Origin of the sequence: Pseudomonas sp. NPDC087612, from assembly GCF_044743505.1 — a bacterium.
In the GTDB taxonomy this organism is placed as follows: domain Bacteria; phylum Pseudomonadota; class Gammaproteobacteria; order Pseudomonadales; family Pseudomonadaceae; genus Aquipseudomonas.
Window position 1 is genome coordinate 332,052 of sequence record NZ_JBIUWO010000002.1, and the last position, 113,456, is coordinate 445,507.

Below are 113,456 nucleotides of genomic sequence, written 5' to 3' on the forward strand. Positions count from 1 at the left end.
CACCCGAACGCCAACGGCACCAACAGCCTGGGCGAGAGCTTTACCGTAACGGCTACGGACACCGATGGCAGCACCGCCAGCGGTTCCATCGATGTGAACATCGTCGACGACGTACCGACCGCGGCGGGCGATACCAATGCCGTCACCGCCACCGAGAACCAGCTGACCCTGACCGGCAACGTGCTGACCAACGACGTGCAGGGCGCGGACCGTGTACCCACGGGGCCAATTACTGCCGGCACCTTCGTCGGCACCTACGGCACCTTGGTGCTGGCCGCCGACGGTTCCTACACCTACACGCTGAACACTGCCGATCCGGACTTCTTCAACCTGCATGGCGGCGGTAACGGGGTCGAGACCTTTACCTACACCCTGACCGATGCTGATGGCGATGTGTCCACCGCCAACCTGGTGCTCAACGTCACCAACCTCAACGACCCGGTGACCCTCAATGGCTTGAATGTTGAAGGCGGCGAGCTGACTGTTTTCGAGAAGAACCTTGGCGACGGCAGCAACCCGGATACGCCAGCCCTGACCCAGACCGGCAGTTTCACGGTGACCGCGCTGGACGGTGTGCAAACCCTGACCGTCGGTGGCATTACCGTGGTCAGCGGCGGGGTGGCCAGCGGCTTCCCGCAATCGGCGACCACCGCCCTGGGCAATACCCTGACCATCACCGGTTATGACGCCTCGACCGGCGTGGTGACCTACAGCTACACCCTGCTCGACAACGAGGCCCACCCGAACGCCAACGGCACCAACAGCCTGGGCGAGAGCTTTACGGTCAGTGTGACGGACACCGACGGCAGCACCGCCAGCGGGTCGATCGATGTGAATATCGTCGACGACGTGCCGACCGCGGCAGGCGATACCAACGCCGTTACCGCTACCGAGAACCAGCTGACCCTGACCGGCAACGTGCTGACCAACGACGTGCAGGGGGCGGACCGTGTACCCACGGGGCCAATTACTGCAGGCACCTTCGTCGGCACCTACGGCACATTGGTACTGGCCGCTGACGGTTCCTACACCTACACCCTCGATCCTACCGACGCAGACTTCAAAAACCTGCACGGTGGCGGCAATGGCACCGAGACATTCACTTACACCCTGAAGGACGCCGACGGCGACATCAGCACCGCCAACCTGGTGCTGAATATCACCAACCTCAACGACCCGGTGACCCTCAACGGCCTGAACGTCAATGGCGGTGAACTGACCGTTTTCGAGAAGAACCTCGGCGACGGCAGCAACCCGAATATTCCGGCCCTGACCCAGAGCGCGAGCTTTACCGTCACCGCCCCGGACGGCCTGCAGACTCTGACCGTCGGTGGCATCAACGTGGTCAGTGGCGGCGTGGCCAACGGCTTCCCGCAATCGGCGACCACCGCCCTGGGCAATACCCTGACCATCACCGGCTACAATCCGGCGACCGGCGTGGTGACCTACAGCTACACCTTGCTCGATAACGAGAGCCATCCGACGGCCAATGGCGCCAATAGTCTCAACGAAAGCTTTACCGTAACGGCTACGGACACCGATGGCAGCACTGCCAGCGGGTCCATCGATGTGAATATCGTCGACGACGTACCGACCGCGGCAGGCGATACCAACGCCGTCACCGCCACCGAGAACCAGCTGACCCTGACCGGCAACGTGCTGACCAACGATGTGCAGGGCGCGGACCGTGTACCCACCGGGCCAATTACTGCCGGCACCTTCGTCGGCACCTACGGCACATTGGTACTGGCCGCTGACGGTTCCTACACCTACACCCTCGATCCTACCGACGCAGACTTCAAAAACCTGCACGGTGGCGGCAATGGCACCGAGACATTCACTTACACCCTGAAGGACGCCGACGGCGACATCAGCACCGCCAACCTGGTGCTGAATATCACCAACCTCAACGACCCGGTGACCCTCAACGGCCTGAACGTCAATGGCGGTGAACTGACCGTTTTCGAGAAGAACCTCGGCGACGGCAGCAACCCGAATATTCCGGCCCTGACCCAGAGCGCGAGCTTTACCGTCACCGCCCCGGACGGCCTGCAGACTCTGACCGTCGGTGGCATCAACGTGGTCAGTGGCGGCGTGGCCAGCGGCTTCCCGCAATCGGCGACCACCGCCCTGGGCAACACCTTGACCATCACCGGTTATGACGCCTCGACCGGCGTGGTGACCTATAGCTACACCTTGCTCGATAACGAGAACCATCCGACAGCCAATGGCGCCAATAGTCTCAACGAAAGCTTTACGGTAACCGCCACCGATACCGACGGCAGCACCGCCAGCGGTTCCATCGATGTGAATATCGTCGACGACGTACCGACCGCGGTGGGCGATACCAATGCCGTCACCGCCACCGAGAACCAGCTGACCCTGACCGGCAACGTGCTGACCAACGACGTGCAGGGTGCGGACCGTGTGACAACCGGGCCGATCACCGCCGGCACCTTCGTCGGCACCTACGGGACATTGGTGCTGGCCGCTGACGGTTCCTACACCTACACCCTCGATCCTACCGACGCAGACTTCAAAAACCTGCACGGTGGCGGCAATGGCACCGAGACATTCACTTACACCCTGAAGGACGCCGACGGCGACATCAGCACCGCCAACTTGGTGCTCAACGTCACCAACCTCAACGACCCGGTGACCCTCAACGGCCTGAATGTCAACGGCGGTGAGCTGACCGTTTTCGAGAAGAACCTTGGCGACGGCAGCAACCCGAATATTCCGGCCCTGACCCAGAGCGCGAGCTTTACCGTCACCGCCCCGGACGGCCTGCAGACTCTGACGGTCGGTGGCATCACCGTAGTCAGTGGCGGCGTGGCCAGCGGCTTCCCGCAATCGGCAACCACCGCACTGGGCAACACCCTGACCATCACCGGCTACAACCCGGCCACCGGCGTGGTGACCTACAGCTACACCTTGCTCGATAACGAGAGCCATCCGACGGCCAATGGCGCCAATAGTCTCAACGAAAGCTTTACGGTAACCGCCACCGATACCGACGGCAGCACCGCCAGCGGTTCGATCGACGTCAATATCGTCGATGACCTGCCGAGCGCTGTTAACGACACCAACGCAGTTACGGCCACTGAGGTACAGCTGACCCTCACCGGCAATGTGCTGACCAACGATGTACAGGGCGCCGACCGCGTAACCGGGCCGATCACCGCTGGCACCTTTGTCGGTACCTACGGCACCCTGGTGCTGGCCGCCGACGGTTCCTACACCTACACCCTGAACCCCAACGATACGGACTTCATCAACCTGCACGGCGGTGGCACAGGTGTCGATACTTTCACCTACACCTTGCGCGATGCCGATGGCGACACCAGCACAGCGACGCTCAAGCTCAATGTCAGCAACCTGGACAACCCGGTCACCATTGACGGCCTGAACGTCAACGGTGGCGAACTGACCGTCTACGAGAAGAACCTCAGCGACGGCACCAGCCCGGACTCTCCGGCCCTGACCCAGAGCGGCACCTTCACCGTTACGGCCCCTGACGGGCTGCAAAGCCTGACCGTCGGTGGCATCAGCGTGGTCAGTGGCGGGGTGGTCAACGGTTTCCCACAGAGCGGTACTACGCCGCTGGGTAACTCGATCACCATTACCGGTTACAACCCGGCCACCGGGGTGGTCAGTTACACCTACACCTTGCTCGACAACGAAAACCACCCGAACGCCAATGGCATCAACAACCTCAACGAGAGTATCAATGTCGTCGCCACCGACACCGATGGCAGCTCCGCCAACGCGACGATCGATGTGAAGATTGTCGACGACGTACCGAATGCAGTCGGGGCAGAACGCTCGGTGACTCCGGGGCAGGTGGACTCCAACCTGCTGCTGGTGATCGATGTGTCCGGCAGTATGAATGAGGCGTCCGGCGTGCCGGGGCTGACGCGTATGCAACTGGCCAAGCAGGCGATCAATGCCTTGCTCGACAAGTACGATGAAATGGGCGATGTAAAGGTCCAACTGGTGACCTTCTCTACCGGGGCCAACCAGCCTTCAACTGTGTGGGTGACCGTCGACCAGGCCAAGGCCATCGTTAACGGCCTAAGTGCCGGTGGTTCGACCTATTACGATTCGGCGATTACCTCGGCGCAGTCGGCCTACACCACCGGGGGCAAAATCACCGGTGCGCAAAATATCGTGTACTTCTTCTCCGACGGCGCACCTACGTCTGGGCACGCGATTACCGCGCCCCGCGAAGCTGCCTGGGAGACTTTCCTCGATAGCAATGGGATCAAGTCCTACGCGATTGGTCTGGGCAGTGGCGTCAATGCCAGTAACCTCAACCCGTTGTCCTACGACGGTAGTACCCACACCGACACCAACGCCACGGTGGTCACCGACCTCAACCAGCTCAACTCGGTGCTGTCTGGCACCGTCCAGGGCGCGCCGATCACCGGCAGCCTGATGAGCGGCGGCCAGTTCGGCGCTGATGGCGGCTTTATCAAGTCGCTGGTTATCGATGGCACTACCTACACCTACGATCCAAAGGGCAACGGCGGTGCGGGCTCTTATGCCACCAGCGGTGCGGCGGACCGGGGTACTTTCGATACCGGCACCAACAGCATTACCGTGAAGACGGCGATCGGCGGCAGCATCGTGGTCAACATGGATACCGGCGACTTTACCTACACGCCGCCCAAGGACACCGGCAGCGGCCAGGTCGAGCAGATCGGCTTCGTCGCCAGTGACAACGATGGCGATACCGCCAGTGCCAACCTGGTGATCAATGTCTACGCCAATACCGCGCCAGTGGCCGGGGCCGACCATGTCATCAGCAACATTCTGTCGAGCAGCATCACCGTGCCCGCCGAAGCCTTGCTGGCCAATGACAGCGATGCCAACCATGACCGCCTGAGCGTGCCTTCGACGACCACCTTCGATACCGGCTGGGCGGCAAAAGGGGCAGGCTTTACAGTGGGCAGCGGTACACCGCCGACGGTTACCTTCAATGGTACCAACAACACCGGCGCCAACCAGCTGCGGGACCTGCCGCGCAGTGCCTTCAGAGGCCCGGCCGATGCCATGACGGCGGCACTGGTTGTCAGCGGCTACCTGGGGGCTGTAACCACGGCCAATGCCAACGATGAGGACCTGTTGACCGTTACCCTGAAAAAAGGCGAGACGCTGACCCTCGATCACAACCTGGCAGCGGGCAACATCCTGATGGAATGGAAAGACGAGAGCGGCAGCTATCAAACCATCGCCGACGGCGGCTCTTTCACCGCCAGCCATGCCGGGGTCTACAGCATCCACCTGGTCAACCTCACCAACTCGTCAGGCAGCAACACCAACGCGGCTGAAAACTACGCGCTGACCATGACTGTCGACTATTCCAACGCCCAGAACGAAACCGCCTACGGCACCTATACCGTCAGCGACGGGCATGGTGGCAGCAGCACCGGCAATGTCGACTTCGTTTATCAGGAGGGCAATACCCTCACCGGTACCAGCGGTGACGATACCCTGCTGGCAGGTGCTGGCAATGACACCCTCAATGCCGGGGCGGGTAACGACGTACTGATCGGCGGGGATGGCAACGACTTCCTCTACGGCGGTGATGGCAATGACCTGTTGATCGGTGGTGCCGGCAACGACCTGCTCGACGGTGGCGCGGGTATTGACACCGCCAGCTACGCCAGCGCCGGCAGCGCGGTGACGGTCAATCTGAGCACGGTCGGAGCGCAGAACACCGGGGGGGCCGGTACCGACACCCTGGTGGCGATCGAGAACCTGATCGGTTCGGACTACAACGACACCCTTACCGGCAACGACAACGCCAACGTGCTTAATGGCGGCCTGGGCAACGACACCCTGATTGGCGGTGGCGGTGATGATGTGCTGATCGGCGGCCCGGGCAACAACACCCTGACTGGCGGCACGGGTAGCGATACCTTCCTGTACCAGCAGGGCAACACCGGGCACGACGTGGTCACCGACTTCACCCCGGGCACCGATCGTCTGGATCTGTCGCAACTGTTGCAGGGTGAGAATGCGACGACAGCGTCGCTGGATGACTATCTGCACTTCAAGGTCACCGGCAGTGGCGCCAGCGTGGTGTCGACCATCGAGGTCAGCTCGGTGGCAGGTGCGGCGCCGACCCAGACCATCGACCTGGCAGGGGTGAACCTGGCCCAGCACTATGGTGTGACGGCAGGTGCGGGCGGGGTGATTGCGGCAGGGCAGGACACGGCGACGATCATCAACGGCATGCTCAACGATCATTCGTTGAAGGTGGATACCGTCTGACGGTGTAGGCCTGTGGGAGCTGGCTTGCCAGCGATCGAGCGCGCAGCGGTCATAATGCAGGCAACACCTTAGGTGCTGACTGCAACGGCCTCATCGCTGGCAAGCCAGCTCCCACAAAGATCTGTGGGGGCTGTCTTAGGACGGGCGTCGCAGGGTCTTTTGCCGCAGGATGTAAATGCTCACCAGCACCGCGCTGGTGAGCATGAACCCCCGCGCCCAGATCAGCGGCACCAGGTAGCAGGACAAACCGATGCTCAGCCACATCAGGCCGATGGCGTAGACCTTGCCTTTGAGGGGAATGCCTTCGCCACTGAGGTAGTCACGAATCCACGGCCCGAGCTTGGGGTGGTTGACCAGCCAGTGGTGAAAGCGCGGCGAGCTGCGCGCAAAGCACGCAGCGGCCAGGAGCAGGAACGGGGTGGTCGGCAGTACCGGCAGGAAGATCCCGATCACCCCCAGCGCGACGCTGAGCCAGCCGATGGCCAGCAGCAGGTAGCGCATGGACGCCGACTCAGTGGTGGCGAGGCTTGAGCAGGGCTGGCTTCTCGTCCGGCGCGTGCAGCAGCAGGTACAGCGCGGTCAGGGCTTCAGGGATCTGCACGATCATGTCGTCCTGCAGGTTGGCGTCCTTGGCGATGTCTTCGAATTCTGGCTGTTCATCGAACAGGCCGGAACCGACCATGATCGGCAGGAGCATCTCGCTGACTTCGTCTTCAGCGGTCTCGAACCAGGCCTCTTCGCGCATGAACACGCCTTCCATGAAGCCGATGCACCAGCCGCGCAGGTCGGAGTCGTCCGGGTCTTCACCCAGGTCGAGGTCGCACGGCAGTTCGAATTCCTCGTCGCTGGCCAGCTGGCGGGCAACGTGGGCTTTGAGCTGGATCAGCGTGGCTTCGATCTCTTCACGCTGGGCGTCGTCCTTGTAATGCGGCTCTTCGGCGAACAGGGCGTCGATCCATTCGCGCTCGGGAACCTCTTCGGCACCGATCGACAGCGCGGTCAGGAAGCCGTGGGCGGCCACGTAGTCGAGCGCCTCTTCATGCAGCTCGTCGGCGTCGAGGAAGGCTTGCAGGCGGGTCAGTTGCTCGGCGAAGGACATTACGGGGCTACCTTGGGAATAAACGATACTGAATTCTAGCACCTTGCAGCGCAAACGAGGCAAAGGAAGACGTCTATCGCAGAGCATCCTGCTAGGCCGCAGGCTCCGGTATAATGCCCGGCTTTTATCCCAGGGCCCTTGTAACTCGGGGGTCGGGTAAAAGCCGCTTACGCATTTTCGGGTGTCGTCAGCGGGTTTTTCGTCCAGCCTGTGCCCAGGATGGTTCTGCGATTTTTGGAGTTTTTATGCTCGAACAGGCTCAGCGCGTCCTCAAGGACATCTTCGGTTACGACAGCTTTCGGGGGCGCCAGGGCGCGATCATCGAATGCGTGGCCAAGGGTGGCGATGCGCTGGTACTGATGCCCACCGGCGGCGGCAAGTCGCTGTGCTTCCAGGTCCCGGCCCTGTTGCGCCCCGGCCTGGCGGTGGTGGTCTCGCCGTTGATCGCGCTGATGGACGATCAGGTGGCGACCCTCGACGAATTGGGCGTGGCCGCCGCTTCGCTGAACTCGACCCTGAGCGCCGAGCAGCAACGCGAACTGGCCGGGCGTATCCGCCGTGGCGAAGTGAAGATGCTTTACCTGGCTCCCGAGCGCCTGGTGCAGCCGCGCATGCTCGATTTCCTGCGTACCCTCGACATCGCCCTGTTTGCCATCGACGAGGCCCACTGTGTGTCGCAGTGGGGCCATGACTTCCGTCCCGAGTACCTGCAACTGGGGCAACTGGCCGAGCTGTTCCCCAACGTGCCGCGCATTGCCCTGACCGCCACCGCGGACATGCGCACCCGTGAAGAGATCGTCACCCGCCTGCACCTGCAGAACGCCGAGCGCTTCCTGTCGAGCTTCGACCGGCCGAACATCTTCTACCGCATCGTGCCCAAGGAGCAGCCGCGCAAGCAGTTGCTGGCGTTCCTCGGCGAGCGGCGCGGCAACGCCGGTATCGTCTACTGCCTGTCGCGCAAGAAGGTCGACGACGTAGCGGCCTACCTCTGCGAGCAGGGCTTCCCGGCCTTGCCTTATCACGCCGGCCTGCCTGCCGAGACCCGGGCGTCCAACCAGCGGCGCTTCCTCAACGAGGAAGGCCTGATCATGGTTGCCACCATCGCCTTCGGCATGGGCATCGACAAACCCAACGTGCGCTTCGTCGCCCACCTGGACCTGCCCAAGTCGCTCGAGGCCTACTATCAGGAAACCGGCCGCGCCGGTCGTGACGGCCTGCCTGCCGATGCCTGGATGGCCTACGGCCTGCAGGACATGGTGATGCTCAAGCAGATGCTGCAAAACTCTGAAGGCGACGAGCGCCACAAGCGCATCGAGCAACACAAGCTCGATGCCATGCTCGCCTTGTGTGAAGAAACCCGCTGCCGCCGCCAGACCCTGCTCAACTACTTCGACGAAGAGCTGCCGCAGCCGTGCGGCCATTGCGACAACTGCATCGATGGCGTGCAGACCTGGGATGCCACCGAGCCTGCTCGCCAGGCGCTGTCAGCGGTGTATCGCACCGGTCAGCGATATGGCGTCGGCCACCTGGTGGATGTATTGCTGGGCCGCGACAACGAAAAGATCCGCAACTTCGGCCACGAGAAACTGGCCGTGTACGGCGTTGGCAAGGACCGCTCCGAGCACGACTGGCGTTCGCTGTTCCGCCAGTTGGTCGCCCGCGGCCTGGCCGACATCGACCTCGAAGGTTACGGCGGCCTGCGCCTGTCCGACACGTGCCGGCCGTTGCTGCGCGGTGAAGTCAGCCTCGAGCTGCGTAAAGATCTCAAGCCACAAACCAGCAGCAAGGGTGGCAGCAGCAGTGGCGGCAGCCCGGCCAGCCAGCTGGTGCGTGGCGAAGAGCGCGAACAATGGGAAGCCCTGCGTGCGTTGCGCCGCAAGCTGGCCGAAGAACATGGCGTGCCGCCGTATGTGATCTTCCCCGATTCGACCCTGCTGGAGATGCTGCGCAGCCAGCCCACCAGCCTCAGCGAGATGGGCCGGGTCAGCGGCGTCGGTGCGCGCAAGCTCGAGCGTTACGGCGAAGCCTTCCTCGAAGTGCTGGGTGGCGGCGTCGAAGCGCCAAAGATCGTCACCGACCTGCGCCACGAACTGGTCAGCCTGGCCCGCGCCGGCATGACTCCGATGCAGATCGCCGGGCAGCTGAACTGCAGCGAAAAGAACGTCTACAGCCTGCTTGCCGAGGCCATTGGCCGCCAGGAGCTGTCGCTGGACCAGGCCCTGGACCTGCCGGAAGACCTGCTGGGCGAAGTTCAGGATGCCTTCCTCGATGGTGAAGGCGAGTTGCCGCCGGTGTCGGCGATTGCCGAGCAGTTTGGCGGGCGAGTGCCCGAAGGTGTTTTGTATTGCGTACGGGCCGCGCTGGCTGCCGAATTCGAGATGTAAAACCGGCCTTGTCATCATTTATAACGATTATCGAAGCACCGCCAGCCGTATGAGCCTTGCCTGCGGCTCACGGTCATGGTTAGCTGACTAATAATTAGTTCTGATGATGAGTTTCTCTATGCCGTTGACCGACCAACACAAATTCGGGATGCAGCTGGCACACATGTCCCGCGGCTGGCGCGCCGAACTGGATCGCCGCCTGGCCGGGCTGAACCTGTCCCAGGCCCGCTGGCTGGTGCTGCTGCACCTGGCCCGTTTCGACGAGGCGCCGACCCAGCGCGAGCTGGCCCAGAGTGTCGGCGTCGAGGGGCCGACCCTGGCGCGCTTGCTCGATAGCCTGGAAACCCAGGGGCTGGTGCGCCGTCAGGCGGTGCTCGAAGACCGACGGGCGAAAAAAATCCTCCTCTGCCCACCGGCCAAGCCTTTGATCGACCAGATCGAAACCATTGCCAACGCCTTGCGCGCCGAGCTGTTCGTCGGTGTTGACGAAGAGGACATGCGCATTTGCATGCGCGTCCATGCGCGGATCCTGGCCAACCTGGAAAAGTCCTGATCCTGCTCAGAAGGTGTGACCCAGGTTCAGGTACATCGCCTTCTGATTCTCGCTGTTGGCCCCGTAGCTGAAGTTCAGCGGCCCCAGGGGCGTCTCGAAACCGACGAAGATGCTGGCTGCATTGATGTAGCCACTGTCGAACTCGTTGTCGTTGTTCCAGGCCCGGCCGCGTTCCAGCGAACCGCCCAGGTACAACGGGAAGTCCAGCGGCAGGTAGGCGCGTGGGGTCAGGCGGCGGTAGTAGACCACGCGCATCAGGCTGACGTTCTGTCCCGACACCGAGTCCTGGCGAAAGCCCGACAGCTGCCGCGCACCGCCGAGCACGAAGCTTGAGGTGACCACCTCGGCATCATCCAGGGTCCTGCCGTAACGACCGCCTACCACCCAGGTGTTGGGGCCGCTGCTCATGGCCTTGTCGATGTTCAAGTCCCACTGCCGGTAGCGCTGGTCCGAGCCCAGGTTCGGGTCGAACTGGCGCAAGGTCAGGTTGATGTCCTCACCGCTGTGGGGGAAGTAGACGTTGTCGAGGGTGTCGAACGAGTACTTGAGCTCGTAGAAGCCTTCGTTGAAGTTGACCTTGGGCAGGTCCTGGTCGCCGATGCGCACCTCGGCCTGGCCCCAGGCCTGGCCGACGCCAAAGCGCACTTCGCCGTTGTTGCCGATCTGCCGACCGAAGTTGAGACCGAAGCCATAGCGCTCCAGACGGTATTCGGCAATCGGGTCGTCGTCCAGGGTCGCCTCGATGTTTTGCGAGCCGAGGTCAATGTATGGCGCGATGAAATAGCGCGAGCCGGCATCCAGCGGCTGGTAGAACTCGCTGTACAGCTCTTGCTGGTCGCCGATCTGCGCGCGGGTCAGCCATTCGGCGCCGAGGGAGTTGATGCCGTTGACCCGGTAGCTGGCACCGATGTTGAAGGCGCTGTCGCCGCGCATGTCGTCCGACAGGTTCAGGCCCAGGCGCAGGTAGTCGGTGCCGCCGCGACGGCCACGGGCGTTGATCACCAGGGTGTTGTCGTCACCCTTGTGCACTACCCGGTACTGGACCCGGTCGAAGTAGTCGAGGCCGTACAGGGTGCCCATGTCGGTCTGCAGGCGGCCCAGTTCCAGTGGCTCGCCGATGGGTTGGCGAATGTAGTAGCGGATCACGTCGTCGCTGACTTTTGAATCGTTCTCGATGCGGATCGCGGTGATCACCGGTGTGCGCTGGCTCGGCGAGCGTGCGGCCAGCAGCTCGCCGTCGCTGGCCTGCGGGCGCTTGAGCACCGCCAGGCGTGCGTCCAAAGCGCGGGCGGCGCGGTAGCCGGCGTCGATCATGTCCTGGGCGCGGCCGAAATCGGTGACGCCAAAACTCGACAGCGGTGGCTGGATGAGAATGTCGTCGCGGTGCAGCGCTGCCAGTTGCTCTTCGGAGTTGCGTCGGGTCATCAGGGTGATCGACTGGTTGAGCACATCGACCACGGTTGCCAGCTGCTTGCGGCTGCGCAGCGGGGTGCCGATATCGACGACGATGGCCACGTCCACACCCATCTCGCGCGCGACGTCCAGGGGAATGTTGTCGACCATGCCGCCATCGACCAGTAGCCGGCCATCGATCTCGACCGGGGCGAATACCGCCGGGATCGACATGCTGGCGCGAATCACCTGGGGCAGGTGGCCACGACGGAATACCACCTTTTCGCCGCTGGCGATGTCGGTGGCCACGGCGCGGAAGGGAATCGGCAGCTTGTCGAAGTCGCGGGTGTCGCTGGTGTGGGCGAGCATGCTTTCCAGCAGCAGCGCCAGGTTCTGGCCCTGGATCACCCCCAGCGGCAGGCCCAGGCTGCCGTCGTCGCGAAAGCTGAGCTTTTGTTTGACGAGAAAGTCGCGGTCATCCTGCTTGCGCCGAAACGGCACGTCCTTGCGCGGCGGCGCGTCGGACAGCGCCTGCTGCCAGTCGATGTTGAGGGCGAGCTTTTCCAGTTCGTCGATCTTGTAGCCGGAGGCGTACAGGCCGCCGACCACCGCGCCCATGCTGGTGCCGGCAATCGCATCGACCTTGATGCCCTGTTCTTCCAGGGCCTTGAGCACGCCGATATGGGCCAGGCCACGGGCAGCACCGCCGGAGAGCACCAGGCCGACTTTCGGTCGGGGCGCTTCGGCGGCCAGCAGCGGGAAGCAAACGAACATCAGCAGCAGGGATAACAGCAGGCGGTGCATCATGACTCTCGGAGCGAAGGCTAAAGACCGCTAGTATAAGCGCGCCCACCTGTCAGGAGACCTTCAGTGTATGTCCGCGCATAAACCGGAAATTGTCATTACCTACTGCACCCAGTGCCAATGGCTGCTGCGTGCCGCCTGGCTGGCCCAGGAACTGCTGAGCACCTTCAGCGACGATCTGGCGCGGGTGGCCCTTGAACCCGCCACCGGTGGCTCCTTCCGTATTACCTGCGACGGCGTGCAGATCTGGGAGCGCAAGGCCGATGGCGGCTTCCCTGAAGCCAAGGTGCTCAAGCAGCGCGTGCGCGACCAGATCGACCCGCAGCGTGATCTGGGCCACAACGACCGGCCCTGACCCTCAGCCCTGGGCGAGCGCCGCCTTGCCTACTTGATTGCCGGCCGCCAGGCGGCTGGAAATGACGATGGCGAGAATGATCAGCACACCGCCCATAAGCATGCGCAAAGTCGGGGTTTCGGCGAAGATCAACCACGCCATGGCGATGCCGTAGACCGGCTCCAGGGCAAACACCACGGCAGCGGTGCGCGCCTTGATCACCGCCAGGCTGGCGACGAACAGGCTGTGGGCGACGCCGGTACAGAACACCCCGAGCAGGCCGATCCACAGCCAGTCCATGGCGCTGACGCTGCCCAGCGCCGGCGCGGCCACCGGCAACAGGCACAGGGCGACCACGGCGTTCTGGCACAGTGCCGCCTGCACCGCCGGGATGCGCCCGGAGCCTGCACGGTTGGTCAATGACAGCAGTGAAAACAGCAGGCCTGACAGCAGCGACCAAAGCAGGCCGCCGGTGGCCTGGCTGGCCAAGTCGAAGTCCGGGGTTACCAGCACCAGGCCGATGCTCACCAGCAGCACCAGGACGATCTCGTTGGTGCGGATGCGCTCGCGAAACAGCAGGCCTTCAAGGATCACGGTAAAGGCCGGGAAGCTGGCAAAGCCGAGGGTGGCGATGGCGACACCGGCGACTTTCACCGAAATGAAAAAGCTCACCCAGTGCCCGGCCAGCAGTACGCCGCCGAGCAGCAGGCGGCGCCAGTCCTGGGCCTGCAGGGGCTGCCAGGCCTTGCGCGCAAAGCCTGCGAACACGGCCAATGCCAGCACGGCAAAAGCGGCGCGGCCGAAGACGATGATCGCCGGCGCGGCGCTGGCCAGTTTGCCGAATACGCCGGTCAGGCCGAAAAACAGTGCGCCGATGTGCAGGGCGCCGAGGGCAGTGCGGTGATTCATGGTGGTCCTTGTCAGAGAGCAGGGCAGCGGCGCCAGTTTACGGGGGCGGCGCTGGCGCTGTCTGTCGCGGTCCTCGCGTCAATTGTCGGCACAATCGCGGCGCAAGGCACCAGGCGTGCGGCCAAACGCCTTGAGCATGGCGGCGGCAAAGGCGCTTTGCGAGCTGTAGCCGACCTGGCAGGCGATATCGCCGATCGGCAAGCGGGTATCGCGTAGTAGCTGCCGCGCGCGTAGCAGGCGACGCTGGCGTACATAGTCCATGGGCGTGACCCCGCATTCAGCCATGAACCGCGCATGCAGGCGCGCGCTGGATAGCCCGGCCAGGCGCGCCAGGTCGGCCACCTGCAGCGGGTAGGCGGCGTTCTGCTCGATATGCGCATCGAAGCGGGCATAGGGCAGTGAGGTTGTCGGCGCAACGGGCGCCGCGCCGCCGTTCAGGCTGGCCAGCAGCAACACTGCACCTTGCTGGGCGATTAGCGGATCGTTGATCGGGCTGGCCGCCAGCCAGTCGACCAACTGCTGCTGACGATGGTCCAGGTTCAACGGCCCGGCCCGCTCCAGCAGGCGCTGGCTGGCGTCCAGGTGCGCGCCCAGGCTCTGGCCCAGCCAGTTGTCGACCGGGACGTCCAGCACCAGGCAATCGCTGCCGACAGTACTGCCGCAGGTGTGATGGCGGCCAGCCGGGACCACCATCAGGTCCTGGCGGTCCAGCTGCGCGCCGCGGCCTTCGACCTCGAACTCCAGGCGCCCGCGCAGGCCGAACACCAGTTGCGGATGGTCGTGGCTATGGGCGATCAGGTCGTGGCGATAATGGCGCAGGGAAAGTATCGGGGCGCGGCTCATCGAAGGCTCCTCCGGCAATCGCAGCAGTGTACAGGCAAGTAGGCGGCCGGGCATGTCATCAGACCGACACCGGGCGGTCATGTTCGATTCACCGCTGCTTGGCAAGCTGGCGCAAACCTTCCCGGAGCCTGCCGATGACCCGTGCCGAGCTTGTCAGACCCTCGCGCAAACAGCGCGTGCGCACCCTGTGGATCTCGGACGTGCATCTGGGCACCCGGGATTGCCAGGCCGAACACCTGTCGCAGTTTCTCAAGGGTTACCAGGCCGATCGCATCTACCTGGTCGGCGACATCATCGACGGCTGGAAGCTGCGCGGCGGCATGTACTGGCCCCAGGCGCACACCAACGTGATCCGCCGCCTGCTGACCATGAGCAAGCGCGGTACCGAGGTGATCTACGTGACCGGCAACCATGACGAGTTCCTGCGTCGCTACTCCAAGCTGGTGCTGGGCAATATCCAGTTGGTCGACCAGGCCGAGCACCTGACCGCCGATGGCCGGCGCCTGCTGGTGATTCATGGCGACCAGTTCGACGTGATCACCCGTTATCACCGCTGGCTGGCGTTCCTCGGCGATTCGGCCTACGAATTCACCCTGACCCTCAACCGCTGGCTCAACCACTGGCGTGCGCGCTATGGCTACGGCTACTGGTCACTGTCGGCGTACCTCAAGCACAAGGTCAAGAGCGCAGTCAGCTTCATCAGCGACTTTGAGGAGGCCATCGCCCATGAGTGCGTCAAACGCGGCTTTCATGGTGTGGTCTGCGGGCACATTCACCATGCCGAGATCCGCAAGGTCGGCGAGGTGGATTACCTCAATTGCGGTGATTGGGTCGAGTCGTGCACGGCACTGATCGAGCACTGGGACGGCAGCATCGAGCTTTATCGCCTGGCCGACGCCCAGGCCGAAGCCGCCCGGCGCCAGGCCGGGCTGGAGGAGCTGGTGGATTCAGGCAGTGGCGGCGGGTTGCTCTAGCGCGGCCTTGTAGATCGACTGCCGGGGCTTGGCGAACAGGCGCTGCAGCATCGGCTCGAAGAAGCTCAGGGGCAGGCTGTCGTAGCCCGGATCGAAGGCGGCGGCATCGTATTTGGCGCAAAACTCGATGGTTTGCTGGTACTGCGGATGGTCCTGGAATTGCTCGCGCAGGTGCCGGTCCATGCCCAGGTGATGGAAAAAGTAGTAGCCCTGGAACACCCCGTGTTTTTCTACCATCCACAGGTTTTCCGGGCTGATGAACGGCTTGAGGATGGCGGCGGCGATGTCCGGGTGATTGTAGCTGCCGAGGGTGTCGCCGATGTCGTGCAGCAGCGCGCAGACCACGTACTCTTCATCGCGCCCGTCACGCCAGGCGCGGCTGGCGGTTTGCAGGGAGTGGCTCAGGCGGTCGATGGGAAAGCCGCCGAAGTCGCCATCGAGCAGCCGCAGGTGCGCCAGGATGCGATCGGCCAGCTGGCTGGCATAGGCCCTGAAATCCTCGGCGATGATTGCCCAATCCTGCTCGGTACCGTCCTGCATGTGGTTAAAGCGGGCTTGCTGGTTCATCGGCGCTCCGAAACGCGGGGTTTCAGGGCACTCTACCTGTACCGTTGGTCGGGGCAGTGGCCGCCCGGGACGGGTTTCTGACCTTGCGGGCCGAAATCAGAAGCTGACCTTGCCGCGCAGCATGTCGCGGTACATGGCGAAGTCGCCAATCAGGCTGTACAGCGGGTGCTTGAAGGTGGCGGGGCGGTTTTTCTCGAAGTAGAAGTGCCCGACCCAGGCAAAGCCGTAACCGGCAAAGGGCAGGGCCAGCAGCAGCAACCAGTTGCCGCTGCCCAGGGCAAAGGCGAGTACGGCGATGACCAGGCTGGTACCGACGAAATGCAGGCGCCGGCAGGTGGGATTACTGTGCTCGCCGAGGTAATAGGGGTAGAACTCGGCAAAACTGCGAAATTGCTGAGGGCTGTTCACGACACTGCTCCAGAGTCTGGTCAATCTGACGAAGATACACGGCGTGGAGCCTGATCTGAGTCTAGAGTGAGTAACACTACAGAGCAGTGACAATAGGCGCCAATTGAGTATCCTTTGAGATCGCCGCAGGAGCGGCTTGTCGGTAACAAAAGAAGCCAGCCATGAGCGAAAGAACCACGTCAGCAAGCTGGGCATCAGGGATCGTCAAGGCACTTGAACTGGAAGGGCTCGATTGCCGTGCCATGTTCAAGCAACTTGGCCTGGATTTCACCGCGCTGGACGATCCCGACGCACGCTTCACCCAGGACTCCATGACCCGCCTGTGGCAGTTGGCGGTCGATCTTTCCGGCAACCAGGCGATCGGCCTGAACATGGCGCGGGTGGTACGCCCGGCGTCCTTTCATGTGGTCGGCTACGCGCTGATGTCGAGCCGCACCCTGGCCGAAGGTTTCGAGCGGCTGGTGCGCTATCAGCGGATCATCGCCGAAAGCTCCGACCTGAGTTTTCGCCTTGAGCCCGACGGCTATGCGTTGATTCTGACCGTGCATGGCGATCACCTGCCACCCACCCGGCACAGTGCCGAAGCCTCGCTGGCCTGCGCCCTGGCGCTGTGCAGCTGGCTCAGCGGGCGAGTGATCCAGCCGCGTCGGGTGCTGGTCCAGGGGCCGCAGCCCAAGGACTTGGGCCCGTACAAGACCGCATTCCATGCCCCGCTGGTGTTCAGCGCGCCCTACGATGCGCTGGTGTTCGAGCGCGCTGATATGGAGGCGCCGCTGCCGACGGCCAACGAGGCCATGGCCACCTTGCACGACCGCTTTGCTGGCGAATACCTGGCGCGCTTCTCGGAAAGCCGGGTTACCCATCGTGCGCGCCAGGTGTTGTGCCGGGTTTTGCCCCAGGGCGAGCCCAAGCGCGAAACCATCGCCCAGGCCCTGCACCTGTCGCAGCGCACCTTGCAGCGGCGCTTGCAGGAAGAGGGCACGAGCTTTCAGACGCTGCTGGACGATACCCGCCGCGAGCTTGCCGAGCAGTACCTGGCGCAAGCCAACATGACCCTGCTGGAGGCTGCCTATCTTCTGGGTTTCGCCGACCCGAGCAATTTTTTCAGGGCGTTTCGCCGCTGGTTCGATGTCACCCCTGGCGAGTACCGGGCGCGCTTGAACGGGGCCGCGGCGGCCCCGTCAGAGGGTGAGCCGGTCAGTGACGCCAGAACGCCGGCATACACAGCACCAGCACCGTAATAATCTCCAGACGCCCGAGCAGCATGCCGAAGGCCAGGATCCACTTGGCCGCATCCGGCAGGGTGGCGAAGTTGCCGGCCGGGCCGATGGTTTCGCCCAGGCCCGGGCCGACGCCCGATACGGTGCTGGCGGCGCCGGTCAGGGCGGTCATCCAGTCGACACCCAGCAGCGACAGGGCCAGGGCGATGACGCAGATAGTGATGGCGAAGAAGAACGAGAAGGTCAGGATCGAACGCACGATCTCTTCATCGAGGCGGTGGCCGTTGTACTTCTGCTTGATCACCGCCCGGGGGTGAATCAGCTGGTTCAAGTTGGCCTTGAGCAGGATGTAGGCCACCTGGAAGCGGAAAATCTTGATGCCGCCAGCGGTCGAGCCCGAGCAGCCGCCGACAAAACCCAGGTAGAAGAACAGCATCAGCGAGAAATTGCCCCACAGGCTGTAGTCGCCCAGGGCGAAGCCGGTGGTGGTGACCACCGAGGTGACGTTCAGGGCCACGTGGCGCAGGGCGTCGAGCCAGTGCAGGTTGGTGGTGGCCCAGTACCAGGTGCCAAGCACCAGCCAGGTCGCCACCAGCATCGCCAACAGGCCCTGGACCTGCTGGTCCTTGATCAGCGCCTTGCGGTTGCCGCGGATGGTCGCCACGTACAGGGCGAACGGCAAGCTGCCGAGGATCATCACCACCACCGCTACCCAATGCACCGCCGGTATGTCCCACTTGGCCAGGGACTGGTCGGAGGTAGAGAAACCGCCGGTGGAAATCGCCGACATGGCGTGGTTGATCGCATCGAAGGCGTTCATGCCCGCCAGCCAGAAGGCCAGGGCGCCGAGGGTGGTGATGCCGATGTACACCAGCACGATCGACTTGGCGACCATGTGCGAGCGTGGCATGACCTTCTCGGAGCGGTCCGAGGACTCGGTCTGGAACAGGCGCATGCCGCCGATGCGCAGCAGCGGCAGGATCGCCACGGCCATGGCGATAAAGCCGATACCGCCGAGCCAGTGCAGCAGCGAGCGCCACATCAGGATACCCGGCGACATGCTGTCGAGGCCGCTGAGTACGGTGGCGCCGGTGGCGGTAATGCCGGACATGCTTTCGAAAAAGGCGTCGGTGTAGCTGATGTGCTGGGTCAGCAGGAACGGCAGGGCGGCGAAGATGCACACCACCAGCCAGCTGCTGACCGTCAGCAGGTACATGTCGCGCGGGCGCAGGTGCACGTGCTCGGGGCGGCCCTGGATGATCAGCGCCAGGCCTGCGATAAAGGTGATCATGCTGGCCCACAGGAACGACGGCAGGTCGCCCGTGCGGTCGAAGATCACCAGGGTGGCCATGGGCACGACCATGCTGATCGCCAGGGTGATCAGGAAGATGCCGATGATGAAACCAATGATCCTTAAGGTCGGCAACGCCATGTGATCTGCTCTGACTCAAAACGGAAGGGCGCCATTCTACCTATGGACCTTTTTAAGTAAACGCTAGAATAGCCCGACATTTATCCACAAGGGGTAGCCAATGGAGGCTCTCGACGCATTGCTCAACCGGGTTTCGGTTCCACGTCTGCTGGATCCGGCACCCAATACCGCACAACGCGAGGCGCTGTTTCAGGCCGCCCTGCGGGCACCGGACCACGGCCAGTTGCGGCCCTGGCGCTTCTTGACGGTCGAGGGCGAGGCGCGGGCCAAGCTTGGCGAACTGCTCGCCGAAGCGGTCAAACTCAATGGCGAGACCGGCCAGGCGGCGCTGGACAAGGCCCGGGCCATGCCGTTGCGGGCGCCGTTGCTGGTGGTTGTGGTTGCGCGGCTGCAGGATCACTTCAAGGTGCCGCAGTCCGAGCAGCGCCTGGCGGCCGGTTGCGCGGCCCACGGTATTTTGCTCGCGGCTCATGCCCAGGGTATTGGCGCGGTATGGCGTACCGGTGAGCTTTCGTACAGCAAGCATGTGGCCAAGGGATTGGGGCTGGCGGACAACGAAGAGATCATCGCCTTCCTGTACCTGGGTACTCCACAAAATGAACCGCGCACCGCGCCGGTGCTGGCGACGGCTGATTTTGTCAGTGCCTGGGAGTAGCAGCGGGGGTTAGGGCCTCATCGCGGGGCAAGTCGAGGCGTCGCACCGCCGCTCCCACAATGTAGGAGCGGGCTTGCCCCGCGAAGCTATATTGAGTCAGGCCTTGCCAGTGGCAACTCTAGCGTGGCAACAAACCCGCCCTGGGGATGATTGCCCAGGCTCAAGCTGCCGCCATGGCGCTCCGCCGCCTTGCGCGCAATGGCCAGCCCCAGGCCATGGCCTGCGGCACTCTGCCCGGGCGCCCGGTAGAACGGCTCGCCCAGCTGCGCCAGGTGCTCTGCGGCCACTCCCGGGCCATGGTCACGCACACTCAGCACAATCTTGTCGCTTTCGCGCACCCCGGTGATTTCAATCGGCTGCCCGGCCGGGTTGAAGCGCACGGCATTGCGCAGCAGGTTATCCAGCGCCCGTTCCAGCAGCGTCGGCCAGCCTTGCAGGTTGAGCCCGGGTTCATGCTGCAGCAGGATCTCCTGCTCCGGCGCGCCCAGTTGCGCGTCCTTGTGCACGGCGGCCAGCAGGGCATCAAGGTCCACCGGTTCGGCCCGTGCCTGTTCGGCATCGACCCGGGCCAGCACCAGGATCTCACTGATCAGCGCTTCGAGGCGGTCGCATTCGCGGGTCAGGCGCGGCCACAGGGCCTGGCGCTGCTCGGGTTCGGCGCGTTCGGCCAGGGCCAGGGCGATACGCAGGCGTGCCAGCGGCGAGCGCAGTTCATGGGAAACGTCACGCAATAGCTGGCGCTGGCTGCCGATCAGGCTCTGCAGCCGCGCACCCATGCGGTTGAAGTCGTTGGCCAGTACGCCGAACTCGTCACGGCGGTTGGCCAGGCGCGCCAGGCTGTTCTGCTGGTAGGTAGTTTGCCCCAGGTCATGCACGGCGCCGCGCAAGCGGCTCAGCGGGCGGGTGATCGACAGGGTCACCAGCAGGCTGAACAGGGTCAGCACCACCAGGGCGATGCCTAGGGCGCTCAACGGCCAGAGCAGGCTGTCGCGGTGCCAGGCATCCAGTTCCGGGTGCGGGATGCGATAGATCAGCAGGTAGGTCTCGCCGCTGTCGGGGCTGGTGTATTCCTCGGTCAGGCGGCGCCACGGCAGGCGCCGGTCGTCGTTGTGGCGGCGCGCCTCGAAGGCGGCGGCGCGGCGCGGGAAGGTGCCGGGCACGACGGCGTCGCCACTGTCGTTGAGCACTTGCACATCGATGTTGTAGCGGCGCTTGCGGTGTTCGAGGTAATGCTGGGCGTATTCCGGCCCTTGCTGTTCATAGCGCTGGGTCCAGTTCTTGGCCAGGGTATTGAGGCCCGGGTGGCGGCTGAGAATCCAGGCGTCCTGGTTCAGCATGTGCCCGAGCAGGATCGACAGCCCGGCAACCAGGGCGATGGCTAGCCAGAAACTGGCCAGGATGCGCCAGAACAATGAACGCAAAAGAGGCACCTCTAACGGAAAAAGCCCGGCCTGCTGGGGCAGGCCGGGCGGGTGGCTGACAGCTTACTGGGCCTTGTTGGCTTTTTCAGCTTTCCAGGCTTGGAACTCGGCCCATTCGGCGCGGCGTTCATCCTGCTTTTTCTTCATTTCGTCGAACTGTTTTTGCTGTTCGGGTTTGAGCAGGGCGCGAATCTCGGCCTGGGTCTTGTCCTTCTTGGCCTTGAGCTCGTCTTTCAGGGCCTTCTGGTCAGCGGCCGGGAGTTTTTCCAGGTAGCGCTGGGTGATTTCCTGACGGCTTTTCATCTGCTCGCCCATCAGCTTGCCGATCTGCTGGCGCTGTTCGCGGCTCAGGTCCAGCTGGGCGAAAGGCGCTCCACCGCGGTGGTGCTCGCCGTGGCGCGGGCCGCCGGCATCTGGCATGGCCATGGCAACGGTGGGCAGAGCAGCGGCGAACATCAGGGCGATAAGGGTCTTGCGCATGGTGACTCTCCTTTCTGAGGCCGGTCGTTACCGGATGTGCCCAGTCTAGGGAGATCAAGGTCAGCGGCGGTCAGGCAAGGGTAAAGCTTGGGTAAAGATGCCTGCGCGCCGTGCTGACATTACAGGCTGTAGTAGTAGCCGCGGCTGCGCAGGGCGACGATGCGCGGGCGGCCATCGGCGTGCGGGCCGATCTTCTTGCGCAGGTTGCTGACGTGCATGTCCAGGCTGCGGTCGTACAGGGTCAGCTTGCGGCCCAGGGCGATCTGCGCCAGTTCCTGCTTGTCCAGCGGCTCGCCGGGCTGGCGCAGCAGGGCTTCGAGGATGCGGCTCTCGGAGAGGGTCAGGGCCAGCTCTTGCTCGTCGATGCTGACCACGCCGCGGGCCGGGCTGAAGCACAGGTCGCCGATTTCCACCTGGCTCGGCGTCGCGTTGGGGTGGCTGCGGCGCAGCACGGCGCGCAGGCGGGCGGTGAGTTCACGCGGGTCGCAAGGTTTGGCCAGGTAGTCATCGGCGCCCAGCTCCAGGCCGAGAATCCGGTCCAGCGGCTCACCACGGGCCGAGAGCATCAGCACCGGCAGTTCGGCGTGTTCGCTGCGCAGCTGCTTGAGCAGCTCAAGACCGCTGCCGTCGGGCAGCATCACGTCCAGCACGACGGCGGCCGGCGCCTGTTCGGCCAGCGCCTTGCGGGCGCTGTGGCCATCGTGGCAGGCACGTACCACGAAACCTTCCTGGGTCAGCCAGCTGCCGAGCAGCTCGCAGAGTTCCTGGTCATCATCAATCAGTAACAGCTCGCTCATGACTCACTCAATTCAACCATTGCCGACGCTTTCTGTGTCCGCCACTGGCAAAGATACCGCAGAGTGCTGCAAACAGGGCAACTGCGCCACCAATCAGGAACCATTGTTGCTGCTCGGTGATGAGTTTCGGCGCGGCGCTGGCCTGCAATTCCTTGAGTGCCAGCTTCAGTTTCTGGTTTTCCTGGCGCAGACGGGTGAGCTGGGCGCTTTCGCGTTCGCTGTCGGCGTTGTGCAGTTGCTGGACCAGGGTTTCGCGCAGGCGCTCGCTTTCTTTGAGGCGCTGTTGCAGCTCGGTGATCTGGCTGCCGGCACTGAGCGACAGCGGGGTGCTGGAGCCGCTGGGCTCTTCAGCCTGGGCCAATGGGGTCAGCAGCAACAGGCACAGCAGCAGGGACAACGGACCTTGACGCATCGGAACTCCTGATTCCATTGGATGGTTCAGGAGGTTGTCGGCCATCGGGCGAGAATAATGAGCATTTGCCAAGAGAAAGCTGCAAGGGGCGGTGTGCCGGCTTGGCCACCGCCCTGCGGCATTACGGCAGGACTTGCTTGAACGGCTTGACGATGACGTTGGCGTAGACGCCGGCGGCAATGTACGGATCGGCGTCGGCCCAGGCCTGGGCGGCGCTGAGCGAGTCGAATTCGGCGACGATCAGGCTGCCGGTGAACCCGGCGGCGCCCGGGTCGTTGCTGTCAACGGCCGGGTGCGGGCCGGCCAGTACCACGCGGCCTTGCTCCTTGAGCTGCTGCAGGCGTTCGATATGCGCCGGGCGCGCGGCCAGGCGTTTTTCCAGCGAATCGGCTACGTCTGTGGCAATGATGGCGTAAAGCATGTCATTCCTCGTGCTTGGGAGTGGAAGGCGGAGTGCTCGGGTCGCTGTCGTGCAGGTGGCGCGACAGGTACACGCCCTGGGCCACCAGGAACAGCACGGTCATGCCCAGGCTGCCGAACACCTTGAAGTCGACCCAGAAGCTCTGGAAGGTGAAGGCGACGAACAGGTTGGCCGCGCCACAGAACAGGAAAAAGCCGATCCAGGCGATGTTCAGGCGCGTCCATACCGGCTCCGGCAGGGTCAGGGCGTGGCCCATGATGCGCTTGATCAGCACCCGGTCGCCGATGAAGTGGCTGCCGGTGAAGGCCAGGGCGAACAGCCAGTTGACCACCGGCGCCTTCCATTTGAGGAAGGTTTCGCTGTGGAAGGCCAGGGTCAGGCCGCCGAACACCAGGCAGGCCACCAGGGTCAGCCACTGGCCTTTCTCCAGCTTGTGTTGGCGAAGGAACAGGGCGCCGTAGACCACCAGCGAGCTGATGATCAGCATCGCCGTGGCGCTGTAGATGCCGCCCAGTTCGAAGGTGTGCCCGGCGAATTCGACGGCACGCGGTTCAAGCTTGTAGACGATGAAGAACAGGAGCAGCGGGATGAAATCGATGAATTGTTTCACAATGGCAGCCAGAAGCAGGATGTGACGGCATAATAACAAACATCAATGACAGCGAAAGCGCCACCTATGAATGTTGATCTGCACTGCCACAGTACGGCCTCCGACGGCGCCTTGTCGCCAACGGTTCTGGTCGCCCGGGCCCATGAGCACGGCGTGCGGATGCTCTCGCTGACCGACCACGACACCCTCGAAGGCCAGCTCGAAGCCCGCGCCGCCACCCAGGCCCTGGACATGCACTGGGTCAGCGGCATCGAGCTGTCGTGCACCTGGGGCGGGGCGACCATTCATGTGCTGGGCTACAACTTCCCCCTCGACGCCGCGCCGTTGCAGGCCGCCGTCGAGTCGCTGCACCGTGGTCGCTGGTTGCGTTCGGAAGAAATCGACCGACGGTTGGCACTCAAGGGCATGAAGGGCGCGCTCGACGGCGCGCGGGCCATCCAGCAGGAACTGGGCGACAGCGGCAATGCCCCGGCGCGCCCGCATTTTGCCGAGTACCTGGTGCGCGCAGGCTATGTAAAAGACCGCGCCGAGGCGTTTCGCAAGTGGCTGGGGGCCGGCAAGCTGGGCGACGTGAAGCTGCACTGGCCAACCCTGGAGGAGACCGTCGAGACGTTGCGCCAGTCCGATGCCTGGGTCAGCCTGGCCCACCCGATGCACTACGATTTAACCCGCAGCAAGCGCCGCCGGCTGATTGCCGACTATATTCAAGCAGGCGGGCAGGCGCTGGAAGTGGTCAACGGCATGATGCCGGCCGAACAGGTAGGCACTCTGTCGATCCTGGCCCGTGAATTCGGTCTGCTGGCCAGCGCCGGCAGTGATTTCCATGGCCCTGGCACCTGGGGCGAGATCGGTGTCTACCGGCCATTGCCAGAGGACCTGCCACCACTGTGGCGCCGATTCAAACATGAGCAGCCTATCGCGGCAGTCTGAACAGGAAGAGAACGTGAGTCAGTTTTTCCAGATTCATGCGGAAAACCCGCAACCGCGCCTGATCAAACAGGCCGTCGAAATCATCCGCAAGGGCGGCGTGGTGGTTTATCCCACCGACTCCTCCTACGCCATGGGTTGCCAGATCGGCGACAAGAACGCGGTTGAACGGGTTCGTCGCCTGCGTCAGCTGGACAAGAACCACAACTTCACCCTGATCTGCTGCGACCTGTCGCAGATGGGCCTGTTCGCCAAGATCGACACCGCCACCTTTCGCCTGCTCAAGGCCCATGTACCGGGGCCGTACACCTTCATCCTCAACGCCACCCGCGAAGTGCCGCGCCTGCTGCTGCACGAAAAGCGCCGCACCATCGGCCTGCGCGTGCCGTCCAACCCGATTGCCCTGGCCCTGCTCGAAGAGCTCGGCGAGCCGCTGATGAGCGTCAGCCTGATCATGCCCGGCGAAGACCAGCCGATGACCGATCCCTACGAGATTCGCCAGGCCCTGGAGCATCATGTCGACCTGATCGTCGATGGCGGCTTTGGAGACCTCAAGGCCTCGACCGTGATCAACCTGGCGGGCGATGAGCCGGAAGTGATCCGCGTCGGTTGCGGCGACCCTGCGCCGTTCATGGTCGAAGCGTGAGCCAGGCGACCACCCCCCAAGGCAGTATCGACCCGCAAGCAGGCGCCCAGCAGGAACTGCCGCTAGTGCTGGTGTATGGCGAAGCCATGACCGAGATGCCGGTGGACCTGTACATTCCGCCGGATGCCCTGGAAGTGTTTCTGGAGGCCTTCGAAGGGCCTCTGGATTTACTGCTGTACCTGATTCGCAAGCAGAACGTCGACATCCTCGACATCCCGGTGGCGGAAATCACCCGCCAGTACATGGGTTACGTCGAACTGATGAAGACCGTGCGCCTGGAGCTGGCCGCCGAGTACCTGGTGATGGCGGCAATGCTTGCCGAGATCAAGTCACGGATGCTGCTGCCGCGTTCGGCCGAGGTCGAGGAAGAAGAGGCTGACCCGCGTGCCGAACTGATCCGCCGGCTGCAGGAGTACGAGCGCTTCAAGGCCGCCGCCGAAGGCATCGACGGCCTCAGCCGGGTTGGCCGCGAGGTCATCGTGCCGCGCCTGGACGCGCCGCAGGCCAAGGTGCGCAAGCTGTTGCCCGAGGTCAGCCTGGAAGAGCTGCTGGTGTCGATGGCCGAAGTGCTGCGCCGTGGTGATCTGTTCGAAAGCCACCAGGTCAGCCGTGAGGCGTTGTCGACCCGCGAGCGCATGAGCGAAGTGCTTGAGCGCCTCAGGGGCGGCGGCTTCGTGCCCTTCGTCGAGCTGTTCAGCGCCGAGGAAGGCAAGCTCGGGGTGGTGGTGACCTTCATGGCGATTCTCGAACTGGTCAAGGAATCCTTGATCGAACTGGTGCAAAATGAGCCCTTTGCGCCGATCCATGTCCGCGCCCGCGCCGAGTAACAACTGAGCAAGCCCATGAACCTGAACGAACCGCGCGACCTGGCGCCCCTGCTCGAGGCCTTTTTGCTGGCCTCGGGCAAACCGCAATCCCTTGAGCGCCTGTACGAATTGTTCGAGGAAGCCGAGCGCCCGGAACCTGCGGTGTTCAAGAAAGCCCTGGAGGTGCTGCGCAAGTCCTGCAATGGCCGCGCCTTCGAGCTCAAGGAGGTGGCCTCGGGTTACCGCCTGCAGATCCGCGAAGACTACGCACCCTGGGTCGGCCGGCTGTGGGAAGAGCGCCCGCAGCGCTACTCCCGGGCCCTGCTGGAGACCATGGCGCTGATCGCCTACCGCCAGCCCATCACCCGCGGCGAGATCGAGGACGTGCGCGGTGTGGCGGTCAACACCAACATCATCAAGACCCTGCTCGAGCGCGAGTGGATCCGCATCGTCGGCTACCGTGAAGTGCCGGGTAAACCGGCGATGTTCGCCACCACCAAGGCCTTTCTCGACCACTTCAACCTGAAGAACCTCGATGACCTGCCGCCGCTGGCCGAGTTGCGCGAGATGGAGCCTGAGCCCGAACCGGTACTGGAACTGGACGATGCCCCGGTACCGGCGCACCTGCAGGCCCTGGCCGATGCCAGTGCCGAGCCGCAAGAGCCCCAGGAAGAAACCAGCTTCCGCAGCCTGTTGACCGAACTGGACGCCATGGAAGAAGGGCTCAAGACCGATTTCGATGACCTGGTCGACGACACCCAGGTGGATCTGGACGACGAGCCGTTGGCAACCGAACCGCAGACGCCGCATCAGTAACCCTGGCCTTCGGGCGGATAGACCCGGCAACTTTTGCAATTTCGGCTAGTCTCAGGTGCGTTCACGCTGCGATCAGCGTATGATTCGCGACCCTTTTTGGCGCTTGTTCGCCATACCAGATTTTCGTAAATACACCGGGAGGTGCCCAGCATGAGTGAAAAAGACCTGCAAGAAACCCAGCCATTGCCGCCATCAGGCGAGAAACTGCAAAAAGTTCTTGCCCGTATCGGCGTGGGCTCGCGCCGCGACGTCGAGGCCTGGATCAGCCAGGGCCGGATCAAGGTCAATGGCGTCAATGCCACCCTTGGCCAGCGCGTCGACCTGCACGATGCGATCTCGGTCGACGGCCGCGTGATCAAGCGCGAAGAAGCTGCCGAAACCGTGCGCCGGGTGATCATGTACAACAAACCCGACGGTGAGATCTGCACCCGTGACGACCCGGAAGGCCGTCCGACCGTGTTCGACCGCCTGCCACGGCCGAAAGAAGGCCGCTGGATCAACATCGGTCGCCTCGACATCAACACCACCGGCCTGCTGATGTTCACCACCGACGGTGAGCTGGCCAACCGCCTGATGCACCCGTCCTACGAAATGGACCGTGAGTATGCGGTACGTGTGCGTGGTGAAGTCGACGAAGACATGATTGCCCGCCTCAAGGCCGGTGTCGTGCTCGAAGACGGCCCGGCGCGTTTCACCGACATCCAGGAAGCCCCTGGCGGTGAAGGCTTCAACCACTGGTACCACTGCGTGGTGATGGAAGGTCGCAACCGTGAAGTACGCCGCCTGTGGGAATCCCAGGGCCTGGTGGTCAGCCGTCTGAAGCGCGTGCGTTTCGGCCCGGTGTTCCTCAACTCCGACCTGCCGATGGGCCGCTGGCGCGAAATGAGCCAGCAGGAAGTCGACATTCTTGCCGCCGAAGTGGGCCTGACCCCAGTGGCCATGCCGGCCCTGAACCACAAGAGCAAGGACAAGCTCGAGCGCCTGCAGCGCAAGTCCACCCGTCCGCTGGGCCGTGGCGAGCGCGTGCGCACCCTGCGTCCGGCCCAGGATGGCGCTGCAACCGGCGAGCGCCCTGCGCGCCAGCCTCGTGGTGAAGCCGAGCGTCCGGTTCGCCAGCCCCGTGGCGACGAGCGTCCGGCCCGTCAGCCGCGTGGTGAAGCGCCGCGTAAGGACAGCGGCCGTGGCAGCAGCACCGTGGCCGAGCGCCCAAGCGACATGAACAAGCGCGGCAAGCCGGCGCCCAAGCGTCCGGGCAGCACCCGCAACAAACCGCGCCCGTAAGTCGGGCCGGTTAAACAAGCCAACCTTCGGGTTGGCTTTTTTTTGCGCAAATTTCCTTGTCTTACAGACACTTCCGTAAGCCGTGGAAAGTTTTTACACCATCATGTAAATAAATCGTTACAAATATCAGCCGGTACACGGGCCCTGGCTGGAGATTTCTATGGGTGTAAACAGAACTTGCCGAAAGCCCCGGGCCAGGGCGCTTTACCTGCCCGTCAACAGCTTGTTCGCAGGCCCCGGGAGCGGTGAGATAGGCGCCATTGCCGTGTGCAAAGCCGGGCCGGAGAGCCGGGCATTCAATAAGAACAAATGGAGGCGCCATGTACGCCGATTACCTCCCCAGGCTAGAACCCTTCCTCAGGACCGGTGCGTTTTGTCGTCAGACAGTCACGCAACGTGTTGACCCCTGCGCGTCTGTAGGGGTATACAATGCGCCGCGTTTTAACTGTGACCCCAATGCGTACCGCGCACTCTTGCTGACACCCGGCTGATTCGCCCACGGCTTATGCCCTGGACGGGCAGCAGTTGGCCAAGATCCTCAAGGTAATCACCTTGTTAATTCCGCTGCGCCACGAGCGCGGTGGGTCCGATTCCGTCACAGATAAAAACAAGCAGGTGACTTCGTTCATGAGTGGACAAAACACGCATTCAGGCGAGCTGAAACGCGGCCTGAAAAATCGCCATATCCAGTTGATCGCCCTGGGCGGTGCAATCGGTACCGGGCTGTTCCTGGGTTCGGCCGGGGTGATGAAGTCGGCGGGCCCGTCGATGATCCTCGGCTATGCGATCTGTGGCTTCATTGCCTTCATGATCATGCGCCAGCTCGGCGAGATGATCGTCGAAGAGCCGGTAGCCGGCTCCTTCAGTCACTTCGCGCACAAATACTGGGGCGGTTTTGCCGGCTTCCTGTCGGGCTGGAACTGCTGGGTGCTGTACATCCTGGTGGGCATGTCGGAGCTCACCGCCGTCGGCAAGTACGTGCACTACTGGTGGCCGGAGATCCCGACCTGGGCCTCGGCGGCTGCTTTCTTCATCCTCATCAACGCGATCAACCTGGCCAACGTCAAGGTGTTCGGCGAGGCCGAGTTCTGGTTCGCGATCATCAAGGTCCTGGCCATTGTCGGCATGATCGCCCTGGGCAGCTGGATGCTGGCCAGCGGTAGCGGCGGCCCGCAAGCTTCGGTGAGCAACCTGTGGGAACACGGCGGCTTCTTCCCCAATGGCGTCAGCGGCCTGGTCATGGCCCTGGCGATCATCATGTTCTCCTTCGGCGGCCTGGAAATGCTCGGTTTCACCGCTGCTGAAGCCGACAAGCCGAAGACTGTGATCCCCAAAGCGATCAACCAGGTGATCTACCGCATCCTGATTTTCTACATCGGTGCCCTGGTCGTGCTGCTGTCGCTGACCCCATGGGACAGCCTGGTCACCAGCCTCGATGCCGCCGGTGGAACCTACGGCGCCAGCCCGTTCGTGCAAGTGTTCTCGCTGCTGGGCAGTGATGTTGCTGCGCACATCCTCAACTTCGTGGTGCTGACCGCGGCGCTGTCGGTGTACAACAGCGGTACCTACTGCAACGCCCGTATGCTCTACGGCATGGCCGAACAGGGCGATGCCCCGGCGGGCCTGGCGAAGATCGACAAGCGCGGTGTGCCGGTGCGTTCGATCCTGGCTTCGGCAGCGGTGACCCTGGTCGCGGTGCTGCTCAACTACTTCATCCCGCAGCACGCGCTGGAGCTGCTGATGTCGCTGGTAGTGGCCGCCCTGGTGATCAACTGGGCGATGATCAGCTACTCGCACCTGAAGTTCCGCCAGCACCTGAACAAGACCGGCCAGACCCCGCTGTTCAAGGCGCTGTGGTACCCCTATGGCAACTACATCTGCCTGGCCTTCGTGGTGCTGATCCTGGGCATCATGCTGCAGATCCCGGGCATCCAGATCTCCGTCTACGCGATTCCGGTCTGGCTGCTGGTGATGGTGGTCTGCTACAGCCTGAAAACCAACCGCAGCAAAGCGGCGGCAGCGGCTACCCCGGCCTCGCTCAAGCGCTGATTCACACGGTTGAAAAAACGCCCCGGTTATCCGGGGCGTTTTCGTTTACAGGTAAATGATCTCGATCGTCGCCGAGCCGTCGAGGTGGATGTCCTGGCGGTTGTCCAGTTCGCTGGTGGCGGCGATCACCGGCATGATGTTGATTGGCGTGCTCAGGTGGCGGATGGCGATCGGGCCGTTGCTGTTGTTCTCGACATCATTGAAGCCGAGCAGGGTAGTGGTGGTCAGCGCTTTGCTGGTGCTGCCTGCGGTGCTCCAGCCGGTGCCGCGGGTCGACTGGGTGAGGTACACCGCCGGCAACTGGTCGGCGCTGATGTGCAACGGGTCGATCTGCACCTCGTACAGGCCGATTTTGTTCTCGCTGGCATCGCGGCCCAAACCGTAGAAATTCAGCGAATCGACCACCGCCGTGCCGTCGCGGTTGTCCTGCATCAGCAGGGCATAGCGCGCCGGGCTGTCGCACTGGATCGACAGGTTCAGCTGACGCGTGGGCAGGCGCGTGCGCTTGTCGCTGTTAAGGCTCTGCAGGCTGATCTTGCCGTAGTCCACCACCCCGCCCTGGGACAGCAATGGCGTGCAGGCCGCTGGCTGGATCTGCCATTGCAAGGCCAGTTCGGCAGTGCTGCCGGAGGCCGGGGCAGCGAACTGCCCGCTGCTGCGCAATGAGGTCGACTCGCGCACTTCGAAAGCCTTGGCAGACAGCTCGGCTTCGAACACCAGGGTCAGATTCAGGCTGCGGCCTTGCACGGCTTTGCCGGCCCGGACCGGGACCATGCCGCTACGCGGCTGCCAGCCCAGCGAGGCGCTGGCCGGGCCCGGCACGGCGCCGGTTTGTTCGATCCGGGCCAGGTCAACGCGTTCGCCGTCGACCACGGCATCGGCGGCACGTATTCGGTAGTGCCCGCCAGCGGCGAGTTCGAAGCGCTCGCCGTCCAGGGCATTGGCTGTATAGAACACACTCAGGTCGGTGCTTTCGCTGCAGCTCAGGGTCAACTGCGCGGATTTCTCCGGCAGTGCCAGGCCTGGGCTGCCGGGCTGCAGGCGGCTGCGGTCGAGGGTGCCATAGTCCAGCGGCGTCGGCGTGATCTGTAATCGGCATTCATTGGCGAAGGCTGTCAGCGGCAGGCCGAAGAGCAGGAGCATTGCAAGCTGGGGTTTGTACCGGGTGTTCATGATTTGACGCATCCTCACCAAAGCGGTGTATGGAAGGACGACACAAGGTGTAGCTGCCGTCTGGCGTCATGTCGTCGCGAAGGGGGGTCAACTGCAGGTGCGTTGGGCCTGGGTGTAGTAGCTGTCGCTGCTGGCGCCGGTATCCGGGTCGAGGGTGACGCGGCATTCGCGGGCCTGGTGGTCGCTGATGATCAGGTGGCCGATGTCGGCGCTGTTGTCGATGAACACCAGCCCGCCCGGTTGCACCAGGTTGATGAAGCGGCCGCGATCGTCGAACACCGACGCGCCGCTGGGCAATGGCTGGCCGCTGCTGTCGAGCAAAGTCAGCAGTACCCGGCGGACACTCCAGGCGCGCAAGCTCAGGCGCGGCACCGCGCCGCGAGTGGCGCGCAGTACGCCGGCGCCCTGGTCGACGTTGATGTGGGTCGGCAGGCTCTGGGTGTCGACCTCGACCGGGCTTTTGCCATAGGCGGTGAGCGAGGCCACCACCGCGTTGCCGGCATGATCGGTCCACACCGGGCCGCTCGGGGTGCTGGCCTTGACGCCGGGGGTGTCGGTGACCGAGAGGATCGCGAAGGTATCGCGGATCGGGTAGGGCGAGGGGGTGATCCCGGCCCCATGCACGGCGATGCCGCCGCGCAGGCCGAGGTTGTAGTTGCTGTTGTCGCCGTCGCCGCTGTAGTTCAGGTCCAGCTGGGTGTAGCGCGGTAACGCCGAAAGACCGGCGCTGGCCAGGGTGCTGGAATCGCCGGAACGATGTTCGGCGCCCAGACGATAGCCAAGGCTGTCACTGACCTGCTCGTTGTAAGCCACCGTGCTGGTGGTACTGCTGTCGTTATGGCGCACGCTGCTGCGCAGGCGCCGGCGACCATCCAGGGGGATGCTGGCACTGAAATACACGGCGTCATCGTTGTAGCCGTCGCTGCTGCTCAGGGCTTTTTCCACCGTCGCCGAGAGTGTGACACCGCCGTAGCTGTTGCCCCAGGACAAAAACAGCCGTTGCGTGCTGTCGTGCTCGTAGTAGGTGCTTTGCGTGTATCCCAGGTTGAGGCTGCCCAGGGCGCGGCTGGCCCAACGCAGGCTGGTGCTGAACTGGTCGCGGTAGCTGGAGGCGAACTGATCATTGTCGCGGTAGGTGCTGTCGAGCAGTTCGCGGTAGCCGCGGCTGCGGTGGTTGGCGGCCACCAGGCTGCTCCATTGCTCGTGCATTTGCCAGTTGAGCTGGCCGCCCAGTTGCGCGCCCTGTTGATCGAGGCTGCTGGCTTGCGCGCCGATGGCAAACACCTCGGTGCTGAGCTGCGGCGTGAGCGCGGTGCCGAGGCTGGCGCCAAGGCTGCGATAGCCCTGGGCGAGGATCAGGCCGCTGCTGATGACCGAGGTATTGCCCAGGGCGCCAGACTGACCCAGGCTCACCACCGCCGGGTCGTCGCTGCCATGGCCATGGCTGCGCACCACGCCGGCGCCGACGCTGTAGCCGCTTTGCGGGCGGGCGCTGGCGGCGAGGCTGGCCGGTACGCGAAAGCGCCGTTGCTCGCCATTGGTTTCGATCACCGTCACTTCCAGGTCCGAACGCGAGGTGATGCGCGGGATGTTGGTGAGGGTGAAGGGCCCGGGCTGTACCACGGTGCTGTACAGCAAGGCGCCGTTCTGGTGCACCTCGACCCGCGCCTGGCTGTTGGCGATACCCTGCACGCTGGCGTTGTCGAGCTGCGAGAGCAGGCCATACTCCGGCGTGAGCTGCGCGCCAATGATCTGCGCGCCGTTGAGCACCGGGTTGACCAGGCTGATCTCGCCGGCCTGGAACAGGCTGCGGTGCTGGGCGAAGCTGCGTTGCACATAGGTGTCGAGCATTTCGCTGCGCATCTTGCCATCGAAGCGGCTGTGCACCTGGCGGCTGCGCAGGATCCAGTTGTCCAGGTTCAGGCCCAGTTCGGTATTGGCCGCGGCATAACGGCTGGACTGGCCATCGTAGCGGTTGAACGAGCTGAAAATGTCGTAGTTCAACAACCCGGCAATGCCGCCCTGGCTGTAGTCGTCGGACAATTGCCGCTCGTCCAGCAGCGCCTGGTCCGGTACGAACAGTCGCACCTGGTGCTGACCGGGTTGCAGTTCGACCTGGGCTTGGGGGAACGCTGTGGCCAAGGCCAGGCAGTCCGGATCGGCAGGCTGCTCCTGGGCATCCAGGGTGGTGGACCACTCGGCGGGTTGGCGCAGCCCGGCGAAGGCCAGCAAGGGATTATCGACGCACAGGCTGCCATCCTCGCCGAAACGCGCCTGGGTGGTGCCCTTGTCGCGGCCGTTGACGCTCAAACTGATCTGCTGACGCCCTGGCGGGAAGCGGGTTTGCCGGCCAAACAGGGCGGCCAGCTTGGGGTCGATACCGCGCTGGCGCAGGACCTCCTGGTCGAACACGCTGTGCCCGGGCGCTGCGGCTTCATTGGCGGCTCGCGCCGGTTTGAAGGTCTCAAGCCCCAGCAGGGTCAGGCACAGGCCCAGTATCAGTTGCTCGCGTGGTCGCGGTTTGCCAATGGCATTGTCGATGACCTTCACAGGATGCGTGCCTCGTATGGATCGACCGCAAAGCCATAGACCGTGGCCGGCTGAAAGCGCACGGTGTTGGCCGCAGCGGCGGCATCAGGCAAGTCGAGGGTGATGGTTTGATTGGCCAGCAGGTAGGTGCGGCCAAGGTCCAGGGCGTGCTGGCCGGGCAACAGTTTCAGCTCCTGGGCCAGGCGCACCACGTAGGGGGTGTTGTTCTCCACCCGCAGTTGCTTGCCGTCGATGCGCCAGGTCAGGCCTTTCCACGGTTCGCTGTTGCGCGCCAGGCCCTTGGGATGGAGGATCACCGGCAGGTTCTGGCGCACGCCGAAGTTGACCCGCATGGCCCCGGGATCGCCCGCTGCGGTTTCGCGGATACCTTCGAAGATCACCCGGCGCAAGCGTTGGGTCTGCAACTGTTCCTTGCCGACGTAGTGGAAGATCACCTGTTGTTCTTTGCCGGCTTCGACCCGCGCCACCGTGGGCTGCACCACCAGCAGGTTGTCGGTGTCTTCGCTCGGGTTTTCGATAAATACCGCCAGCAGGGCGGCATGCGGATCGGTGTTGGTGACCACGAAGTCGCTGCCGTTGGCGCGGGCTTCTTCAACGATCACCACCGAGGTTCTGGGCACCATACCGTCGGCGTGTGCCTGCATCAGGGGTAGGGTGCAGATAAAAATCGCAGGCAGCAGGCCGCCGGCAAAGGATTTGCACGCAATAGTCATGGTTGTAATGTTCTTGTGCGGCGTCGGGCGCAGCTCCCCTTGAGTTGCATCCGGCAAGCTCATGGCGGGGGAGTGCACTGGCCGTGGGTCATGGCCGGGGTGCGAGGGTTCCCTGTTCGCGCCCCTTGGGATCTGCGGTCAGAGGTAGAACACTTCAATGGTAGAACTGCCATCGATAGGGATCGTGCCGGTGACGGTCAGGCTTTTCTTGATGTAGCCCCGAAGGTCCATCAGCAGGCTCACATTTCTGGCGGGGTCGGGGCGTAGTTGTATCGATTTGGCGATCCCTGCGCGAAAGCCCGGTGTTTTGCCGGTATCGGCCAGACTGCCTCGGTCGTCACCTAGTCCGCTCCAGGAATGACCGCCATCGTCTGAGTAGAAGTTGTACCCCTGCTCACCATCGATCAGGGTATTTTCGAATTCCCACGACATCATGTAAGAGCCGAAGCTTTCGCCCTCGTGCATGCCCAGGCCAAAGCGATAGTTTCGCGGATCAGTGGCATCTCGTCGATTATCATTGGCAGCCAGGGCAAAGGTGGTAGGGCCGTCGCAATCGATCGAGAGGCTCAGGGTTTTAGCCGGAAGCTTGTACTCGGTTGGCCCTTCTTCCAGATTGGACAAGGCAATGTTTCCGTAATCGACCACGCCACCATTGCCCAGGGTAGGGGTGCAGGCTGTCGGGGTAATGGTGCCGGTCACAGTGAGTTCGGCAGTGGAGGCCATGGCGTTGGCAGTGGCCAGGCTCATAAGTGCGGCAAGGCTCAGTACGGACTTTTTCACAGTACGGTCCTTCAAGTTCTGTAGGGTGCAAGTGTCCTGTCTCGCGAGCGCGGTTCCCCCGTCCTGCTGTCCAGCAGGCAGGGGAACGCCATTCGGCGATCAGGGGCCTTTTGTATCAGTTGGATAGCGGCCGTTGCCTTACAGGTACTTGACTTCGATGGTGGCGCTGCCGTCGAGCTCCATGGCCCCGTTCAGGGTCAGGTCTTTGTTGATGAAACCACCGACAATCATGGTCAGGTTGACGCTGGTCGCTGGAGCCGGCCCCAGTTCGCTGCCGGTGGTGGAGAAGCCCACCAGGTGGGACGGCGCACGTCCGGCGTCATACAGAACGCCGTCGAGGATATTGCTCCAGGTGTTGCCGTTGTCGTGAGATTCAATGGTATAGCCCTGGGTGCCATCAATCACGAGGGTTTCATAGTTCCACTTCATCGCGAAGTGACCAATGGCCTGGTCTTGATGGGTTCCCAGCCCGAACAGCCAGGGGTTGGCCGGGCTGCTGTCGCGGCGGTTGTCGTTGGCGATCAGGGCAAAGGCGGCCGGTGCGCTGCATTCGATGGAGAAACTCAAGGTTTTATTGGGCAGTTGGTAGCCAGCAGAAGTTTCTTCAAGCTCGGTCAATGCCAGCGAGCCGTACTCCACCTGCCCACCATTGCTCAGGGTGGGGGTGCAAGCGGCCGGCGTAATGGTTCCGGACACGGTCAGGTCGGTGGTGGCTGCCATGGCGTTGGCAGTGGTCAGGCTTATCAGCACGGCAAGGGACAATACGGACTTTTTCACAACGGTTTTCCTTTTAAGTGTTGGTGTTGGGTATTGCGATGTGACCCGTTTCGCGAGCGCAGTTGTCTGTTCCCTGTCGGACTTGCCAGGGAAAAACGTCGGGCGTTCGGCGGGCTCTAGTAATTACTTGTAACGCGTGGGCGTTCTGTTACCCGCTAGAGGTACTGCAACTCGATGGTCATGTGCCCATCGAGCAGCGCCTCATCGACATGGGTCATGTCGTTGCGCAGCCAGCCGGCCACGTCCAGTCGCAGGTTGAGGACTTCGGCTGCGCTGGGGCTGGTCTGCCCCCGCAGAGCAAAGCCCAGGCGTGACTCGGGCTTGTCACCCAGGTGCTCGAAGCCGCTGCCTGGGACTTTCACCCAGGTGCTGCCGCTGTCTTCGGAATACAGGGTGTCGGCCGGCAGGTTGTCGAGGGTGGCGCCGTTGTCGGGCCAGGTCGCGCTGTAGAAGCCGATGGCCTCTCCGCCGCTGGTAGTGCCCAGGCCAAACGCCTTGGGCAGGGGGATCGAGCTGCTGTCGCGACGGTTGCCGGTGGCTACCAGGGCAAAGCGGGTGGCACGGTCACAGATGATGCTGAAGGTCAGGCTGCGCGGCGCCAGGACCGAGTGGTCGGGGATGCCGGGCTGCGGAGTGAGATCGGGCATGCTGATGTTGCCGAAATCGACCTGGCCATTGCTGGAGAGCGACGGCGTACAAGCTGCAGGAGTGATGGTGCCGCTGATATTGACGTCGGTACTGCTGGCATGGGCGCCAGCACTGACGAAGGTCAGCAGTGCGGTCAGGGTGCACAAAGGCTTGGTGTTCATTATTCGGTCCTTTGAAAATGAATGAACCTCCGTGCCGTGGTTGGTCTTATGGTGGGGCCGGCAGCGGATGGCTCGTCAGGCGCGCTGGGCATGCCTGCTGTACCAGTTATCAGGGCGAGCCCTGATCCTGTGTCATCCGTGACGATTTTTCACACGTTTTGGCTAGACGATAGAACGTGCGAATGTTTGGTTTTATGTGCTTTGCTTGGCCTTGCCCAGGAGTAAACAGCGGGGGCATAGTGCTCGGCAAGGCTGTCTGTGTTGTTCGGATGCCGATTATGCCCAAAAAAATGTTCGTGTAAAGGGGTTTTGATTGAAAAATTGTGCAACAACTGCACCGAAATCGGCACAAAGCGGTGAACGATTGCGTCAGGAGCGTACCCGCCTGGGCCTTCGCCAGGATGATTTCGCCCAGCTTGGCGGGGTCAACCGCAATACCCAGGGCAGCTATGAAAAAGGCGAGCGCAACCCGGATGCGGCGTATCTGGCGGCGGTCGCCGGGGTTGGTGTCGATGTGCGCTACGTGATCACCGGTGTGCGCACGATCGATGATGGCGCTTCGTTGAATGAACCGGAGCAGCGATTGCTGGCTCAGTACCGATCACTGGCTATCGCTGACCAAGAAGTTGTGCATAGAATTGTCGGGGCCATGCACGACGCGAAGGGTAGTGGCGTATAGCTATTATCTCAATTTTCCTACGAAACGCTCGGAACGGTCCTGGTGGGTCCGCAGGGAATTGCTCGTAACGTCGATGCATTCAGTCTCGCTAGGGAAGGGTGATCATGTCGGAGCATAAAACCTGCGCATTCAACACGGAAAGTAAGGCTTCGCCTGTGCAACGCTTGAGTGAAGTCGAAAACGAGCTGCTGATTTTGTTTCGCCAGTTGTCCCCGGTGGACCAGGGCTGCGTACAGCGTGTAGCCCAGGTGCTGTGCCTGGGAGCGCAAGAAGCTGAGCGGGGACGCTGCCGAATACCTGAGTCGGCCTGAATGTTTGATCAAAGGATGTGTGATGTTGCAGTTATCCAACGCGGTGCAGATCCCGGACGACGAGATCGAGTTGACTGCCATCCGCGCCCAGGGCGCCGGCGGGCAGAACGTCAACAAGGTCTCCAGCGCCGTGCACCTGCGTTTCGACACCCAGGCTTCGTCATTGCCGCCGTTCTACAAGGAGCGTCTGCTGGCGCTGAGCGACAGCCGCATTACCCGGGACGGGGTGATCATCATCAAGGCCCAGCAGTATCGAACCCAGGAGCAGAACCGCGCCGATGCCCTGGAGCGCCTGCGCGAACTGATTCTCTCGGCGACCAAAGTGGAAAAGGCGCGGCGCCCGACCCGGCCGACCCTGGGCTCGAAAACCCGGCGCCTGGACACCAAGAGCAAGCGCGGCGTCATCAAGGCCGGGCGCGGCAAGATCGATTACTGAGACAAATGCCGCGGCGGTTGCAGGCGGGCCTGGCGGTACAGATACAGGCTCAATAGCAGGCCGCAGAACGAGGCGCCGGCGGCAAAGACAAAGATCGAGGCAAAGCCGAAGCCGGCGGCAATTGCCCCGGCCAACGGGCCGGTGATGCCCAGCGACAGGTCAATGAACAGCGAATAGGCGCCCACGGCCGCCCCGCGGTTGGAGGCGGATACCAGGTTCACCGCTTCGACCCCCAGGGCCGGAAACACCAGCGAGAAACCAAAGCCGCTCAACGCCGCACCGGCCAGGGCCAGCTCGGCGCTCGGTGCCTGCCAGAGCAACAGCAGGCCGAGGGTTTCTACCGACAGGCAGGCGATCGCCACCCGGTACCCGCCTATGCGATTGATCAGATTGCCAAACAGCAGTCGCGCGCCAATGAAGCAGGCGCCGAACAGGCTCAGGCACAGGGCCGCGTTGTTCCAGTTGTGGCTGGCATAGTACAGGGTGACGAAGGTGGCGATGGTGCCAAAGCCGATCGAGCCCAGGGCCAGCCCTGAGCCATGGCCGAATATCCGCCCGAGCACGTGCAGGAACGGCAGGCGTTCACCCGCCACTACCGGGGCGGCGGTTTTCGGCCAGGCCAGCGCCAAACCCAGTACGCACAGCAGTAAAATGCTGGCGCCCATGCTCCACAGGCCGAAGCGTTGCACCAGTTCCACGCCCAGCGGCGCGCCGATGGCCAGCGCGCCGTAACTGGCGATGCCGTTCCAGGAGATTACCTTGGCGGTGTGTTGCGCGCCGACCCGGCCAATGCCCCAGCCAATGGAGCCCGAACCCACCAGGCTTTCGGCGCTGCCCAGCACCAGGCGCCCGACCAGCAGGCTGGCCAGGCTCAGCCAGGGTGCATGTTGCAGCCACGCCGAAAGCAGCATGAACACGCCGCTCAAGCCGCAACCGGCCAGGCCATAGAGCACCGCGCGCTTGCTGCCCAGGTTATCGATGAGGCGGCTGGCGTAGGGGCGGCTGAGCAGGGTGGCCAGGTACTGGACGCTGATCACCAGGCCCGCGACTACGGCGCCGAAGCCCAGGTCGTTGTGCACATAGCCAGGCAAAACGGCCAGGGGAATGCCGATGTTCAGGTAGCCGATAAAGGTAAACAGGACGATGGAGACGACTTGCAGGGTGACCGCAAGGGGGCGCGGTGAGTCGGGCATGGGCGGGCTTTCGTAAAGGGGAATTCTTGACGGTGTGAAAACGTGTTGACGGGGTGGTCCCTGCATCAGCCGTTTTCACACAGTCTGATCGTTGCGCGAGTTATTCCTGGTCGGCGCTGGAAGTTTCGTCGCCGTCGTAGTCAGCCTGGGCTGGTTCGGCGCTGTGAGTGGCAGGAGTCTGCTCTTCTGGGTTCAGGCTTGGGAAGGGAAGATTCGGGATTTCATGCATCTCGTCGTTCCTCGCAAGTGTGTGGAAAGGCTGCGCAAGGCGCGCATGGGCTTGTGAAAGCCTGTGCAGGATACAGGAGTCTGAATGACAGTATGAATTTTCCTGCCGATTGGTGTTGAAGGTCGGCGGATCTTCCGGGGCTGTTGCGCAGCCGATCGCTGGCAAGCCAGCTCCCACAAGGTCCGGTGTATGCATGACCTGTGGGAGCTGGCTTGCCAGCGATGCTTTTAGCGACAGACGTCGGCGATGGCCGCAGCCAGTGCTTCAAGGCGTGCCGCATCGGCGCCGGCGATGTTCGCCCGGCCAGTGCCAACCATGTACACGCTGTGGCGCTCACGCAGTTGCTTGACCTGCTCCGGTGACAAGCCGGTGTAGGAGAACATCCCGCGTTGCTCGGCGATGTGCGCGAAACGTTCGCTCAGGCCGTGGGGCGCCAGGGCCTCGACCAGACCGACCCGCAGCTCGGCAATGCGCTGGCGCATGGCCTCGACTTCTTCGACCCACAGGCGCTTGAGGTCGGCGTCGCCAAGAATCTGCGCCACCACCGCCGCGCCATGATCCGGTGGTGTCGACCACAGGTTGCGCGCCAGCAATGCCAGTTGACTACGCACATCCAGCAGCTTGTCGGCATCGTGGCTGCACACCAGCAGAGCGCCGGTGCGGTCGCGATAGAGGCCGAAGTTCTTCGAGCAGGAACTGGTAATCAGCAGCTCAGGCAGTTCGGCGGCGAACAGCCGTACCGCCCAGGCGTCTTCTTCCAGACCATCGCCAAAGCCCTGGTAGGCGAAGTCGATCAACGGCAGCAACTCACGGCGGCGCACCACCTCGAGCACGGCGCGCCAGTCGTCCTGGCTCAGGTCGAATCCGGTCGGGTTGTGGCAGCAGGCGTGCAGCAACACTACGTCGCCCTTGGGCGCAACTTCCAGGGCGGCCAGCATCCCGGCGACGTTCAGACGGTTGTCGGTGCCGACATAGGGATAGTGGCTGACCTTGAGGCCGGCGCCGGCGAAGATGGTTTCGTGGATTGGCCAGGTCGGATCACTCAGCCAGATACCGCGGCCCGGCAGGCAGTGTTCGATGAACTCCGCCGCCAGGCGCAGGGCACCGGTGCCGCCCGGGGTCTGGGTGGCGCCGGCGCGCTGCTGGCTGAGCAGCGACGAATCACTGCCCAGTACCAGTTCGCTGATCAGTCGGCCAAATGCCGCATCGCCATGACCGCCGACGTAGCTCTTGCTGGCCTGTTGCTCAAGCAGGCGCTGTTCAGCCTGTTTGACCGCGGCCGGAATCGGCGTCAGGCCCTGGGCATCCTTGAACACGCCGACACCGAGGTCGAACTTGTTCGGGTTGCTGTCCTTGGCATACGCCTCCATCAGCCCGAGGATCGGATCGCCGGGTACGCGCCCGATGGCGCCGAAGTGCATTACTTGCGGCCTTCTGCGGTGCTGGCGACCTCGTCGGTGCGCGCGGCCATGATGAAGTCGTTACGGTGCAGGCCCTTGATCGAGTGGCTCCACCAGGTCACGGTGACTTTGCCCCATTCGGTCAGCAGGCCTGGGTGATGGCCTTCGGCTTCGGAGATTTCGCCAACGGCGTTGGTGAAGGCCAGGGCGTGCTTGAAATTCTTGAACAGGAAAACTTTTTCCAGCTGCATGATGCCGTCACGGACTTCGATGTTCCAATCCGGGATCTGCTTGATCAGTACCGGCAGTTCTTCGTCGCTGACCTGTGGAGCATCGGCACGGCAGGCTTCGCAGTGGGCTTGGTTCAAGGCGTTCATAAGGTTTTCCGCAAGTGGTTTGTTATTGGTTTGCAAGGTCGCTCAGGCGGCGACCTTGGGTGGAAATTTCGGTGCGTGCAGGCCCATCTTCATTGCCGTGTGGACCATGCCCATGATGTCTTCGTGGGCCAGGTCGAACAGGCGCTTGAGGTTGGGCAGGGCGAAGTACAGCGGCTGCAGGATATCAATGCGGTACGGCGTGCGCATGGCTTCCAGCGGATCGAACGCCTGGTGCTCGGGCTCGCCGGACAGGCTGTAGACGGTCTCTTTCGGTGAAGAAAGAATGCCGCCGCCGTAGATCTTGCGGCCTTGCGGGGTGTCGACCAGGCCAAACTCGATGGTCATCCAGTAGAGGCGGGCGAGGTACACGCGCTCTTCCTTGGTGGCCTGCAGGCCGAGCTTGCCATAGGTGTGGGTGAATTCGGCGAACCAGGGGTTGGTCAGCAGTGGGCAATGGCCGAAGATCTCGTGGAAAATGTCCGGCTCTTGCAGGTAGTCGAGTTCTTCTTCGGTACGAATGAAGGTGGCTACCGGAAAGCGCTTGCTGGCCAGCAGTTCGAAAAAGGTCTGGAAGGGGATCAGGGCAGGTACCCGGGCAACTTGCCAGCCGGTGGTGGCGCCCAGCACCTTGTTGATCTCACCCAGCTGCGGGATGCGGTCGTGAGGCAGGCCCAGCTGGTCGATGCCGTCCAGGTATTCCTGGCACGCGCGGCCTTCGATCACCTTCAATTGACGGGTAATCAGGGTGTTCCACACCGCATGTTCCTGCTGCGGGTAGTCGATAAAACCCTGCGCATCGGGCTCGCGAGCCACGTATTGCGTCTGTTTCATGCTGCTCTCCTGCTGAGGGCCATTCTTGTTATGTGTTCAAGCCATTGCCCCTAGTGATAACCCGCATTTCTCTGGTTTGCAGCGTCCTGACGGCAGCTTCGCGCTCGAACCGCTCCGGATTTTGTAACGATAACTTTACAAAATGGCCGGCATCCCGAAAAAACGGACGCTTTAATCCTTGAAACTGCGGCTATCTGTCACATAATCTTTACGACTATTCTTCGGTCGCTGCAAAAACTTGCTTACCGTGGCGCGTACCAGACCTTCTTGTAGGACATTTCATGCGTATTAAAGTGCATTGCCAGAACCGCATCGGCATCCTGCGCGACATTCTCAACCTGCTGGTGGAGTACGGCATCAACGTCGCCCGCGGTGAGGTCGGTGGCGAGCATGGCAATGCCATCTATCTGCACTGCCCGAACCTGATCAACCTGCAGTTCCAGGCCCTGCGGCCGAAATTCGAATCGATCGCCGGGGTGTTCGGGGTCAAGCGCGTCGGCCTGATGCCCAGCGAGCGTCGGCACATGGAGCTCAATGCCTTGCTTGGCGCGCTGGATTTCCCGGTGCTGTCGATCGACATGGGCGGCTCCATTGTGGCTGCCAACCGCGCTGCGGCGCAGCTGCTCGGGGTGCGTGTCGACGAGGTGCCGGGCATTCCGCTGTCGCGTTATGCCGAGGATTTTGACCTGCCGGAGCTGGTGCGGGCGAACAAGTCGCGCATCAACGGCCTGCGGGTCAAGGTCAAGGGCGATGTGTTCCTCGCTGATATTGCGCCGCTGCAGTCCGAGCACGACGACAGCGAGGCCCTGGCGGGTGCAGTGTTGACCCTGCACCGCGCCGACCGCATAGGCGAGCGCATCTATAACGTGCGCAAGCAGGAGTTGCGTGGCTTCGACAGCATCTTCCAGAGTTCGCGGGTGATGGCTGCGGTGGTGCGCGAAGCGCGGCGCATGGCGCCGCTGGATGCACCATTGCTGATCGAAGGCGAGACCGGCACCGGCAAGGAGTTGCTGGCCCGTGCCTGTCACCTGGCCAGCCCCCGTGGCCAGGCGCCGTTGATGGCGCTCAACTGCGCCGGCTTGCCCGAGTCCATGGCCGAGACCGAACTGTTCGGTTACGGCCCGGGGGCGTTTGAAGGCGCGCGGGCCGAGGGCAAGCTGGGGCTGCTGGAACTGACGGCAGGCGGCACGCTGTTCCTCGATGGCGTCGGTGAGATGAGTCCTCGCCTGCAGGTAAAACTGCTGCGTTTTCTGCAGGACGGCTGCTTTCGTCGGGTAGGCAGTGATGAAGAGGTGTACCTGGATGTGCGGGTCATCTGTGCCACCCAGGTCGATCTGTCCGAGTTGTGCGCCCGTGGCGAATTCCGCCAGGACCTTTACCACCGCCTCAACGTGCTGTCGCTGCATATTCCGCCGCTGCGCGAATGCCTGGACGGCTTGCCGCCGCTGGTCGAGCACTTTCTTGACCAGGCCAGCCGGCAGATCGGTTGCCCGCTGCCCAAGCTTGCGCCAGCGGCCATGGAGCGTTTGAGCCAGTACCACTGGCCGGGCAACGTGCGGCAACTGGAGAACGTGCTGTTTCAGGCCGTGTCGCTATGTGACGGCGGGGTGGTCAAGACTGAACATATTCGCCTGCCGGACTACGGCGGCCGGCAACCCTTGGGCGAGTTTTCCCTTGAGGGCGACCTGGGGCAAATAGTCGGGCGTTTCGAGAAGGCAGTACTGGAGCGCTTGATGAGCGAATTTCCCAGCAGTCGGGCGCTGGGTAAACGCTTGGGAGTTTCCCACACCACTATTGCCAACAAGTTGCGTGAACATGCAGTCGGCAAATCGGATTAATTAATCTGGCGTTAATAAAGTATGGGTAATACAGGCAGGTTATTAGTTGCAGGTGTACTGTCCAAATAGTGCAGCGCGCCTCGTTGAATGCCAACCGAGGCGCTGCAGGCGGTCAACCCGTTGGATCAACCGTTCGAGCACCCGTTACCCATCACCCGGTACTCGAGAATGTGGCGCTTGCCCTGGGAGTCTTCGTAGGTCATGCGCGCCGGGACCACTTCGCAGACATTCGGCACTTCGCTCATGGAAATGACCTTGGCGATGTCCAGATGTTGCGAGTAACTGTACTGTTCAACCGGAATCTGCTCGGCGCCGCCATTTGCAACTTCGTCGGCCATCGCCACGCTGCAAAGACTACCCAGTGCCAATACCAGTAAAGCTTTCATCTTCATTTTTACCTGTCTAAGGTCGTAAGGGGGCACGCAGCGCTTGTGGCGCCGCGTGTACAGCAGGATCAACTATCACGATTATTTGCCGATTAACTTCCCTTCGTGGGGGGCTACAAGAAAGTTAATCGTGGTGCCGTTGCTGGCGAGGTGAATTCTAGGAGTGCGGCCTGCGCTTAAACAGCCACGGTTTTGATAAACACTGTTGGCAGAAACTGTAACAATCGCCTGGCAGACTGCCGGGTAATTTTATTTTTTCGCCGTGCAGACCCGGCCTTGAGCCTTCGCGGTTTGTCGCAGGGAGAAAAGACCAGGGCGTTACTACCAACGTCGAATGGCCGGCGCAGTCTGGTACAGTTACAACGAGGTCATACAAAAACAACTATTACACCGAGGTAACAAAGATGAGTGCGGCTCCCCTGTATCCCGTTCGTCCCGAGGTTGCGGCCAAGACGTTGACCGACGAGGCGACCTACAAGGCCATGTACCAGCAGTCGGTGATCAACCCGGACGGCTTCTGGCGCGAGCAGGCTCAGCGCCTCGACTGGATCAAGCCTTTCACCAAGGTCAAGCAGACCTCCTTCGACGACCACCATGTCGATATCAAATGGTTTGCTGACGGCACTCTGAACGTTTCCTACAACTGCCTGGACCGCCATCTGGCCGAGCGCGGCGATCAAGTCGCGATCATCTGGGAAGGCGACGACCCCTCCGAACACCGCAACATCACCTACCGTGAACTGCACGAGCAAGTGTGCAAGTTCGCCAACGCCCTGCGTGGCCAGGATGTGCACCGCGGTGACGTGGTCACCATCTATATGCCGATGATCCCCGAGGCCGTGGTCGCCATGCTGGCTTGCGCCCGCATCGGTGCGATCCACTCGGTGGTGTTCGGCGGCTTCTCGCCCGAGGCACTGGCCGGGCGCATCATCGACTGCAAGTCGAAGATCGTCATCACCGCTGACGAAGGTCTGCGTGGCGGTCGTCGCACCGCACTCAAAGCCAACGTCGACCTGGCCCTGACCAACCCCGAAACCAGCAGCGTGCAGAAGATCATCGTCTGCAAGCGCACCGGTGGCGACATCGCCTGGCACCAGCACCGCGACATCTGGTACGAAGACCTGATGAAGGTTGCCTCCAGCCACTGCGCGCCGAAGGAAATGGGCGCCGAAGAAGCGCTGTTTATCCTCTACACCTCCGGCTCCACCGGCAAGCCCAAGGGCGTGCTGCACACCACCGGCGGCTACATGGTCTACGCCGCGCTGACCCATGAACGGGTGTTCGACTACCGTCCGGGCGAAGTCTACTGGTGCACCGCCGACGTCGGCTGGGTCACCGGCCACAGCTACATCGTCTACGGCCCGCTGGCCAACGGCGCGACCACCGTGCTGTTCGAAGGCGTGCCGAACTATCCGGACATCACTCGCGTGTCGAAGATCATCGACAAGCACAAGGTCAACATCCTCTACACCGCGCCGACCGCCATCCGCGCGATGATGGCTGAAGGTCAGGCTGCCGTCGCCGGTGCCGATGGTTCCAGCCTGCGCCTGCTGGGCTCGGTGGGCGAGCCGATCAACCCGGAAGCCTGGAACTGGTACTACCACACCGTCGGCAAGGAGCGTTGCCCGATCGTCGACACCTGGTGGCAGACCGAAACCGGGGGCGTGCTGATCAGCCCGCTGCCAGGCGCTACCGCGCTCAAGCCGGGTTCGGCGACCCGTCCGTTCTTTGGTGTGGTGCCGGCCCTTGTGGATAACCTTGGCAACCTGATCGAAGGCGCCGCCGAAGGCAACCTGGTGATCCTCGATTCCTGGCCGGGCCAGTCGCGCTCGCTGTACGGTGACCACGACCGCTTCGTCGACACCTACTTCAAGACTTTCCGCGGCATGTACTTCACGGGTGACGGTGCCCGTCGCGACGAAGACGGCTACTACTGGATCACCGGCCGCGTCGATGACGTGCTCAACGTCTCCGGCCACCGCATGGGCACCGCCGAGATCGAAAGTGCCATGGTCGCCCACCCGAAAGTCGCCGAGGCCGCAGTGGTTGGCGTGCCGCACGACATCAAGGGGCAGGGCATCTATGTCTACGTCACCCTCAATGGTGGCGTCGAGCCAACCGAGCAACTGCGCCTGGAGCTGAAGAACTGGGTGCGCAAGGAAATCGGCCCGATTGCCTCGCCGGATGTCATCCAGTGGGCGCCCGGCCTGCCGAAAACCCGCTCGGGCAAGATCATGCGCCGCATCCTGCGCAAGATCGCCACGGCCGAGTACGATGGCCTGGGTGATATCTCGACCCTGGCCGATCCGGGTGTGGTGCAGCACCTGATCGATACCCACAAGGACATGAGCAAGGCTTCGGCCTAAAGGTATCGCGGGGCAAGCCCGCTCCTACACAGCGATCGGGTCCACGCAAAGCCCTGCCGGGTTACTCCGGCGGGGCTTTGTGCTTTCTGTTACTTCGACAATCATCGGTAACCCTTCTGTCACCGCTTTCGCACAAAAGCGGGGCATTGCGAAACGCCACCGTACGTTTTCAGGGCATTTCAGCCACCCGTTTTCGCCTGCTGAAACGCTGCGCTTGCCGGATTAGAAGGCTTTGCCAATAATAGGCCCGCTTATTGCTTCATTGATTGGTTATTTGTCTTTTGCTTTTGCATATTCCGTGAAAGCTGTCAATATCTGCGCCCCCGCGTTCCTGCGCTTCTGTAACTAGTTGTCGCATTGAAGAAATATCGGCTTCGGAGCTGTCGTTAAAATGCCGATCACTCGCTCGTCGCGTCTGCTTCAATGCCGACCCTGCGCAGCTCGCGTTGTACCCATTCGCATATCGGGCAGTTCTCAACCCTGCCTCGTATTGCCCTTTACCGATGGAGTTCCAGATGAAGAAACTCGCACTGCTTGGCGCCCTGGCGCTGTCCGTGTTTTCCCTGGCAGCGCTGGCTGATGAGAAACCGTTGAAAATCGGGATCGAGGCCGCCTACCCACCGTTCGCTTTCAAGCAGCCTGATGGCAGCATCGCCGGCTTCGACTACGACATCGGTAATGCCCTGTGCGAAGAAATGAAGGCCAAGTGCACCTGGGTCGAGCAAGAGTTCGATGGCCTGATCCCGGCGCTGAAAGTGCGCAAGATCGACGCCATCCTGTCGTCCATGTCGATCACCGACGATCGCAAGAAGTCCGTGGACTTCACCGGCAAGTACTACCTGACCCCGGCACGCCTGGTGATGAAGGAAGGTACTGCGGTCAGCGAAGGCCTGACTGAGCTCAAGGGCAAGAAGATCGGCGTGCAGCGCGGCTCGATCCACGATCGCTTCGCCAAGGAAGTGTTCGGTGCGCAAGGCGCCACCATCGTTCCTTACGGCACCCAGAACGAAATCTACCTGGACGTCGCCGCTGGCCGTCTGGATGGCACCGTCGCCGATGCTACGCTGTTGGAAGACGGTTTCCTGAAGACTGACGCCGGTAAAGGCTTCGCCTTCGTTGGCCCATCGTTCACCGACGCCAAGTACTTCGGTGACGGCATCGGTATTGCCGTGCGCAAAGGCGACAAGGCCAACCTGGATCGCATCAACGCTGCCATCGCGGCCATTCGTGCCAACGGCAAGTACAAGCAGATTCAGGACAAGTACTTCAACTTCGACATCTACGGCCCAGACGCCAAGTAAATCGTCGACGTTTCACCTGTTCAATGGTGCAAGCAGCAGAGACTCTGAGGTTTGCACCATTTTTTCATCCCTAAGGTCGAGGACCTCATCATGTTGAAAGGCTACGGGGCAGTCATCCTCGACGGAGCGTGGCTGACGCTACAGCTCGCCTTGTCGTCCATGGCCCTGGCCATCGTGCTCGGTCTGATCGGTGTGGCGCTGCGTTTGTCGCCAGTGCGCTGGCTGGCCTGGCTCGGCGATCTGTATTCCACCGTGATCCGCGGGATTCCCGATCTGGTTTTGATCCTGCTGATCTTCTACGGCGGCCAGGATCTGCTCAATCGCGTCGCGCCGCTACTGGGCTTTGACGACTACATCGACCTCAATCCGCTGATGGCGGGTATCGGCACCTTGGGCTTCATCTTTGGTGCCTATCTGTCGGAAACCTTCCGCGGGGCGTTCATGGCCATTCCCAAGGGGCAGGCCGAAGCCGGCATGGCCTATGGCATGAGCAGCCTGCAAGTGTTCTTCCGGGTGCTGGTGCCGCAGATGATTCGCCTGGCGATCCCCGGCTTCACCAACAACTGGCTGGTCCTGACCAAGGCAACCGCACTGATTTCGGTAGTGGGCCTGCAGGACATGATGTTCAAGGCCAAGCAGGCGGCCGATGCCACCCGCGAACCTTTCACCTTCTTCCTGGCGGTAGCGGCGCTGTACCTGGTGATCACCAGTGTTTCGCTGCTGGCCCTGCGTTACCTCGAGAAGCGCTACTCGGTTGGCGTAAAGGCGGCTGATCTATGATTTTCGACTACAACGTCATCTGGGAAGCGCTGCCGCTGTACCTGAGCGGCCTGCTGACCACCCTCAAGCTGCTGGCGCTGTCGCTGCTGTTCGGTTTGCTGGCGGCGATCCCGCTGGGCCTGATGCGGGTCTCCAAGCAGCCTTTGGTGAACATGAGCGCCTGGCTCTATACCTACGTGATCCGCGGCACGCCGATGCTGGTGCAGCTGTTTCTGATCTACTACGGCCTGGCCCAGTTCGAAGCGGTGCGTGAAAGCTTCCTCTGGCCGTGGCTGTCCAGTGCAACCTTCTGTGCCTGCCTGGCCTTTGCCATCAACACCAGCGCCTATACCGCCGAGATCATCGCCGGCAGCCTCAAGGCCACGCCCCATGGCGAGATCGAGGCGGCCAAGGCCATGGGCATGTCGCGGGTCAAGATGTACCGCCGCATCCTCCTGCCATCGGCCCTGCGCCGGGCGCTGCCGCAGTACAGCAACGAAGTGATCATGATGCTGCAGACCACCAGCCTGGCGTCGATCGTCACCCTGATCGACATCACCGGTGCGGCGCGCACGGTCAACGCCCAGTACTACCTGCCGTTCGAGGCCTACATCACGGCCGGCGTGTTCTACCTGTGCCTGACCTTCATTCTGGTGCGCCTGTTCAAGCTGGCTGAGCGCCGCTGGCTGGGCTACCTGGCGCCGCGCAAGCACTGACGGCCTGCGCCCACTTTTTCGCCCTGAGCGTTAGCTCAAGACTGACTGCTTTGTGAGAATCGACAGCATGTACAAACTCGAAATCCAAGACCTGCATAAACGCTACGGCAGTCACGAAGTGCTCAAGGGCGTGTCCCTGGCGGCCAAGGCAGGCGACGTGATCAGCATCATCGGCTCCAGCGGTTCGGGCAAAAGTACCTTCCTGCGCTGCATCAACCTGCTCGAGCAGCCGCACGCGGGCAAGATCCTGCTCAACAACGAAGAGTTGAAGCTGGTAGCCAACAAGGATGGCGCGCTCAAGGCCGCTGATCCCAAGCAGCTGCAGCGCATGCGTTCGCGCCTGTCGATGGTGTTCCAGCACTTCAACCTGTGGTCGCACATGACCGCGCTGGAAAACATCATCGAAGCGCCGGTGCACGTGCTCGGCATGTCGAAGAAAGACGCCCTGGAAAAAGCCGAGCACTACCTGGCCAAAGTCGGTGTCGCCCACCGCAAGGACGCCTATCCTGGGCATATGTCCGGTGGTGAGCAGCAGCGCGTGGCGATTGCCCGGGCGCTGGCCATGGAGCCGGAAGTGATGCTGTTCGACGAGCCGACCTCGGCGCTCGACCCGGAGCTGGTTGGCGACGTGCTCAAGGTCATGCAGTCGCTGGCACAGGAAGGCCGGACCATGGTCGTGGTCACCCACGAAATGGGCTTTGCCCGTGAGGTGTCGAACCAGCTGGTGTTCCTGCACAAGGGCCTGGTGGAAGAGAGCGGCAACCCGCGCGAAGTGCTGGTCAATCCGCAGTCGGAACGTCTGCAGCAGTTCCTCTCGGGCAGCTTGAAGTAAGATTGCCGCTTTGCACCAAAATGGGTCATGCTGCGTATCAAGCGCAGCCTGACCAGGCTCTAACTTCTTGACCTCTCTCAGGTTTCGGACCGCATCCCATGACCACCCAGCGAATCGGTTTTCTCATCTGGCCCAGCACCAAAGCCCTGACCCTGGCGCTGGCCGAGGAGGTGTTGCGGGTAGCACAGAAGGTTCATCCGGAAGTGGTCTACGAGTTGTCCTTCCTGCAGGCCGAAGCGCATGGCGAGGGTGCCTGGCGCCTGCCGGGCGAGCCGTGGGCGGGCAAGCTCGAAGGCTGTCAGAAGCTGTTTTTGCTGGCGGACGAGCCGCCGCAGGCCGTGGCCTCGAGCCTGGCCAGCGCACTCAAGCAACTGGTGCGTGCCGGTTGCGTGGTCGGCGGCTTGTCGGCGGGGGTCTATCCGTTGGCGCAACTGGGCCTGCTCGATGGTTACCGGGCCGCAGTGCACTGGCGCTGGCAGGATGATTTCGCCGAGCGTTTCCCCAAGGTCATCGCCACCAGCCACCTGTTCGACTGGGACCGCGACCGCCTGACAGCGTGCGGCGGCATGTCGGTGATCGACCTGTTGCTGGCGGTGCTGGCCCGCGATCATGGTGCCGAGCTTGCCGGTGCGGTGTCGGAAGAACTGGTGGTCGAGCGGATTCGCGAGGGCGGCGAGCGCCAGCGCATTCCGCTGCAGAACCGCCTGGGCTCCAGCCACCCGAAGCTGACCCAGGCCGTGCTGCTGATGGAAGCCAATATCGAAGAGCCGCTGACCACCGACGAGATCGCCCAGCATGTATGCGTCTCGCGCCGCCAACTGGAGCGGATCTTCAAGCAGTACCTCAATCGCGTGCCGAGCCAGTATTACCTGGAGCTGCGGCTGAACAAGGCCCGGCAGATGCTGATGCAGACCAGCAAGTCGATCATCCAGATCGGCCTCTCATGCGGGTTTTCTTCCGGGCCGCATTTCTCCAGCGCCTATCGCAACTTCTTCGGTGCCACGCCGCGCGAAGATCGTAACCAGCGACGAAGCAGCAGCCCGTTCGAACTGTCTTCGGTACCCGCCGAGCGCGGCTGATTTTTGATCGCGGGGCAAGTCGGGTCGCCGCGATCGAACCGCCCATACAGAATCTCCCGCATATTCCCCGCAGCGTTTAAACTGCGCCTTTGCGACCCTATTTGTCGCATTGCCGTAAGCCTTGGTAAAACAGGGTTTGGCGCTATAAGAAGTTGTCGCTTGGCGGCAAGGTCAGGCGCCGATCTGTCCTTACAATCCCCCCATCGCTCGCCAGTTCCAGGCAGGCGTTCCTCTTCAGGAGACTCCGATGTCCGCTCCGCAAGCTCCGGTGCAACGCGCCGATTTCGATCAAGTGATGGTCCCCAACTATGCACCGGCGGCTTTCATTCCCGTCCGTGGAGCGGGCTCCCGCGTGTGGGATCAGGCGGGCCGCGAGCTGATCGATTTCGCCGGCGGCATCGCCGTAAACGTGCTTGGCCATGCGCATCCGGCGCTGGTTGGCGCCCTGACCGAGCAGGCCAACAAACTGTGGCACGTGTCCAACGTGTTCACCAACGAGCCGGCCCTGCGCCTGGCGCACAAGCTGGTCGACGCGACCTTTGCCGACCGTGCGTTCTTCTGCAACTCCGGTGCCGAAGCCAACGAGGCCGCATTCAAGCTGGCCCGTCGTGTCGCCCACGACCGTTTCGGCCCCGAGAAGCACGAAATCATCGCCACCGTTAACAGCTTCCACGGTCGTACCCTGTTCACCGTCAGCGTCGGCGGCCAGCCGAAGTACTCCGACGGTTTCGGGCCGAAAATCACCGGCATCAGCCACGTGCCGTACAACGACCTGGAAGCGCTCAAGGCACAGATCTCCGACAAGACCTGTGCTGTGGTCATCGAGCCGATCCAGGGTGAAAGCGGCGTGGTCCCGGCTGACGTTGCCTACCTGCAAGGCGCCCGCGAGCTGTGCGACAAGCACAACGCGCTGCTGATCTTCGACGAAGTGCAGACCGGCGTTGGCCGTACTGGCTCGCTGTTCGCCTACCAGCACTACGGCGTGACCCCGGACATCCTCTCCAGCGCCAAGAGCCTGGGCGGCGGTTTCCCGATCGGCGCCATGCTGACCACCGAAGACCTGGCCAAGCACCTGGCCGTCGGCACCCACGGCACCACCTACGGCGGCAACCCGCTGGCTTGTGCGGTGGCCAACGCCGTGCTGGATGTGGTCAACACCCCTGAAGTGCTGGCCGGCGTCAAGGCCAAGCACCAGAAGTTCAAGGCGCGCCTGGAGCAGATCGGCGAGAAGTACGGCCTGTTCACCCAGGTACGTGGCGTTGGCCTGCTGATCGGTTGCGTGTTGTCTGAAGCCTGGAAGGGCAAGGCCAAGGACGTCTTCAACGCCGCCGAGAAAGAAGGCCTGATGGTCCTGCAAGCCGGCCCGGATGTCGTGCGTTTCGCCCCGAGCCTGGTGGTCGAAGATGCCGACATCGACGAAGGCCTGGATCGTTTCGAGCGTGCCGCGGCAAAACTGACTCAGGCCTGATTCACGCCTGCAGTCCTGTCATCGGCCCTGCGGGGCCGGTGATACCGAATTCCAGAGCAGGTGCCTGCGGGCGCCTGCTGTTTTTATCTGAGCCGGCGGATGTCGGCCTGTATACCCGAAAGGAGTGACACCATGCTGGTGATGCGCCCCGCGCAAATGGCTGATCTGGGCGAAGTGCAGCGTCTTGCCGCAGACAGCCCCATTGGTGTCACGTCCTTGCCGGATGATGCCGGTCGCCTGAGCGACAAGATTGCCGCTTCGGAAACCTCCTTCGCCGCTGAAGTCAGCTTCAACGGTGAAGAGAGCTACTTCTTTGTTCTCGAAGACAGCAGCAGCGGCAAGCTGGTCGGCTGCTCGGCCATCGTTGCCTCGGCCGGCTATTCCGAGCCGTTCTACAGCTTTCGCAACGAGACCTTCGTGCATGCGTCGCGCGAGCTGAAGATCCACAACAAGATCCACGTCCTCTCGCAGTGCCACGACCTGACCGGCAACAGCCTGCTGACCAGCTTCTACGTACTGCCGGAACTGGTCGGCAGCGGCTGGGCCGAGCTCAACTCCCGTGGCCGCCTGCTGTTCATGGCCGCCCACCCGGAGCGCTTTGCCGAATCGGTGGTGACCGAGATTGTCGGCTACAGCGACGAGCATGGTGATTCGCCGTTCTGGGACGCCATCGGGCGCAACTTCTTCGACCTCAACTACGCCGAGGCCGAGCGCCTGTGCGGCCTCAAGAGCCGGACCTTCCTGGCCGAGCTGATGCCCCATTACCCGATCTACGTGCCTCTGCTGCCGGACGCCGCGCAGGAGGCCATGGGCCAGGTGCATCCGCGGGCGCAGATCACCTTCGACATCCTGATGCGCGAAGGCTTCGAGACCGATCACTACATCGACATTTTCGACGGCGGCCCGACCCTGCATGCGCGGGTTTCCGGGATCCGCTCGATTGCCCAGAGCCGGGTGATGCCGGTCAAGCTGGACGACTCTGCCAGCAAGGGCGGGCGCCCGTACCTGGTCAGCAATGGCCAGTTGCAGGACTACCGCGCAGTGCTGCTGGAGCTCGACTGGGCCCCCGGTAAGCCGGTCAGCCTCAGTCTTGAAGCCGCCGAAGCCCTGGGCGTCGGCGAAGGCGCCAGCGTGCGTCTGGTCGCGGTTTGATCCCTGCGGTTCGATAATCGAGCACCCAGGTCGAGTTTTGCGGCAGGCCAAAGGCCGCCGCCCGAGGAGATAGCATGATCGTTCGTCCCGTACGCAGCAGCGATTTACCCGCGCTGATCGAGCTGGCGCGCAGCACCGGCACCGGCCTGACCACCTTGCCGGCCAATGAAGAGCGCCTGTCGCACCGGGTCGGCTGGGCCGAGAAAACCTTCCGTGGCGAAGCCGAGCGCGGCGATGCCGACTACCTGTTCGTGCTGGAAAACGACGAAGGCGTGGTGGTGGGTATCTCTGCCATCGCCGGCGCGGTCGGCCTGCGTGAGCCCTGGTACAACTACCGGGTCGGCCTGACCGTCAGCGCTTCCCAGGAGCTGAACATCTACCGGGAAATTCCCACCCTGTTCCTGGCCAACGACCTGACCGGCAACTCCGAACTGTGCTCGCTGTTCCTGCGCGCCGATCACCGCAGTGGCCTCAATGGCCGCCTGTTGGCCAAGGCGCGGTTGCTGTTTATCGCCGAGTTCCCGGAGCTGTTCGGCAACAAGATCATTGCCGAAATGCGCGGTATGTCCGACGAGCAGGGTCGTTCGCCGTTCTGGGAAAGCCTGGGCCGGCACTTCTTCAAGATGGAATTCAGCCAGGCCGACTACCTGACCGGTGTCGGCAACAAGGCCTTCATTGCCGAGCTGATGCCCAAGTTTCCGCTGTACACCTGCTTCCTCTCGGAAGCGGCGCGCAACGTCATTGGCCGGGTGCACACCGACACAGAGCCTGCGCTGGCGATGCTCAAGAGCGAAGGTTTCAGCTACCAGGGCTATGTCGATATCTTTGACGCAGGCCCTGCGGTGGAGTGCGAGACCGCCAAGATCCGTGCGGTGCACGACAGCCAGGCACTGGTGCTGGCTGTTGGCACTCCAGGCGACGATGCCACCCCCTTCATCATCCACAACCGCAAGCGTGAAGACTGCCGCATTACTGCCGCACCGGCGCGCCTTGCTGCCGGCACCCTGGTGGTCGATCCTCAAACCGCCAAACGCCTGCGCCTGAGCGCTGGTGACCAGGTGCGTGCGGTACCACTGTCTGCTGCCCGGGAGGCCAAATAATGACGACTCACTTTATCGCCGGCAGTTGGCAGGCAGGGCAGGGCGAAGCGCTGCAATCACTTAACCCGGTCAGCCAGCAGGTTGTCTGGCAAGGCCAGGGCGCCAACGCCGGGCAGGTCGACAGTGCGGTCAAGGCCGCGCGCCAGGCCTTTGCCGGCTGGGCGCTGCAGTCGCTGGAAGCGCGCATCAGCGTGCTTGAAGCCTTTGCCGCGGCGCTCAAGGCCAATGCCGACGAGCTGGCGCGCTGCATCGGTGAAGAAACCGGCAAGCCGCTGTGGGAAGCCGCCACCGAAGTGACCAGCATGGTCAACAAGGTAGCGATTTCGGTACAGAGCTACCGCGAACGCACCGGTGAAAAGAGCGGCCCGCTGGCCGATGCCACCGCCGTGCTGCGCCATAAGCCTCACGGTGTGGTTGCGGTGTTCGGCCCGTACAACTTCCCCGGCCACCTGCCCAACGGGCATATTGTCCCGGCGCTGCTGGCCGGTAATACCGTGGTGTTCAAGCCCAGCGAGCTGACTCCGAAAGTCGCCGAGCTGACGGTCAAGTGCTGGATCGACGCCGGCCTGCCGGCAGGCGTGCTCAACCTGGTCCAGGGCGCCCGCGAAACCGGCGTGGCCCTGGCTGCCAACCCGGGCATCGACGGTTTGTTCTTCACCGGCTCCAGCCGCACCGGCAACCTGCTGCACCAGCAGTTCGCCGGGCGCCCGGACAAGATCCTGGCCCTGGAGATGGGCGGCAACAACCCGCTGGTGGTCGACGAGGTCAAGGACCTCGACGCTGCGGTGTACACCATCATCCAGTCGGCGTTCATTTCCGCCGGCCAGCGCTGCACCTGCGCGCGCCGCCTGCTGGTGCCGCAAGGCGCCTGGGGCGATGCGCTGCTCAAACGCCTGGTCGAAGTGAGCAAGAACATTACGGTCGGTGCCTTCGACCAGCAGCCGGCGCCGTTCATGGGCTCGGTGATTTCCCTGGGCGCGGCCAAGGCACTGCTCGATGCTCAGGCGCACCTGCTCGGCAACGGCGGCGTGTCGCTGCTGCCAATGACCCAGCCGCAAGCCACCGCTGCCCTGCTGACCCCGGGCATCATCGATGTCAGCGCAGTCGCCGAGCGCCTGGACGAAGAGTTCTTCGGCCCGCTGCTGCAGGTGATTCGCTACAGTGATTTCGATGCGGCCATCGCCGAGGCCAACAACACCCAGTACGGCCTGGCCGCCGGCCTGTTGTCCGATTCCCACGCGCGCTATCAGTACTTCTGGCTGCAAAGCCGCGCCGGCATCGTCAACTGGAACAAGCAACTGACCGGCGCCGCCAGCAGCGCACCATTCGGTGGCGTAGGGGCCAGCGGCAACCACCGCGCCAGTGCCTATTACGCGGCTGATTATTGCGCTTACCCGGTAGCCTCGCTGGAGACCGCCAGCCTGACCCTGCCTGCGACACTGACGCCAGGCGTCTCCCTATAACAAAAGGTCCACGGAGCCTTGCCGATGAAATCGTTTGAAGTGAATTTTGATGGTCTGGTCGGACCGACGCACAACTACGGCGGGCTGTCGTACGGCAACGTTGCTTCGCAAAGCAACAGCCAGCAGGCGTCCAACCCGCGTGAAGCGGCGCGTCAGGGCCTGGCGAAGATGAAGGCGTTGATGGAGATGGGCTTCCAGCAAGGCGTACTGGCCCCGCAGGAGCGCCCGGACGTGGCAGCACTACGCCGCCTGGGTTTCACTGGAAGCGACGCACAAGTGATCGAGCGTGCGGCCAAAGAGGCCATGCCGTTGCTGGTCGCCAGCTGCTCGGCCTCGAGCATGTGGGTGGCCAACGCCGCCACCGTCAGCCCCAGTGCCGACACTGCGGACGGCCGCGTGCACTTCACCGCCGCCAACCTCAACTGCAAGTACCACCGCAGCATCGAGCACCCGACCACCAGCCGCGTGCTCGGCGCCATGTTTGCTGATAACAAGCATTTTGCCCACCACGCCGCTTTGCCGGCGGTAGCGCAGTTCGGTGACGAAGGCGCGGCCAACCACACACGTTTCTGCCGCAGCTACGGCGAGGCCGGTGTCGAGTTCTTCGTCTATGGCCGCAGCGCCTTCGACACCCGCTACCCGGCGCCACAGAAGTACCCGGCACGCCAGACGCTTGAGGCGTCGCAAGCCGTAGCGCGCCTGCACGGCCTGAGCGAGGAGGGCGTGGTCTTCGCCCAGCAGAACCCGGCGGTGATCGATCAGGGCGTGTTCCACAACGACGTGATCGCGGTGGGTAACGGCGAAGTGCTGTTCTACCACGAGGACGCCTTCCTCGAGACCGAGGCGATGCTTGGCCAACTGCAGGCTAAACTGGCTAAACGAGGCGGCAACTTCAAGGCGATCTGCGTACCGCGCTCGGCTGTGACGGTAGAGGACGCGGTGCGTTCGTACCTGTTCAACAGCCAGTTGCTGTCTCGCGCCGATGGTTCGATGCTGCTGATCGTGCCGGAAGAGTGCCGCAACAACGAGCGGGTCTGGGCCTATCTGTCGTCCTTGACCCGCTCGAACGGGCCGGTCGGCGAGGTCAAGGTCTTCGACCTCAAGCAAAGCATGCAGAACGGTGGCGGGCCGGCGTGCCTGCGCTTGCGTGTGGCATTGAATGAAACGGAACTGGCGGCGGTCAATCCAGGCGTTATCATGACCGCACCGCTGTACGACACCTTGACCCAATGGGTCGACAAGCACTACCGCGATCGCCTGAGCGAAACCGACCTGGCCGATCCGCAGCTGTTGCTGGAATGTCGTACGGCACTGGATGAACTGACCCAGATCCTCAAACTGGGTTCGGTCTATCCGTTCCAACTCCAACCTTGAGAGAGAATTCGACTATGTCCGACGCCCTGCAGCTGATCCTTGAAGATGAAGATGGTACCCAGCTGGAAACTTCCTGCACCCGCTTTGCGGTGGTCTGGCAAGGCAAGGAGGTATGGATTCAGCAGGATGGCCGTGGTCAGCTGCTGATCGGCGTCGACGTTGAAGAAGACGACACCGAGTACGCCAACCTGCTGCTGCGCCCGCTGGCCACCAACCTGGTGAGCCTGCAGCTGGAAATGGAACCGGCCGATGCCGGCGACGATGATGATCACGTCCATGGTCCCGATTGCGGCCACCATCACTAAGGAATAGCCCATGCTCGCCCTCGGCAAACTGCTTGAACTGACCCTGGCCGGTCGTGAACCGGCAGAGAAGACCCAGCTGACTGTCGAAGGCGTACGCATGCGCTGGCTCGGCGAGGGCGCCCTCGAAGTGCGCCCGCCCGATGCCCTTGACAATGGCCTGGACCTGCTGCTTTCGGCGGGTATCCATGGCAACGAAACCGCACCGATCGAGCTGCTTGACCGGTTGCTGCACGACATTGCCCGCGGCGATCTCAAGCCGCGCGCGCGTATTCTGTTCCTGTTCGGTAACCCTGACGCGATCCGCCGCGGCGAGCGTTATATCGAGCAAGACGTCAACCGCCTGTTCAATGGTCGCCACGATCAGACCAGCGGCCCCGAGGCCCTGCGCGCCTGCGAGCTGGAGCGCCTGGCGGCGACTTTCTTCAGTGTGCCTGATCGCACCCGTCTGCATTACGACCTGCACACCGCCATTCGCGGTTCGAAGATCGAGCAGTTCGCGCTCTATCCGTACAAGGAAGGCCGCCAGCATTCGCGCCGCGAACTGGCGCGCCTGAGCGCGGCCGGCATGGAGGCGGTGCTGCTGCAGAGCAAGGTGTCGATCACCTTCACGGCCTACACCTATGAGCAACTGGGGGCCGAAGCCTTTACCCTGGAACTGGGCAAGGCGCGGCCGTTCGGAGAGAACGGCGCGGTCAACGTCGATCGCCTGGAAACCCGCCTCAAACAGATTATCGATGGCACCGAACCCGAGCCGCCTGAGGCCCTGGATGGGTTGAAACTGTTCAGCGTGGCGCGCGAGATCATCAAGCACAGCGAGCACTTTCGCCTGAACCTGCCGGCCGATGTCGAGAACTTTTCGGAGCTCGAACCCGGCTATCTGCTGGCCGAGGATATCGCCGATACCCGCTGGATTGTCGAAGAGCAGGGCGCGCGCATCATCTTCCCCAACCCGAAAGTCAAGAATGGCCTTCGGGCGGGGATTTTGATCGTGCCCGCGTCAGATCAGGGCCTTGCTTGAGATGGGCACGTTTGAACTTAAAAGTGAATTCGCGGCGCCAGGCCCAGCTCCAGGCGCAAGGCATTTTCCGTAAAGGGCGCTGGGTTGGTACGCAGGGCAGGGGTATCGGCGGACAAGCCGAAATCAAAAGGCCTATGGCTGGTGATAATGCCGATGGCCTGCAGTTGCGAATTAGCTACCTCCTGTTGCTTGCCGGCTCGTGTGGTGATCATTGAGGTGCCTGGGAAAACCGAGCCGGTGAGGGAGTTCCAGGCATTGCACAGGCAACGATAGAAATCGAGCAGGGGCAGGTCGTCGGAAGCTGGCCCTGCAGGGTTGAAGTGCAGTTTGCCGCCAGCGTCGCCAATGCCCGGATCGCCGTTCGGTGTAACGAAGTGATCGCCGATATCGTCATCGAAATCCATGTCGGGCTCATAGCCCGAGGGTAAATGGTTCAGGATTTCGTCCACCGTGATCGAGGGCCTGTTGTCCAGCGCCGACAGCAGCTGTCTTCCCGTGCTGGTTTTGCGCAGCAGGTCTAAGTGGTCGGCGATCAGGCGTTGAAAGCGTGAGTCCCCTTGTGGGCGGATACTGTTATTGCCCAGGGCCGCATGTTCAGGACTTACCGGTTGGCTGAAGCGGCTGTCGCCGGGCAGGTTGCGGGCGTAGAAAATCTCACTGCCTGCGCTGCCCAGCAGGATGTTGCCGTCGATACGGTTTTCCCCTGAGCCCGTTTCGATGTAGGTAAGCCCTGTGCCCAGGGCAATTCGATTGTTGCCGGCCCCGACGTAGATTTTGCTGTCGCCGCTGCCTGTTTCGATATGGTTGTTGCCATTACCGGCATTGATAATGACTTGGTGATGCACGTCTTCAGTGATCGAGATCCTGCTGCCAGCGTTTTGAGTGCGCAGGACCAGTATTTGATCGTCGTTCATCGCCAGGACAATCCTGGTCGTGCCGAATTCAGCGAGCAGGTTGCAGTCCAGGGTTGAAATTTCAATATTTCCAGCAGGTAACCGGACCTGTATATCCACCTGGCTTGTGTGAGGGGCGCTGGTTACCGAGTGCTTGAAGTGTTCCGAGGTGACGGTGACATTGCTGTCCTCATGCAGCAGGATCACTTGACGGACCGCGCCAGGATACGGGTCATCGTCATACTGGAAGTGGGCATAGCCCGAGCCGCGCCCGGTAAGGTAGTAAGTCGGATTGGGGTTGCTTAGGTTGTACATGTCCACTCCATTGGGCGTTGGGAAAACGTCAGGCTATGGAGGTTTGAACATGTCCGGGCACTACATATTTATGCATCTGTGCGCAAGGCGGGGAGGCTGCCAGGCCCATCGTTGAGCGGTGCCATGGGCCCAAGAACCGGCCGCAGCGGTGCGGCCGGCGCTGGTGATGCAGGATTAGATTGCGCGTTTTTGCGCTACTTCGTTACGGCGCAACGCACGCAACTTCTGCAAGGTATCGGCGCAGGTTTTCGCCGCTTCCACGCCCTTGACCAGGAAGTGTTCGAAGTAGAAGTTCTGGTGCTCGTCGCCGGCATGGAAGTGGTGCGGGGTCAGCACTACCGAGAACACCGGCACTTCGGTTTCCAGTTGCACCTGCATCAGGCCGCTGATCACCGACTGGGCGACGAACTCGTGGCGGTACAGGCCGCCATCGACCACCAGGCCGGCAGCAACGATGCCAGCGTAGCGGCCGCCACGGGCCAGCAGCTTGGCGTGCAGGGGGATCTCGAAAGCGCCGCCGACTTCGAAGAAGTCGATGTCGCTGGGCTGATAGCCTTGTTTACCCATTTCCTCGACGAATGCCTTGCGCGCCTGGTCGACAATGTCTTTGTGCCAGCAAGCCTGGATGAAGGCGATGCGCTCGTGGGAAGGGTTCTTGCTATCGATTGCGGTAGGTTGCATTGAAACGGACTCCTGTTTGTATGAGAAACAGGGCGCTGGATCGAAGGGGATTTCGCCGTGCAGGTGCAAAGCGACAGGCGCGGCTGCGCCTATCCCGTTCTCTCTTTATCCGGACTATGACCGTCGGCCCCGGAATCACACCGGGTCTGCTGACCTTGCAGGCTGGCCTGCAAGCGCTCGCGGGCTATGCGCATTGCGCGCAATTACCGCCGGTGGGGAATTGCACCCCGCCCTGAGAACGTTGCCACCGGTATCGGCGGCGGGGAATTATTAGCACAGATGTCAGGTAAACGTATAGGCTGCTAACGGTTTTTTCCGGATGAACGACATTTCATCAGGGAAACCTTGCCAATTGTTTTATACGGCCCCAGTAATACCGTGTCAGCAGATCACAACAGGCCCAGAGAGGCCGGGCAGGGTGCCAGCGAGCGGTTTTTCGCTGACGTTGTCGTTGCAGGCCGTCCAATTGACGGTTTCTATAGCATAAACACACTGCACCCGAGCCTAAGGCCCGATATAATGCGGCCCTTTGCCGTCGTTTCGTCAATTTGACGCAAGCATTTGCCTTAAGGCCGCCGTTTCCGTGGAAGAACCTATGAAAAGCGCAGAAATCCGTGAAGCCTTCCTTCGCTTCTTCGAAGAGCAGGGACACACCCGAGTTGCCTCCAGCTCCTTGATTCCGGGCAACGACCCGACCCTGCTGTTCACCAACGCGGGGATGAACCAGTTCAAGGACTGCTTCCTTGGCCAGGAAAAGCGCGCCTACACCCGCGCGACCAGCAGCCAGAAATGCGTGCGCGCCGGTGGCAAGAACAGCGACCTGGAAAACGTCGGCTACACCGCCCGTCACCACACCTTCTTCGAAATGCTGGGCAACTTCAGCTTCGGTGATTACTTCAAGAAGGACGCGATCACCTACGCCTGGACCTTCCTGACCAAGGTGCTGAACCTGCCGGAAGAGAAACTCTGGGTCACCGTCTATGCCAGCGACGACGAGGCATACGACATCTGGACCAAAGAGATCGGCGTACCGGCCGAGCGCATGGTGCGCATTGGCGACAACAAGGGTGCGCCCTACGCCTCCGACAACTTCTGGACCATGGGCGATACCGGCCCGTGCGGCCCTTGCACCGAGATCTTCTATGATCACGGCGCCGACATCTGGGGCGGCCCGCCCGGCTCGCCGGAAGAAGATGGCGACCGTTACATCGAGATCTGGAACAACGTTTTCATGCAGTTCAACCGCACTGCCGATGGCGTGCTGCACCCGCTGCCAGCACCGTCGGTAGACACCGGCATGGGCCTGGAGCGCATCAGTGCGGTCATGCAGCACGTGCACTCGAACTACGAGATCGACCTGTTCCGCAACCTGCTCAGCGCTTCGGCCGCGGCCATCGGCTGCGCCAATGCCGAGCAGTCGTCGCTCAAGGTGGTTTCCGACCACATCCGTTCCTGCAGCTTCCTGATTGCCGACGGCGTGCTGCCGTCCAACGAAGGCCGCGGCTACGTCCTGCGCCGCATCATCCGTCGCGCCTGCCGCCACGGTAACAAGCTGGGCGCCACCGGCAGCTTCTTCTACAAGATCGTCGCCGCCCTGGTCGCCGAGATGGGCGAAGCCTTCCCCGAGCTCAAGCAGCAGCAGGCCAACATCGAGCGCGTGCTCAAGGCTGAAGAAGAGCAGTTCGCCAAGACCCTGGAGCAGGGCCTGAAGATCCTCGAGCAGGACCTGGCCGAGCTCAAGGGCACCGTGGTGCCGGGTGACGTGGTGTTCAAACTGTACGACACCTATGGCTTCCCGATGGACCTGACCGCCGACATCGCCCGTGAGCGCGAGCTGACTATCGACGAAGCAGGCTTCGAGCGCGAGATGGAAGCCCAGCGTGAGCGTGCCCGCTCCGCCAGCGCCTTCGGCCTGGACTACAACACCCTGGTCAAGGTTGACGTGGCCACCGAGTTCACCGGCTACAACGCCACCGAAGGCAGCGCCAGCATCGTTGCTCTTTATAAGGACGGCAAGGTTGTCGAGCAGCTGGGCGAAGGCGAGGAGGGCGTGGTCATCCTCGACCGCACGCCGTTCTACGCCGAGTCCGGTGGCCAGGTGGGCGACACCGGCTACCTGCAGGCCGACAACGTGCGCTTTGACGTGCGCGACACCACCAAGACCGGCGGCGCCTTCCTGCACCACGGTGTGGTGGCCAGCGGCACCCTGACTGTCGGCACCCAGGTGCAGACCCGGGTCGATGCCGACGTCCAGCACGCCACCTCGCTGAACCACTCTGCCACCCACCTGCTGCACGCTGCGCTGCGCCAGGTGCTGGGCGATCACGTACAACAGAAGGGCTCGCTGGTCGATAGCCAGCGCCTGCGCTTCGACTTCAGTCACTTCGAGGCGGTCAAGCCAGAGCAGCTCAAGGCCCTGGAAGACATCGTCAACCGCGAAGTGCGCAAGAACTCCGAGGTGAAAACCGAAGAGACCGATATCGAAACCGCCAAGCAGAAGGGCGCCATGGCGCTGTTCGGCGAGAAGTACGGCGACAGCGTGCGGGTGCTGAGCATGGGCGGCGATTTCTCCGTCGAGCTGTGCGGCGGTATCCACGCCAAGCGTACCGGTGATATCGGCCTGCTCAAGATCATCAGCGAAGGTGGCGTGGCCTCCGGCGTACGCCGGATCGAAGCGGTCACCGGCGCTGCCGCACTGGCTTACCTGAACGCTGCCGAAGAGCAGCTCAAGGAAGCTGCGCAACTGGTCAAGGGTAGCCGCGAAAACCTGATCGACAAGCTCTCGGCAGTGCTGGAGCGCAACCGCCAGCTGGAAAAACAGCTGGAGCAACTGCAGGCCAAGGCCGCCAGCGCTGCTGGCGACGACCTGTCCAGTGCAGCCGTCGAGGTCAAGGGCGTGAAAGTCCTGGCCGCGCGTCTGGATGGCCAGGATGGCAAGGCGCTGCTGGCGCTGGTCGATCAACTGAAGAACAAACTCGGCCGCGCAGTGATCCTGCTCGGCAGTGTCCATGAGGAAAAGGTCGTACTGGTTGCCGGTGTGACCAAAGACCTGACTGGCCAACTCAAAGCCGGTGATTTGATGAAGCAAGCCGCTGCCGCGGTGGGTGGCAAGGGCGGTGGTCGTCCGGACATGGCGCAAGGTGGTGGCGTAGACACCGCCGCGCTGGACAGCGCGCTGGCCCTGACCGTGCCATTCGTGGAGCAGGGCGTTTAAGGCGTACATCGGCCCGCCGTCCAGTGGCGGGCCATGGCGTCGTTTGAATGTTTATTGGGTGCCCTTCATGGGCTGAGGCGGCTTTGAAATGGCGTTGATCGTACAGAAATTTGGCGGTACCTCGGTCGGCACAGTCGAGCGAATCGAGCAGGTTGCCGACAAGGTCAAGAAGTTCCGCGAAGCCGGCGATGACCTGGTGGTAGTACTGTCGGCGATGAGCGGCGAAACCAATCGCCTGATCGACCTGGCCAAGAAGATCAGCGATCAGCCGGTTCCGCGTGAACTGGATGTGATCGTCTCCACTGGCGAGCAGGTGACTATCGCCTTGCTGGCCATGGCCCTGATCAAACGTGGTATTCCGGCGGTGTCCTACACCGGTAACCAGGTGCGGATCCTCACCGACAGCGCGCACAACAAGGCGCGCATCCTGCAGATCGACGACCAGAAGATTCGTGGCGACCTCAAGGCCGGCCGCGTGGTGGTGGTTGCAGGTTTCCAGGGGGTCGACGAGCACGGCAACATCACCACCCTCGGTCGCGGTGGCTCCGACACCACCGGCGTGGCCCTGGCGGCAGCGCTCAAGGCGGACGAGTGCCAGATCTACACCGATGTCGATGGTGTCTACACCACCGACCCGCGCGTGGTGGCCCAGGCCCAGCGCCTGGACAAGATCACCTTCGAAGAGATGCTGGAAATGGCCAGCCTCGGTTCCAAGGTGCTGCAGATCCGCGCCGTCGAGTTCGCCGGCAAGTACAACGTCCCGCTGCGCGTGCTGCACAGCTTCCAGGAGGGTCCGGGTACCCTCATTACCATTGATGAAGAGGAATCCATGGAACAGCCGATCATTTCCGGCATCGCCTTCAATCGCGATGAAGCCAAGCTGACCATCCGTGGCGTACCGGATACCCCGGGCGTTGCTTTCAAGATCCTCGGCCCTATCAGTGCCGCGAACATCGAAGTCGACATGATCGTGCAGAACGTTTCGCACGATAACACCACCGACTTCACCTTCACCGTGCATCGCAACGACTACGACAAGGCCCACAAGGTCCTGGACAAGACCGCCGCCGAGCTCAACGCTCGCGAAGTGGTAGGTGACACCAACATCGCCAAGGTCTCGATCGTCGGCGTCGGCATGCGTTCCCACGCCGGTGTTGCCAGCCGCATGTTCGAAGCGCTGGCCAAGGAGAGCATCAACATCCAGATGATCTCCACCTCCGAGATCAAGGTCTCGGTGGTAATAGAAGAGAAGTACCTGGAGCTGGCAGTGCGCGCCCTGCACACCGCCTTCGAGCTGGACGCCCCTGCCCGACAGGGCGAGTAAGGCGGCTGCCTCTGGGGGCGCGGCCATGCCGCGCCCTTCGTGTTTCTGGCTGGCGTGAGAAATCTGTGCTTTTGCTCGCGCTAGTCAATACTTAGGCGTAGGTCAGCAGCCGTCACGGGTTGTAGGCTGAAGCCCTTTTTTTTGCAGACTGTTATCCCTGAACTGAATTGCGTGAGGAGAAAGCTATGTTGATTCTGACTCGTCGGTGCGCCGAGAGCCTGATCATTGGCGACGGCGAAATCACCGTGACCGTGCTCGGCGTCAAAGGAAACCAAGTGCGGATAGGGGTCAACGCCCCTAAAGAAGTGGCCGTCCACCGTGAGGAAATCTACCTGCGGATCAAGAAAGAGAAGGACGAAGAACCAACCCATTAATTTTTATCGAGTTTTTTTCAAAAAAGAGTTTGCAAACGGGGAAGGGTCTGGTTATTATACGCCCCGTGTTGCGGAGAGGTGGCCGAGTGGCCGAAGGCGCTCCCCTGCTAAGGGAGTATACCTCACAAGGGTATCGGGGGTTCGAATCCCCCCTTCTCCGCCATTATTCATGTAGGACGCTGTAATCTGCCTGAATCGCCTAAGTCGTTGAAATTAAACGAAAAAGTGGTTGGCAAAATGATTTAGCGGCCTATAATGCGCGGTAACAAATGCACTCATAGCTCAGCTGGATAGAGTACTCGGCTACGAACCGAGCGGTCGGAGGTTCGAATCCTCCTGAGTGCACCATACGACGAAGCAGTTTTCAACTCGAATGCTGCTTCAGCTGCAACCAGAGGTGATCTGGTCCATCAAGCGCCAACCCTGCACTCATAGCTCAGCTGGATAGAGTACTCGGCTACGAACCGAGCGGTCGGAGGTTCGAATCCTCCTGAGTGCACCATACACCGAAGCAGTTTTCAGTTTGAAAGTTGCTTTAGCTGTAACCAGAGGTGATCTGGTCCATCAAGCGCCAACCTGCACTCATAGCTCAGCTGGATAGAGTACTCGGCTACGAACCGAGCGGTCGGAGGTTCGAATCCTCCTGAGTGCACCATACAACAGAAAGCCCGCCTATCAAGGCGGGCTTTTTGCTTTCCGGCATTCATCTTCCGGTAAGGCGTGATGAATAGACTGTCATCGTTGCCGTGCCAGCCCCGCGCTATTTTATGCCGATCCCGATGTGTTTTTTTTCGCGCTACCGCCGTCGCACTGTTGCCTGCATACGTTGTCACAAGTATGTCTCGCAAACGATTGTTCTAGCCGCGATTTTTTCAGCACCCTGACAGCTCAAGCGGTGTATGATTGCGCCCGTCAGCCCCGCCGGGGCTTGTGGAATACCACCATGGACTTACCCAGTAGTTACTCAATAGCAAGTTTTGCCAATCAAGAATTGACTGATTGATCTCCCGGCGTGCTCCGCTGCTGGGAGTGGAGTTCGCCTATGACTGAAGTAGAAGTAAAAAAGACGCAAGAAAGCCTGCAGGATCGCCTGGCCCAGGTGGTCGAACTGCTGCAGCGTCAACGCGTGGTCGAAGACCTGACCCACCGTCAGGAAGGTCATCACCATGACCTGGTAGAAAACCTCGTTCACCGCCAGAACCTGGTCGAGCTGCAACGCAAGCTCGACGACCTGCACTCCGCCGACGTTGCCTACATTCTCGAAGCCTTGCCGCTGGACGATCGTCTGACCGTCTGGCAACTGGTCAAGGCCGAGCGCGACGGTGACATCCTCCTCGAAGTGTCCGACTCGGTCCGCGAGACCCTGATCGCCGACATGGACGATCACGAGCTGCTCGCCGCTGCCAAGGAAATGGACGCCGACGAACTGGCTGACCTGGCGCCCGAGCTGCCCCGTGACGTTGTCCACGAGCTGATGGAAAGCCTCGATGCCCAGCAGCGCGAACGCGTGCGTTCGGCCCTGAGCTACGACGAGGACCAGGTCGGTGCATTGATGGACTTCGAGATGGTCACCATCCGCGAAGACGTCAGCCTCGAAGTGGTATTGCGCTACCTGCGCCGGCTCAAGGAGCTGCCAGGCCACACCGACAAACTCTTCGTGGTCGATTACGACGGCATCCTCAAGGGCGTGCTGCCGATCAAGCGCTTGCTGGTCAACGACCCGGAGAAGAAAGTCGCCGAGGTCATGGCCAGCGATCCGGTGAGTTTCCACCCGGATGAAGACGCCTACGATGCCGCTCAGGCGTTCGAGCGTTACGACTTGATTTCCGCGCCGGTGGTGGACAAGAGCGATCGCCTGATCGGCCGTCTGACCATCGATGAAATGGTCGACCTGATTCGTGAAGAAAGCGAAAGCGAAGTGCTGAGCATGGCCGGTCTGCGCGAAGAAGAAGACATCTTCGCCTCGGTCTGGCGCTCGCTGCGCAACCGCTGGGCGTGGCTGGCAATCAACCTGATCACTGCCTTCGTCGCCTCGCGGGTGATCGGCCTGTTCGAAGGCTCGATCGAAAAACTGGTGGCACTGGCGGCGCTGATGCCGATCGTTGCCGGTATCGGCGGCAACTCCGGCAACCAGACCATCACCATGATCGTGCGCGCCATGGCCCTCGACCAGGTCAGCCCCGGCAACACCTCGCGGTTGATGCGCAAGGAGCTGGCGGTGTCGCTGATCAACGGCCTGATCTGGGGCGGAGTGATTGGTGTGGTCGCCTACCTGCTGTATGACAGCTGGTCGCTCGGCGTGGTCATGACCGGTGCCATGACCCTCAACTTGTTGCTGGCGGCGCTGATGGGGGTATTGATCCCGATGACCCTGGTGCGCCTGGGCCGCGATCCGGCGATGGGCTCCAGCGTGATGATCACGGCGGTGACCGACAGTGGTGGCTTCTTCATCTTCCTGGGCCTTGCCACCATCTTCCTGCTCTGATTGAGCATCCGACAAAAAACACCCCTCGCGAGGGGTGTTTTTTTGCCTGGCGTTTATTGCTCGGTGAGGTGCTCGATAAAGGTCGAGCCGCTGTAGCACTCGCGGAACAACCCGGCCTGCACCAGGCGTGGCATCACCTGTTCAAGGAACAGGTGCACCGATTCCAGCGAGCCACCGGGCGCCGCGATGAAGCCATCGATGGCACCGGATGCAGCCCATTCGACAATACTCTCGACGGCATCGTCCACCGTACCGATCACCTGCCAGTGTGCAGCCGAGATCACCTCTGGGCGCAACAGTAACTCACTGACCCGCAGCGATTCACGTTCGATCAGGCGTCGCAGCAGGTTGGTGTGGGTACGGCTGCCAGGATTGCTCACGGGCGCAGGCAGGTCAGCGGCGGTGATCGGGCGGTCTTCTGGCCATTGGTTGAGGTCGAGCCCGGTCATCTCCTTGATCGAGGCAAACTTGCGCGGCTTGTCGATGCGCGCGTGGGTGCACATGAACAGCTCGCGGGCCTGTTCGCGGGTCTCGGCCAGGTACAGGCTCAGGCCGGGCAGCAGGCGAATGTCGGCCGGATCGCGGCCGTGTTTTTCAGCGCGGCGGGACAGGTCGTGACGCAGCTCGAGCGCAGCGTCGATATCCGGCGTGGGGGCGAATACCAGGTCGGCCACCGACGCGGCAAAGTCACGGCCCGAATCGGATGCGCCGGCTTGCACCAGCGGGATTCGGGTGTTGGCGTACACCGGCAGGTTGAGTGGGCCCTTGACCTTCAGGTGAGCGCCGTCGTGGTCGATCGGGCGAACCTGTGAGGCGTCGGCGTAACGGCCCGTGCTGCGATCCAGTTTCAGGGCGTCGCTGGGGAAGCTGTCCCACAGCTGATGAACCACCCGGGTGAACTCCGCAGCCCGCTGGTAACGCTCATCGGCACTGGGCATTGCCGTCAGGCCGAAATTCTCGTGGCCTTGCAGCGCGGTGACGATGTTCCAGCCGACCCGGCCCTTGCTGATCCAGTTCAAAGACTGCAACTGGCGGGCGACTACATAGGGCGGCAGGAAGGTGGTCGATACGGTCGAAACCAGGCCGATCTTCGAGGTGTGCTGGGCAACTGCGGCGAGCAGGATGCTCGGGTCGAGGCTGGCGAAGCCCGAGCCGCTTTCGAGCATCTGCGGCACCAAAGCATGAACATCGGGGCGAAAGACAAAGTCCAGGTGCGCAGCTTCTGCGCGCTTGGCCAGATCAATCGCAAACTCGGCGGTGAAAATACCTTCTATGTTGCTGTTCTCGCGCCGCCAGCCATCGCCGCTCAACCAGGTCGGTGCCAGTGACAGGCCAATGTGCAGGCGCTTGGGGGTACTCATCCTTGCAATTCTCCTTGTGGTCTTTTGATGGACTCAGAACGCGCCCTTGACGCCGACGCCGACCATGCGCGGCAGGGTCATGCTCGCCTCGGTGCCGCCGATGCCGCGGTTCTGCTGCATATAGGTGGGCGAGCGGTCGTCGAACACGTTCTTCACGTAGCCGTACAGCTGCACCTGCTTGTTGAACTGGTAACTCATCCGCGCATCGGTGAGGGTGTAGGGCTTCACCGAGTAGGACGAGGTGTTGGCGGTGTCGGAGTAATAGCCATCCAGGTGACGGACCTGGACGTTGAGGTTGAGTTTGTCGGTGATGTCCCAGCTCGGGCCAAAGCTCAGGGTGTAACCGGGGGAGCGGGCAAACTCGTTGGCCTGGTAGTCGGCGTTGCTGGAGATCTTGTCGATGCGTGTACGCAAGGCGCCGGCACTGGCCTTGAGGGTCAGGTTGTCGAGCACACGGTAGTCGGCGCTCAGCTCCAGGCCATAGGCGTGGGCCTTTTCGGCGTTGATGGTGTAGGACTGGGCGACACCCGGGGAAATCACCACCGGGATGTTGTACTGAGCGTCCTTGAAGTCCATGTAGAACAGGTTGCTGCTGAGGATCAGGCGGTCGTCGAGCAGGTTGGCGCGGCTGAACAGCTCATAGTTCCAGATCGACTCTTCCTTGAAGTACGCCCATTGCCGGGTGGTCAGGTTGAGCGACACGCCACCGGGATTGTAACCGCGGCTGACCAGGGCGCCGACGGTCCAGTCCGGCGTCGCTGCGTAAGCCAGCGAGACCTTGGGCAGCAGGGCGGAGAAGGTTTTCTCGTAGTCCAGTGCCGTCGGTGCCAGCACCGAATTGCCCTGGCGCTCGATGTGATCCTGCTGAAAGCGCAGGCCGGTGCTCAGGGTCCAGCGCTCACTCAGGCGGTAGTTGAGTTCGCCGAAGATGCCGAGGTTCTCCTTGGTGTCATCGAAGGCCGAGAGCCCGCGCAGGTTCAGGGTTTCGTCGGTCTTGGTGTGGGCGTAGTAGATGCCACCCATGCCGCTTAGGGTATCCAATGCGTCGCCGAAGGTGATGCGCGATTCGTTGGAGGCGTTTTTCTGCTTGATATCGGCGTCGCCTTCGCCGGCGATGCCGGTGAACCGCTGCACGTTGGACAGCGAGTATTGCGCCTGGTTGAACAGTTTGATGCCGTTGTCGAAGTCGTAGCTGACATCCACCACGCTGGTGTTGGTGTCCTGCTCCCAACTGGGCATGGTGGTGGTGTCGTGGTCGAGCTTGTGCAAGGGCGCCGAGGCGGCCTCCTGGCTCGGGCGGTTGCTGTCGTTGTGCGCGAAGGTGTACTTGGCCTCAAGGCCCGGCAGCGACTCGGGCACCCACAGCAGCTTGGCCCGGGCGGTGACGGCGCGGAAATTCTGGTCGGCCTTGCCGCGCTGGAACTTCGGGTTGTCGTAATCGATGAAAGTGTCGCGCGCCGAGTAGTCCACCGCCAGGCGGCCGGCCAGTTCGTTGCCCATCAACGGGCCGGAAACAGCCACCGAGCTGCGCTTGGCGTCATAACTGCCGACCTCGGTCTGGTAGGCAGCTTCGGGAGTGAAGGTCGGATCCTTGGTGTTGACGATGATCGCACCGGCAATCGCGTTGGCCCCTTGCGAGGTGGTCTGCGGGCCGCGGAACACTTCGATGCTGTCGATATCCCAGACCGAGGTGGCGCCGAAGAACATCTCGTTGTAATTCAGGTAATGGCCGTCAAGGTTGATTGTCGCCCGTGGCACGGTGCCGCCCCAGAACACATTCTGGCCGTTGTTCGGGCCCTGGGTGTCCTGGCCGCGGATGATCGGCGCGCCGACCGAGTCGGTGTAGATCACGTTGGGCACATCATTGAGTACTTCGGCCACCGAGGCGCTGCCGGTCTTTTCCTTGTCGATCTCCTTGGCGGTCTTGATCGACACGGAGGAGGCGGTGTCCTTGAGTTCGCGTTCGAGCTTTTCACCGGTGACGATGATCGGCTCGAAAACAATGCCTGGCTTGCCGCCATTAACCTCGGGTTGCCCGAATGCGTAGGGCGAAGCCAGCAATGTCGAGAGTGTGAACACACTAAAGCCTTGGCGCAGTGTGCGATGTGGATGTGCCTTCAAGATGCCCCCAAATGAGAATGATCCTCTTTCCCGTTCGAGGGTAGCACGGTGCTATTGCGTTCCTCAATAAAGAATTCATTCCACAAAATGGCAATAGGTGCGGGTTCAGGGAATCGGTATCATGGCCGCCAACAAGCGCGACCGTGCGCGCCGGCGAGGAGAGCGAAGAATTGAGCAACGAGATGACCGCCCTGGACGAAGAGGCGCAAGCAGCCCCGGAAAAGCGCTCCGGCACTATTCAGTCGGTGTCGATTGCGGTGCGTTTTCTCCAGGTACTGGCCAATGCCGAGAGTGAGTTGGCGCTGGGGGAGGTTGCCAGGCGCACCGCGACCGGTGGCTCGACCGCCCATCGATACCTGCAGAGCCTGGTCAAGGAAGGCCTGGCCAAGCAGGACCCGGCCAGCGGCCTCTACGACCTGGGGCCGGCAGCGCTGAACATCGGCATCAGCGCCTTGAAGCGCGTCGATGCGGTGGATATTGCCGCCCAGCACATGAAGACCCTGGCCCAACAGCATGCCGCCAGCGGCGGGGTGGCGATCTGGACCGACCGCGGCCCGACCCTGGTGCGCTGGTACCGTAGCGCCTACTTCTCGATCAACCCGCTGGCCCTGGGCGACATCCTGCCGATCGACAACACCGCGTGCGGCCTGGTGTTCCAGGCCTTCCTGCCCAAAGCTGTGATCGATGCCGCGCGCAAGCAGCAGCCCGCGCATTTTCGTGGCACGCCGCCTAACAAGGCGCTGCTCGATCAGGTACGTAATGGCCGCTGGGCCGAGCTGACCAGCCATCTGCTCTCGAACGTCACCGGCCAGGCGGCGCCGGTGTTCGATGCGCAGCAGGAAATCGCCTGCGTAATGACCACGGTCACTGACCTTGGCCAGCTCAAGTCAGCAGAGGATCGCGACGCCCTGCACCGCGAAGCTGGCCTGGTCAACCAGGCCACCGGCGGGCGGATTTTCGATCAGCGCGGTTGAGCCTGGCGACCCTTGGGCACCACCAGCGGCGTGCCGCTGACGGGGTCAGCAATGATCACCGCCGGCAGGCCGAATACCTCTTGCACCAGCGCCTCGGTGAAAATCGCCCCGGGCGCGCCCTCGGCCAGCACCGCGCCATCGCGCATGGCGATCAGGTGCGTGGCATAGCGGCAGGCCTGGTTAAGATCGTGCAGCACCGCCACGATGGTTCGGCCCTGGCGATTGAGATCGCTGAGCAGTTCGAGCAATTCGATCTGGTGGGCGATGTCGAGAAAGGTGGTCGGTTCATCGAGCAGCAGGATCGGTGTTTCCTGCGCCAGCACCATGGCAATCCAGACCCGCTGGCGCTGGCCACCGGACAGCTCGTCCAGCGCCCGCTCGGCCAGCGCGCTGACCTGGGTGGCGGCCATGGCGGCGTTGACCGCCTGCTCATCGGCTGGCGACCATTGGCGCAAGAACGACTGATGGGGGAAGCGCCCGCGAGCCACCAGGTCGGCGACCGTGATGCCTTCCGGGGCCGTGGCGCTTTGCGGCAGCAGGCCGAGGCGCCGGGCAACCTCTTTGGCCGCAAGCGCGGTGATGCTTTTGCCGTCGAGCACCACACGACCATGGGCTGGGGCCAGCAGCCGCGACAAGGCTCGAAGCAGAGTGGATTTTCCGCAGGCATTGGGCCCGACGATCACCGTGAAAGAGCCGTCGGGAATGGCGATGGAGAGGTCGCTGGAGATGGTGCGCTGATCGTAACGCAGCGTCACGGCGTCAGCATGCAGGCGATGCGTCATGGGTAGCCTTTCCTTGCTGGCAGCTCGGCGGCGAGTATTGCATGTGCAGAATTAATTCTGCAATATGGAATGCGATTGCATCGCATCCACGTTTAGACGAGCTTGTGCCTGTTCTCGAACCCTTCCTGCCGCCCTTGTAGCAAAAGACCGATTGCCGATGAAAAAGCTCACCTTCGCGCCAATGCTTGCTGTTGCGGCGCTGATCCTGCTTGCCTGCAGCGCCGTTGGGCCGAGCCCGGCAAGCGCCGCCAGCGAGCCCGCCAAACCGCTGCGCATTGCTTCGACTTCGCCGAGTGTCACCGGCATCTTGCTGGCCATGGAGGCGCCACTGGTTGCCAGCGCGGCCACCACGCCGAGCCGGATGACCGACAGCAAGGGCTTTTTCAGCCAGTGGGCGGCGGTTGCGGATCAGCGCAAAGTCGAGGTGCTGTACCCCAACCTGGTGTTCGATATCGAGTCGGTGATCGGCGTCAATCCCGACCTGCTGGTACTGGTTGCCACTGGCGCCGATAGCGTCGTCCAGCACCAGGCCGAGCTTGAGGCCCAGGGCATCGCCACCGTCGTGGTCAATTATTCGAACCAGAGCTGGCAACAGATCGCTACCCGCCTTGGTCAGGCGGCGGGGCTGCAGGCGCAGGCAGCGGCGGCGATCAAGGATTTTGACGACTACACCGCGCGCGCCGCTGCCACGATCAAAGCGCCCGTGGGCGGGGTGAGTATCGTCGGCTACAACATTGGTGGCAGTTATTCTGTTGGCCGTGCGTCCAGCCCGCAGGCCCGCTTGTTCACCGCGCTGGGGATCAAGGTCGCGAGCCTGCCGCCGGCCATGAGCGGTGAGGTCACTCGCGCCGTCGACTTCGAGTTCATTTCCCGCGAAAACCTTTCGGCTGCGATCACCGGTGAAAGCGTGTTCCTGCTGGGTGGCACCGATGCCGATGTACAGGCGTTTGTTGCCGACCCGCTGCTGGCCAACCTGCCGGCGGTGGTGCAGAAAAAGGTCTACGCGCTGGGCCCGACTTCGTTTCGTATCGACTACTACTCTGGCCGGCAGATGATCGATACCGTCGCCCGGCACCTGCGCTGAGTCATGGCGACTGCCGTGTTGCCCGCCATGGTTTTCAATCGCCAACGGCGCATGCGCTCATCGGGGCTGCTGTGCGGCCTGGGCGTGCTTGCGCTGGTCGCCGCCTGCAGCTTGCTGATCGGTTCGCGCAGCATCGCTCTTGGCGAAATCGCCGATGCCTTCTGGGCGTATGACCCACAGAACAATCAGCATCTGGTGATTCGCGAACTGCGTGCTCCGCGCACTCTGGTGGCGATTCTCGCAGGCCTGGCCCTGGGCGTGGCCGGGGCGCTGATGCAGGCGCTGACGCGTAACCCGCTGGCCGAACCCGGGCTGCTGGGCATCAACGCCGGTGCGGCGCTGGCAGTGATCATCGCTGTCACCCTGTTCAAGCTGGTGAGCATTGTCGAGTATGTCGGCTTTGCCTTTGCCGGCGCCGGGCTGGCCGGGGTTGCCGTGTTCGTCCTGGGCCAGGCCCACGAAACCGGGACCAATCCGGTGCGCCTGGTGCTGGCCGGGGCAGGCTTGTCGGTGATGCTGGTGTCGATCACTGGCATCATCCTGCTCAATGCTCCCCTTGAGGTATTCGACAGTTTTCGCAAATGGTCGGCAGGCTCGGTCGAGGGCAGCGGCTTGCAGACCCTTGGCGTGCTGGCGGTGGTCGTTGCAGTCGGGCTGGCGCTGGCCATCGCCATGGTCGGCAACCTCAATGCCATGGCCCTGGGCACTGATCTTGGCCAGGCGCTGGGCGTCAATCTTCGCGCCACCTGGCTGCTCGCGTGCCTGGCGGTGATGTTGCTGGCCGGGGCAGCAACAGCGGCGGCCGGGCCGATTGGTTTCGTCGGCCTGCTCGCGCCGCACCTGGCCCGGCGGCTGGTGGGGCCTGATTACCGCTGGATCCTGCCGTATGCCGGGTTGTTGGCGGCGATCCTGCTGCTGGGCGCCGATGTGATCGGTAGGGTCGTGGCGGCGCCAGCGGAAGTCGCGGCCGGGATCATTGCCCTGTTGATCGGCGGGCCGTTCTTCATCGTCATCGTGCGCAGGTTCCGGATGAGTCGGTCATGACGGGTGCGGTGCTGCGTCTGGGTCATTACTCGTTGCGTTGGCGGCCTCGGGTTGCGGTGGTGTGTGCGCTGTTGGCGCTACTGGCAGCAGGGCTGGCGATCATGTTGCTGGGCGTAGGTTCGTTGTCGCTGACACCAGGTCAGGTGTTTGACAGCCTGTTCGCAGGTGGTGGCAACCCGACCGCCGAGCGGATCATTCAACGGGTTCGCTTGCCGCGGGTACTGACGGCGCTGCTGGTCGGCGGCGCGCTGGGCATGGCCGGTTCAATTTTCCAGTCGATCTCGCGCAACGCCCTTGGTTCGCCGGATATCATCGGCTTTACCACCGGCGCTGCCAGCGGTGCCATCGTGCAGATCATCCTGTTTGATGCCGGCCCCCTGGGTACCTCGCTGGCGGCGGTGCTGGCGGGGGTGGGCACGGCCTTGCTGGTGTTCGTGCTGTCGATGCGTGGGCGCAGCACTGGTGGCTATCGCCTGGTGCTGGTGGGGATTGGCGTGGGGGCGATGCTCTCGGGGCTCAACACCGTACTGCTGGTGATGGGCGACCTTGACCGGGCGATGTCGGCGCAAATCTGGCTGGCCGGCTCGCTCAACACCCGGACCTGGTCTCACGTGCTGCCAGCAGCACTGGGTTTCATCGCCATCGTGCCCGTGGTGATTGGCCATGCGCGACACATCGACCTGTTGGAAATGGGCGATGACAGCGCCAGTCAGCTCGGCATTGCCCCGCAGCGTACGCGGCTGATCATGGTATTGGCGGCTGTGGGCTTGACCGCGATTGCCACGGCGGCAGCGGGCCCCATCGCCTTTGTCGCCCTGGCTGCCCCGCAACTGGCCAGGCGTTTGACCGCCGCACCAGAAGTGCCGCTGTTGTCTGGCGCGTTGATGGGCGCGGTGTTGTTGCTGGTGGCCGACCTGATCAGTCAGCGCCTGGCTTTCAATCTCAACCTGCCCATTGGCCTGACCACGGGTTTGCTCGGTGGTTTCTATCTGCTGTGGTTGTTGTCGCGCAGCAGGCGGGTTTGAGCCAGGCAATAAAAAAGGCCAATGCACGGGCATTGGCCTTGAGTGATTGAGCCACGCAATCAGGAAGCGTCAGCTGCCATCTCGGCGTCATGGGCAATCAACGACACCAGCGCGTTTTGCTGGCGATGGGAAAGCTGGCGGAAACGTTGCAGCAGTTCGCGTTCGTGCAGGGACAGTTCCGGGCTGTCCAGACGCATGCTCAGTTCTTCACCCAGCGCACCTTCCTGAATAAGGCTCTGCTCCAGGCGAGCGATGATTTCCGAGTTCATGCTGCGGTGGTGGTTGCGCGCTACCTCGGCAATGCGCTCACGCATTCCGTCGGGGAGGCGGACGACGAATTTGTCAGCGGTGCGGCTTGAGTAAATAGCCTGTTTCATTGGGCGCATATAATTGACCGGTTTAGTTCAGGGGGAAGCGGTTCTCGAAATTGGCCGCACGATGTCACTACGACCATCCCGGCGTCAAAATGTTCAACCTGAATTGTGAATGAGGCGTGAATCATGCCTCATTATCGCCGGTTCCTTGGCGTCAATTCTGTGACAAATATTGAACCGGATAAAGGCGTTTTGCCAGTACCAATTATCAGAAATGAGTACTGGTTTGAAAAGTTTTCATTTTCTCTTTTTCCGCGCCTGCAGACCTTCGTCGACAACGCCATGCATCAGGCAGAAAAGGCCATGGAAAGCGTCTAGAATGCGCGTGCTTTCCTACCATTGAGCATAGTGGCTATGCAGCATGACGCAAGCGCGACGCGGCGTACAGCGAACCCGGGTCGCCTGGTGTACCTAATGGGACCCTCGGGGGCTGGCAAAGATTCCCTTATCGATGCAGCGCGCGCTCAATTGCAGCGCCTGAACGTGCACATCGCCCGGCGGGTGATCACCCGCTCGGCCGAGGCCAAGGGTGAAGACGCCGTCGGTGTTTCCCTCGAAGAGTTCCAGCGCCTGAGCGCCGAGGGCGCCTTTGCCCTGCAGTGGCAGGCCAATGGCCTGGCCTATGGCATACCGGTGCAAATCGATGCCTGGCTGGCTGCAGGGCACGCGGTTTTGGTCAATGGCTCGCGCGCGCATCTGCAGCAGGCGCGTGAACGCTATCCCGACCTGTTGCCGGTGCTGCTGCGGGTCGACCATCACGTACTGCGCCAGCGCCTGCTGGATCGCGGCCGGGAAACTGCGCAAGACATCGAGCAGCGCCTGGCGCGGGCGCAGCAGGTGAGGGTAGAAGAAGGCGAGGTGCAAGTACTGGACAACTCCAGCTCGCTGGACGAGGCGGTGCAGCGCTTGCTTGGGCTGTTGCGCGAACAGGGTGTGCCTGGCCTGGGTTGAAGCCTAGAACGCCAGCCGTTCGCTGCTTGCAAGCGGTGCGCTTTGCACGTGCGCAGCCTGTGCGCCGAACACGGCCAGTTGCGCTTTCATCGCCGGTGCCGCATGGGCTTGTGCCGCAGTGGCGATGCTGTCGGGTTGCACGACCAGGCCAACCAGGGTAGCCAGGGCCAGGGCGTTGAGCAGAAGCAGGGTGCTGTTCATGGACATACTCCGCAAAGGCGGGGCGGGGCCCCGAGCCACGTGTCATGAACTAGACAATGCACACTGCATGCCAGCCTCTTTATCGTGTTTTATCCTTTAAAATCAGAGGCTTAAGCTGGTTTTTTGTGCGCTTTTGCGTGCAATCTGCAATGATGGCTGACTGCCTCATTGCAGATTGCACGATCCGTTGAAAAACCCACAGGCAAAAAGCCCCACGGATGACATGACAAATGCCGGCCTGCTGGTTAACATGCACGCCGTCCTTGCCGCGCGACGCCCGTTGCCGGCTCTGTGTCTCAGTAGCTCAATTGGATAGAGCATCCCCCTCCTAAGGGGAAGGTTGGCAGTTCGAACCTGCCCTGGGACACCATCTCACTTTCGCCTCTCTGGCCATTCTTCTGACTGCTGCGTTTCTTTGTGGCAACCGCGCAGCTGCATGAAGAGTCAATAAAGCCCTGAAAATGAAAAGACTAATCATCGCTGCGCTCGGGATTCTATCGTTGATTCAGGCATCCACGTCCTTGGCGGATAATGCCAATGGCAAACAGCTCTTTTTGCAACGATGCGCCATGTGCCATGGGGCAGACATCAAGGGGACCGGGCCCTTGGCGAACAAAAGCAACCCGCCCACCCCTGATCTGACCACCTCGGCATTCAAGAAACGCTTGAAAGACTACCCGGGCGTTATCGTCTCATCGGTAATACTTCGCCCCAACGGCGACTTGATCCCCAGAACGCTGCGCGAGAATGGTGTGAAGGTGGCGCCGTACGCTTGGCGAGTTCAGGATTTTCGCGATTTGAATCAATACATGAGTGCGGTGATTGGCAACACTCGATGATGCCTGGTGTCAGGCCGCAGCAACAGCTGCGGCCTGGGATCTACCAATCCTGGCGCAACGGCAACGGTCCTTCATGGGATGCAAATGACGGCAGCACTTCTTCTGCCAGCTCCTGAATCACCTCCGCCGCCGGGCGCTGGCAAAACTGAATGCCCAGTGCCGCATGATTGACCCCCGCATCCTGCCATTCCCCGAGCAGATCAATCAGCCCCTTGCGCCCGGTCCTCAGCACGTAGCCGCCCTGCATCGCCGTGCGTGGAAAATCGGGGTTGGCGTCCAGATCGATCCACTCGTTGGTCACGTGCGGGCGAAAGCCGCCGCCGGGAATGCTGTCGCGCCAGGCGCGGATTTTCTCGGCCAGGCGCCGGGGGCCGAGGATGTTTTCAGTCGCATCAGGAAAGGTCAGCCAGCCATCGGCCTGTTCGCCCAGCCACTGCATGGATTGGCGCGAGCTGCCGGTGACCAGCAGCGGGATGGCGCCGCCAACGGGCTTGGGCAGCAGTTGCGCGCCGCTCATTTGGCCGAGGGTTGATTCAATCGAGTGGTCGCCCTTGTGCAGCAGTTGGCGGAAATAGTTCACGGCCTCGGCAAAGCGTTCGCCGCGCTCGGCATGATCCAGACCGTAGGCGGGAAACTCCACCGGCCGATCCCCGGAAGCGATGCCCATCACCAGGCGCCCGCCTGACAGCTGGTCGATGGTGCAGGCGGCTTTGGCCAGGTCGATCGGGTGGCGCAAGGCGAAGATCGCGCTGCCCGTGGCCAGGGCGATGCGCCGGGTGTGCGCGGCCAGGTAGCTCAAGTAGGCAAAGGGGTCGAACAGTTGGCCGGCATCGCCGAAGTGCCGATCGTACAGCGGCACATCGCGCACCCAGACGCCGGCGAAGCCCAGGCGGTCGATGTCGCTGACCAGCGCGGCCTGGCCAGTGAGCACGGCCATGTCGCCGCGATAGAAGCGCAGCGGCAGGAAGATCCCCAGGGTCAGGCGGTCGGCGGCGAACATGCGTCGATAGCCAGGGTGGTGGGCGAAGGCGTGGGCGCTGGCGCCGTTCAGGGTTGGGTTCATCGATTAATTCCTTTTAGTCCTTCAGGGGCCGGTTGCGGGGGCGGGCAGGCGGATGCCGCGCTGCACGGCAGGGCGTTGACTGACGCGTTCATGCCAGGCGCTCAGGTGTCGGTAGTGGCTGAAATCAAAGTCGATGATCCGGGCGATATGGGTCCAGCCGAAGGTGGCGATGTCGGCGATCGAGTAACTGCTGCCCGCCAGCCAGGGCCGGCCGGTCAGGCGCTGGTCGAGGGGGCTGAACACCTCTTCGCTCAGGCGCCGGTAGCGGGCGATGGCTGCGGGGCAGGGCTGTTCGGCGAACCGTTCGAAGTGCACGCGCTGGCCGAGAATCGGCCCCATGCTCGCCGCGTGAAACTGCAACCAGGTGATGGCCGCCCAGCGTTCACGGGGGGAATCGGGCAGCAGTCGTGCGCTCTTGTCGGCCAGGTACAAAAGGATAGATGCTGACTCAAACAGAGTGACATCGCGCTCGAGATCAACCAGCACCGGAATGCGGCCATGAGGGTTGAGTGCGAGAAACTCAGGCAGGCGATGCTCGCCATGGTCGATCTGTACATGCTTGAGGGTGTAGGGCAGCCCCAGCTCTTCGAGGGCGATGGTGATCTTGAAGCCATTAGGTGAGCTATCGCTATACAGAATTAGCGGCATGGGCTTTCTCTTCAGGAGTGATCAGAGACGGGCTATGCTAGGCGCGCCGGGGCTGCTTGAAAAACGATCAATCCTGCGCTTTGGCGATAGTTTTTCTAAACCATGGAGAGGGTGAAAATGGGCGCAGTTCTACCGTTGTTGGCATTGCGGGCCTTCACTGAAGCGGCCCGGCTGGGCAGCCTCAAGGCCGCCGCGGCGCACATGGGGGTTACGCCTGGGGCGGTCAGCCAGCAGGTGCGCCTGCTCGAGGAGCGCATGGGCGTGGTGCTGTTCGTGCGCGGTCGCCATGGCGTGCACCTTAGCGAAGCCGGTGCGCGGGTGTACCCGGGGCTGCTCAGGGGATTCGATCAGATCGAGGCGTCGCTGGCGTTGCTGGAGCAACTGGCGCCAGGCAAGGCTCTGACCATCAGCACCGTACCGTCGTTTGCCGCCTCCTGGCTGGTGCCGCGTTTAGGGCGCTTCAACGCCTTGCACCCGCAGATCGAAGTGCGCGTCGAGGCCTCGGCCAAGCTGGTGGATTTTCACCGCGAGCGCATTGACGTCGCCCTGCGCCATGGCCTGGGGCAGTATCCGGGGCTGGAGTCCGTGCGCCTGATGGCGCCGGTTTTGCTGCCGGTGGCCAGCCCGCAGTTGCTGGCCCAAGGGCCGGCCGTGAAACGGCCCGCCGATTGCCTGAAGTACCCGTTGTTGCACGATGCCGATCGCGCCGACTGGATGCTCTGGCTGCAGGCCCATGGCGTTGCCGAGGACCCGCGGGCAGCACGCGGTGCGAGTTTCGAGGATGACCTGCTGTTACTGCGTGCCGCGGCTGCAGGCCAGGGCATCGCCCTGGTGCAGGACACCCACGCGGCTGAAGACCTGGCCAGCGGCAAGCTGCAGCTGGCCCTCGACAAACCCTGGCCAGCGCGTTTTGCCTACTACCTGGTGTGCCGTCAGGACGCCTTGCAGCGCCCCGAGGTTCAGGCCTTCGCCGATTGGGTCAGGGCCGAGGCTGACGCCAGGTCCTGATCCTTTGCGTCATCGCTGCCGCCCTGGGTGGCGGTCAGGTTGGCCACCAGCTTGGCTGACATCGCCGGGCCTTGCAGTTCGGAGTTCAGGCTGGCCAGCGACTCAAGCTCGGTCTGCTTTTTCATCTGCTCGGCAATCTTGCGCTCGATCTTGTCCTTTTCCGCCGGCGGCAGGGCTTCGAACTCTTCCTGGCTGATGCCCAGCTCATTGAGCAGCTTGAGCTTGATCTTCTCTGCCGGGCTCAGGGCCATGTACTCGCGAAATTGCTGGGCAGCGCTCTTGCCGGTTTCGCTGGCGCTGATTGTGGCTTGCTCGCGCATGTCCACGTCGGGGTTCTGCAGTTGCACCTTGAGTTTGGCGAAGGCTTCCTCGCGGGCGTCTTCGGCACTTTGCTGGGAGGTGTTGGCCTGGCTTTGCTGCTGGCGGTTGGCACTGCTGGTTGGCACCGGCGGGCGGAACTGGGCCTGTTCGGCGGCGGCTTCGGCCACGCCACGGGTCGGGTTGATGACTGGCGTGTGGACGCCGAGGGCATTGATGCTACTCACCTGATCACTCTCCTTGATGGATGCAAGTTGACCTTCGATCGATGGCAAGTCTTGTGCCAGCTCTGCTGACAGGCTTACGCGCTAGTATATACAGGGGGTGGCGCTGTACGGCGGCTGGTGAATCGGCGCATGCTTTGCCCCGAAGAGGTAAACCCTTGCCGTCAGCGGCAAGTCATTTCAAACCGGCAGCACCAACATCCGGCTGGGGCGTAGTTGCCTGGACAAGGGAGATCGTCCATGACTCAAACGTCAGACACACCACCATTGAAGGCCCCGCTGGGCGACTTCAGGGAAGAACAGTTGCACACCCTGCTGGACCTGATCAGCGACGGTATCTGGGACTGGAATGCCAATACCGGCTACGTCTACCGCAACCCCGGCTGGTACCGGATGCTCGGCTACCCCAGCCACTCGCTGGACAACACCGTACTGACCTGGGAAGGCGTGATCCACCCCGAGGACTACCCGCGGGTGATGAGCCATTTCGAGGACTACATCAGCGACCGCTCCGACCAGTACCGCATCGAGTACCGTTGCCGTTGCCAGGACGGCAACTTCCTGTGGATCGAGGACAGCGGTCACATCATTGAGCGCAACCCGGATGGTTCGGTGGCGCGGATGCTCGGCGCTCATCGCAATATCGACGATGGCAAGCGCCTGGTCGAGCAACTGCAGCTGGAAAACCTGTCGCTGGAAGCGCAGATCGCCGAGCGCACCCGCGAGCTGTCGTGGGTCAACCAGCAACTGCAGCGCCAGCTCGACGAGAACCGCGACCTGGCCGAACGCGATGCGCTGACCTTGGTGGCCAACCGTTACCGCCTGGAAAAGGTCCTGCAGCAAGAGTGCGAGCGGGCACGGCGGTTTCGCCAGCCGCTGGCGCTGATTGTCATGGATATCGACGACTTCAAGCCGATCAACGATCAGTATGGCCATGCCCAGGGTGACCAGGCGCTGATCGCATCGGTTGAGCGGATCAAGGTTTGCCTGCGTGCCGGTGACTTGCTGGCACGCTGGGGCGGTGATGAGTTCGTGGCAGTGCTGCCGGGCACCCAGCGCGAAGAGGCATTGCAACTGGCGCGGCAGATTCGCCAGGCGCTGGAGCAGGCGCCGCCGGTGGGCGAGCGATTGCTGACCATGAGTTATGGCGTGGTCGAATGGCTGGAGGGTGAAGGGCAAGCGCAATTGCTGGGCCGCGCGGACCAGGCGCTGTACCGGGCCAAGGCGGCTGGCAAGGATGAGATCGGTGAATGAAAAAGGACCCGCTGCACGGGGCAGCGGGTCAAATCGGCCTCAGCCGCTTCAGTGTCTACAGATGCAGGGCGTGGCCCAGGGCGCGTAGCGCCGCTTCCTGCACCGCCTCACCCAGGGTCGGATGAGCGTGGATGGTACCGGCCACATCTTCCAGGCAAGCGCCCATCTCCAGTGACTGGGCAAAGGCTGTGGACAGTTCCGAGACGCCCACGCCAACCGCTTGCCAGCCAAGGATCAGGTGGTTGTCCCGACGGGCGACCACGCGCACGAAGCCGCTTTTCGATTCCAGGGTCATGGCCCGGCCGTTGGCGGCGAACGGGAACTGCGTGACGATGCAGTCCAGGCCCTCCTGCTCGACCTGTTCCGGGGTCTTGCCGACGACCACCAGTTCCGGGTCGGTGAAGCACACCGCGGCAATCGCGGCCGGCTCGAAGCGCCGCGATTTTCCGGCAATGAGTTCGGCAACCATCTCACCCTGGGCCATGGCCCGGTGGGCGAGCATCGGTTCACCGCTGATATCGCCGATGGCCCAGACGTTGAGCATGCTGGTCTGGCATTGCTCGTCGATGGCCACCGCCGAGCCGTTCATCTTCAGCGCCAGGCTTTCCAGGTTGAAGCCCTGGGTACGTGGCTTGCGGCCGACCGCGACCAGCACCTGGTCGGTGCTCAGTTGCAGCAGTTCGCCTTCGGGCGTGCGCACCTGCAAGGCCTGGTGGCCGGCATCGAAGCCTTCGACGCTGTGCTTGAGGTAGAGCTTGATCCCCAGCTTCTTGATCGACTCGGCCACCGGCGCGGTCAGTTCGCTGTCGTAGGTCGGCAGGATGCGCTCGCGGGCTTCGACCACGCTGACCTCGACGCCGAGCTTGCGGTAGGCGATGCCCAGCTCCAGGCCGATGTAACCACCGCCGACCACGGTCAGGTGCTTGGGCAGGGTTTTCGGGGCCAGAGCTTCAGTGGAGGAGATGATCGGGCCGCCCAATGGCAGCATCGGCAGTTCAACGCTGCTGGAACCGGTGGCCAGCAACAGGTGTTCGCACTGGATGCGCTGGCCGTCGACCTCGACGTGCTTGCCGTCGAGAATTTTTGCCCAGCCATGGATCACCTTGACCCCGTGCTTTTTCAGCAGGGCGGCGACGCCGCTGGTCAGGCGATCGACGATACCGTCTTTCCAGGCCACGCTCTGGGTGATGTCCAGGCTCGGTGGCGAGACCTTGATGCCCAGGTTCGACTGCTGGCTGTGCTGCTGGGTCTGGTGGAACTGCTCGGCGACGTGAATCAGCGCTTTGGACGGAATGCAGCCGATGTTCAGGCAGGTGCCACCCAGGGCCTGGCCTTCGACCAGTACCGTGGGAATGCCCAGCTGGCCGGCGCGAATGGCGGCGACGTAGCCGCCGGGGCCGCCGCCGATGATCAGCAGGGTAGTGTTGAGCGTCTGTTGCATGGTCACTCCACAAACAGGCTGGCAGGTTGTTCGAGCAGGCCGCGGATGGCCTGGATGAAGAGTGCCGCGTCCATGCCGTCGACCACCCGGTGATCGAACGAGCTGGAGAGGTTCATCATCTTGCGAATGACGATCTGGCCATTGATGACCATCGGCCGTTCAACCATGCGGTTGACCCCGACAATCGCCACTTCCGGGGTGTTGACCACCGGCGTCGAGACGATGCCGCCAAGGGCGCCGAGGCTGGTCAGGGTGATGGTCGAGCCTGACAGTTCTTCACGGCTGGCCTTGTTGCCGCGGGCGGCATTGGCCAGGCGCACGATCTCGCCGGCGTTGCTCCACAGGCTGCCGGCTTCGGCGTGGCGCAGCACCGGCACCATCAGGCCGTTGTCGCCCTGGGTGGCGATGCCGACATGCACTGCGCCGTGGCGGGTGATGAGCTGGCCTTCATCGTCGTAGGTGGCGTTGATCTGCGGGAACTCGCGCAGGGCAACGACCATGGCGCGCACCAGGAATGGCAGCAGGGTCAGCTTGCCACGGCTGTCGCCCCACTTCTTGTTCAAGTGCAGGCGCAGCTCTTCAAGGGCGGTGACGTCGATTTCCTCGACGTAGCTGAAGTGGGCGACGCGGCGCTTGGCATCCTGCATGCGCTGGGCAATCTTGCGGCGCAGGCCGATCACCGGGATCTGCTCGCTGTCGCTGCGTTTGGCGTACCCGCCCGGGGCACTCTGGGTGCTGGTGGTGGGCTGGGCCAGGAAGGCGTCGAGGTCGTCGTGCAGGATGCGCCCGGCCGGGCCGCTGCCGTGTACGTAGCGCAGCTCGATACCAGCGTCCAGCGCGCGCTTGCGCACCGCGGGCGAGGCCAGTGGGCGGTCGTGGGCTTGGCGCGGGACGATGGCGGCGGGCTGGTGGGCCGAGGCTGCGGGGGCAGCAGCAGGCACTGATGCAGCAGGTTTCGGCTCGGGTTCAGGGGCCTTGGCGGTGACTGCGGGGGCCTCTTCGCGGGGCAAGCCCGCTCCTACGTTGCCGGCGCCTTCGACTTCGATGCGGATCAGCTCGCTGCCGACCGCCATGACTTCACCGGGCTGGCCGCCCAGGGCCAGGACCTTGCCGCTGACCGGCGAAGGGATTTCGACGGTGGCCTTGTCGGTCATGACATCGGCCACGACCTGATCTTCTGTGACGGTGTCGCCAACTTTGACGAACCATTCCACCAGTTCAACTTGTGCGATGCCTTCACCGATATCCGGCATCTTGATGACGTGCGTGCCCATTCAGACCTCCATGACCCGTTTCAATGCCGCGCCCACTCGCGAAGGGCCGGGGAAATACGCCCACTCCTGCGCGTGCGGGTAGGGGGTATCCCAGCCGGTGACGCGTTCGATCGGGGCTTCGAGGTGATGGAAGCAGTGTTCCTGGACCAGCGCGATCAGCTCGGCGCCAAAACCGCAGGTGCGCGTGGCTTCATGCACCACCACACAGCGGCCGGTCTTTTTCACCGAGGCGACGATGGTTTCCAGGTCCAGCGGCCACAGGCTGCGCAGGTCGATGACTTCGGCGTCGACGCCGGTTTCTTCAGCGGCCACCTGCGAGACATAGACGGTGGTGCCGTAGGTCAGCACGGTGACGTCCTTGCCCGGGCGGGTGATCGCCGCCTTGTCCAGCGGTACGGTGTAGTAGCCATCCGGCACGGCGCTGGCCGGGTGTTTCGACCATGGCGTTACCGGGCGGTCGTGGTGGCCGTCGAACGGGCCGTTGTACAGGCGCTTGGGCTCGAGGAAAATCACCGGGTCGTCGTTCTCGATCGAGGCGATCAGCAGGCCCTTGGCGTCATAGGGGTTGGACGGCATCACGGTGCGCAGGCCGCAGACCTGGGTGAACATCGCCTCGGGGCTCTGGCTGTGCGTCTGGCCGCCGTAGATACCACCACCGCAAGGCATGCGCAGGGTCAGCGGGGCGACGAACTCGCCGGCCGAGCGATAGCGCAGGCGGGCCATTTCCGAAACGATCTGGTCGGAGGCCGGGTAGAAGTAGTCGGCGAACTGGATTTCCACCACCGGGCGCAGGCCGTAGGCACCCATGCCCACGGCGGTGCCGACGATGCCGCTTTCGGAGATCGGTGCATCGAACACCCGCGACTTGCCGTACTTGGTCTGCAGGCCTTCGGTGCAACGGAACACGCCACCGAAGTAGCCGACGTCCTGGCCATAGACGACTACGTCTTCATCGCGCTCTAGCATGATGTCCATGGCCGAGCGCAGGGCCTGGATCATGGTCATGGTGGTGGTCGCCATGGCGGTTTCCAACTGGATTGAAGTGTTGTGATCGTTCATGTCAGATCCCCAGTTCCTGGCGCTGCCGGCGCAGGTGCTCCGGCATCTCCTTGTAGACATCCTCGAACATAGACGCCGGGCTTGGCATCTGGCCACCGGCCAGGGTGCCGTACTGTTCGGCTTCTTTCTGCGCCTTGATGATCTCGGCTTCGAGCTCGGCGCTGACCGCCTGGTGCTCTTCCTCGGACCAGTGACCGATGGCGATCAGGTGCTGTTTGAGGCGGGCGATCGGGTCGCCCAGGGGGAAGTGACTCCAGTCGTCGGCCGGGCGGTACTTGGACGGATCGTCCGAGGTCGAGTGCGGGCCGGCGCGGTAGGTGACCCATTCGATCAGCGTCGGACCCAGGCCGCGGCGGGCGCGTTCGGCGGCCCAGCGTGAAGCGGCGTAGACAGCGATGAAGTCGTTGCCGTCGACACGCAAGGAGGCAATGCCACAACCTACGCCACGCCCGGCGAAGGTGGTCGACTCACCGCCGGCGATGGCCTGGAAGGTCGAGATCGCCCACTGGTTGTTGACCACGTTGAGGATCACCGGCGCGCGGTAGACGTGGGCGAAGGTCAGGGCGGTGTGGAAATCCGATTCGGCGGTGGCGCCGTCACCGATCCAGGCCGAGGCGATCTTGGTATCGCCCTTGATGGCCGAAGCCATGGCCCAGCCGACCGCCTGGACGAACTGGGTCGCCAGGTTGCCGCTGATGGTGAAGAAGCCGGCTTCGCGCACCGAGTACATGATCGGCAGCTGACGACCCTTGAGCGGATCGCGCTCGTTGGACAGCAGCTGGCAGATCATCTCTACCAGCGACACGTCGCGGGCCATGAGGATGCTTTGCTGGCGGTAGGTGGGAAAGCACATGTCGCTGCGGTTCAGGGCCATGGCCTGGCCGCTGCCGATGGCTTCTTCACCCAGGCTCTGCATGTAGAACGACATCTTCTTCTGCCGCTGGGCAACCACCATGCGGCTGTCGAACAGCCGGGTCTTGAGCATGGTGCGCATGCCCTGGCGCAGGACTTCGGGGCTGACGTCCTCGGCCCAGGGGCCCAGGGCATTGCCCTTGTCATCCAGCACCCGGATCAGGCTAGAGGAGATGTCCGCGGTATCGGCGGCTTCTACATCGACGGGAGGTTTACGAACCTGACCGGCATCGGTCAGACGCAGGTAGGAGAAATCAGTCTGGCAGCCTGGCCGGCCTGTAGGCTCGGGCACATGCAAACGCAGGGGGGCGTACTCGTTCATGCTTTTTTACGCTCGCTCTGTCTTGTGTTTTTGTTGAGCTTTGAAGCGGTCGCTGCTGACACCCGGCTTGTGACCAGGGAGTCAGTCTTGTCCTACATGATATTCCGGCGCCTGAAGAATATTTTTCTCAACTTCGTTGCCTTTGCCTCGGCTAGCGGATAAACATTCCTTATAAAGACAAAAAACAGGTGATTTTCTCTCATGCGCAAACTGGATCGTACGGATATCGGCATTCTCAACAGCCTCCAGGAAAATGCCCGTATCACCAACGCCGAGCTGGCGCGCTCGGTGAATCTCTCGCCAACCCCCTGCTTCAACCGGGTCAAGGCCATGGAGGAACTTGGGGTGATTCGCCAGCAGGTGACCCTGCTGGCGCCGGAGGTGCTGGGCCTGGATGTCAACGTGTTCATCCATGTCAGCCTGGAGAAACAGGTCGAGCAATCGCTGCATCGCTTCGAAGAAGAAATCGCCGAGCGCCCGGAGGTCATGGAGTGCTACCTGATGACCGGTGACCCGGATTACCTGCTGCGCGTGCTGTTGCCCAGCATCCAGGCCCTGGAGCGTTTTCTCGACTACCTGACCCGCCTGCCGGGGGTGGCCAACATCCGTTCGAGTTTTGCCCTTAAGCAGGTGCGCTACAAGACCGCGCTGCCGCTGCCAGCCAATGGCCTGACCCTGCCAGGTTAGCCCGTGTAGATAATTACGATCACATCGTCCGTTTGGCGCTTGAAATTTCGAACGGCCGGTGCCTATGTTGTAGCCGTCGCCGTTCCCGGCATGCGAAAACAACAAGGATAGAGTCATGACGACCAATGGCCAAAACTCTCTCGCCGAGCGATTGACGGGCATTGATGAGATCGAGTGCATTACCCCGGATCTCAATGGTGTACCGCGCGGCAAGGTGATGACCGCTGAAGGCTTTGTTGAAGGCCGGCGCCTGCAGATGGCCCGCGGTGTGCTGCTGCAATGCATCATGGGCGGGTACCCGGCGGCGCGTTTCTATGGCAGCGACGACGGCGACCTGGCGCTGGTCGCCGACCCGCAGCATATCTATCGCCTGCCCTGGAGCGACGAGCCACGGGCCCTGGCGATTTGCGATGCGCTCGAGCTTAGCGGTGAAAGCTCCGGGCTCTCCAGTCGAGGCCTGCTCAAGGCGGTTATTGCCCGTTACGCCGCCCGTGGCCTGGCGCCGGTGGTGGCGACGGAACTCGAGTTTTTTGTCTTCGCCCCCAACAGCGATCCCAACCAGCCGTTTTTGCCGCCGCTGGGCAAGGATGGTCGACGCGAAGAAGGTCATTCGGCGTTCAGTGTCAGTTCCAACAACGGCCTGCGCCCGTTCTTCAGCGAGGTCTATCGCTGCATGGCGGCACTGGGCCTGCCGCGCGATACCTTCATGCACGAAATGGGCGTCAGCCAGTTCGAGATCAACCTGCTGCACGGCGATCCGCTGTTGCTGGCCGACCAGACCCTGTTGTTCAAGCACCTGCTCAAGGAAGTCGCGCTCAAGCATGGCCTGACCGTGGTGTGCATGGCCAAGCCCCTGGCGCATACGCCGGGCAGTTCCATGCACATTCACCAGAGCGTGGTGGCGGTGGAGGGCGGGGGCAATGTCTTCAGCGATGCCGAGGGCAAGCCGACCCCGGCGTTCTATCACTTCATTGGCGGCCAGCAGGCGTGCATGGCCGACTTCACCGCCTTGTTTGCGCCGAACGTGAACTCCTACCAGCGCCTTTGCCACCCCTACGCATCACCGAACAATGCCTGCTGGTCCGAAGACAACCGCGCCGCCGGCCTGCGCATTCCGGCCAGCTCGCCAGTGGCGCGGCGGGTCGAAAACCGCTTGCCAGGCGCCGACACCAACCCTTACCTGGCAATTGCCGCCAGCCTCGCCGCGGGGCTTTATGGCATCGAGCAGCAGCTCGAACCGACGCCGGCGATCCAGGGCGAATTCGAGGTGCCGGATCATTTGAGCCTGCCATGTACCTTGCATGCGGCCCTGGAGCGTCTGAAGCGTAGCGAGCTTGCGCGGGAACTGTTCGGCAAGGAGTTCATCGAAGGCTACATCGCCACCAAGACCCTGGAGCTGACCAGCTTCTTCGATGAGATCACCCCGTGGGAGCGCCGCGTGCTGGCCGCGCAGGCATAACCGGCGAGGCGTTTTTGCCGGGGCAATCGCTCAGTTTCAAGGCAGGTGGCAGCGGTGTTGGTAAACACCCTGTCACCTGTTTTTTTATCTGCATCAACTGCAAGGCGGTTATTTTCACTTATGCTTTCAAGCAGTTTTTCCACCAGCTCAAGGAGCCGTTCGGGACGCTGATGCGACAGATCTGGAAGTCTTTTCGCGCGCTGTATTTCGCTGCGCTGATGATGTTGATCGGCTCCGGCTTGTTGAGTACCTACCTGGCCTTGCGCCTGGCTGCCGATCATGTCGACAGCCTCTGGGTCGGTGCGCTGATGGCCGCCAACTATTTCGGCCTGGCCCTGGGCGGCAAGATCGGCCACCGGCTGATTGCCCGGGTCGGGCATATCCGTGCCTATGCCACCTGCGCCGGCATTGTCGGCGCGGCGGTGCTCGGCCATGGCCTGGTCAGCTGGTTGCCGGCCTGGGTGCTGCTGCGGGTCATCGTCGGCCTGGGGATGATGTGCCAGTACATGGTCATCGAAAGCTGGCTCAACGAGCAGGCCGATGCCAAGCAGCGAGGCGCGGTGTTCAGCGGCTACATGATCGCCTCGTACCTGGGCCTGGTGCTCGGCCAGTTGATCCTGGTGGCGCACCCGCAGCTGGGTCTTGAACTGCTGATGCTGGTCGCCATGTGCTTCGCCCTGTGCCTGGTGCCGGTGGCACTCACCCGACGGATTCACCCGGCGCCATTGCGGCCGGCACCGATGGAGCCGCGCTTCTTTATCAAGCGGGTGCCGCAGTCGTTGAGTACGGTGCTGGGTGCCGGCTTGATCGTCGGTTCCTTCTACGGCCTGGCGCCGCTGTATGCGTCCAAGCAGGGGCTGAGCACCGAGCAGGTCGGTCTGTTCATGGGCTGCTGCATTTTCGCCGGGCTGCTGGTGCAGTGGCCGCTGGGCTGGTTGTCTGATCGCTACGACCGGGCCTTGCTGATTCGTAGCGTTGCCGTGGGCCTGGCGATTGTTGCCTTGCCGCTGGCGATCATGCCATCAGTGCCGCTGGAGGTACTGTTTGTCGCAGGCTTTGCCGTGTCGCTACTGCAGTTCTGTCTGTACCCGCTGGCGGTGGCGTTTTCCAACGACCACGTCGAGAGCGAGCGGCGGGTGTCGCTGACGGCGATGCTGCTGGTGACCTATGGCGTGGGCGCGAGTATCGGGCCGCTGGTGGCCGGGGTATTGATGAAGGTGCTGGGCAATCAGATGCTCTATGCCTTCTTCGTCTTCTTTGCCCTGGTGCTGGTCTGGCGGATCCGCCCGAAAGCGGTTACCGGCTTGCACCAGGTCGACGATGCGCCGCTGCATCACGTGGCCATGCCGGCGGCAGGTTCGCCGTTGTCGGCGGCGCTGGACCCACGGGTTGACGAGCAGGTGGTGCAGGATCAGATGCAGACGCCGGTGGCGGCTGAGGATACCGAGGCGCAGGATCGGGATGACGCTGAGGTTGTGGCTGAAGAGGTCAAGCCGACACAGGTGTGATGCCATCGCGGGGCCCGTGGGAGCGGGCCCCGCGATGGGGTCGACTCAGTAGTCGTCTTTATCGAAGCGCCGCGCTTCACGCTGCAGCTGGTAAACGAAAGTTTCCACCTTGCGCTGCATCTGCCCGTTGAGGTTGTGAAAGCGCACGCCGGCGAAGGTGGCGTTGATGCGCTCTTCGAAATGCAGATGACGCAACTCGACCTCGACCTGGGACAAGCCCAGCGGTGCACCGCTGGCGAACTTCTCGTAAACCTGGCCCAGTTGCAGGCGCTCTTCGACATTGCCTTCAAAGCGCAGCTTGCAGCCGGTTGCGGAAATATCCAGCAGCTTGCCGCGCAATGCGCCATTGCCCTTGAGCTTTTCGCCGTCGAGCACGACGTCCACCAGTTGCGTTAGCTTCAGCGCTGCACGAAAGGCATTGCGACGCTGATGGTAGGCGACTTCAGTGGGCAGGGTGCCGCGGTAGCAGCGATGACCATCTTCCTCGACAATGCTCAGCGGTGTGTTGCATTCCCAGGCGATACGCACGCCATCATGAAAGCCTTCAACGCGAAATGGTTCGCCATTCTGCAGATAGCGTTCGCCGTCACGAGGGATCATTTCATCAAGGGCCAGGCGATTGCCTTCGCGGTCGACCTCGACCACATAGCTTTGAAAACGCTGGCTGCGTTCGTGGAAAGTGATGATCAGTGGGTCATGGCTCTCTTGCAGCGACCGCAAGTTGGCGGCAATTTCCAAAGGAGTAGTGAGCACCTTCGGAGGCTGCGGAGCTTCTGCTTCATTGAACACGGTTAATCATTCTCCAGGCAAAAACGTCACACGCAAGTTACGGCATTTTGCCAGTATGTTCCGTGCCTTGATACAGGGAATCAAGCCTGGCTCAACGCCCGCGGCTTGGCGAGGGGGGAGGTGGCCCCGCGGCTGTCATAGAGCGACGGTGCTTCGCCGCCCATGAGGATTCTGATCTGGTTGGCGGTAGTGCTCTGCTGGATCTGGATCGAGCGGCCGTTGCGCTCGTTGACCGCCTGGCAGTCAGCCAGCAGTTGGCCAAGCACATCCAGTTGTTGCAGCAGCAGGTCACCGAAAGAGGAGTTGCTGGCCAGTTGGGCGACACCTTCGCGGTCCTGGGACAGGCCCAGGCCGGCAAGCAGTTCACTGCGCTGGCGGCCATGCTGATCGAGCAGGATCACCAGCGACTGCTTGCGCGCCAGGATGTTTTCCAGCAGCGGCATGTCGCGGCCGTGCAGGGCAACGTTCTCGGTCTGCAGCAATTCGAGCAGTTCTTGCGCTGGAGCAATATCGTTTTCGATCAGTTGCAGCAGAGTAGTGTCGTGCATGGCTGGCTCTTTGGTTCAAGCGTCCTGAAGTCAGCGCGCCAGGGGCTAGCGCTGGGCTTCGAAATTAAGCAGTTTGCTGGCGACGCGGTTGCTGTCGACCTGGTAGCTGCCGTCGGCGATAGCCTGTTTCAACTCGGCCACCCGGGCGCTGTTGACAATCGGCTGGTCGCGCAGCTTGTCGCTGACCTTTTGCAACTGCTGGGCCTCGTGGCTGAGGTGTACGGTTTCCCCGCTGGCGCTGCTCTCAGCAACGCTGCCGGCCTTGGCCGAAGCTGCGCTGGCGGTGCTTTCCTGGCTGCTGCCAGTGCGCACGCCGCCGGCAACCGACGGGGAGTTATTCAAACGACTGAAGTCGATGACCATGATCAGAAAACCTCTGGGTGTTTGGACGCTTGCCTTGTTTTCGGCCAACCCGAAAGAAACTTTAGGCGCAAATGCTCAAAGGCGTGCGCGGCCGGTTCGGGGCATCCAATGGACACAGTTTAGGAAAAGCAGTTCCTGATCGCCAGCATTGATATTGATTCAGCGCTCTACATGGCCACTTCCACCTGACCCGGTCCGGTCACCCTGGCCTTGACCACCCGCTTGGAGTTGAGGTTGCGCACGCGGATCTGTTCGCTCAGGCCGCCCTTGCTCAGCGCTTCGCCTGGCATGCGCACAGCCAGGCTGCCGCTGCGAGCGGTGATCACCACCTGGTCGCCTTTGCGCACCACTTCGGCCTGCTCCAGGTGCTGGGGGGTGAGGACCTGATCCATGACCGTTGGTCGGATAACCTTGAGCCCCACCGCCTGGTCGAGGCTGGCGAGAAAACCCTGGTTGAGCATGCCTACGTCGCGTTCGCGCAGGGCGACGTCCTGTTCGCCGACGACGCTGTCGCGCTTGAGCGGACGGACCACGGTCACCACGTTGCGAAAAAGACGTACCTGGGCGGGCACGAACACCGTCCACGGTGAGCTGCCGTCGCAGCGAACCCGCACGGTCACGCGGCCCAGCGGCTGCGCCGGGCTCTCCAGCGAAGCGCCCAGTTGCTGGTCGCACAGTGGCATGCGCAGGCGCGGGTCGAGGTTGTTGACCTGGATCTCGTAGCGGCCTTCGGTCTGGCTGGTGGCCAGGTAGTCTTCTACGGTGAATTCAAGAAACCCTTGGGTGACACCGATAAGCTGTTCAGGCAAGGTGAAAGCGTCAGCCAGAGTTCGAACGCCAGGGGCCGCGAGGCACAGCGCAGCAAGGAAGCCGGGCAGGTGGCGGGTCAGGCGTCGGAAAAATGTCGTTTTCATGTTCATACGATTAAAAAAAGCAAAGCGCGTGCCGACTGGGTACGAAGCTCGAAGCGTTTGGTGAAGGAGTCTGGCATGGCTGGTGTAATGGATTCGGTGAACCAGCGCACGCAACTGGTAGGGCAAAACCGCCTGGAGCTGCTGTTGTTCCGTCTCAATGGCGAGCAGCTCTACGGCATCAACGTGTTCAAGGTAAGGGAAGTGCTGCAGTGTCCGAACCTGACCGTTATGCCCAAATCCAGCCCCGTCGTGCGCGGTGTCGCGAATATTCGTGGGGCAACCATCCCGATCCTCGATCTGGCGATGGCGACCGGGATGCCCGGTCTGAGTGAAGAAACCAGCAAGAGTTTCGTCATCATCACCGAGTACAACACCAAGACCCAGGGGTTTCTGGTGCATTCGGTGGAGCGCATCGTCAACATGAACTGGGAGGAGATCCATCCACCACCCAAGGGTACTGGGCGCGATCACTACCTGACGGCGGTGACCCGGGTTGACAACAAGATGGTCGAGATCATCGACGTGGAGAAGATCCTCGCCGAAGTGGCGCCGACCTCCGAGGCGATCTCCGCCGGCGTGGTCGATGCCGAAGTGCAGGACAAGGCAGTGATGCTGCGAGTGCTGACGGTCGATGACTCGTCGGTGGCACGCAAGCAGGTCAGCCGTTGCCTGCAGACCGTTGGCGTCGAAGTGGTGGCGCTCAACGACGGTCGCCAGGCGCTCGACTACCTGCGCAAGCTGGTCGACGAGGGCAAGCGGCCGGAGGAAGAATTCCTGATGATGATCTCCGACATCGAGATGCCGGAGATGGACGGCTACACCCTGACCGCCGAGATTCGCAGCGACCCGCGCATGCAAAAGTTGCACATCATCCTGCATACTTCGCTTTCCGGGGTGTTCAACCAGGCGATGGTCAAGAAGGTCGGTGCTGATGACTTCCTGGCCAAATTCCGCCCGGACGACCTCGCCCAGCGCGTTGTTGATCGGATCAAGGCCACGCACTAACGGCCGGGGGCCTTTGCCCCTGGCGGTACATACGATTTAAGAGGCGGCATCATTGTCTACGGGTAATTTGGATTTCGAACAGTTCCGGGTCTTCCTGGAAAAAGCCTGTGGCATCCTGCTGGGCGAAAATAAGCAATACCTGGTCTCCAGCCGTCTCAACAAGCTGATGGAACAGCAGGGCATCAAGTCCCTGGGCGAACTGGTGCAGCGTATCCAGAGCCAGCCGCGCAGCGGTTTGCGCGAGCAGGTGGTCGATGCCATGACCACCAACGAAACCCTCTGGTTTCGCGACACCTATCCGTTCGAAGTGCTGAAGAACAAGGTTTTGCCCGAGCAGATCAAGGCCAACCCCGGCCAGCGCCTGCGCATCTGGTCGGCTGCCTGTTCGTCGGGTCAGGAGCCGTACTCGATCTCCATGGCCATCGACGAGTTCGAGCGCAGCAACATCGGCCAGTTGAAGATGGGGGCGCAGATCGTCGCCACCGACCTCTCCGGCTCGATGCTGACCAATTGCAAGACCGGTGAGTACGACAGCCTGGCGATTGCCCGCGGCCTGTCCCAGGAGCGCCTGCAGCGCTACTTTGATGTCAAGGGGCCGGGGCGCTGGGCGGTCAAGGCGCCGATCCGCAGCCGTGTCGAGTTCCGCTCGTTCAACCTGCTGGACAGTTATGCGAGCCTGGGCAAGTTCGACATCGTGTTCTGTCGCAACGTGCTGATCTACTTCTCGGCCCAGGTCAAGAAGGACATCCTGCTGCGCATTCACGGCACGCTCAAGCCGGGAGGCTACCTGTTCCTGGGTGCTTCTGAAGCGCTCAACGGTTTGCCGGATCACTACCAGATGGTCCAGTGCAGCCCGGGGATCATCTACCAGGCCAAGTAGGCTTTAGCGGCAAGCTTCAAGCGGCAAGAAAGAGAGCCGCTCGCGCGCCGCCTGGCTTTTTCTTGCCGCTTGAAGCTTGCCGCTTGCCGCTCTTTTGCCACTTTTCTGGCATTGCCGCTGGCGGCAAACTCCTCAAAGCCCCGTATTTACGGGGTTTTGTTTTTTGGCATGGCTCTTGCTCTGACACAGTCAACGAAAAACCTTCGAAGGTTTCCACGACATGAGCATCAGCTTCGACAAAGCGCTCGGCATCCACGAAAAGGCATTGGGCTTTCGCGCCCAGCGTGCCGAGGTGCTGGCCAACAACATCGCCAACGCCGACACGCCAAACTACAAGGCGCGCGACATGGACTTCGCTTCGGTGCTGGCGGCGCAGGCCGAGCAGACCAGCAAGGGCCATTTCGCACTGGATCGTACCAACGCCCGGCACATCGAGGCCGAAGGCCTGAGCATGGGCGACGAGACCTTGCAGTACCGCACGCCGATGCAGCCGTCGATCGACCAGAACACCGTCGATGCCCAGCTCGAGCAATCGAGCTATGCGGAAAACGCCGTGGGTTTCCAGGCCAGCTTCACGCTGCTCAACAGTAAATTCAAAGGGCTGGTATCGGCCCTGCGCGGAGAGTAAGTCATGTCCCTCGCCAGTGTCTTCAACATTGCCGGTAGCGGCATGAGCGCCCAGACCACGCGTCTGAATACCGTCGCTTCGAACATCGCCAACGCCGAGACCGTCTCGTCGAGCATCGACCAGACCTACCGCGCCCGTCACCCGGTATTCGCCACCACCTTCCAGCAGGCCCAGGCCGGCGTCAGCCAGTCGCTGTTTCAGGACCAGGACGCTGCCGGCCAGGGCGTGCAGGTGCTCGGCGTGGTCGAGGACCAGAGCAACCTTGAGGCGCGCTACGAGCCGAACCATCCGGCGGCGAACAAGGACGGCTACGTCTACTACCCGAACGTCAACGTGGTGGAAGAGATGGCTGACATGATCTCCGCCAGCCGCTCGTTCCAGACCAACGCCGAGCTGATGAACACGGCCAAATCCATGATGCAGAAGGTCCTGACCCTGGGTCAGTGATAAAGGACTAAGCCAATGGCAAGTGTTAATGACCCAACAGCCGGCGTAAGCCTGAACGACGTCATCAAGGCGTCGGGCAAGAAAAACAGCGAAACCAGCGCCAACAGCGCCGCCGGTATCGCCTCGGCCACCAACAGCAAGACCGGCGCCAACAAGCAGGCACTGGGCAAGGACGCGTTCCTGCAGTTGCTGGTGACCCAGATGCAGCACCAGAACCCGCTCGATCCGCAGGACAACAGCGAATTCGTGGCCCAGCTGGCGCAGTTCAGCAGCCTGGAAGGCATCACCTCGCTGAACGAGTCGGTGACCGCGATTTCCGGCAACTACAAGTCCTCGCAGGCACTGCAGGCCTCGTCGCTGGTCGGTCGCTCGGTGATCGCCCAGACCGACAAGGCCGTGGTCGACACCACCAAGAGCTTCAACGGTTCGGTGGTGGTCCCGCAGGCGCTCAGCAATGCCACCGTCACCATTACCGACAAGGATGGCAAGCTGGTCAAGACCATCGACATGGGGGCACAGAAGGCCGGCAATGCTGCTTTCGTCTGGGACGGTACCAACGACAAGGGCGAGAAAGTCGACCCGGGTACCTACACCTTTGCCGCCAAGACCACCGTCGAAGGCAAGCAGCTGGACATGTACACCATGCTGCCGGCCACCGTCAGCAGCGTCACCATCAGTCAGACGGGTGGCGAGATGATGCTCAATCTCGCCGGCCTGGGCAGTATCGCCCTGTCCAAAGTCCAAACCATCGGTATATAGAGCCGGCTAACGCGGCACAAGGAGTGAAAGATGTCATTCAATATCGGCCTTAGCGGTCTCTATGCAGCCAACAAGCAACTGGACGTGACCGGCAACAACATCGCCAACGTCGCCACCACCGGTTTCAAATCGTCGCGCGCAGAATTCGCCGACGTCTACTCGGCCAACAAGCTCGGCGTCGGTACCAACAACATCGGTAACGGTGTGCGCCTGGCCGCGGTATCGCAGCAGTTCACCAATGGCGATATCACCAACACCGGCAACGTGCTGGACATGGGTATCCAGGGTCAGGGCTTCTTCGTGCTGAGCGACAACGGTGCGCTCAGCTACACCCGTGCCGGTGCCTTCCAGACCAACAAGGACAACTATGTCGTCACTGCTGACGGCCTGCGCCTGCGCGGCTACGGCGTTGATGAAAACGGCAAGATCATCAATGGCGTGCTGACTGACCTTAAGATCGACACCTCGGCGCTGGCGCCAAAGAGCACCACCGCGATCGATCAGGGCCTGAACCTGAACTCGTCGGACAAGGTCATTCCGGCGACCACCACCTTCAGCCCGACCGACGAAAACAGCTGGAACAAGACCTTCGCCACCAAGATCTACGACAGCCAGGGTAACGAGCACGTCATGGATCAGTACTACGTCAAGACCGGGACCAATACCTGGAAGTCGTACACCCTGATCGATGGCCGCAACCCGCTGAACCCTGCCGAAGAGCCGCCAAAGGCGCTGGAAGGCACCATCGTGTTCAACTCCGACGGTAGCGTCAAGAGCATGACTGCCGGCGCTGCGGGCTCGGGCTACGAAGTGGTCAACAAGGTCTTCAAGCTGACCGGCTGGATTCCTGCCGAGGTGACCAACGCCAGTGCCAAGCCACCGGTCTGGGGTTCCAACGGTTCGGCTGCCAATGCTGGCGGTATCGCCATCGACATGACCGACACCACCTCGTACAACACCCCGACCACGCGCCTGTCGCAAAGCCAGGACGGTTACGCTACCGGTATCCTGTCGAGCCTGAGCATCGACTCCAGCGGCGTGATGTTCGCAAGCTTCAGCAACCAGCAGTCGCGCGCCATCGGCCAGGTCGCGATTGCCAGTTTCGCCAACGAGCAAGGCCTGCAGCCTATGGGTGGTACTCGCTGGACCGAAACCTACTCCTCGGGTATCCCGGGTATCGATGCACCGAAAACCGGTACCCTGGGCGCCATCGCTTCCAACTCGCTGGAGGCGTCCAACGTCAACCTGACCAACGAGCTGGTCGAGCTGATCAAGGCGCAGAGCAACTACCAGGCTAACGCCAAGACCATCTCGACCCAGAGCACCATCATGCAGACCATCATCCAGATGGCCTGATGCGGGTGTAAGGTAGTTGGTATAAACAGACCCCTTTCTCGGAAGGGGTCTTGTATTTCGGGGGTGTCGATCATGTTGCAGCGATGGCTGCTGGCGCTGTTTGCCGTGCTGTTGATGAGCCAGGTCTGGGCCGATGCCGCGCCCTGGTATCGCTGGGAAAGCCAGGTCACCGGGCGCCTGGTGTGCGCGCAGTTTTCCCCGGGCGAGGGCTGGAAGCGTTTTGCCGGTCCTTTCAATAACGCGGCCTGCCGCGAGTACTAAGCTTGCCGCTAGCGGCAAACCGGCGCCGTAATTTCGACGGCGCTTTCTCCATGCGAGTCTTCGCGCAGCGCTGAAACCCTTGTTCTATTGGGCTTTTGGGTCTTTTGCAAAAGTTGGTTTGAAACTTGCTACAGGCACTGCAGAGCAGCGGCGGACGGCAAGTGTTCGCCAGCGCAGCGGAGGATGACTGTGGACAAGATGCTATACGTGGCCATGACCGGCGCCAGCCAGAATGCGCTGGCGCAAAAGGCCCATGCCAACAACCTGGCGAACATTTCCACCAGCGGTTTTCAGCGCGACCTGGAGCAGGCGCGTTCGATGCCGGTGTTTGGTGACAGCTTTCCGGCGCGGGCCTACGCCATGACCGAGCGCCCGGCCACCGATTTCAGCCCGGGCTCGATGCAAGAGACCGGCCGTGACCTGGACATCGCCATCGGCGGCGCCGGCTTCATCGCCGTGCAGGCCCCGGATGGCAGCGAAGCCTATGTGCGCACCGCCAGCCTCAACATCGACGGCCTGGGTGTGCTGCGCGCCGGCAACGGCATGCCGGTGATGGGCAATGGCGGGCCGATTGCCGTGCCGCCAGAGCAGAAGGTCGAGATCGGCCAGGACGGCACCATCAGCATCCGCGCCATGGGCGAAGGCCCGCGGGTCATGGCCGAGGTCGACCGCATCAAGCTGGTCAATCCGGACCTCAAGACCATGACCAAGGGCCTGGACGGCATGATCCACACCAAGAGCGGCCAGCCCGCACCTGCCGACGCCAACGTCCAGGTGGTTTCCGGTTTCCTGGAGTCAAGCAACGTCAATGCGGTCGAGGAAATGACCTCGGTGCTGGCGCTGTCCCGTCAATTCGAACTGCACATCAAGATGATGACCACGGCCAAGGAAGGCGACGAAGCCATGGCTCGGGTTTTGCAGATCGGCTAATTACACAGACGTAGCGCCGTAAAACAGGCGCGCGAGGAGAACAGCATGCTTCCGGCTCTTTGGGTCAGTAAAACCGGTTTGTCCGCCCAGGACACCAACCTGACGACCATTTCCAACAACCTGGCCAACGTCTCGACCACCGGCTTCAAACGTGATCGCGCCGAGTTTCAGGATCTGCTCTACCAGATCAAGCGTCAGCCAGGCGCCCAGTCGACCCAGGACAGCGAGCTGCCGTCGGGTCTGCAAGTGGGTACCGGTGTGCGCATTGTCGGCACCCAGAAAAACTTCAGCACCGGCAGCCTGCAGACCACCGAGAATCCGCTGGACATGGCGGTCAACGGTCGTGGCTTCTTCCAGATCCTGCAGCCGGACGGCACGGTTTCGTACACCCGCGACGGTACCTTCCACCTGAACTCCGACGGCCAGATCGTCACCGCCAACGGCTTTGCCCTGGAGCCTGCGATTGTCGTGCCGCCAGAGGCGCAGACCTTCACCGTTGGCCAGGATGGCACCGTGTCGATCACCACTGCTGGCAACCCGGCGGCGCAGATCATCGGCAACATCCAGACCGCCGACTTCATCAACCCGGCCGGCCTGCAGGCCATGGGCGGCAACCTGTTCCTGGAAACCGCCGCCAGCGGCGCGCCGCAGATCGGTACCCCGGGCCTCAACGGTTTTGGCGTGATGCAGCAGCAAACCCTGGAAAACTCCAACGTCAGCACCGTTGAAGAGCTGGTCAACATGATCACCACCCAGCGGGCCTACGAAATGAACTCCAAGGTCATTTCCACCGCCGACCAGATGCTCTCGTACGTTACCCAGAACCTGTAAGTGAAGTCTTCGAGGTCGCTTGAACGGCGCCTGTTACACCGTGAGGTCAGAGTCATGAGTCGTTTGTTATCCGTGCTTGCCCTGAGTGGGATCGCCTTGCTGGCCGGCTGCGTCGCGCCGACGCCCAAGCCCAACGATCCTTACTACGCGCCGGTATTGCCGCGCACGCCATTACCGGCGGCGGCCAACAACGGCTCGATCTACCAGGCCGGTTTCGACCAGAACCTGTACAGCGACCGCAAGGCTTTCAGGGTGGGTGACATCATCACCATTACCCTCAACGAGCGCACCCAGGCAAGCAAGAACGCCAACTCGCAGATTGCCAAGAACAGCAAGGCCGATATCGGCCTGACCTCGTTGTTTGGCGGTGGCTTGACCACCAATAATCCATTTGGTGATGGCGATCTGAGCCTCAGTGCCGGCTACAGCGGCGACCGTGCAACCAAGGGCGACAGCAAGGCGGCTCAGGGCAATACCCTGACCGGCTCGATCACTGTCACCGTGGCCGACGTGTTGCCCAACGGCATCATTGCCGTGCGCGGCGAGAAGTGGCTGACCCTCAACACCGGTGATGAGCTGGTACGTATCGCCGGGATGATCCGTGCCGATGACATCGCCACCGACAACACCGTGCCTTCGACCCGTGTTGCCGATGCGCGCATCACCTATTCGGGTACCGGCTCGTTTGCCGACGCCAGCCAGCCTGGTTGGTTTGACCGGTTCTTCATCAGCCCGCTTTGGCCTTTCTAGGTTCGGATGACCATGTTCAACTTCAAGCAGCTGATTGCCGCTACGATTCTGCTGTCCACTGCGTTCGCCGTGCAGGCCGAGCGTCTGAAGGACATCGCCAGCATTTCCGGCGTGCGCACCAACCAGCTGATCGGCTACGGCCTGGTGGTGGGGCTCAACGGCACGGGTGACCAGACCACCCAGACGCCGTTCACCCTGCAGACCTTCAACAACATGCTCTCGCAGTTCGGCATCAAGGTGCCGCCAGGCTCGGGCAACGTGCAGCTGAAAAACGTTGCCGCGGTGTCGGTGCATGCCGACCTGCCGGCGTTCGCCAAGCCGGGGCAGGTGGTGGATATTACCGTCTCCTCGATCGGCAACTCCAAGAGCCTGCGCGGTGGCAGCCTGCTGATGACTCCGCTCAAGGGTATCGATGGCAACGTCTACGCCATTGCCCAGGGCAACCTGGTGGTCGGCGGTTTCGATGCCGAAGGCCGCGACGGCTCGAAGATTACCGTCAACGTGCCGTCGGCCGGTCGCATCCCCGGTGGTGCTTCGGTCGAGCGCGCCGTGCCCAGTGGTTTCAACCAGGGCAACAGCCTGACCCTGAACCTTAATCGCCCGGACTTCACCACCGCCAAGCGCATCGTCGACAAGGTCAACGAGCTGCTCGGCCCGGGTGTGGCCCAGGCCCTGGACGGTGGTTCGGTACGGGTTACCGCGCCGCTCGATCCAAGCCAGCGGGTCGACTACCTGTCGATTCTCGAGAACCTTGAGATCGATCCGGGCCAGGCTGTGGCCAAGGTCATCATCAATTCGCGTACCGGTACCATCGTCATTGGCCAGAACGTCAAGGTGTCGCCGGCGGCGGTCACCCACGGCAGCCTGACCGTGACCATTACCGAAGACCCGATCGTCAGCCAGCCGGGGCCGTTCTCCAATGGCGAGACTGCCGTGGTGCCGCGCTCACGGGTCAATGCCGAGCAGGAAGCCAAGCCGATGTTCAAGTTCGGCCCCGGTACCACCCTGGATGAAATCGTCCGTGCGGTGAACCAGGTGGGCGCCGCGCCCGGCGACCTGATGGCGATCCTCGAAGCCCTGAAACAGGCCGGCGCCCTGCAAGCCGACCTGATCGTGATCTGAGGGGGCTGGCCATGGATATGCCTAAAAGTGCTTTCAATGCCGCCGACAGTGGTGCCTACACCGACCTCAATCGCCTGAACTCGCTGAAGGTTGGTGATCGCGACAGCGATGCCAACCTGCGCAAGGTGGCCCAGGAATTCGAGTCGCTGTTTCTCAACGAGATGCTCAAGTCGATGCGCTCGGCCAGCGATGTACTGGCCAAGGACAACCCGCTCAACACCGAGACCACCAAGCAGTACCAGCAGATGTACGACCAGCAGCTGGCGGTGAGCATGTCCCGCGAGGGCGGCGGTATCGGCCTGCAGGAAGTGCTGATGCGCCAGCTGTCCAAGCAGAAGGCCAGCGCTGCGAGCAACAACAGCCCGTTCCCGCGCGTGGATATCCAGCAGCGGCCGTTGTGGGCAAGCAAGGTTGCCGAGCCTGCGCGCAGCGAAGAAACCGCCGTCACCCGCAACGACATGGCGGCGCTCAACTCGCGGCGCCTGGCGCTGCCGGGCAAACTCACCGATCGCCTGCTGGCCGGCATCGTGCCGTCCGCCGGTGCCGTCGCTGCCACCACCAACACCGCAGCCTTGCCGCAACGCACCACGGCCATGACCGATGCCGTGGTCAAGGGTGACTGGCAGTCGGCGCAGAGCTTTGCCGCGCCGGGCTCAATGCGCATTTATGGCCGCGCCGTGGCCCAGCCGCCGCTGGCGCCGGCCAAGCGCGCATTCGGCTCGTCGGATGAATTTGTTGCCACCATGCTGCCAATGGCCGAGCAGGCTGCCAAGCGCATCGGTATCGATCCGCGCTACCTGGTGGCCCAGGCGGCGCTGGAAACCGGTTGGGGCAAATCGGTCATGCGCCAGGCCGATGGCAGCAGCAGTCACAACCTGTTTGGCATCAAGGCTACCGGCAACTGGCAGGGCGGCCAGGCGCGGGCGATCACCAGCGAGTTTCGTGACGGGCAGTTCGTCAAGGAGACGGCAGCGTTCCGTTCCTACGATTCCTACCAGGACAGCTTCCATGACCTGGTCAGCCTGCTACAGAACAACGCGCGCTATAAAGAAGCGGTCAAGGCTGCCGATAAACCGGAACAGTTTGTACGCGAGCTGCAGAAAGCCGGATACGCAACCGACCCGGACTACGCGAGCAAGATTTCGCAGATCGCCAAACAGATGAAATCGTACGAAAGCTACGCAGCGATTGGCACTACAACGAAACTATAAGGTTTGAACCATGGCGAGTTTGATCAACATCGGGATGTCGGGGCTCAACGCCAACCAGGCGGGCCTGCACACCACGGGTAACAACATTGCCAATGCCGATGTTGCCGGTTATTCGCGCCAGCAGAATGTGCAGCGGTCCAACGGCGCGCAGCAGGTTGGCGGTGTGTTCATCGGCACCGGCACGACCCTCTCCGATGTGCGTCGGGTGTACAACGCCTACCTTGAAAACCAGTTGCGTACCACCACCTCGCTGAGCAGCGATGCCGCCTCGTACCTGAAGCAGGTCGGGCCGATCGACCAGATGCTGTCGGGCGCCGACACGGGTATCACCGGCGCCTTGAAGAGCTTCTTCAGTGCCTTGCAGAGCGCTGCTGCCAAGCCCAATGAAGATGCCTCGCGTCAGCTGCTGCTGACCAGCGCGCAATCGCTGAGCAAGCGCTTCAACACCATCGCCAGCCAGCTCAACGAGCAGAACAGCAACATCAATGGCAACCTCGCTTCGATGGCCGACCAGGTCAACAAGCTGACGGCAACCATTGCCCAGTACAACGATCAGATCTCCAAGGTGGCGGTGGTGCAGGGCACCCCCAACGACCTGCTCGATCAACGCAACGAGGCGGTGCGTCAGCTCTCCGAGCTGGTCGGTACCCAGGTGGTCGAGCGCGAAGGCAACCTCGATATCTACCTGGAAAACGGCCAGCCGCTGGTGTTGGGTAAAACCACCAACAACCTCGAGACCGCGCCGAGCAAGACCGACCCGACCCGATTTGTCGTGCAGCTCAACCGTGGCAGCACCACCATGGACGTTACCTCGAGCCTTCGCGGTGGCGAGATCGGCGGCCTGCTGCGCTATCGCAGCGAAGTGCTCGACCCGTCGCTGAACGAGCTGGGGCGCGTGGCCCTGGTCATGGCCGATCGGATCAACAGCCAGCTGGCCCAGGGTATCGACAAGAACGGCGAGTTCGGCGCGGCCCTGTTCAACAACATCAACAGCCCCGAACTGATCAGCCAGCGCAGCATTGCCCAGGCGGGCAACAGCGCAGGCTCCGGCAACCTCGATGTGACCATCAAGGACACCGGCAAGCTGAGCACCAGCGACTATCAGGTGACCTTCACCAGCGCCACGGGTTACAGCGTCAAGAAGCTGCCGGAGGGCAGCGTGGTCGGTTCCTATGATCTCAATGACGATCCGGCACCGGTCATCGACGGTTTCAGCCTCAACCTCAATGGCGGCGCGCTGCAGGCCGGTGACACCTTCAAGATCACCCCGACACGTAATGCCGCGACCAACCTGGACACCGTCCTTACCGACCCCAAGCGCCTGGCGCTGGCATCGCCGCTGACGTCTACCAGTGGTGCCGGCAACCAGGGCACCGGGATCATCGGCCAGCCCAACCTGACCTCGACCCTGGACATCTACGACCCGGCCCAGCGCCTGGATCTGCAGAATGGCCTGAAGTACTCGACCCCGGTCAAGCTGGTGTTCGGTGACGAAAAGGCCAACCCGCAGACCTACAAGCTGCTCGATGCCAAGGGCGGTACCCTGGGTAGCGGCACCATTATTCCCGGTCAGGAAAACAAACTGCAGTTCTCGGTGCCGATGGTCGATTCCACCGGCGCGCCGATCAAGGATGCCAGCGGCAACCAGAAGTCCTTCACCTTCGAGATGAGCGTCTCGGGTGCACCCAAGCAGGGTGACAACTACACCATCGGCATGACCGGCTCGGGTTCGGACAACAACCGCAACGGCCAGGCGCTGATTGACCTGCAGACCAAAGGTACGGTTGAAGTCGGCGCCAACGGCAAGGGCATCAGCCTCACCGACGCCTATGGCAAGCTGGTGGAAAACGTCGGCGGCAAGACTGCCCAGGCGCAGATGGACGTCGACTCTACCGGCGCCCTGCATGAGTCGGCCCGGGGCGCACGCGATTCGCTGTCGGGCGTACAGCTCGACGAAGAAGCCGGCAACCTGATCAAGTACCAGCAGTACTACACGGCCTCGTCGCAAATCATCAAAGCGGCGCAGGAAATTTTCTCCACGCTGATCAACGCCCTTTAAGGAGTGGTAGACCGTGCGTATTTCTACTTCCCAGTTTTACGAAACCAGCTCCGCGAACTATCAGCGCAACTTTTCCAACGTGGTCAAGACCGGCCAGCAGGCCAGCGACAACATTCGTGTGCGTACCGCTGCCGATGATCCGGTAGGGGCTGCGCGCCTGCTGCAACTGCAACAGCAGAGCAACCTGATCGACCAGTACGATGGCAACATCACCAACGTGCGCAACAGCCTGGGCACCTCCGAGTCGACCCTCAACGGCATTACCAACATCCTGGCGCGGGTCAAGGAACTGGCCATCAGCGCCGGCAGCGGTGGCTACACCGACGCCGACCGCAAGGCCGATGCCCAGGAACTGACCCAGCTCGAAGAGCAGCTCTACAGCCTGATGAACAGCCGTGACGAGAACGGCAAATACCTGTTCTCCGGCTCCCGTGGCGACACCCCGCCCTACGTGCGTAATGCCGATGGTACCTACACCTACCAGGGCGACCAGAGCACCCTGAGCCTGCAGGTCGGTGACATGCTCACCATGGCTACCAACGAGAGTGGCTACAGTGTGTTCGAACAGGCGCTGAACACCAGCCGCAGCCAGACCACGCTGACCTCGCCGGCCGTGGATGACGGCCGTGTCAGTCTGTCCAATGGCCAGGTCTCGGGCAGCACCCAGTACAACGATCGTTTCCGTGGTGGCGAGCCGTACACCATCACCTTCACCAGCAGCACGCAGTTCAAGATCACTGACGCAGCCAACAACGACGTGACCCTGGAAGCCACCGGTGAAGGCGCCTTCGACCCGAAAAAGCCGGCCAACATCACCTTCCGTGGTGTCGAGATGCGCCTGGACATCAACCTGACGGATGCCGACAAGGCCAACCCGGACGCGGTCATCGCCGGTCACAGCTTCTCGCTAAGCTCCAAACCCGACGAAGTCAGTGGCTCGCGCAGCGCCGGCAATACCTCGTCATCGCAGATCACCGGAGCCAAGATTACCGACCAGACGGCGTACCACAATGCCTTTCCTGGCGGTGGCGCGATCATCAAGTTCACCAGTGCCTCGGCCTATGAAGTGTATGCCCAGCCAATGGGGCCGGATGCGCGCCCGGTGGCCACTGGCAACCTGACCGGTACCCCGGCGACCAAGGCCAATATTGCCGGTGTCGACTTCGACTTCTCGGCAGTGCCGGCTAGCGGCGACCAGTTCTCGGTCAAGGTCGATACCCATCAGACCCAGAATATCCTCGACACCATCTCGGAGTTTCGCAAGGCGCTTGAATTGCCGGTCGACAACAACCTGGCGGCGCGGCAGAAATACCAGGGGGCGTTGCAGTCGGCCATCGGTAACCTGGAAAGCGGCGCCAACAAGGTTGCCGAGGCGATCAGCTCGATCGGTGCCCGGGGTGCCGCCCTGGACGTCCAGGCCGATACCAACGAAAGCCTGAAGATGGCCAATACCAAGACCCAGAGTTCGATCCGCGACGCCGATCCGGCCGATGTGCTGATCCGCCTGAACCTGCAGCAGACAATGCTGCAGGCGTCGCAATTGGCGTTCACCAAGATCTCCTCGCTGAGCCTGTTCAACCGGCTCTGATACATCTTTGCGCAACATCACCGGGTGATGCCCCCTGCCGGCATCACCCGGAACCCTCTCCAGGCCTACCACTATGATCGAACAACCCCTCGTCAGCATCGCCATTCCTGCCTTCAACCCCGAGTTCTTCAGTCGCGCGCTGCTCAGTGCCATCTCCCAGAGCTACACCAACCTCGAGGTCATCGTTTGCGACGACAGTCAGGGGGACGAGATCAAGGCCATTTTCGATGAGAGGGTTGCGCAGGCAAGCTGCGAGCTGCGCTATTCGCGCAACCCCGCGACCCTGGGCTTTGCCGGTAACCTGCTGCAATGCCTGGAGCACTCCCGGGGCGAGTTCATCAAGTTTCTTTGTGACGACGACTGGCTGATCGAAAACTGCATCGAGCAACAGGCGCGGATCATGGCCGATTGCCCCGAGGTCAACATGGTGGTCAACCACCGGCTGATCTGCGCGGCGGACGAGACGCTGTTGCCGCCGCGGCCGGCCAACTGCGTGATTGCCCCTTGCAGCGCGATCCTCAACGGCGGTGACATGCTCGATGCGGTCACCAGCAAGGTTCCCAACCTGTTTGGCGGCATCAGTCACATGCTCATGCGCCGGGCTGCGGTAGAGCAGTACCTGCCGCAGTTGGTGCAGCAGGGCGCAGGGTTCGTTGCGCGCCTGGACATGGCGCTGTACATGTGCCTGTTGCGCCGTGGGCACCTGGCCTACCTGTCTAACATGCTCAGTATCGAGCGGGTCCATGCCGGGCGTCTGAGCCATCAGGCCGGCATCACCCTTGCACACAAGACCGAGAGCGAATGGTTGCAGCAGATGCTCGCCGCCAACACCGGCGAAGCGCCGCCGGCCACCGGCTGGATTCGCTACGTGGCGCTTGAGGATTTTCGCCCAGGCGAGACGCTGGAGTGGGACGAATATGAACTGACCCGGTTGTACGCCGGGCAGATGGGCCACTATCAGCAGCAAGTCGGTACCCACAGCCTGAGCTTTGCCGAGCTCTATGCCGAGTGGCTTGAGTGCCGCACTTTGTCGCCCGCGCAGATCAGCCTGCTGCCCAAACGGATCGAGCAATGGCCACGACAACCGCGCATCGTTGCTGTGGTGTTCGATCCACAGGGCGAGGCGATGCCGTTGAAGTCGACACTCGACAGCCTGGCCGCCCAGTCTTATGCGCCGCATCAGGTCTGGGTGCTTGGCACTCAAGAGCCGCCTGCGAGTGATGCGGGTGTCGAGTACAGCGCTTTGCGTGGCAATGGTTTTGAACAGCTCAATGCGCGGATCGCCAGGGCCGAATCGGCAGACTGGGTGTTGCTGCTACGCGCCGGTGATCGCCTGCATCCTCATGCCCTGGTGATCATGGCCGAGCGCCTGGCCTTGCACACGGACCGGTTGTGCCTGTACACCGATGAGGGCAGTGACGATAACCTGCAGGTTGGCCAGCCGATCTTCAAACCCGACTTCAACCTCGATCTGATGCGCAGCTTCCCCTACGTCGGACGAATGCTGGCCTTCGAGCGGACCCGGCTGTTGGAGCTGGGCGGCTTCACGGCTGATTATGACGTCCTGGCGCCGCAAGATCTGCTCTGGCGGATGGTTGAAAGCCATGGTTTGCAGGTGGTCGAGCACGTCGCCGAACTGCTGGTGCAAAGTCAGTACAGCTATTCCAGCTGGCAGTCCGAGCCGGCCTGCCTGGCCCAGGCACCACGCGTATTGCAGGCGCACCTGCAGCGCCTGGGTATCGAGGCCGAGCTGGTATCGGCCGAAAACAGCATGTTGACCCGAGTGCTGTACCAGCACGCTGATACGCCCGCGGTGTCGATCATCATCGTGGCCGGGCAAGACCTGCAGGCGCTTCGGCGCTGTGTCGAATCGATTTTCGAACACACCGCCTACCGCAACTATGAAGTACTGATCGCCACCAAGGGTGACGAGCCTCAGGACCTGCAGTCCTGGCTTGCTGCGATGCGGCAACTGGGCAGCGATCAGTTGCACATTGTCCAGTCCGAGGACAGCGCCGGGCAGCAACTGATCAACCAGGCCGCCGAGCAGGCGCGAGGCAGCTATCTGTTGCTGGTCGACCCTGGCTGCCTGATGTTCGATGGCCAGTGGCTGAGCGAATTGATGCGCCAGGGCCAGCGTCCGGAAGTCGGCATTGTCGGTCCGAAGATGTGTAGCAGCGCCGGCATGGTGGTCAATGCCGGGCTGCTGCTGGGTGTGCATGGCCTGGCGGGAAGCCCGTTCTACGGTCAGCCGGTCGATGCCGGTGGTTACATGAACCGCTTGCTTGCGGTACAGAACCTCAGCGCTGTCAGCGCCCATTGCCTGCTGGTGCGGCGCGACCTGTTCGATGCGCTGGGTGGTCTGGATGTCCAGGCATTCAGCGTTGAGTTGCTCGACGCCGATTTCTGCCTGCGTGCGCGTGAGCAGGGTTACCTGGTGGTCTGGACACCGTTTTCGATGGTGGCGCGCCTGCCAGTCGAGCAGGTTGTCGACACCAAGGCGATAGAACGGGACCAACGCGCCTTCTACCAGCGCTGGCTGCCCCTGGTGGCCAACGATCCGGCCTACAACCGCAACCTTAGCCTGAAGCTGTCCAGCTACAATCTGGAACCGGGTTTGCGTAGTGGTTGGGACCCGTTCATCAGCCGGCCATTGCCCTATGTGCTGGCGTTGCCGGTCAACACCACGGCGGTTGGGCATTACCGGGTGGTGCAGCCATTTACCGAGCTGGAGCGGGCCGGCTGGATCCAGGGTCAGCTGGATTACGCCACGCCCAACACTATCGAAATGGAGCGTTGCAAGCCGGACTCGATCATCCTGCAGTGCCGTTACATGGCCAGTACCATTCGGGATATCGAGCGGGTCAAAACCTTTTCCAGTGCGCGGCGAATCTACGAGATCGACGACTACATCATCGACGTGCCGAAAAAGAATGCGCACAGCCGCAACATGCCGCAGAACATGCGCGAACTGGTGAGCCGCGGCATTTCCCTGTGCGACCGTGTGGTGGTGTCGACCCAGCCGCTGGCTGATGCGCTGTCGAGCATGCACCATGATATCCGGGTGGTGCCGAACATGCTGGCGATGCACATGTGGAGCGACCTCAAGAGCCATCGACAAACTACCCTCAAGCCGCGTGTCGGCTGGGCTGGGGGCACCAGCCATCAAGGTGACCTGGAGCTGCTGGCCGAGGTGGTCCGGGAGCTTGCCGACGAGGTCGACTGGGTGTTCTTTGGTATGTGCCCGGAGGTGCTCAGGCCCTACGTCAAGGAGTACCACACCGGCATTGCCATGTCGCTCTATCCGCAGAAGCTGGCGAGCCTGAACCTGGATCTGGCGCTGGCACCGCTGGAAACCAACCTGTTCAACGACTGCAAGAGCAACCTGCGCTTGCTCGAGTATGGCGCCTGCGGCTTCCCCGTGGTGTGTTCCGATACCAAGGCTTATCAGGGCTACCTGCCTTGTACGCGGGTGGCCGGCAACTCGACGCAGGCCTGGCTGGAAGCGATCCGCATGCATCTGGACGATCCCCAGGCCAGTTATCGCCTGGGCGATGCCCTGCGCGAAGTGGTGCTGCGCGACTTCATGCTGACACCCGACAAGCTTCAGCACTGGGCTAACGCCTGGTTGGCCGATTAACGACAGTGGCCGGCCTTGATGCTGGCCATGACAGATAACATGAGAACTAGGTGCACTATGGGCGAACAAGCAATCGGTTGTGCAGCGCTGCTGGATGACGTCACCGTCGTCTTGCTGGGTCAGGACGAGCCTGGCTATTCAGGGCGCGCCGCTCACTATTACCAGGCGCGCTTTGCACACCTGCAGACACTCGCAGCGCCGGCGTCGCAAACGTCGGTCGGT

At 62.4% G+C, this 113,456-nt stretch carries 104 protein-coding genes, 5 tRNA genes, 1 pseudogene and 1 riboswitch (1 of these 111 only partly in view); of the genes and pseudogenes, 66 read left to right on the plus strand and 44 right to left on the minus strand.

The window, feature by feature from the left end; genetic code table 11:
* Positions 1-6,279, plus strand: a 6,279-nt coding sequence (locus tag ACIOVF_RS05180; protein WP_401288006.1) for an Ig-like domain-containing protein, incomplete at its 5' end; no start/stop codon positions are given.
* Between the two features lie 135 nt (positions 6,280-6,414).
* Here ACIOVF_RS05180 and ACIOVF_RS05185 read toward each other — a convergent pair.
* Complete coding sequence (locus ACIOVF_RS05185) at positions 6,415-6,780, minus strand: YbaN family protein (protein ID WP_045200076.1); 366 nt, start codon at positions 6,778-6,780, stop codon at positions 6,415-6,417.
* Positions 6,781-6,790: 10 nt separating this feature from the next.
* Entirely contained in the window at positions 6,791-7,378 is a 588-nt protein-coding gene (locus ACIOVF_RS05190) for a YecA family protein (RefSeq protein ID WP_045200079.1), read from the minus strand.
* A gap of 245 nt (positions 7,379-7,623) precedes the next feature.
* On the opposite strand from ACIOVF_RS05190, the gene recQ reads away from it, so the two are divergent.
* A complete protein-coding gene (gene recQ, locus ACIOVF_RS05195; protein ID WP_045200081.1) occupies positions 7,624-9,762 on the plus strand; it encodes a DNA helicase RecQ in 2,139 nt (712 codons plus the stop codon).
* A 118-nt stretch (positions 9,763-9,880) separates the two neighbouring features.
* The gene (locus tag ACIOVF_RS05200; RefSeq protein WP_045200083.1) at positions 9,881-10,315 is read left to right on the plus strand and encodes a MarR family transcriptional regulator; all 435 of its coding nucleotides are present in this window, start codon (positions 9,881-9,883) and stop codon (positions 10,313-10,315) included.
* A 6-nt stretch (positions 10,316-10,321) separates the two neighbouring features.
* Here the strand turns inward: ACIOVF_RS05200 and ACIOVF_RS05205 are convergent, their stop codons facing one another.
* Complete coding sequence (locus ACIOVF_RS05205; protein WP_401288011.1) at positions 10,322-12,511, minus strand: patatin-like phospholipase family protein; 2,190 nt, start codon at positions 12,509-12,511, stop codon at positions 10,322-10,324.
* Between the two features lie 70 nt (positions 12,512-12,581).
* On the opposite strand from ACIOVF_RS05205, the gene ACIOVF_RS05210 reads away from it, so the two are divergent.
* Entirely contained in the window at positions 12,582-12,866 is a 285-nt protein-coding gene (locus ACIOVF_RS05210) for a SelT/SelW/SelH family protein (RefSeq protein WP_045200087.1), read from the plus strand.
* Between the two features lie 3 nt (positions 12,867-12,869).
* Here the strand turns inward: ACIOVF_RS05210 and ACIOVF_RS05215 are convergent, their stop codons facing one another.
* Positions 12,870-13,754 carry a DMT family transporter gene (locus ACIOVF_RS05215; protein ID WP_401288014.1) on the minus strand — a complete coding sequence of 295 codons (885 nt, stop codon included), beginning with the start codon at positions 13,752-13,754 and terminating at the stop codon, positions 12,870-12,872.
* A 78-nt stretch (positions 13,755-13,832) separates the two neighbouring features.
* Positions 13,833-14,597, minus strand: a complete 765-nt coding sequence (locus ACIOVF_RS05220; protein WP_045200091.1) for an AraC family transcriptional regulator — start codon at positions 14,595-14,597, stop codon at positions 13,833-13,835.
* Between the two features lie 134 nt (positions 14,598-14,731).
* Here ACIOVF_RS05220 and ACIOVF_RS05225 point away from each other — a divergent pair, with 134 nt between their 5' ends.
* The gene (locus ACIOVF_RS05225) at positions 14,732-15,571 is read left to right on the plus strand and encodes a UDP-2,3-diacylglucosamine diphosphatase (RefSeq protein ID WP_045200092.1); all 840 of its coding nucleotides are present in this window, start codon (positions 14,732-14,734) and stop codon (positions 15,569-15,571) included.
* On the opposite strand, the gene ACIOVF_RS05230 is transcribed toward ACIOVF_RS05225, so the two are convergent.
* Complete coding sequence (locus tag ACIOVF_RS05230) at positions 15,545-16,138, minus strand: HD domain-containing protein (RefSeq protein WP_401288018.1); 594 nt, start codon at positions 16,136-16,138, stop codon at positions 15,545-15,547. The genes ACIOVF_RS05225 and ACIOVF_RS05230 overlap by 27 nt on opposite strands.
* A 96-nt stretch (positions 16,139-16,234) precedes the next feature.
* Positions 16,235-16,546: a DUF962 domain-containing protein gene (locus ACIOVF_RS05235; protein ID WP_045200097.1), complete on the minus strand. Its 312-nt coding sequence runs from the start codon at positions 16,544-16,546 to the stop codon at positions 16,235-16,237.
* A gap of 161 nt (positions 16,547-16,707) precedes the next feature.
* Between ACIOVF_RS05235 and ACIOVF_RS05240 the strand changes: the two genes are divergently transcribed.
* Positions 16,708-17,787 carry an AraC family transcriptional regulator gene (locus tag ACIOVF_RS05240; protein ID WP_401288020.1) on the plus strand — a complete coding sequence of 360 codons (1,080 nt, stop codon included), beginning with the start codon at positions 16,708-16,710 and terminating at the stop codon, positions 17,785-17,787.
* Here ACIOVF_RS05240 and ACIOVF_RS05245 read toward each other — a convergent pair.
* Positions 17,744-19,198 carry a TrkH family potassium uptake protein gene (locus ACIOVF_RS05245; protein ID WP_045200101.1) on the minus strand — a complete coding sequence of 485 codons (1,455 nt, stop codon included), beginning with the start codon at positions 19,196-19,198 and terminating at the stop codon, positions 17,744-17,746. The genes ACIOVF_RS05240 and ACIOVF_RS05245 overlap by 44 nt on opposite strands.
* Before the next feature lie 100 nt (positions 19,199-19,298).
* Between ACIOVF_RS05245 and ACIOVF_RS05250 the strand changes: the two genes are divergently transcribed.
* Entirely contained in the window at positions 19,299-19,853 is a 555-nt protein-coding gene (locus ACIOVF_RS05250; protein WP_213602085.1) for a nitroreductase family protein, read from the plus strand.
* A gap of 86 nt (positions 19,854-19,939) precedes the next feature.
* Here the strand turns inward: ACIOVF_RS05250 and ACIOVF_RS05255 are convergent, their stop codons facing one another.
* From ACIOVF_RS05255 to ACIOVF_RS05280, 6 genes are all read right to left on the minus strand, one after another.
* Positions 19,940-21,274: a sensor histidine kinase KdpD gene (locus ACIOVF_RS05255; RefSeq protein WP_045200105.1), complete on the minus strand. Its 1,335-nt coding sequence runs from the start codon at positions 21,272-21,274 to the stop codon at positions 19,940-19,942.
* Between the two features lie 63 nt (positions 21,275-21,337).
* Complete coding sequence (locus ACIOVF_RS05260; protein ID WP_401288025.1) at positions 21,338-21,754, minus strand: Spy/CpxP family protein refolding chaperone; 417 nt, start codon at positions 21,752-21,754, stop codon at positions 21,338-21,340.
* 119 nt (positions 21,755-21,873) lie between these two features.
* Positions 21,874-22,551, minus strand: coding sequence for a response regulator transcription factor (locus ACIOVF_RS05265; RefSeq protein WP_045200109.1), 678 nt, complete (start codon positions 22,549-22,551; stop codon positions 21,874-21,876).
* Positions 22,552-22,558: 7 nt separating this feature from the next.
* Positions 22,559-22,963 carry a translation initiation factor 2 gene (locus ACIOVF_RS05270; protein WP_045200111.1) on the minus strand — a complete coding sequence of 135 codons (405 nt, stop codon included), beginning with the start codon at positions 22,961-22,963 and terminating at the stop codon, positions 22,559-22,561.
* Between the two features lie 121 nt (positions 22,964-23,084).
* Positions 23,085-23,384 carry a YciI family protein gene (locus tag ACIOVF_RS05275; protein WP_045200113.1) on the minus strand — a complete coding sequence of 100 codons (300 nt, stop codon included), beginning with the start codon at positions 23,382-23,384 and terminating at the stop codon, positions 23,085-23,087.
* Between the two features lies 1 nt (position 23,385).
* Entirely contained in the window at positions 23,386-23,994 is a 609-nt protein-coding gene (locus tag ACIOVF_RS05280) for a septation protein A (protein WP_045200116.1), read from the minus strand.
* A gap of 66 nt (positions 23,995-24,060) precedes the next feature.
* Here ACIOVF_RS05280 and ACIOVF_RS05285 point away from each other — a divergent pair, with 66 nt between their 5' ends.
* From ACIOVF_RS05285 to ACIOVF_RS05310, 6 genes and pseudogenes are all read left to right on the plus strand, one after another.
* Positions 24,061-24,924 (plus strand): PHP domain-containing protein, encoded by an 864-nt coding sequence (locus ACIOVF_RS05285; RefSeq protein WP_045200118.1) that lies wholly within the window; start codon positions 24,061-24,063, stop codon positions 24,922-24,924.
* A 13-nt stretch (positions 24,925-24,937) separates the two neighbouring features.
* Positions 24,938-25,567, plus strand: coding sequence for an L-threonylcarbamoyladenylate synthase (locus ACIOVF_RS05290; RefSeq protein WP_045200120.1), 630 nt, complete (start codon positions 24,938-24,940; stop codon positions 25,565-25,567).
* Between the two features lie 128 nt (positions 25,568-25,695).
* Positions 25,696-26,394 carry a ScpA family protein gene (locus ACIOVF_RS05295; RefSeq protein ID WP_213604460.1) on the plus strand — a complete coding sequence of 233 codons (699 nt, stop codon included), beginning with the start codon at positions 25,696-25,698 and terminating at the stop codon, positions 26,392-26,394.
* 15 nt (positions 26,395-26,409) lie between these two features.
* Positions 26,410-27,168, plus strand: a pseudogene (gene scpB / locus ACIOVF_RS05300) (SMC-Scp complex subunit ScpB); the annotation flags it as partial.
* Between the two features lie 171 nt (positions 27,169-27,339).
* The gene (gene rluB, locus ACIOVF_RS05305) at positions 27,340-28,470 is read left to right on the plus strand and encodes a 23S rRNA pseudouridine(2605) synthase RluB (protein WP_045200126.1); all 1,131 of its coding nucleotides are present in this window, start codon (positions 27,340-27,342) and stop codon (positions 28,468-28,470) included.
* Positions 28,471-29,097: 627 nt separating this feature from the next.
* On the plus strand, positions 29,098-30,519 hold the full coding sequence (locus ACIOVF_RS05310) for an amino acid permease (protein WP_045200547.1): 1,422 nt from the start codon (positions 29,098-29,100) through the stop codon (positions 30,517-30,519).
* 45 nt (positions 30,520-30,564) lie between these two features.
* Here ACIOVF_RS05310 and ACIOVF_RS05315 read toward each other — a convergent pair whose 3' ends face one another.
* The 6 genes from ACIOVF_RS05315 to ACIOVF_RS05340 form a co-directional block, all read right to left on the minus strand.
* On the minus strand, positions 30,565-31,692 hold the full coding sequence (locus ACIOVF_RS05315) for a DUF1120 domain-containing protein (RefSeq protein ID WP_401288033.1): 1,128 nt from the start codon (positions 31,690-31,692) through the stop codon (positions 30,565-30,567).
* Positions 31,693-31,779: 87 nt separating this feature from the next.
* Positions 31,780-34,242, minus strand: a complete 2,463-nt coding sequence (locus tag ACIOVF_RS05320; RefSeq protein ID WP_052676545.1) for a fimbria/pilus outer membrane usher protein — start codon at positions 34,240-34,242, stop codon at positions 31,780-31,782.
* On the minus strand, positions 34,239-34,955 hold the full coding sequence (locus ACIOVF_RS05325; protein ID WP_082075481.1) for a fimbria/pilus chaperone family protein: 717 nt from the start codon (positions 34,953-34,955) through the stop codon (positions 34,239-34,241). The genes ACIOVF_RS05320 and ACIOVF_RS05325 overlap by 4 nt, the downstream gene beginning before the upstream one ends.
* Before the next feature lie 138 nt (positions 34,956-35,093).
* A complete protein-coding gene (locus tag ACIOVF_RS05330) occupies positions 35,094-35,735 on the minus strand; it encodes a DUF1120 domain-containing protein (RefSeq protein WP_045200128.1) in 642 nt (213 codons plus the stop codon).
* A gap of 138 nt (positions 35,736-35,873) precedes the next feature.
* Positions 35,874-36,512: a DUF1120 domain-containing protein gene (locus tag ACIOVF_RS05335; protein ID WP_401288037.1), complete on the minus strand. Its 639-nt coding sequence runs from the start codon at positions 36,510-36,512 to the stop codon at positions 35,874-35,876.
* Positions 36,513-36,667: 155 nt separating this feature from the next.
* Entirely contained in the window at positions 36,668-37,321 is a 654-nt protein-coding gene (locus tag ACIOVF_RS05340; protein WP_401288040.1) for a DUF1120 domain-containing protein, read from the minus strand.
* Between the two features lie 364 nt (positions 37,322-37,685).
* Here ACIOVF_RS05340 and ACIOVF_RS05345 point away from each other — a divergent pair, with 364 nt between their 5' ends.
* Positions 37,686-38,000: a helix-turn-helix domain-containing protein gene (locus ACIOVF_RS05345; RefSeq protein ID WP_045200134.1), complete on the plus strand. Its 315-nt coding sequence runs from the start codon at positions 37,686-37,688 to the stop codon at positions 37,998-38,000.
* A 333-nt stretch (positions 38,001-38,333) separates the two neighbouring features.
* A complete protein-coding gene (gene arfB / locus ACIOVF_RS05350; RefSeq protein WP_045200136.1) occupies positions 38,334-38,747 on the plus strand; it encodes an alternative ribosome rescue aminoacyl-tRNA hydrolase ArfB in 414 nt (137 codons plus the stop codon).
* Here arfB and ACIOVF_RS05355 read toward each other — a convergent pair.
* The 5 genes from ACIOVF_RS05355 to phhA all read right to left on the minus strand — a co-directional run bounded on the left by ACIOVF_RS05355 (position 38,741) and on the right by phhA (position 42,777).
* A complete protein-coding gene (locus ACIOVF_RS05355) occupies positions 38,741-39,940 on the minus strand; it encodes an MFS transporter (RefSeq protein WP_045200137.1) in 1,200 nt (399 codons plus the stop codon). The genes arfB and ACIOVF_RS05355 overlap by 7 nt on opposite strands.
* 100 nt (positions 39,941-40,040) lie before the next feature.
* Positions 40,041-40,334, minus strand: coding sequence for a hypothetical protein (locus ACIOVF_RS05360; protein WP_401288248.1), 294 nt, complete (start codon positions 40,332-40,334; stop codon positions 40,041-40,043).
* A 62-nt stretch (positions 40,335-40,396) separates the two neighbouring features.
* The gene (locus tag ACIOVF_RS05365; RefSeq protein WP_045200140.1) at positions 40,397-41,590 is read right to left on the minus strand and encodes an amino acid aminotransferase; all 1,194 of its coding nucleotides are present in this window, start codon (positions 41,588-41,590) and stop codon (positions 40,397-40,399) included.
* Positions 41,590-41,946 carry a 4a-hydroxytetrahydrobiopterin dehydratase gene (locus ACIOVF_RS05370; RefSeq protein ID WP_036994257.1) on the minus strand — a complete coding sequence of 119 codons (357 nt, stop codon included), beginning with the start codon at positions 41,944-41,946 and terminating at the stop codon, positions 41,590-41,592. The genes ACIOVF_RS05365 and ACIOVF_RS05370 overlap by 1 nt, the downstream gene beginning before the upstream one ends.
* A 42-nt stretch (positions 41,947-41,988) precedes the next feature.
* Positions 41,989-42,777 carry a phenylalanine 4-monooxygenase gene (gene phhA, locus ACIOVF_RS05375; protein ID WP_401288047.1) on the minus strand — a complete coding sequence of 263 codons (789 nt, stop codon included), beginning with the start codon at positions 42,775-42,777 and terminating at the stop codon, positions 41,989-41,991.
* A 281-nt stretch (positions 42,778-43,058) separates the two neighbouring features.
* On the opposite strand from phhA, the gene ACIOVF_RS05380 reads away from it, so the two are divergent.
* A complete protein-coding gene (locus tag ACIOVF_RS05380; RefSeq protein ID WP_045200146.1) occupies positions 43,059-44,615 on the plus strand; it encodes a sigma-54-dependent phenylalanine hydroxylase transcriptional regulator PhhR in 1,557 nt (518 codons plus the stop codon).
* Between the two features lie 125 nt (positions 44,616-44,740).
* Here ACIOVF_RS05380 and ACIOVF_RS05385 read toward each other — a convergent pair whose 3' ends face one another.
* On the minus strand, positions 44,741-45,001 hold the full coding sequence (locus tag ACIOVF_RS05385; protein WP_045200148.1) for a DUF2790 domain-containing protein: 261 nt from the start codon (positions 44,999-45,001) through the stop codon (positions 44,741-44,743).
* A 404-nt stretch (positions 45,002-45,405) separates the two neighbouring features.
* On the opposite strand from ACIOVF_RS05385, the gene acs reads away from it, so the two are divergent.
* The 13 genes from acs (at position 45,406) to astE (ending at position 59,934) form a co-directional block, all read left to right on the plus strand.
* The gene (gene acs / locus ACIOVF_RS05390; protein ID WP_045200150.1) at positions 45,406-47,367 is read left to right on the plus strand and encodes an acetate--CoA ligase; all 1,962 of its coding nucleotides are present in this window, start codon (positions 45,406-45,408) and stop codon (positions 47,365-47,367) included.
* Positions 47,368-47,882: 515 nt separating this feature from the next.
* Complete coding sequence (locus ACIOVF_RS05395) at positions 47,883-48,668, plus strand: ABC transporter substrate-binding protein (protein WP_045200152.1); 786 nt, start codon at positions 47,883-47,885, stop codon at positions 48,666-48,668.
* A 90-nt stretch (positions 48,669-48,758) separates the two neighbouring features.
* The gene (locus ACIOVF_RS05400) at positions 48,759-49,448 is read left to right on the plus strand and encodes an ABC transporter permease (RefSeq protein ID WP_045200553.1); all 690 of its coding nucleotides are present in this window, start codon (positions 48,759-48,761) and stop codon (positions 49,446-49,448) included.
* Complete coding sequence (locus tag ACIOVF_RS05405; protein ID WP_045200154.1) at positions 49,445-50,143, plus strand: ABC transporter permease; 699 nt, start codon at positions 49,445-49,447, stop codon at positions 50,141-50,143. Before ACIOVF_RS05400 ends, ACIOVF_RS05405 begins: the two co-directional genes overlap by 4 nt.
* A gap of 67 nt (positions 50,144-50,210) precedes the next feature.
* Positions 50,211-50,975, plus strand: coding sequence for an ABC transporter ATP-binding protein (locus ACIOVF_RS05410; protein WP_045200156.1), 765 nt, complete (start codon positions 50,211-50,213; stop codon positions 50,973-50,975).
* 98 nt (positions 50,976-51,073) lie between these two features.
* Positions 51,074-52,054, plus strand: coding sequence for a transcriptional regulator ArgR (gene argR, locus ACIOVF_RS05415; RefSeq protein WP_045200158.1), 981 nt, complete (start codon positions 51,074-51,076; stop codon positions 52,052-52,054).
* A 247-nt stretch (positions 52,055-52,301) separates the two neighbouring features.
* Positions 52,302-53,522: an aspartate aminotransferase family protein gene (locus ACIOVF_RS05420; RefSeq protein ID WP_045200160.1), complete on the plus strand. Its 1,221-nt coding sequence runs from the start codon at positions 52,302-52,304 to the stop codon at positions 53,520-53,522.
* 132 nt (positions 53,523-53,654) lie between these two features.
* Positions 53,655-54,674, plus strand: a complete 1,020-nt coding sequence (gene aruF, locus ACIOVF_RS05425) for an arginine/ornithine succinyltransferase subunit alpha (protein ID WP_045200162.1) — start codon at positions 53,655-53,657, stop codon at positions 54,672-54,674.
* A gap of 74 nt (positions 54,675-54,748) precedes the next feature.
* Positions 54,749-55,774 carry an arginine N-succinyltransferase gene (astA, locus tag ACIOVF_RS05430; protein WP_045200164.1) on the plus strand — a complete coding sequence of 342 codons (1,026 nt, stop codon included), beginning with the start codon at positions 54,749-54,751 and terminating at the stop codon, positions 55,772-55,774.
* Positions 55,771-57,237 (plus strand): succinylglutamate-semialdehyde dehydrogenase, encoded by a 1,467-nt coding sequence (gene astD / locus ACIOVF_RS05435; protein ID WP_176794339.1) that lies wholly within the window; start codon positions 55,771-55,773, stop codon positions 57,235-57,237. Before astA ends, astD begins: the two co-directional genes overlap by 4 nt.
* Before the next feature lie 24 nt (positions 57,238-57,261).
* Positions 57,262-58,611 (plus strand): N-succinylarginine dihydrolase, encoded by a 1,350-nt coding sequence (gene astB / locus ACIOVF_RS05440; RefSeq protein WP_401288057.1) that lies wholly within the window; start codon positions 57,262-57,264, stop codon positions 58,609-58,611.
* A gap of 14 nt (positions 58,612-58,625) precedes the next feature.
* Entirely contained in the window at positions 58,626-58,916 is a 291-nt protein-coding gene (locus tag ACIOVF_RS05445; protein WP_045200170.1) for a topoisomerase II, read from the plus strand.
* Positions 58,917-58,926: 10 nt separating this feature from the next.
* Positions 58,927-59,934, plus strand: coding sequence for a succinylglutamate desuccinylase (gene astE / locus ACIOVF_RS05450; RefSeq protein ID WP_045200172.1), 1,008 nt, complete (start codon positions 58,927-58,929; stop codon positions 59,932-59,934).
* Between the two features lie 17 nt (positions 59,935-59,951).
* Here the strand turns inward: astE and ACIOVF_RS05455 are convergent, their stop codons facing one another.
* Complete coding sequence (locus ACIOVF_RS05455) at positions 59,952-61,142, minus strand: M91 family zinc metallopeptidase (RefSeq protein ID WP_401288061.1); 1,191 nt, start codon at positions 61,140-61,142, stop codon at positions 59,952-59,954.
* Positions 61,143-61,316: 174 nt separating this feature from the next.
* Complete coding sequence (locus tag ACIOVF_RS05460) at positions 61,317-61,823, minus strand: 6,7-dimethyl-8-ribityllumazine synthase (protein ID WP_045200175.1); 507 nt, start codon at positions 61,821-61,823, stop codon at positions 61,317-61,319.
* 92 nt (positions 61,824-61,915) lie between these two features.
* Positions 61,916-62,067, minus strand: a riboswitch (FMN riboswitch).
* Positions 62,068-62,418: 351 nt separating this feature from the next.
* Between ACIOVF_RS05460 and alaS the strand changes: the two genes are divergently transcribed.
* The 8 genes from alaS to mgtE all read left to right on the plus strand — a co-directional run bounded on the left by alaS (position 62,419) and on the right by mgtE (position 69,220).
* Entirely contained in the window at positions 62,419-65,037 is a 2,619-nt protein-coding gene (alaS, locus tag ACIOVF_RS05465; protein ID WP_258610080.1) for an alanine--tRNA ligase, read from the plus strand.
* 88 nt (positions 65,038-65,125) lie between these two features.
* Positions 65,126-66,361 (plus strand): aspartate kinase, encoded by a 1,236-nt coding sequence (locus ACIOVF_RS05470; RefSeq protein WP_010226665.1) that lies wholly within the window; start codon positions 65,126-65,128, stop codon positions 66,359-66,361.
* Positions 66,362-66,546: 185 nt separating this feature from the next.
* Complete coding sequence (csrA, locus tag ACIOVF_RS05475; RefSeq protein WP_010226667.1) at positions 66,547-66,735, plus strand: carbon storage regulator CsrA; 189 nt, start codon at positions 66,547-66,549, stop codon at positions 66,733-66,735.
* A 72-nt stretch (positions 66,736-66,807) separates the two neighbouring features.
* Positions 66,808-66,898, plus strand: a tRNA-Ser gene (locus ACIOVF_RS05480).
* 108 nt (positions 66,899-67,006) lie between these two features.
* A tRNA-Arg gene (locus tag ACIOVF_RS05485) sits at positions 67,007-67,083 on the plus strand.
* A 77-nt stretch (positions 67,084-67,160) separates the two neighbouring features.
* Positions 67,161-67,237, plus strand: a tRNA-Arg gene (locus ACIOVF_RS05490).
* 76 nt (positions 67,238-67,313) lie between these two features.
* Positions 67,314-67,390 (plus strand) — tRNA-Arg (locus ACIOVF_RS05495).
* 387 nt (positions 67,391-67,777) lie between these two features.
* Positions 67,778-69,220, plus strand: a complete 1,443-nt coding sequence (mgtE, locus tag ACIOVF_RS05500) for a magnesium transporter (RefSeq protein WP_045200179.1) — start codon at positions 67,778-67,780, stop codon at positions 69,218-69,220.
* 53 nt (positions 69,221-69,273) lie between these two features.
* On the opposite strand, the gene ACIOVF_RS05505 is transcribed toward mgtE, so the two are convergent.
* Both ACIOVF_RS05505 and ACIOVF_RS05510 read right to left on the minus strand, forming a co-directional pair.
* Complete coding sequence (locus ACIOVF_RS05505; RefSeq protein WP_258716580.1) at positions 69,274-70,581, minus strand: NtaA/DmoA family FMN-dependent monooxygenase; 1,308 nt, start codon at positions 70,579-70,581, stop codon at positions 69,274-69,276.
* Between the two features lie 33 nt (positions 70,582-70,614).
* Complete coding sequence (locus ACIOVF_RS05510) at positions 70,615-72,702, minus strand: TonB-dependent receptor (RefSeq protein ID WP_401288069.1); 2,088 nt, start codon at positions 72,700-72,702, stop codon at positions 70,615-70,617.
* A 182-nt stretch (positions 72,703-72,884) separates the two neighbouring features.
* Between ACIOVF_RS05510 and ACIOVF_RS05515 the strand changes: the two genes are divergently transcribed.
* Entirely contained in the window at positions 72,885-73,676 is a 792-nt protein-coding gene (locus ACIOVF_RS05515) for an IclR family transcriptional regulator (RefSeq protein ID WP_093387648.1), read from the plus strand.
* Here the strand turns inward: ACIOVF_RS05515 and ACIOVF_RS05520 are convergent.
* Positions 73,664-74,458: an ABC transporter ATP-binding protein gene (locus ACIOVF_RS05520; protein WP_045200183.1), complete on the minus strand. Its 795-nt coding sequence runs from the start codon at positions 74,456-74,458 to the stop codon at positions 73,664-73,666. The genes ACIOVF_RS05515 and ACIOVF_RS05520 overlap by 13 nt on opposite strands.
* A gap of 157 nt (positions 74,459-74,615) precedes the next feature.
* Here ACIOVF_RS05520 and fepB point away from each other — a divergent pair, with 157 nt between their 5' ends.
* From fepB to ACIOVF_RS05535, 3 genes are read left to right on the plus strand one after another with little or no spacing between them, the layout of a single operon-like run.
* Positions 74,616-75,542 carry a Fe2+-enterobactin ABC transporter substrate-binding protein gene (gene fepB / locus ACIOVF_RS05525; RefSeq protein WP_045200185.1) on the plus strand — a complete coding sequence of 309 codons (927 nt, stop codon included), beginning with the start codon at positions 74,616-74,618 and terminating at the stop codon, positions 75,540-75,542.
* Between the two features lie 3 nt (positions 75,543-75,545).
* Positions 75,546-76,586 carry a FecCD family ABC transporter permease gene (locus tag ACIOVF_RS05530; protein WP_401288072.1) on the plus strand — a complete coding sequence of 347 codons (1,041 nt, stop codon included), beginning with the start codon at positions 75,546-75,548 and terminating at the stop codon, positions 76,584-76,586.
* Positions 76,583-77,611, plus strand: a complete 1,029-nt coding sequence (locus ACIOVF_RS05535; protein WP_401288075.1) for a FecCD family ABC transporter permease — start codon at positions 76,583-76,585, stop codon at positions 77,609-77,611. Before ACIOVF_RS05530 ends, ACIOVF_RS05535 begins: the two co-directional genes overlap by 4 nt.
* A gap of 59 nt (positions 77,612-77,670) precedes the next feature.
* On the opposite strand, the gene ACIOVF_RS05540 is transcribed toward ACIOVF_RS05535, so the two are convergent.
* Positions 77,671-77,997 carry an Arc family DNA-binding protein gene (locus tag ACIOVF_RS05540; RefSeq protein WP_010226671.1) on the minus strand — a complete coding sequence of 109 codons (327 nt, stop codon included), beginning with the start codon at positions 77,995-77,997 and terminating at the stop codon, positions 77,671-77,673.
* Between the two features lie 114 nt (positions 77,998-78,111).
* Here ACIOVF_RS05540 and ACIOVF_RS05545 point away from each other — a divergent pair, with 114 nt between their 5' ends.
* Both ACIOVF_RS05545 and phnN read left to right on the plus strand, forming a co-directional pair.
* Positions 78,112-78,303 carry a hypothetical protein gene (locus tag ACIOVF_RS05545; RefSeq protein WP_082075482.1) on the plus strand — a complete coding sequence of 64 codons (192 nt, stop codon included), beginning with the start codon at positions 78,112-78,114 and terminating at the stop codon, positions 78,301-78,303.
* A 36-nt stretch (positions 78,304-78,339) separates the two neighbouring features.
* Entirely contained in the window at positions 78,340-78,936 is a 597-nt protein-coding gene (phnN, locus tag ACIOVF_RS05550; RefSeq protein WP_258664503.1) for a phosphonate metabolism protein/1,5-bisphosphokinase (PRPP-forming) PhnN, read from the plus strand.
* 3 nt (positions 78,937-78,939) lie between these two features.
* Here phnN and ACIOVF_RS05555 read toward each other — a convergent pair whose 3' ends face one another.
* Positions 78,940-79,137 (minus strand): hypothetical protein, encoded by a 198-nt coding sequence (locus ACIOVF_RS05555; protein ID WP_045200194.1) that lies wholly within the window; start codon positions 79,135-79,137, stop codon positions 78,940-78,942.
* A 293-nt stretch (positions 79,138-79,430) separates the two neighbouring features.
* Here ACIOVF_RS05555 and ACIOVF_RS05560 point away from each other — a divergent pair.
* Positions 79,431-79,507: transfer RNA gene (locus ACIOVF_RS05560), tRNA-Arg, on the plus strand.
* Between the two features lie 91 nt (positions 79,508-79,598).
* Positions 79,599-79,976, plus strand: a complete 378-nt coding sequence (locus ACIOVF_RS05565) for a cytochrome c (RefSeq protein WP_258597015.1) — start codon at positions 79,599-79,601, stop codon at positions 79,974-79,976.
* A gap of 40 nt (positions 79,977-80,016) precedes the next feature.
* On the opposite strand, the gene ACIOVF_RS05570 is transcribed toward ACIOVF_RS05565, so the two are convergent.
* Positions 80,017-81,039 (minus strand): LLM class oxidoreductase, encoded by a 1,023-nt coding sequence (locus tag ACIOVF_RS05570; RefSeq protein WP_401288081.1) that lies wholly within the window; start codon positions 81,037-81,039, stop codon positions 80,017-80,019.
* A gap of 21 nt (positions 81,040-81,060) precedes the next feature.
* A complete protein-coding gene (locus ACIOVF_RS05575; RefSeq protein WP_401288084.1) occupies positions 81,061-81,687 on the minus strand; it encodes a glutathione S-transferase family protein in 627 nt (208 codons plus the stop codon).
* Between the two features lie 117 nt (positions 81,688-81,804).
* On the opposite strand from ACIOVF_RS05575, the gene ACIOVF_RS05580 reads away from it, so the two are divergent.
* Entirely contained in the window at positions 81,805-82,695 is an 891-nt protein-coding gene (locus tag ACIOVF_RS05580; protein ID WP_258610085.1) for a LysR substrate-binding domain-containing protein, read from the plus strand.
* On the opposite strand, the gene ACIOVF_RS05585 is transcribed toward ACIOVF_RS05580, so the two are convergent.
* Positions 82,647-83,240 carry a hypothetical protein gene (locus ACIOVF_RS05585; RefSeq protein ID WP_176794287.1) on the minus strand — a complete coding sequence of 198 codons (594 nt, stop codon included), beginning with the start codon at positions 83,238-83,240 and terminating at the stop codon, positions 82,647-82,649. The genes ACIOVF_RS05580 and ACIOVF_RS05585 overlap by 49 nt on opposite strands.
* 237 nt (positions 83,241-83,477) lie before the next feature.
* Between ACIOVF_RS05585 and ACIOVF_RS05590 the strand changes: the two genes are divergently transcribed.
* Positions 83,478-84,491, plus strand: a complete 1,014-nt coding sequence (locus ACIOVF_RS05590; protein WP_045200204.1) for a sensor domain-containing diguanylate cyclase — start codon at positions 83,478-83,480, stop codon at positions 84,489-84,491.
* A 55-nt stretch (positions 84,492-84,546) separates the two neighbouring features.
* On the opposite strand, the gene lpdA is transcribed toward ACIOVF_RS05590, so the two are convergent.
* The 4 genes from lpdA to ACIOVF_RS05610 are packed head-to-tail and all read right to left on the minus strand — an operon-like array spanning position 84,547 to position 89,499.
* On the minus strand, positions 84,547-85,932 hold the full coding sequence (lpdA, locus tag ACIOVF_RS05595; protein WP_093385671.1) for a dihydrolipoyl dehydrogenase: 1,386 nt from the start codon (positions 85,930-85,932) through the stop codon (positions 84,547-84,549).
* 2 nt (positions 85,933-85,934) lie between these two features.
* Entirely contained in the window at positions 85,935-87,206 is a 1,272-nt protein-coding gene (locus ACIOVF_RS05600) for a dihydrolipoamide acetyltransferase family protein (RefSeq protein WP_045200207.1), read from the minus strand.
* Positions 87,207-88,265 (minus strand): alpha-ketoacid dehydrogenase subunit beta, encoded by a 1,059-nt coding sequence (locus ACIOVF_RS05605; protein ID WP_045200208.1) that lies wholly within the window; start codon positions 88,263-88,265, stop codon positions 87,207-87,209.
* Position 88,266: 1 nt separating this feature from the next.
* Complete coding sequence (locus ACIOVF_RS05610) at positions 88,267-89,499, minus strand: 3-methyl-2-oxobutanoate dehydrogenase (2-methylpropanoyl-transferring) subunit alpha (protein WP_045200210.1); 1,233 nt, start codon at positions 89,497-89,499, stop codon at positions 88,267-88,269.
* A 201-nt stretch (positions 89,500-89,700) separates the two neighbouring features.
* On the opposite strand from ACIOVF_RS05610, the gene bkdR reads away from it, so the two are divergent.
* The 3 genes from bkdR to ACIOVF_RS05625 all read left to right on the plus strand — a co-directional run bounded on the left by bkdR (position 89,701) and on the right by ACIOVF_RS05625 (position 93,153).
* On the plus strand, positions 89,701-90,186 hold the full coding sequence (bkdR, locus tag ACIOVF_RS05615; RefSeq protein WP_045189126.1) for a Bkd operon transcriptional regulator BkdR: 486 nt from the start codon (positions 89,701-89,703) through the stop codon (positions 90,184-90,186).
* Positions 90,187-90,403: 217 nt separating this feature from the next.
* Positions 90,404-91,645 (plus strand): glutamine synthetase family protein, encoded by a 1,242-nt coding sequence (locus tag ACIOVF_RS05620; protein WP_258610699.1) that lies wholly within the window; start codon positions 90,404-90,406, stop codon positions 91,643-91,645.
* A 170-nt stretch (positions 91,646-91,815) separates the two neighbouring features.
* Entirely contained in the window at positions 91,816-93,153 is a 1,338-nt protein-coding gene (locus ACIOVF_RS05625) for an MFS transporter (RefSeq protein ID WP_401288092.1), read from the plus strand.
* 45 nt (positions 93,154-93,198) lie between these two features.
* Here the strand turns inward: ACIOVF_RS05625 and ACIOVF_RS05630 are convergent, their stop codons facing one another.
* The 4 genes from ACIOVF_RS05630 to flgA form a co-directional block, all read right to left on the minus strand.
* Positions 93,199-93,942: a flagellar brake protein gene (locus ACIOVF_RS05630; protein ID WP_045200217.1), complete on the minus strand. Its 744-nt coding sequence runs from the start codon at positions 93,940-93,942 to the stop codon at positions 93,199-93,201.
* An 80-nt stretch (positions 93,943-94,022) separates the two neighbouring features.
* Positions 94,023-94,490 (minus strand): flagella synthesis protein FlgN, encoded by a 468-nt coding sequence (locus ACIOVF_RS05635; RefSeq protein WP_045200219.1) that lies wholly within the window; start codon positions 94,488-94,490, stop codon positions 94,023-94,025.
* A 45-nt stretch (positions 94,491-94,535) separates the two neighbouring features.
* On the minus strand, positions 94,536-94,853 hold the full coding sequence (gene flgM, locus ACIOVF_RS05640) for a flagellar biosynthesis anti-sigma factor FlgM (RefSeq protein WP_045200221.1): 318 nt from the start codon (positions 94,851-94,853) through the stop codon (positions 94,536-94,538).
* A gap of 167 nt (positions 94,854-95,020) precedes the next feature.
* A complete protein-coding gene (gene flgA / locus ACIOVF_RS05645; protein WP_045200223.1) occupies positions 95,021-95,773 on the minus strand; it encodes a flagellar basal body P-ring formation chaperone FlgA in 753 nt (250 codons plus the stop codon).
* 69 nt (positions 95,774-95,842) lie between these two features.
* Between flgA and ACIOVF_RS05650 the strand changes: the two genes are divergently transcribed.
* The 16 genes from ACIOVF_RS05650 to ACIOVF_RS05725 form a co-directional block, all read left to right on the plus strand.
* Positions 95,843-96,772, plus strand: a complete 930-nt coding sequence (locus ACIOVF_RS05650; RefSeq protein ID WP_010224956.1) for a chemotaxis protein CheV — start codon at positions 95,843-95,845, stop codon at positions 96,770-96,772.
* Between the two features lie 52 nt (positions 96,773-96,824).
* Positions 96,825-97,652, plus strand: coding sequence for a protein-glutamate O-methyltransferase CheR (cheR, locus tag ACIOVF_RS05655; protein ID WP_038996410.1), 828 nt, complete (start codon positions 96,825-96,827; stop codon positions 97,650-97,652).
* 220 nt (positions 97,653-97,872) lie between these two features.
* Entirely contained in the window at positions 97,873-98,280 is a 408-nt protein-coding gene (gene flgB / locus ACIOVF_RS05660) for a flagellar basal body rod protein FlgB (RefSeq protein ID WP_038996408.1), read from the plus strand.
* 3 nt (positions 98,281-98,283) lie between these two features.
* A complete protein-coding gene (gene flgC / locus ACIOVF_RS05665) occupies positions 98,284-98,727 on the plus strand; it encodes a flagellar basal body rod protein FlgC (RefSeq protein ID WP_045200230.1) in 444 nt (147 codons plus the stop codon).
* A gap of 15 nt (positions 98,728-98,742) precedes the next feature.
* Positions 98,743-99,486, plus strand: coding sequence for a flagellar hook assembly protein FlgD (gene flgD, locus ACIOVF_RS05670; protein ID WP_045200232.1), 744 nt, complete (start codon positions 98,743-98,745; stop codon positions 99,484-99,486).
* A 30-nt stretch (positions 99,487-99,516) separates the two neighbouring features.
* Positions 99,517-100,842, plus strand: coding sequence for a flagellar hook protein FlgE (gene flgE, locus ACIOVF_RS05675; RefSeq protein ID WP_045200234.1), 1,326 nt, complete (start codon positions 99,517-99,519; stop codon positions 100,840-100,842).
* A gap of 72 nt (positions 100,843-100,914) precedes the next feature.
* A complete protein-coding gene (locus ACIOVF_RS05680; protein WP_195883366.1) occupies positions 100,915-101,103 on the plus strand; it encodes a hypothetical protein in 189 nt (62 codons plus the stop codon).
* A 189-nt stretch (positions 101,104-101,292) separates the two neighbouring features.
* Positions 101,293-102,033: a flagellar basal body rod protein FlgF gene (locus tag ACIOVF_RS05685; protein ID WP_401288103.1), complete on the plus strand. Its 741-nt coding sequence runs from the start codon at positions 101,293-101,295 to the stop codon at positions 102,031-102,033.
* Between the two features lie 45 nt (positions 102,034-102,078).
* Positions 102,079-102,864, plus strand: coding sequence for a flagellar basal-body rod protein FlgG (flgG, locus tag ACIOVF_RS05690; protein WP_045200246.1), 786 nt, complete (start codon positions 102,079-102,081; stop codon positions 102,862-102,864).
* A gap of 54 nt (positions 102,865-102,918) precedes the next feature.
* Positions 102,919-103,614 (plus strand): flagellar basal body L-ring protein FlgH, encoded by a 696-nt coding sequence (flgH, locus tag ACIOVF_RS05695; RefSeq protein WP_045200248.1) that lies wholly within the window; start codon positions 102,919-102,921, stop codon positions 103,612-103,614.
* A 12-nt stretch (positions 103,615-103,626) separates the two neighbouring features.
* On the plus strand, positions 103,627-104,736 hold the full coding sequence (locus ACIOVF_RS05700; protein ID WP_010224970.1) for a flagellar basal body P-ring protein FlgI: 1,110 nt from the start codon (positions 103,627-103,629) through the stop codon (positions 104,734-104,736).
* A gap of 11 nt (positions 104,737-104,747) precedes the next feature.
* Positions 104,748-105,947, plus strand: coding sequence for a flagellar assembly peptidoglycan hydrolase FlgJ (gene flgJ, locus ACIOVF_RS05705; RefSeq protein WP_045200250.1), 1,200 nt, complete (start codon positions 104,748-104,750; stop codon positions 105,945-105,947).
* Positions 105,948-105,957: 10 nt separating this feature from the next.
* Complete coding sequence (flgK, locus tag ACIOVF_RS05710) at positions 105,958-108,006, plus strand: flagellar hook-associated protein FlgK (RefSeq protein WP_045200252.1); 2,049 nt, start codon at positions 105,958-105,960, stop codon at positions 108,004-108,006.
* Positions 108,007-108,019: 13 nt separating this feature from the next.
* Positions 108,020-109,594: a flagellar hook-associated protein 3 gene (locus ACIOVF_RS05715; protein WP_045200258.1), complete on the plus strand. Its 1,575-nt coding sequence runs from the start codon at positions 108,020-108,022 to the stop codon at positions 109,592-109,594.
* 73 nt (positions 109,595-109,667) lie between these two features.
* Positions 109,668-113,234: a glycosyltransferase gene (locus ACIOVF_RS05720; RefSeq protein WP_045200260.1), complete on the plus strand. Its 3,567-nt coding sequence runs from the start codon at positions 109,668-109,670 to the stop codon at positions 113,232-113,234.
* Positions 113,235-113,291: 57 nt separating this feature from the next.
* Positions 113,292-113,456: the beginning of a glycosyltransferase gene (locus ACIOVF_RS05725; protein ID WP_401288110.1), read on the plus strand. The gene runs 2,631 nt beyond the window's last position; the window shows 165 of its 2,796 coding nt (coding positions 1-165); the start codon lies at positions 113,292-113,294; its stop codon lies beyond the right edge, outside the window.

Bases quoted from the DNA above. Each gene is read 5' to 3' on its own strand.
- ACIOVF_RS05185 (WP_045200076.1), bottom strand. From the start codon at position 6,780: ATGCGCTACCTGCTGCTGGCCATCGGCTGGCTCAGCGTCGCGCTGGGG.
- ACIOVF_RS05190 (WP_045200079.1), bottom strand. From the start codon at position 7,378: ATGTCCTTCGCCGAGCAACTGACCCGCCTGCAAGCCTTCCTCGACGCC.
- recQ (WP_045200081.1), top strand. From the start codon at position 7,624: ATGCTCGAACAGGCTCAGCGCGTCCTCAAGGACATCTTCGGTTACGAC.
- ACIOVF_RS05200 (WP_045200083.1), top strand. From the start codon at position 9,881: ATGCCGTTGACCGACCAACACAAATTCGGGATGCAGCTGGCACACATG.
- ACIOVF_RS05205 (WP_401288011.1), bottom strand. From the start codon at position 12,511: ATGCACCGCCTGCTGTTATCCCTGCTGCTGATGTTCGTTTGCTTCCCG.
- ACIOVF_RS05210 (WP_045200087.1), top strand. From the start codon at position 12,582: ATGTCCGCGCATAAACCGGAAATTGTCATTACCTACTGCACCCAGTGC.
- ACIOVF_RS05215 (WP_401288014.1), bottom strand. From the start codon at position 13,754: ATGAATCACCGCACTGCCCTCGGCGCCCTGCACATCGGCGCACTGTTT.
- ACIOVF_RS05220 (WP_045200091.1), bottom strand. From the start codon at position 14,597: ATGAGCCGCGCCCCGATACTTTCCCTGCGCCATTATCGCCACGACCTG.
- ACIOVF_RS05225 (WP_045200092.1), top strand. From the start codon at position 14,732: ATGACCCGTGCCGAGCTTGTCAGACCCTCGCGCAAACAGCGCGTGCGC.
- ACIOVF_RS05230 (WP_401288018.1), bottom strand. From the start codon at position 16,138: ATGAACCAGCAAGCCCGCTTTAACCACATGCAGGACGGTACCGAGCAG.
- ACIOVF_RS05240 (WP_401288020.1), top strand. From the start codon at position 16,708: ATGAGCGAAAGAACCACGTCAGCAAGCTGGGCATCAGGGATCGTCAAG.
- ACIOVF_RS05245 (WP_045200101.1), bottom strand. From the start codon at position 19,198: ATGGCGTTGCCGACCTTAAGGATCATTGGTTTCATCATCGGCATCTTC.
- ACIOVF_RS05250 (WP_213602085.1), top strand. From the start codon at position 19,299: ATGGAGGCTCTCGACGCATTGCTCAACCGGGTTTCGGTTCCACGTCTG.
- ACIOVF_RS05260 (WP_401288025.1), bottom strand. From the start codon at position 21,754: ATGCGCAAGACCCTTATCGCCCTGATGTTCGCCGCTGCTCTGCCCACC.
- ACIOVF_RS05265 (WP_045200109.1), bottom strand. From the start codon at position 22,551: ATGAGCGAGCTGTTACTGATTGATGATGACCAGGAACTCTGCGAGCTG.
- ACIOVF_RS05270 (WP_045200111.1), bottom strand. From the start codon at position 22,963: ATGCGTCAAGGTCCGTTGTCCCTGCTGCTGTGCCTGTTGCTGCTGACC.
- ACIOVF_RS05275 (WP_045200113.1), bottom strand. From the start codon at position 23,384: ATGCTTTACGCCATCATTGCCACAGACGTAGCCGATTCGCTGGAAAAA.
- ACIOVF_RS05285 (WP_045200118.1), top strand. From the start codon at position 24,061: ATGAATGTTGATCTGCACTGCCACAGTACGGCCTCCGACGGCGCCTTG.
- rluB (WP_045200126.1), top strand. From the start codon at position 27,340: ATGAGTGAAAAAGACCTGCAAGAAACCCAGCCATTGCCGCCATCAGGC.
- ACIOVF_RS05310 (WP_045200547.1), top strand. From the start codon at position 29,098: ATGAGTGGACAAAACACGCATTCAGGCGAGCTGAAACGCGGCCTGAAA.
- ACIOVF_RS05315 (WP_401288033.1), bottom strand. From the start codon at position 31,692: ATGAACACCCGGTACAAACCCCAGCTTGCAATGCTCCTGCTCTTCGGC.
- ACIOVF_RS05325 (WP_082075481.1), bottom strand. From the start codon at position 34,955: ATGACTATTGCGTGCAAATCCTTTGCCGGCGGCCTGCTGCCTGCGATT.
- ACIOVF_RS05340 (WP_401288040.1), bottom strand. From the start codon at position 37,321: ATGAACACCAAGCCTTTGTGCACCCTGACCGCACTGCTGACCTTCGTC.
- arfB (WP_045200136.1), top strand. From the start codon at position 38,334: ATGTTGCAGTTATCCAACGCGGTGCAGATCCCGGACGACGAGATCGAG.
- ACIOVF_RS05355 (WP_045200137.1), bottom strand. From the start codon at position 39,940: ATGCCCGACTCACCGCGCCCCCTTGCGGTCACCCTGCAAGTCGTCTCC.
- ACIOVF_RS05365 (WP_045200140.1), bottom strand. From the start codon at position 41,590: ATGCACTTCGGCGCCATCGGGCGCGTACCCGGCGATCCGATCCTCGGG.
- ACIOVF_RS05370 (WP_036994257.1), bottom strand. From the start codon at position 41,946: ATGAACGCCTTGAACCAAGCCCACTGCGAAGCCTGCCGTGCCGATGCT.
- phhA (WP_401288047.1), bottom strand. From the start codon at position 42,777: ATGAAACAGACGCAATACGTGGCTCGCGAGCCCGATGCGCAGGGTTTT.
- ACIOVF_RS05380 (WP_045200146.1), top strand. From the start codon at position 43,059: ATGCGTATTAAAGTGCATTGCCAGAACCGCATCGGCATCCTGCGCGAC.
- ACIOVF_RS05385 (WP_045200148.1), bottom strand. From the start codon at position 45,001: ATGAAAGCTTTACTGGTATTGGCACTGGGTAGTCTTTGCAGCGTGGCG.
- acs (WP_045200150.1), top strand. From the start codon at position 45,406: ATGAGTGCGGCTCCCCTGTATCCCGTTCGTCCCGAGGTTGCGGCCAAG.
- ACIOVF_RS05395 (WP_045200152.1), top strand. From the start codon at position 47,883: ATGAAGAAACTCGCACTGCTTGGCGCCCTGGCGCTGTCCGTGTTTTCC.
- ACIOVF_RS05400 (WP_045200553.1), top strand. From the start codon at position 48,759: ATGTTGAAAGGCTACGGGGCAGTCATCCTCGACGGAGCGTGGCTGACG.
- ACIOVF_RS05405 (WP_045200154.1), top strand. From the start codon at position 49,445: ATGATTTTCGACTACAACGTCATCTGGGAAGCGCTGCCGCTGTACCTG.
- ACIOVF_RS05410 (WP_045200156.1), top strand. From the start codon at position 50,211: ATGTACAAACTCGAAATCCAAGACCTGCATAAACGCTACGGCAGTCAC.
- argR (WP_045200158.1), top strand. From the start codon at position 51,074: ATGACCACCCAGCGAATCGGTTTTCTCATCTGGCCCAGCACCAAAGCC.
- ACIOVF_RS05420 (WP_045200160.1), top strand. From the start codon at position 52,302: ATGTCCGCTCCGCAAGCTCCGGTGCAACGCGCCGATTTCGATCAAGTG.
- aruF (WP_045200162.1), top strand. From the start codon at position 53,655: ATGCTGGTGATGCGCCCCGCGCAAATGGCTGATCTGGGCGAAGTGCAG.
- astA (WP_045200164.1), top strand. From the start codon at position 54,749: ATGATCGTTCGTCCCGTACGCAGCAGCGATTTACCCGCGCTGATCGAG.
- astB (WP_401288057.1), top strand. From the start codon at position 57,262: ATGAAATCGTTTGAAGTGAATTTTGATGGTCTGGTCGGACCGACGCAC.
- ACIOVF_RS05445 (WP_045200170.1), top strand. From the start codon at position 58,626: ATGTCCGACGCCCTGCAGCTGATCCTTGAAGATGAAGATGGTACCCAG.
- astE (WP_045200172.1), top strand. From the start codon at position 58,927: ATGCTCGCCCTCGGCAAACTGCTTGAACTGACCCTGGCCGGTCGTGAA.
- ACIOVF_RS05455 (WP_401288061.1), bottom strand. From the start codon at position 61,142: ATGTACAACCTAAGCAACCCCAATCCGACTTACTACCTTACCGGGCGC.
- ACIOVF_RS05460 (WP_045200175.1), bottom strand. From the start codon at position 61,823: ATGCAACCTACCGCAATCGATAGCAAGAACCCTTCCCACGAGCGCATC.
- alaS (WP_258610080.1), top strand. From the start codon at position 62,419: ATGAAAAGCGCAGAAATCCGTGAAGCCTTCCTTCGCTTCTTCGAAGAG.
- ACIOVF_RS05470 (WP_010226665.1), top strand. From the start codon at position 65,126: ATGGCGTTGATCGTACAGAAATTTGGCGGTACCTCGGTCGGCACAGTC.
- csrA (WP_010226667.1), top strand. From the start codon at position 66,547: ATGTTGATTCTGACTCGTCGGTGCGCCGAGAGCCTGATCATTGGCGAC.
- mgtE (WP_045200179.1), top strand. From the start codon at position 67,778: ATGACTGAAGTAGAAGTAAAAAAGACGCAAGAAAGCCTGCAGGATCGC.
- ACIOVF_RS05505 (WP_258716580.1), bottom strand. From the start codon at position 70,581: ATGAGTACCCCCAAGCGCCTGCACATTGGCCTGTCACTGGCACCGACC.
- ACIOVF_RS05515 (WP_093387648.1), top strand. From the start codon at position 72,885: ATGACCGCCCTGGACGAAGAGGCGCAAGCAGCCCCGGAAAAGCGCTCC.
- ACIOVF_RS05520 (WP_045200183.1), bottom strand. From the start codon at position 74,458: ATGACGCATCGCCTGCATGCTGACGCCGTGACGCTGCGTTACGATCAG.
- fepB (WP_045200185.1), top strand. From the start codon at position 74,616: ATGAAAAAGCTCACCTTCGCGCCAATGCTTGCTGTTGCGGCGCTGATC.
- ACIOVF_RS05530 (WP_401288072.1), top strand. From the start codon at position 75,546: ATGGCGACTGCCGTGTTGCCCGCCATGGTTTTCAATCGCCAACGGCGC.
- ACIOVF_RS05535 (WP_401288075.1), top strand. From the start codon at position 76,583: ATGACGGGTGCGGTGCTGCGTCTGGGTCATTACTCGTTGCGTTGGCGG.
- ACIOVF_RS05540 (WP_010226671.1), bottom strand. From the start codon at position 77,997: ATGCGCCCAATGAAACAGGCTATTTACTCAAGCCGCACCGCTGACAAA.
- ACIOVF_RS05545 (WP_082075482.1), top strand. From the start codon at position 78,112: ATGCCTCATTATCGCCGGTTCCTTGGCGTCAATTCTGTGACAAATATT.
- phnN (WP_258664503.1), top strand. From the start codon at position 78,340: ATGCAGCATGACGCAAGCGCGACGCGGCGTACAGCGAACCCGGGTCGC.
- ACIOVF_RS05555 (WP_045200194.1), bottom strand. From the start codon at position 79,137: ATGAACAGCACCCTGCTTCTGCTCAACGCCCTGGCCCTGGCTACCCTG.
- ACIOVF_RS05565 (WP_258597015.1), top strand. From the start codon at position 79,599: ATGAAAAGACTAATCATCGCTGCGCTCGGGATTCTATCGTTGATTCAG.
- ACIOVF_RS05570 (WP_401288081.1), bottom strand. From the start codon at position 81,039: ATGAACCCAACCCTGAACGGCGCCAGCGCCCACGCCTTCGCCCACCAC.
- ACIOVF_RS05575 (WP_401288084.1), bottom strand. From the start codon at position 81,687: ATGCCGCTAATTCTGTATAGCGATAGCTCACCTAATGGCTTCAAGATC.
- ACIOVF_RS05580 (WP_258610085.1), top strand. From the start codon at position 81,805: ATGGGCGCAGTTCTACCGTTGTTGGCATTGCGGGCCTTCACTGAAGCG.
- ACIOVF_RS05590 (WP_045200204.1), top strand. From the start codon at position 83,478: ATGACTCAAACGTCAGACACACCACCATTGAAGGCCCCGCTGGGCGAC.
- lpdA (WP_093385671.1), bottom strand. From the start codon at position 85,932: ATGCAACAGACGCTCAACACTACCCTGCTGATCATCGGCGGCGGCCCC.
- ACIOVF_RS05600 (WP_045200207.1), bottom strand. From the start codon at position 87,206: ATGGGCACGCACGTCATCAAGATGCCGGATATCGGTGAAGGCATCGCA.
- ACIOVF_RS05605 (WP_045200208.1), bottom strand. From the start codon at position 88,265: ATGAACGATCACAACACTTCAATCCAGTTGGAAACCGCCATGGCGACC.
- ACIOVF_RS05610 (WP_045200210.1), bottom strand. From the start codon at position 89,499: ATGAACGAGTACGCCCCCCTGCGTTTGCATGTGCCCGAGCCTACAGGC.
- bkdR (WP_045189126.1), top strand. From the start codon at position 89,701: ATGCGCAAACTGGATCGTACGGATATCGGCATTCTCAACAGCCTCCAG.
- ACIOVF_RS05620 (WP_258610699.1), top strand. From the start codon at position 90,404: ATGACCGCTGAAGGCTTTGTTGAAGGCCGGCGCCTGCAGATGGCCCGC.
- ACIOVF_RS05625 (WP_401288092.1), top strand. From the start codon at position 91,816: ATGCGACAGATCTGGAAGTCTTTTCGCGCGCTGTATTTCGCTGCGCTG.
- ACIOVF_RS05635 (WP_045200219.1), bottom strand. From the start codon at position 94,490: ATGCACGACACTACTCTGCTGCAACTGATCGAAAACGATATTGCTCCA.
- flgM (WP_045200221.1), bottom strand. From the start codon at position 94,853: ATGGTCATCGACTTCAGTCGTTTGAATAACTCCCCGTCGGTTGCCGGC.
- flgA (WP_045200223.1), bottom strand. From the start codon at position 95,773: ATGAACATGAAAACGACATTTTTCCGACGCCTGACCCGCCACCTGCCC.
- ACIOVF_RS05650 (WP_010224956.1), top strand. From the start codon at position 95,843: ATGGCTGGTGTAATGGATTCGGTGAACCAGCGCACGCAACTGGTAGGG.
- flgB (WP_038996408.1), top strand. From the start codon at position 97,873: ATGAGCATCAGCTTCGACAAAGCGCTCGGCATCCACGAAAAGGCATTG.
- flgC (WP_045200230.1), top strand. From the start codon at position 98,284: ATGTCCCTCGCCAGTGTCTTCAACATTGCCGGTAGCGGCATGAGCGCC.
- flgD (WP_045200232.1), top strand. From the start codon at position 98,743: ATGGCAAGTGTTAATGACCCAACAGCCGGCGTAAGCCTGAACGACGTC.
- flgE (WP_045200234.1), top strand. From the start codon at position 99,517: ATGTCATTCAATATCGGCCTTAGCGGTCTCTATGCAGCCAACAAGCAA.
- ACIOVF_RS05680 (WP_195883366.1), top strand. From the start codon at position 100,915: ATGTTGCAGCGATGGCTGCTGGCGCTGTTTGCCGTGCTGTTGATGAGC.
- flgG (WP_045200246.1), top strand. From the start codon at position 102,079: ATGCTTCCGGCTCTTTGGGTCAGTAAAACCGGTTTGTCCGCCCAGGAC.
- flgH (WP_045200248.1), top strand. From the start codon at position 102,919: ATGAGTCGTTTGTTATCCGTGCTTGCCCTGAGTGGGATCGCCTTGCTG.
- ACIOVF_RS05700 (WP_010224970.1), top strand. From the start codon at position 103,627: ATGTTCAACTTCAAGCAGCTGATTGCCGCTACGATTCTGCTGTCCACT.
- flgJ (WP_045200250.1), top strand. From the start codon at position 104,748: ATGGATATGCCTAAAAGTGCTTTCAATGCCGCCGACAGTGGTGCCTAC.
- flgK (WP_045200252.1), top strand. From the start codon at position 105,958: ATGGCGAGTTTGATCAACATCGGGATGTCGGGGCTCAACGCCAACCAG.
- ACIOVF_RS05720 (WP_045200260.1), top strand. From the start codon at position 109,668: ATGATCGAACAACCCCTCGTCAGCATCGCCATTCCTGCCTTCAACCCC.